Source organism: Micromonospora sp. A200, from assembly GCF_029893845.1.
Taxonomy (GTDB): Bacteria; Actinomycetota; Actinomycetes; order Mycobacteriales; family Micromonosporaceae; genus Micromonospora; species Micromonospora purpureochromogenes.
Map to the genome: position 1 here is coordinate 57672 of NZ_JARXXY010000016.1, position 105062 is coordinate 162733.

The following is a 105062-nucleotide window of genomic DNA, read 5'->3' on the forward strand; positions in this document are numbered from 1 at the left end:
TCTTGCCAGGGCCGGCGTCGGCGGCGACGGCAGCGAACCAGCCGGTGCCGAGCACGTCGGACGCGGCCAGCAGCGACGGGATCAGCCCCGGGTCCGGCTGCCCCGGCGTGGCAACCAGGGTGCCATCCGCCAGGGGGATACGGGCCTTCTCGGACTGGGTCCCGACCGTCGCCGACACGAATTCGCCGTGCACGCAGCGGGACTGGTAGCCGGACCGGCAGATCTCGCACGTGTTGTCGGAGATGACGAACGACCCGACGACGAAGTCGCCGACCTTGACGTTCTTCACCTCGGGGCCGATCTCCTCGACGACGCCCACGTACTCGTGACCCATGATCTGATCCTTGACGGGCTCGAGGCCCCGGTACGGCCACAGATCCGAACCGCAGATGCAGCTCGCGGTCACGCGGATGATGGCGTCGGTGGGCTCGATGATCTTCGGGTCTTCACGCTCCTCGACGCGGACGTCGCCGGCGGCGTGCATGACTACTCCACGCATCGGGTGTATCTCCTTGCTCTGTGGATGCCTGCGGCGCCGAGCCGAGTCTTGGAAGCCGCGGCATCCCCGTCTTCCCGACCCATGAAACTTCGGTGCCGGCCCCGCTGGGAGGGTGTGACAGGCCCCTCAGGCGCCTTCCTGCGCTGCCCCGACCATCGGCCTGGCAACCGAGGCCGGCTCTGGCATGCCGGGCGTTCGTCCGGGTACGTGCCGACCGTGACCTTCTCGATCGCCGCACGGTGTCCACGTACCGGCCAGCTCGGGGTGGGAGCCCTGACGGCCAGACCCGCGGTCGGCAAGCTCGTCGCACACGTCCACTCGGGCGGTGCGGTGGCGACCCAGGCCACCCCCAACCCGTTCCTGGCCTACGACGGCCTGCCGCTGCTCGGCGCGGGCCGCTCGCCGCAGGACGTCCTGACCGAGCTGCTGGCCCGTGACCCGGGTCGGGAGGTGCGGCAGGTGGGCATGGTCGACTGCCAGGGTCGCTCGCACGCCTTCACCGGCTCCCGTGCACGTGACTGGGCGGGGCACCGCACCGGGCCGGGGTACGCGGTGCAGGGCAACCGCCTGGTGGGCCCGGAGACCCTCGCGGAGATCGTCCGGGTGTTCGAGGACAGTCGGGAACTCGACCTGGCGGAGCGGCTCGTGCTGGCCATCGGGGCCGGCGAGGAGGCCGGCGGTGACCGGCATGGCGCACGGTCGGCGACCGTGACGGTGATCGGTGATCAGCCGTACCCGCTCTGGGACGTGCGGGTCGACGACGCCGAGCATCCGGCGTGGGAACTGCGCCGGCTGCACGGCGTCTTCCAGGAGGAAGTGTTGCCGACCATCCAAGGGCTGCCCACCCGCGACGACCCCATGGGCGAGGCCGCCCGGCAGGCGCTCGGGGCACAGGTGGAACACAAGACACCGTCAGACACCGTCAGACGCCGGCAACCAGCCAGCAACGAGGGCAAGCCGCGAGCCCCTCTGAGCAGGCGTCGGTGGGGATTGGGCTCGCCCCGATATGGTGCCCGGCATGATCAACCCGTACGCGAGCCTTGACGATGCCGGGGTTGCGGTAGCTGCGGCACGTGCCGGCGCGGACGTGGTGCGCAGCATGTACGGCCAGCGGCTCACCCGCATCGACAAAGGTGCCGGGGATTTCGCCACCGCCGCCGATGTGGAGGCTGAGCAGACGATCCTGGACGTCATCCGTGCTGCTCGGCCCGATGACGCGGTGCTCGGCGAGGAAGGCGGGCAGCGGGGCGCGGCCGACGTGGTGCGCCAGTGGTTGGTGGATCCCCTGTGCGGCACGCTGAACTACGCCGTCGGCAACATGCTGGTGGCCGTCAACGTGGCGCTGCGCGATGGGGCAGCGGCGGTGGCCGACCCGTTCAGCGGCGAGGTCTTCTTCACCGACGGTGAGACCGCCTGGGTGCGGCATGACGGTGTCGATGGCGCAGCTGACGCCCACGCCCGCCACCCAGTTGGTGGACGTGAACCTGGATCCGCCGTTTCCGAGCGCGCCTGGATTCCGGGCCGTGGACCTGCTGGCCCACCCTGGGTTCGTCGAACGGTTCCGGCCGCGGGTCGTGTCCACAACGCTGGCCTTGGCCTGGGTCGCGGCCGGCAGGCGATCCGCATACGTCACCGATGGCGGTGACCTGGCCGAGAGCGTGCACTTCGCCGCCGGCATCGCCCTGTGCCGGGCCGCCGGTTGCGTCGTCACCGGAATCGACGGCGCCCCGATCGGGCGTGCAGGCCGCGGGCTTGTGGTGGCGGGCGACGCCGAGACCCACGGGCTGCTGATGTCGATGATCGGCAGCCGAAGCTGGAAGCTGTGACCGCACAGGTTTCCGGGCTGGGTCAGCCGACGCGGGACAGATCCGGTCTCGGGACGATGCTGTGGCCCTGGCGCAGCAGGATTGGCGCGACGTTCTGGCCGGGGCTCGCCGATGATGACTGGGCCGACCAGCTGAACTCCGTGCTCGGTAACACCTCGCCGGGCCGCGGGGCCAGGACCCGCGCGGCGTAGGGGAGCGGACGCCGACCGCGTCGGCGAGAGGGAGGCGGTCCGGCGGCAGGCCGCCCGGACTCACTGACAACCGGCCGCGCTGTGGTCAGTTCCCTCTCAGGCAGAACTCGTTGCCGTCGGGATCGGCCAGCACGACGGCACCGTCCTCACCGACCTCGAGCCGAGTGGCCCCGAGGGAGACCAGCCGGTCGACCTCCGCCTGCTGGTCGCCACCGGCCGGGGTGAAGTCGAAGCGCTGCCGGTTCCTCACCTCTTTCGGGGCCAAGGGTGGGCCTCCCCACGCGACCTTCGTGCCGCCCTGCGGTGACTGGATCGCGGTCTCCTGGTCCTGGTCCCACACCAGCGGCCAGCCCAGCGCCTCGCTCCAGAAGAGGCCGACCTCCCGGGTGCCGTCGCAGGCGACCTCCCCGAGCAAGCCACACCCGGCGAGGAAGGCATTGCCCGGCTCGATCACGCAGAACGCGTTGCCCTCGGGGTCGGCCAGGACGACGTGCCCCTCCTCGGGGCGCTGCCCGACGTCGAGGTGGCCGGCGCCGAGCCCCAGCGCCGTCGCCACCGTGTGCTGCTGGTCGGCGTGGCTGGCGCTGGTCAGGTGAAGGTGCATGGGGCGGCTCGGCCCCACCTTCTCCGCGCCGCTCGGGATGAACCGGAGGCTGAGCTGAGTGTCGTCACCAGGCAGGAGCGCGCCACCGGCGTCGTCGGCGACCTCCCGGCCGAGCAGGCCGGCCCAGAACTGCGCCAGGCGAGCCGGGTCGTGCGCATCGAAGGTCACCGTCAGCATTCTGGAGAGCATCACTGCACGGTAGGCATGGGCCAGCAGGACAACAAGGCGGTTTCGGAGCGGTCCACCACCGGCAGCGCCTGTTTCGATACATGCCTAGGTTGACAGACTTCAAAACAAGGTGCGACAGTGGGGTCCACTGCTTCGAAAATCGTCTAGACAAGCCGGTTGAGCCGTCCCAGGAGGAGAACCATGTCCCGCGTCCAGCTCGCTCTGCGCGTTTCCGACCTCGAAGGCTCCGTCGCCTTCTACTCCAAGCTGTTCGGCGTCGAGCCGGCGAAGCGTCGCCCCGGCTACGCCAACTTCGCCGTCGAGAACCCGCCGCTGAAGCTCGTCCTGCTTGAAGGCGAGCCCGACCAGCCGACCGTCATGGACCACCTCGGGGTGGAGGTGTTCAGCACCGACGAGGTCAGCACGGCGACCAGGCGCCTCACCGACGCCGGCCTCATCACGCTCGAAGAGAACAGCACGGAGTGCTGCTACGCCCTCCAGGACAAGGTCTGGGTACGCGGACCCGGCAACGAGCCGTGGGAGGTCTACACCGTCAAGGCCGACTCCCCGCAGTTGGAGAAGGCGACGGCGAGCGCCTGCTGCACCCCGGCCGCCGAGAAGGAGCCCGCCACCAGCGGAGCCGCCGCAAGCTGCTGCTGACCGTCGCGGCCGGCTGCCCTACCAAACCCGTGCGGCAGGAACGACGAGGCTCGGCTGTAGGGGAATCCGTACAGCCGAGCCCGTCGACGGACGCGGTCGGTCCGGGCCAGACGGCAGGCCGTGCCACGGCACCGGCTTCGTCGGCCGGGACAGCTGGTGGTGGCGGGCGCTACCTATCCTCTGCGCCATGGTCGCTCTCAAGCTGTGGCATCTGCTGGTTCTGATGATCTGTGTGCTCCTGCCGACCGCGGCGGCGATCGTGGGCGGGGTCTGGGCGGTCCGCCGCTCACGCAACAGTCGATGAGCGACCCCACGCCGACGACATGCCGGGGGTGGAGTTCCGGGGCGGGGCGTGCCGGGCCGAGGGCGGGTGATCGCGCGGCCGACCGGAGGACCGGTACGTCGGCAGGCTAGCGTCGGGGCGTGAGCACCGGATCCCCACGCGTCCTGCCCGCCGACAGCGGCGTCGCCGAGGCCGCCGCCGTCCTGCGCGACGGCGGACTCGTGGCCTTCCCGACCGAGACCGTCTACGGCCTCGGCGCGAACGCCCTGGACGCCCGGGCCGCCGCCCGGATCTTCGAGGCCAAGGCCCGGCCCAGCTTCGACCCGCTGATCACCCACCTGGCCGACGCCGCCGACCTGGAGAAGCTCGTCGGGCCGGTGCCGCCGGCGGTGGCCGCGCTGGCCGAGCGGTTCTGGCCGGGGCCGCTCACGCTGATCGTGGACCGGCCGGCCGAGATTCCGCCGATCGTCACCTCGGGACTGGACACCATGGCCGTCCGGGTGCCGGACGAGCCCTCCGCGCGGGCCCTGATCCGGGCCGCCGGGGTGCCGGTGGCGGCGCCGAGCGCGAACCGCTTCGGGCAGCTCAGCCCGACCCGGGCCGAGCACGTGGTCAAGGGGCTCGGCGCGGCGGTGGACGTGGTGCTCGACGGCGGGCCGACCCGGTGCGGGATCGAGTCGACCATCGTCGACGCGCGCGGCGCGCAGCCGGTGGTGCTGCGCCTCGGTGCGCTCGCCTTGGAGGAGCTGGTCGAGGCGGTCGGGCCGGTGAGCGTACGGCCGGGCAGTTCCGGGCAGCCGGTGGCGCCGGGCACCTTGGCCGCGCACTACGCGCCGCGTACCCCGTTGCGGGTGGTGACGGGGGCGCAGCCGGCGCCGGCCGACGGCGGCCGGCGCGGTTTCCTGGCCTTTCGGGAGCGGCCGGCCGACGGGTACGCGGCGGTCGAGGTCCTCTCGCCCGCCGGGGACGTGACCGAGGCCGCCGCCCGGCTCTTCGACGCCCTGCACCGGCTGGACGCGGCCGGGGTGACGGAGATCCTGGCGGAGGCGGCGCCCGACACCGGGGTGGGCCGCGCGATCAACGACCGGTTGCGCCGCGCCGCCGCCACCTGGGACCCGGCCGGCTGACGCTCGGATGCATGGTCCCGCGGACCGGGGGTACCGATTCAGTTACCAACCCCCGGAAAGCGAGGTGTCCCATGCCGACCGCACGCGACATCATGACCAACGACGTGACCTGCGTCCGTGAGCAGGACGACCTGCGGGCCGCCGCCAAGCGGATGGCCGAGCTGGGCGTCGGCGCGCTGCCGATCTGCGGCGCCGACAACAAGCTGAAGGGCATGCTCACCGACCGCGACATCGTGGTGAAGGTTCTCGCGCAGGGCAAGGACCCGGCCAACGTGACGGCCGGTGAGCTGGCCCAGGGCGAGGCGGTGACCATCGGCGCCGACGACGACGCCGCGGAGATCCTGCGCACGATGGGCCAGCACAAGGTGCGCCGGCTGCCGGTGATCGACGGGCACGAGCTCGTCGGGATCGTGGCGGTGGCCGACGTGGCCCGGTCGCTGCCCGAGCGCCCGGTGGGCGACCTGATCGAGGCCATCTCCGAGCGCTCCTGATCCCGTCCCATCATCGATCGCCGCCCTCCGGCTCCACGCCGGACGGCGGCGATCGGTGTACGGAAACCGCAGCTCAGCCGGTCAGCGGCACGGTCTCGCCACGCAGGATGGTGCGCACCCCCGACACCAGCCCGCGCCGCTTGGCCTCCTCGACGAAGTGCCGCAGCGGCGACCGGAACACCGGGTAGTCGTCGTAGTGGATCGGCACGGTCAGCTTCGGCCGGATCAGCTCGACCAGGTCGGCGCCCTGCTTCGCGTCCATGGTGAGCAGGATGCCGGCGATCCGGGTGCCGCCCAGGTGGATCAGCATCGCGTCGATGTCCGGGAAGCGCTGCGGGATCTCGGCGAGCTGCGGGCGGCGCAGGGTGTCCCCGGTGACGTAGAGGCGGAACCGGCGCGTCCCGTCCCGGTCCAGGTCGATCATCGTGCCCATCACGTCGGGCAGCAGCCGGTCCAGCGCCCCCGGACCGTGCTGACCGGGCAACGAGGTTAGCCGCAGGGTGCTGGAACCCCGACTGAACTCCCGTGACCGCCAGGTGGGCAGCCCTTCGGCCGCCCGGAATCCCCACTTGCGCAGCTTCCGCTCGGCCGCCTGGGTGGTGATGATCGGCAGCTCGCGGTCGAGCCCCTTGCGGGCCACCCGGTCGAAGTGGTCGCCGTGCAGGTGGGACAGGACCACCGCGTCCAGCGCGGGCAGTTCGGGGATGGTCAGCGCCGGCTCGGTGCTGCGGCGGGACCACAGGCCCTTGCCCAGGTACGCCCGCTGGCCCCGGTGCAGGAAGTTCGGATCGGTCAACAGGGTGAAGCCCCCGATCCGGAGCACCGTCGTCGCGGTGCCGATGAACGTCACGTTTGGCTGATCCGTATCCACGTGTCCCACCTCCACCCGGCCGGTACCCGGGACGGGCGCGGCCATGCGGCCCGCCGCCCTACCGACCGGACGGCTCCTCAGCGGACCCGGCGCTGTGGCTCTCCTCGGCCGGCCCGTCCCCGGCCGATTCGTCGGCCGGGGACGGGCCGGCCGGTCCGTCCCCGGCCGACCCGGTCGGTCCGTCGCCGGTCGGCGGGAACCGCTCGACCAGGCGGGTCAGCGCGCCGTTGGCGAAGGTGGCGCCGAGCGCCGAGCCGGCGGCGATGCCCCACCCGACCGGCCCGAGCGGGGTGCAACCGAAGAACTGGCTCACCCCGGGGGTCTGCACCACCGCGCCCAGCACGCCGAGGGACACGGCGGTGGAGGCGAGCACCATCGGGCTGGTGCCGCCGGCCAGCACCGTCTGCCCGAGCTGGGTGCCGACCAGCGACACCAGCGCCACCGTGCCGGCCCGTTTGCGCCGTCCGGTGTACCGGGCGACCGTCCAGCCGGCGGTCGCGCCGAGGGTGGTGGCCGCCGCGCGCAGGCCGATCTCCCGGGTCATCGTCTCGCCGAGGGAGGTGTCCGGACCCTCGCGCAGCAGCCCGTCGGCGTGGTCGGCGCCGGGTGGCCGGACCGCGATGGCCAGCGCCGGCGCCAGGTCGGTGAGCAGGTTGACCAGGAGCAGTTGCCGCCCGGTCAACGCGGACCGGCCGGTGGCGGCGGCGGTCAGCACGCTGAACGCGATCTCGCCGAGGTTGCCGCCGACCAGGATGCTCAGCGCGTGGCGGACCGAGGACCACATCGCCCGCCCCTCGACCAGGGTGGCGATGATGGTCTCCAGCCGGTCGTCGGTGACCACCAGGTCGGCGGCGGCCCGCGCGGCGGGGGTGCCCCGCTGGCCGAGGGCGATGCCCACGTCGGCCAGCCGGATCGCCGGCGCGTCGTTGGCGCCGTCGCCGGTCATCGCGACGGTACGGCCGCACTTCTGCAACGCCTGGATGATCCGCACCTTGTGGGTGGGGGTGCAGCGGGCGACCACGTCGGTGCGGGCCAGCCGCTCGCCCAGCGCGTCGTCGTCGAGTTGGTCCAGCTCGGTGGCGGTCACCACCCGCTGCGCGTCGTGGCCGTCGCTGATGATCGAGGCGATCGCCTCGGCGGTGGCTGGATGGTCACCGGTGATCATGATGGTGTGCACGCCGGCCTGCCGGATCCGGCGCACGGCCGGGGCGGCGCTCTCGCGCACCCCGTCGGCGAGGGCGAGGAAGCCGACGAAGACCAGGTCGGCCACCTGGTCGTCGGTGACCGTCTCGGCGCCGACCCGGCACTCGGCGACGGCGAGGATCCGGTGCCCGGCCCGAGCCCGGTCGGCGAGCATCGCGTGCAGCCCGGCCCGTCCGTCGTCGTCCAGGTGCTCGTCCCGGCCACCCGGGGTACGCCAGGCGCTGCACCGAGGGAGCACCGTCTCCGGCGCTCCCTTCACGCTGAGCAGCAGCCGGTCACCGGTCCGGCCGACGGTGGCGTGGTAGCCGCGGGACGGCTCGAAGGGCAGCCCACCGACCGCCGCCCAGCCGTCCGCGCCGACCTGCTCCAGCACCCCGGCGTCGCGGGCGCCGCGCCGGACCGCCCGATCGGTGTGCTGCGGCAGCTCGTCCGGGTCGTCGGCGGCCGGGGTGGCCCGCAACGCGGCGGCGAGGGTCTGTTGCAGCCCGTCGTCGAGCCGGTCCACCGGGGCGTACCGGCCGTCGTCGCCGACGCCGGCCAGCCGCAGGCTCCCCTCGGTGAGGGTGCCGGTCTTGTCGAAGCAGAGCACGTCGACCCGGCCCAGCGCCTCGATGGTGCGTGGGTTGCGGACCAGTGCGCCGTGCTCGGCCAGCCGCCGGGCCGCGGCCAGCTGCGCGGCGCTGACCAGGAACGGCAGCCCCTCCGGCACCGAGGCCACGGCCAGGTTCGCGGCGGTCGCCGCCGTCTCCGCCAGGGGTACGCCCCGCAGCAGCCCCGCCCCGGCCACCGCGATCGCCGATCCGGCCGCCAGCGGAAGCGCCGCGTTGGTCAGCTTGCTGAGCCGGGCCTCCACCCCGCTGGCCGGCGGTGCCTGCCCGGCCAGCGCGAGGCTGCGGCCGGACTCGGTCTCGGCGCCGATCGCCACCACCACGGCGGTGCCGTGTCCGGCGGCGACGGTCGTCCCCTCGTAGAGCATCGAGTGACGGTCCGCCACGGCGGCGGCGACCACCGGCTCGACGGTCTTGCCGACCGGCAGCGACTCCCCGGTCAGCGACGACTCGTCCGCCTCCAGCCCGTCGGCGGTGAGCACCCGGCAGTCGGCCGGCACCGCGTCGCCCGGCCCGAGCGTGACCACGTCACCGGGCACCAGTTCCTCGGCGGGGAGCACCCGCTCGGCCCCGTCGCGCAGGACCCGGGCGGTGATCTCCGTACGGGAGAGCAACTCGGCCAGGGACCGTTCGGTGTTGCGCTGGTGCACCGCCCCGATCAGCGCGGAGCCGCCCACCACCCCGCCGACCAGGGCGGCGTCGACCAGCGAGCCGAACGCGGTGGAGAGCACCGCCCCGGCGACCAGCACCGGGGTGAGCGGGTTGGACAGTTCGTCCACGAAGGCGCGTAGCAGGCCGCCGCCCGCGGCGGGCCCCGCGCCCGTGCCGGCGGTGTGCCGGCGGCGCGCCTCGGCCTCGGCCAGCCCGCTGGGAGTGGTGTCGAGCTGCCGCAGCACGGTGTCCACCGGCATCAGGTGCCACGCGGTGGTGGCCGGGGTGGGCGCGCCGTCCGGGTGGGGCAGCCGGTGCGCCCGCCAGACGCCGTGGGCGAAGGCCAGCGCGGCCGCCCCGTTCACCGCCGCCAGGCTGCGGCCGGGCAGCTCCCGCCGGTCGGCGGTGAAGGCGCCCAGCGCGCCGAGGCCGGCGCCGGCCATGGCGAGCCGGATGTTCTGCCGGGTCATCCGGTGGGCCACCCCCGCCGCCTCGATGACCAGGGCCGGGATCCGCAGGTCGGTGCCGACCAGCAGGTGGGCGCCCCAGGGCGGCAGCGCCTCCGCGTCGGCGACGCCGAGGCCGCAGTCGGACGCGGCGAGCGCCGCCCGGTCACCGGACACCACCAGCACCACCGCGCCCTCGCGTTGCAGGGTGCGCACCGACTCGGCGAGGCGGTGGCCGCCGGGCAGGACGGTGTCGGCGAAGGCGTACCGCTGCGGGTCGTCGCCGGCCACGACCAGCCGTAGGCCGGCCTGCCGGGCGGCGGTGGGCAGCGCGTCGACGCCCGGCGCCGGCTCCGGCTCGACCCGGATGACGGCGGCGAGGGTGTCGTGGTGGGCGAGCCCCAGGAGCGGGGCGCCGCCCTCGCGCAGCCGGCTGCTCTCCGGGGTGTCCCCGGGATCGGTCACGTCGAGGCCGTCGAGCGGGCCGAGCCGCCAGCCGTCCGCCTCCCGCGAGCCGTCCGGGTCGTCCGGGTCGAAGAGGGCGAACGCGCGGGCGGCCACCTCGCCGGTCGCCGCGCCGCCCAGCGGGGCCAGGCCGGCGAGCACGCCCCGGGCCGAGCCCAGCACGGCCGCGTCCAGCACCACCGTGTCGATCCGGTCCAGTTGGCGCAGCACGCTGCGGTCCATCGCGATCACGCCGCGCCGGGCGAGCATCCGGCCGAGCTGCGCGGCGTACCCCTCGCGGCCGCTGCCCGGGGCCTTCGGCAGCGAGGACAGGGCGAGCGCGGCGGCGCGCTTGCCGCCGACGACCGGCACCGCGGCGGCCCCGGCCGCCGCACCGGCGGCCAGCGCCCAGCTGCTGTACCGCTCGACCGGGCCGTCGGCCTTCGGCTGGCCCCGCTCAGTGGCGGGCGAGCGGGCGACGGCCCGCTCCGGGTCGCCGGTCAGCCGCGGTTCGGCCTTGTTCCAGGCGGCGAGCTGCGCCCGCGCCTCCCCCCACTGCACGATCCGCTGCACGCTGTCCAGGGCGATGCCTGTCCAGCCGCCGGTGAGCCCCTGGACGACCGCCTCGGCCAGCGGGAACAGCACCTCGGCGCGCGGGTCGGCGCGCAGCCCCCGGTCGGCCAGCGCGTGCAGCTTCGGGTGCAGGTCGATCGCGCCCAGCAGGCCGGCCACCTCGCCGGGGACCGGGGTGAAGGGCAGGATCCGGGTGGCCGCCGAGATGGTCAGGCCGAACGCGTCGGAGGCGAGCGCGCCGAGGGTCCGGGGCGTCCGTGGCCCCTCCTCGGGCGGGTGCGGGGGCGGGATCTCCGGATCCGGCTCGTGCGGGCAGACCCGTTCGGTGCGGGCCACCGTGGCGATCAGGTCGCGCAGCCGGGGCTTCGGCTCCTCGACGGCCACCACCACCCGGCCGGACGGCGCGTTGACCCGGGCCCAGGTCACCCCGGGCATCCGTTCCAGCTCCGTCTCGACCTGCCGGGCCAGCCGGTCGCCGCCGTCCTGGCAGACGCCGTGCACCTCGATGTGGTGCCGTCCGCCGCGCGACCAGACCCGGCGCTGGGTCAGACCGACCGCGCGGACCAGCCGCGACGCGGCCGAGCCGACGGTACGGGACGCGTCGGCGACCAGCGGTGGCACCGGTGGGAGCACGCGGTCGGCGACCCGGCCCAGCGCCGTCATCGAGCGGTACGGCCGAGCCGCCGGCCCCGCTCCCCGCCGTGCCCGCCGCTGCTGCCGTACGCCATCTCGCCTCCCGCGCTCGTCAGGCGGCCTGGCTTCCCGGCGAGCCGCCCGTTATGCCGTCGGAAGGAGGGAAGTTTGCGCCGGTGGGGGGCGGCGGTGGCCAGGAGATGGTCCGCGCGTACACCCGCCGGGTGCAGGTCCCGATGATGGGCGAGATGGCGGTGCCGCCGCCGGACAAGCTCGCCTACTACGCGGGGCTCGGGGTGCTGGCCGCCCTCCAGGTGATCGAGTGGCCTCTGGCGCTGGTGATAACCGCCGGTCACGTCCTCGCCGACCAGCACATGTCCGGCCTGGCCAAGGGGCTCGGCGAGGCGTTGCAGTCGGCCTGACGAGACCGGGCTCACGGTTGACCTCAACCCGGGTTGAGGTCGCAGGCTGAGCCCATGTCGATCACATCTCGCCGGGCCCGGTCGGGCCGGTGACGGCCACCGCCACGCCGCCGGTCGCCCCGGCCGCCCGCCTGTACGACCCGCGCCTGCGGGCGATGACGGTGGGCAGCGTCGCCCTGGTCTCCCTGCTGGCGTTCGAGGCGCTGGCGGTCGGCACCGCGATGCCCACGGTCGCCCGGGCGCTGGACGGTCTCGCCCTGTACGCGCTGGCCTTCGGTGGCACGTTCGCCGCCGGGGTGCTCGCGATGGTGCTCTCCGGCATCTGGTGCGACGCCCGGGGTCCCCGGGTGCCGATGTGGAGCGGGGTCGGGCTCTTCGTGGCCGGGCTGCTGCTGGCCGGCACCGCCACCGCCATGGGGCAGCTCGTCGTCGGCCGGGCCGTGCAGGGCTTCGGCTCCGGGCTGCTCTCGGTCGCGCTGTACGTGGTGGTCGGGCAGGCGTACCCGGAGGAACTGCGCCGGCGGGTGTTCGCGGCGTTCGCCGCCGCCTGGGTCGTACCGTCGCTGGTCGGGCCGGCGGTGGCCGGGCTGATCGTGGAGCACCTGGGGTGGCGCTGGGTCTTCCTCGTGGTGCCGGCGGTCGCGGTCCCGGCGGCGCTGCTGGTCCACTCCGGCCTGCGCACCCTGCCCGCGCCGGTCGGTGGTCGGGCGCCCGCGGGGGCGCTGGCGAGGATCGGCTGGGCGGCCGGGGCGGGGGTGAGCGCCGCACTGCTGCACCACGGGGGGCAGCAGCGCGGCGCGCTCGCCGTACCGCTGGTGGTGCTGGCGCTGGTCGGCCTGGCCTGCTGCGCGCCCCGGCTGCTGCCGGCGGGGTTCCTGCGGGCGGCGCGTGGGCTGCCCACCGTGATCGGCCTGCGCGGTCTGGCCTCGGCGGCGTTCACCGGCGCCGAGGTGATGATCCCGCTGATGCTCTCCCGCGAGCGTGGCTTCACGCCGACCGCCGCGGGTCTGGTGCTCACCGTCGGGGCGGTCTCGTGGTCGGCCGGCTCCTGGTTGCAGGGGCGGCTGCCGACGCCCCGCTCCTCGGCGGCGTTCCCCCGGGCCGGGCTGGCCTGCATCACGGTGGGGACCGCGACGGTCGCGCTGGCGGTCGCCCCGGCCGTGCCGGTGGCGGTCGCGGTGGCGGGCTGGGCGGTGGCCGGCACCGGGATGGGCCTGCTCTTCCCGTCCCTGTCGGTGCTCACCCTGGACCTGTCCGCCCCCGGTGAGCAGGGGCGCAACAGCTCGTCGCTGCAACTGGGCGACTCGCTCTTCGCCGCCACGGTGCTGGCGCTCACCGGGACCGTGCTGGCCGCCGGGGCGGCGCCCGGTCCGGTCGACTACGCGGGGATGCTGGCGGTCGCGGCGGGCTGCGGCCTGCTAGGACTGCTGCTCGTCGGGCGGGTGGTGCCCGCCGTACCCCGCTGACCCGCCGCGCCTCGCCGGCGGTCGGGTGATGCGGCGAATCGGCCCTGGCCGGCGGGGTGGGCCGGGAGGATGGGAAGGCGATGAGCTTCCTGACCGTCCTGCCGTTGGCCGTGGTCATGGTGGCCGGCACGCAACTGGTCGCGGCGGTCTTCCTCGCCTCCGGCGAGCGCCCGCGGCAGGCCTCGCTGGGCTTCCTGGCCGGCGCGGCGGTCGTGGTGGTCGCCGGTACGACGACCGCCTGGCTGGTCACCCGGCGCGTGACCGGCCTCGCCGAGGACGTCGGGGCCGGCCCTCGTGAGGAGATCAGGACCGCCATCGGCCAGGTGGCGCTGGCGCTGCTCGTGGCGCTGGCCGCGGTGGTGTTCCTGCGCCGGCACTCGAAAGGTCAGCCGGCCTGGATGAGCCGGCTGCGGCACGCGGGCCCCGGGTACGCGTTCCGGCTCGGCCTATTGATCATGGTGGCGATGCCCGTCGACGACCTCACCATGGCCACCGTGGGGGCGAACGTCGTCCGGTACGACCTGCCCTGGTGGCACCTGGTGCCGTTCGTGCTGCTCACCCTGCTGCTGCTCGCCCTGCCGTTGCTGGCGCTGCTGCTGCTCGGTCGGCGGGCCGAGCGCGCGCTGCCGAGGATGCGGAACTGGGCCGACCGCCACTCCTGGATCGTCAGCGAGATCGTCGTCGCCTTCTTCATCCTGATGACCGGGGCCGACCTGATCAGGTGACGTCACGATCGGCCCGCCAGTTCCGTCGAGCTGTCGACCGAAGGGAGTCGGGAATGAAGGTGCTGGTCACCGGTGCCGGTGGCACGCTCGGGCGGGCGGTGCTGCCCCGGCTGCGGGCGGACGGGTTCGACGTGCGGGCGATGAGCCGGCGGCCCCGGCACGACCCGGCGGCGGAGTGGGTCGTCGCCGACGTGGAGACCGGGGTCGGGCTGGCCGAGGCGGTGGACGGCGTGGACGCGGTGCTGCACCTGGCGTCGCTGCCGAACAGTCGGCGTACCCACCGGGTGGACGTGCTGGGCACCCGTGACCTGGCCGTCGCCGCCGGGGCAGCCGGCGTCGCCCACCTGGTGTACGTCTCGATCGTCGGCGTCGACCGGGTGCCCTACGCCTACTACCGGCACAAGCTGGCCGCCGAGCGGGTGGTGGCGGCCGGCCCGGTGCCCTGGACCGTGCTGCGGGCCACCCAGTTCCCGCCGTTCCTCGACGCGCTGCTGCGGACGGCGAGTCGGCTCGGCCCGGTGATCGGCGACCCGGCGGTGCTCGCCCAGCCCGTCGACCAGCACGAGGTCGCCGGCCGGCTCAGCGAACGGCTCACCGCCGGCCCGCTGGGCGGCACCGAGGAGTACGGCGGTCCGCAGGTGCTCCGCTTCGACGAGGCGGTCCGCGCCTGGCGGGCGGCCCGGGGCTCGCGCCGGCCGTTGCTGCCGGTGCGGATTCCCGGCCGGCTGGGTAGCGCGCTGCGCGCGGGCGGGCTGACCACCACGGCCACCCCGACGGGCCGGCGGACCTGGGCGGATCACCTCGCTGACACGTACGGGGGAACCGGCCGGAGATGAAACCTCCCGCCGTTCACGTTCGCCTTACCGTGGCGCCATGTTCATCGTCATCGCCACCGTCATCCTCTACGTCTTCGGGTTCGTCTTCCTCTACGGCGTGATCCGGCTCGCCGTCCGGCACGGGATGGAGGACCTGGAGGCCCGCCGGCCGCAGGTGCTGCGGGCCGCCCAGTCGGCCTCCGTCGACGACCGCGCCTTCATGCGCGAGAACGCCTTCCTCAGCGGTAGCTGAGCCGCCGTTCCGGGCCGGCGTGATCCACCCCGTTTGCGGCGTGTCGCGGCTTCGGCAGCGTGGGACACCGCGACACGCCGCAAGCGGGGTGGATCAACCCCGCCGGCCGGCGGGCGGATCAGTGCGGCGGGTGCGAGGATCGCAACCGTGATGGGGACGTTGAAGACCGAGCCTGCCCGCACCCGAACCGACCTGCTGGCGTCGCCGGTCGCCGCCGCGTTGGCGCAGTGGCCGGTCGAGGCTCCGGTGGACGTCGAGGACGTGCTGGTCGCCCCGATCGACGCGACGCTCGCCGACACCGCCGCCTTCTGCGCGGCGTACGAGGTGGGGCTGGACGTGTCGGCGAACTGCGTCGTGGTCGCCGGCAAGCGGGAGGGGGAGATCCGCTACGCCGCCTGCGTCGTGCTCGCCACCACCCGGGCGGACGTCAACGGGGTGGTCCGGCGGGCGCTCGACGTGCGCAAGGCGAGCTTCGCCCCGATGGCCGACGCGGTCGAGTTGACCGGCATGGAGTACGGCGGGATCACCCCGATCGGCCTGCCGGAGAGCTGGCCGATCCTGGTCGACTCCCGGGTGATCGCGACTCCGCACGTGATCATCGGATCCGGTGTCCGGCACAGCAAGATCGCGCTGCCCGGCCCGGCGCTCGGCGCACTGCCCGGCGCCCGGGTCGTCGAAGGACTGGCCCGACCGGCCTAGCCGATCGGCCGGCCCAGCCGGCCCAGCTCGTCACGCCCGTCGATGTGGTTGCACGTGAAACATCACGGGGGTCGATGCCCGGTCAGGCGCCCGACTCGCGGCGCTCCACCTCGGACAGCGCGGCCAGCAGCGTCTCCGGCTCCTGCGCGCCCGTGACAGCGTATTTGCCGGCCAGCACGAAGGTGGGCACGCTGCTCACCCCGAGCTGCTGGGCGGCGGTCAGGTCGGCGGCCACCTCGCGACGCCCGACCGGGGAGTCGAGGTGGTCGCGGACCTCGGTCTCGTCCAGGCCGACCTTGCCGGCCAGCTCGACCAGCGCGTCCCGCGAGCCGAGGTCCACCCCGTGGGTGAAGTGCGCCGCGTAGAGGGCCTCGACCATCTCCTCGGCCAGGCCGCGCTCGGTGGCGTACCGGATCAGCCGGTGCGCCTCGAAGGTGTTGGCCTGCACCGCGCGGTCGAAGCGCAGGTCCAGCCCCACCCCGGCCGCGACCTGGGTGACCTGGGCGAACATCGCCGCCGCCCGCTCCCGGCCACCGAACTTCGCGGCCAGCGCCTCGACCAGCGGCTTCGGCTCGGTCACCGGCGTGGGGTCGAGCTGGAAGGGGCGGTAGCGGACGGTCACGTGACCGCCGTACGACGCCAACGCCTGCTCCAGCCGGCGCTTGCCGATCCAGCACCAGGGGCAGACCACGTCGGCGTAGATCTCGATCTCCATAACCGGGCTGAACACCCAGCTCAGCCCGCTTGTTCCCGGACCTGGCGCTTGAGTCGGGCCAGGATGGCGGTGCCGCCGCGCACCCGCAGCGGGCTGATCGCCTGGGCCAACCCCATCCGCTGGTAGAGGTCGTCCGGCACGGCCAGCACCTGCTCGGTGCTCGCCCCGTCCAGGCCCTCGGCGAGGATGCCGGCGAAGGCGCGGGTGGTGGGCGCCTCCGGCGGGCAGTCGAAGATCGTGCTCACCGTCCGATCCGCGTTGACCTCGGCGCGGAGGAAGAACGAGGTCTGGCACTCGGGCACCTGTTCCATGCCCTCCCGGTCCACGCCCGGCGGCAGGGGCGGGATGACGTCGGCGTATTCGAGCAGCATCTCCAGCACCACGTCGCGGGGTGCGGCGGCGAACTCCTCGACGATCTCGGCCAGCTTCGTCGGCATCTCGGGCATCCCGCCAGGCTACCGCCGCCCGCCCGGGACGCCCGGCGGTCGGCGATCGGCGGCCCGGCTTCCGGTGACGAAGGTCGCGGCCGGCGGCCATCGACCCGGCACCGCCACGCCCACGAGAGCGAGGGGCACCGGGTCGATCACGGGTCAGGCGTTCGGCGCCGCCTCGCTGATGTCGGCCAGCGCCGAGGTCGGGTCGAGCTGCATGGCCAGGTCGCCCAGGGAGACGATGCCCACCAGCTTGCGCTCGTTGTCGCAGACCAGCACCCGCCGGATGTTGCGCTCGCGCATCAGCGACGCCGCCTCCGAGGCGGTCGAGTGCTGCTCGATCATCACCACCTCCCGCGTGGTGATCGAGCCGATGGTGGTGGCCGACGGGTCGCTGCGCTCGGCCACCGCCCGCACCACGATGTCGCGGTCGGTCAGCACGCCGGCGAGGGTGGCGCCGTCGGTGACCACCACGTCGCCGATGTCCGCCTCCTTCATCACCCTGGCCGCCTCGTCCAGGGTGGTCTCCGCCGACAGGTAGACCACCTGCTTCGTCATCACGTCACTGACCCGGTACATGAGAGCCTCCGAAAACACCCTTGGTCGATCCCGCAGCGGTACCCGGTGGCGCGCCGGCTACACCCGGTTGCCGAGTGCGCGGCCCACCTCGTCGACCAGCCGCTCGACCAGCCCTTCCACCGGCAGCTCCACCCGCTCGTCGCCGGCCCGGTCGCGCAGCTCGACGTACCCGTCGGCGAGCCGGCGGCCGACCACGACGGCGCGCGGGATGCCGATCAGCTCCGCGTCGGTGAACTTCACCCCGGCGGAGACGTTCACCCGGTCGTCGACCAGCACCCGCAGGCCGGCGGCGGACAGCCGCCCGCCGAGGTCGAGCGCCGCGTCGAGCTGCGGCCCCTTGCCGGTGGCGATCAGGTGTACGTCGACCGGCGCGATCGCCGCCGGCCAGCGGAGTCCCCGCTCGTCGTGGTGCTGTTCGGCGATCGCGGCCACCGCCCGGGAGACCCCGATGCCGTAGCAGCCCATGGTCGGCCGGACCGGCTTCCCGGCCGAGCCCAGCACGTCGAGCGCGAAGGCGTCGGTGTAGCGGCGGCCGAGCTGGAAGATGTGCCCGATCTCGATGCCCCGGCGCATGGTGAGCTCACCCGTGCCGCAGGCCGGGCAGGGGTCGCCGGGGCGCACCTCGGCCGCCTCGATGGTGCCGTCCGGGGTGAAGTCGCGGCCGGCGACCACGTTGGTGGCGTGCCGGCCCGGCTCGTTGGCGCCGGTCAGCCAGGCGGTGCCGGTGACCACCCGCGGGTCGACCAGGTAGCGGATGCCGAACTTCGCCATGATCTGCGGCCCGATGTAGCCGCGGACCAGCTCGGGATGGGCGGTCCAGTCGTCGAAGACGGCCACGGTGGCCGGGGCGAGGGTCGCCTCGACCCGCTTCAGGTCCACCTCCCGATCGCCGGGCAGCCCGATGACCAGCAGCTCCGACGACTCCGCGCCCGGCCGGCGCACGCTCAGCACGACGTTCTTCAGGGTGTCGGCGGCGGTCCAGTCGTCCCGGTCGGCCAGCCGGCGGGTGTTCGCCAGCTCGACCAGCGAGGCGATGGTGGGTGTCTCCGGGGTGTCGTGGACCTCGCTGGCCCGCTGCGCGTCCGGGTCCGTGGCGGCCGGGGCGGGGGTGGTCACCGCCTCGGTGTTCGCCGCGTAGTCGCATTCCGTGCAACCGACGAAGGTGTCCTCGCCGACCTGCGTCGCGGCCAGGAACTCCTCCGACGCCGAGCCGCCCATCGCCCCGGACGTCGCGTGCACCACCGTGTAGTCGAGCCCCAGCCGGTCGAAGACCCGCCGGTACGCCGCCCGGTGCCGCTCGTACGACTCCTGGAGGCCGGCCTCGTCGAGGTCGAACGAGTAGGCGTCCTTCATCAGGAACTCGCGCCCACGCAGCAGTCCGGCCCGGGGCCGGGCCTCGTCGCGGAACTTCGTCTGGATCTGGAACAGCGTCACCGGGAAGTCCCGGTACGAGGTGAAGAGGTCCTTCACCAGCAGGGTGGCCATCTCCTCGTGCGTCGGGGCGAGCAGGTGCTCGGCGCCCTTGCGGTCGGCCAGGGTGAAGATGTCGTCGCCGTACTCGGTCCACCGGCCGCTGGTCCGGTAGGGCTCGGCCGGCAGCAGCGCCGGGAAGTGCACCTCCTGGTCGCCGATGCCGGTCATCTCCGACCGGACGATCTCGGTGACCCGGTCCAGCACGAGCTTGCCCAGCGGCAGCCAGGTGTAGCCGCCCGGCGCGGCGCGACGGATGTAACCGGCGCGCAGCAGGAGCCGGTGGCTCGGCACCTCCGCGTCCGCCGGATCCTCGCGCAGGGTCCGCAGCAGCAGGGTCGACGTACGTAGCAGCATCAGCGCAGCGTACGACCGGCGCGGCGGGGCCGGCGACGCCATTACCCGGGTCGGTGCCGAAACTTGTCGCGTACATCGGTCGCCCGGACGGCAACCCGGCGACCCCGGGGTGGCGTCTGGAAGAGCATCAACGACTACCCCAAGGATCGGCTCGTGTGGACCCTCTCCTGAGTGAGTTCGACTCGTTCGTCCGTACCCGGACGCCGGCGCTGCTGCGCTCGGCCTACCTGCTGACCGGTGACCAGCACCTCGCTGAGGATCTGGTCCAGTCGGCACTCGCCCGTACCCACCGCTCGTGGGGCCGGCTGCACGACAGCGGCAACGCCGAGGCGTACACCCGCAAGATCATGTATCACCTGCAGGTCTCCTGGTGGCGACGCCGGCGGGTGCCCGAGTCGATGACGGGCGAGCTGCCCGAACCACGCGGAGGCGACTCGGGCCCCGACCACGCCCACCAGACCACCCTGCGGCTGACCCTGCGGGCCGCCCTGGCCAAGCTCTCCCCGAAGCAGCGGGCCGTGCTGGTGCTGCGCTTCTTCGAGGACCGCACCGAGGCCGAGGCCGCCGAGCTGCTCGGCGTCACCGTCGGCACCGTCAAGAGCCAGACCTCCAAGGCACTGGCCAAGCTGCGCATCGTCGCACCCGAACTCGCCGAGCTGTACGTCCTGGAAGGAAGCGCCCGATGAACGACCAGCGTCTCCGGCTCGACCTCGCCGACCTGGCGGAGGAGGTCACCCCGGTCGACCTGCGGGACCGCGCCCTGCGGACGTCCCGCCGGATCGGCATCCAGCGCGCGATCGCCACCTCGGCCGCGGCGGTGGTGCTGTTCGGCGCGGCCACCGGCACCGCGTTCGCGTTCCTGCCGAACCGGGGTGCCGACCCGATCCCCGGCACCACGCCGCCGGTCACCGCCAGCCCGTCGCCCACCGCGTCCCCGACCCCGTCGCCCTCCGGCAGCCCGTCGATCGCCCCGCCGGCCACGTCGACCAGCAGCCAGCCCGCCAGCAGCGCCACCTTCGGCCGGCTCCACTACGGCCCGGTCAGCTCGGGCGGGGCCGACACCGCCCACCTCTACTCGTGGACGCCGGGTGGCACCCCCGTCCGGCGGCTCGCCCTGCCGGTAAACCCGGCGCAGCTCAACGCCGCTGTCTCGCCGGACGGCCGCCGGGTGGCCTGGGTGGAGGACGGCGGCGCGCTGTGGACCTCCGCCCTGGACGGCTCCGGCAAGCGCAAGCTCCACGACCTGGTCGACAACATGTGCTGGTCGCCCACCTGGTCGCCGAACTCCCGGCAGCTCACCGTGCGGCTGGGCGCGGCGGACGGCAGCTTCTCCAAGGCCGGCCTGCTGGACGTGTCGTCCGGTGCTTTCACCGAGGTGGCCGGCTTCGACGGCTGCCACCCGGTCTGGGCCGCCAACGGCACGGTGGCCTTCGCCGACGGCTCGAACGGCACCGTCGTCGTCACCGACCGCACCGGCGCCGGGCGGCGCACCATCCCGGGCCTCGGCAGCAAGGGCAGCCGGTACGTCTGCTTCGACGTCGCCAGCATCTCCCCCGACGGGCGGCGGATCGCGCTGTACCGGATCGACCGCGACGGCACCTATGGCGACGCGGCTCGCAGTCTGTCGGCCAACGCCGTGCTCGACACCCGGACGGGCAATGTGGTGACCCTGCCGCTGGGTGGCCGCGAACTGCGGCAGGCGTACTTCCAGGCGGACGGCTCGCTGGTGGCCCGGGTGCGCAGCGGCGGCCGGTACACCCTGATCCTCGTCGACAAGGCCGGGAAGAAGGTCGCCGAGAAGCCGGAGCCGAGCAGCCTGGCGTCCATGCAGATCATCGCCGCCGTGGACTGACCCATCGGGTACGACAGGGGCGGGCCGTCCTCCGGGGCGGCCCGCCCTCGTCGGGTCAGGGATCGGAGCCTCCGCCCTGGTGAGCTGTCGGGCACGATCTGCTCCGGCCACACATGCACCCGGCCCCAACCATCGAACCGACCGCAGGCGTCTTGTCTGGTGAGGGGGTGGGCATGACCGAGACGTTCCACGAGTTCGTGGTGCACCGTTCGCCGGCCCTGTCCCGGACCGCCTACCTGCTCACCGGCGATCACCAGCTCGCCGAGGACCTGTTGCAGAGCGCCCTGGCCAGGACGTACCGGCACTGGCGGCGGATCCGTGGCGGCGACCCGGACGCGTACGTGCGACGGGTGATGTACCACCAGCAGGTCTCCTGGTGGCGACGCCGCCGACTGACCGAGCGGCTGGAGTCGGAACCCACCGACCGACCCGCCGCCGACCACACCGACGCCACCGCGCTGCGGCTGAGCCTGGCGGCCGCGTTGCGCCAACTCAGCCCGCGCCAGCGCGCCGTCATCGTGCTGCGGTTCTACGAGGACCTGACCGAGGCCCAGGTTGCCGACGTGCTCGGCTGCTCGGTCGGCACGGTCAAACGGCATGGCCACGACGCGGTGCGACGGCTGCGAGCCATCGCCCCCGACCTGGTCGACCGGACAGCTGAGAGGAGCCCGCGATGACGTCACGACTGCGCGAGGCCCTGCACACCGCCGCGACCGACGTTCCCGCCTATCCGGTGTACGAGCGGGCGCTCGCCACCGCCCGCCGATCCCGCCGCCGCGTGGCGCTCGCGGCCGGTGCGGCACTGATGCTGGTCGTGCTGGTCGGGCTGGTGCTGCCGCCGGGGCGTACCCCCGCGGTCGATCCAGCGGCCAACGCGGACGCTGCGCTGCCCGACCGGATCGCGCTGCCCCCGATCGGTACGCTGCACGCCACCGATCGGCCCCGCCTCGGTTCCGCGTCGGTCATCTTCAGCGGACAGGCGCCGCGCCTGCAGGGCTGGGACGAGAACGGGATCGTCGGGATCGTCAGCGCCGACTCCGACCGGTACCGGATCATGTCCATCGGCTACGAGGCTCCGGCCGGCGAGAAGATCCTGCTCTCCGCCGACGGCCGGTACGTGGCCAGGCCGGCCGGGTCGCAGGACGACCCGCGCATCGACATCGTCGACCTGGTTGCCGGCCGCACTCGGCGACTGCCCAGCAAGGTCGCCGACAGCGTGTCGACCGTCCCGCTGGCGTGGTCGCCGGATGGTGGGCACCTGGTGGTCCGCGACGACAAGCCGGTGGCTTTCAACGGCGCGACCTACACCTCCGTGCTGAGCCTCGTGACGCTCGACGGCGAACGGTGGACCCAGTTCGCCGACGGTGCTCAGGAAGCACACTTCGGCTCCGCGGTTGCCTTCGCCCCGAACGGGACCCGGCTGGCTTACCAGTACGGACGCAGGGTGGCCGTCACCGATCTGGACGGCCGGGAAATATCCTCGTTCGGGCTGCCCGCCGAGTCCTGGCTCGGCGGCAAAGGGGCGTGGACGGAGGATGGGGCTCTGACGCTCGTCACCCGGCAGGGCGGTAGCACCACCTGGAGCCTGCGCCGGGTCGATCCTCGCACCGGTCGGGACACCGACCCGCTCCGCCTGCCCGGCGTGACCGGCGTGACCGCGATCCGGCTGCTCGGCTGGGGCCCGGACGGGTCGGCGGTGGTGGTGGCGTACCAGCCCGAACCGCTGTCTCCGGACCGGTTCGACCAGCCCCTGGAGATGGACCAGCGCACGGCGTATCCCAACGTCCGCAGTGTGCGGGTGCTGGCGTTGTCGCCGGGGGCCGCCGCGCCGCGCGCCATGATGACCGCCCCGGAGCAGGTGCTCGCCGTCGACGTGGCCGACGGCGTGATCAGCGGCGGGCGCATCCGCGACGCGAGGCCGCCGGGCGGGGTGGGAGGCCGGTTCTGGTTCTGGACGGTTCTCATCACCGTCCTGGTGACCGGCATTGCCGCGTACCGTGGTCGGGAGGGACTGTCTCGGTGGATCAATGAACGGCAGGCTTCCCGATCACCAGAGCTTTCGTGATCCGTCCCGGCAGCGAGCGCGGCCGGTTGTCTAGCCTTGGGCATGCTCGACGGTGGCTCCCGCAAGCGAAACCAGCCCGCACCGCCCCACGTGATCTTCGAGGCACTGACGGAGCCGAATCACGATCCGGCTCGCCCCTGGTTGCTGCTGCTCGATGACGAGGATCGACCGCAAACGCTGAGCATCGAGGTACCGCACCTCGTCGTGTGGTCTTCGATCTGGCGGAAGCGGCCGGACGCGAGGGTACGGTTCGACCTCCTGCCCGGCGGCGGAGGCGGGACAGACCTGCGTTGGACCCTGTTCCTGGCCGAGCCGCTGCCGGAGCCGGCGCTGTTAGGGCACATGCGTAAGCGACTCAACCAGCTGATCAACGCGAACCTGCGATTCACGTTCGGTCAGTAGGTGGGCAGGCCCCGACTGTCAGTTCTGCTTGGTGGAGTTGACGAAGGCGCGCCAGGTCTGCGGGTCGAAGGTGAGCACCGGGCCGGCCGGGTCCTTGCTGTCGCGGACGCCGACGACGCCGGACAGGTTGTCGGCCACCTCCACGCACTCGCCCTGAGCACTGCGGGTGGACTTGCGCCAGGTAGCGCCGGTCAGGTCCATGACGTCATCACTTCCTTCATCAGCAGGGTCGACTGCCGGCGAGGCAGGGCCTCGCTGCGGACGCTCTCCCACCTCGCCAGCAGGATAGCCACATCGTCATCGGTATCGACCACTACGCCGCCGAGCTGGTTCTCCAGGTGACCAACCCATCCGCCGTCCGTGGTTCGCGCCAGGGTGAATGGCCCGGCTAGTCCAACATGCACGCTGACCTCGGCCGGGATGACGTGGACGCTGATGTGCGGGCGATCAACGCACTCGATGAGGTGCGCGATCTGCTGGGTCATGAGCCCTCGGAAGCCTTCGTCGGCACGACGGAGAACGACTTCCTCGATCACGGCCACGAACTGAGGTGCTTCCGTCCGCAGGAGAATGGCCTGCCGATCCATTCGGACTGCCAGCCGCTTCTCCACCTCGTCGTCGCTCAGAATGTCGTTCGTTCGGATCACCGCGCGGGCATAGTTCTCCGTCTGTAGCAGGCCGGGAATGATGCTCGGCTGGTAGCAGCGGAGCTGCTGCGCCTGCCGCTCCGCCTCCAGCCACGGCCGGAACCAGCTCGGCTGCCCGTCCCGCTCCGCGAGCTTGAGCAGCGACGTCAACAGCCCACCCGTGCCCAGCACCTCGTCCGCCCGCTTGAGGAAGAACCGGTCGAGCGGGCGCTGGCCCAGCTCGACTGCGGAGACCTGGGAACCCGAGAAGTGGACGAGTTTCCCGAACTCCTCCTGACTCAGCTCGGCGTTCACCCGCAGCCGGCGTAGTTGGGACCGGATCAGCTCGGCGGTCGGCTCGCCTTCCACACTTCCTCCACGATTCCCTCGGCGTCTCCACGGCCCGTCCCCGTGGCCGGAAGAGCTGACCGGACCTCGCCCCGGCCGGCGTCGATGCCTTCCGACGGTAGTCGCGTCCTCACCAGACTGTCACCTAGCGGGTCGCCTGCCGTCCGGCCCGCTCCGGGGCCGCCCGTGACCCCCCGTGCAGGGGCGGCCCCGCCCCACGTCCGAAGGAGGTCGAGATGCGCCAACCGTTTCACTGGCTACGGTGCTGGGCCGCGCGGGCGAACGGGAGCGGCCGATGATCTTCAGCCAACTCCCGGTACCCCGCCTCGGCCCGCACGCCGATCGGCCTCGCGCGTACCCGCCGGACCGCCCACCGCACCTGCCGATCCGCCCGCTCTGGGTGTGCCGCGGCTGCGGCCTGCCGTGGCCCTGCGCCGAGGCTCGGCTGCTCCTCAAGATCGAGTACGCCGATCAGCCGGTCGAGCTGGCCATCTACCTCTCCGGGCTCTATCACGAGGCCACCCACGACCTGTTCCAGCTGAACCCGCACGACGGGCCCACTCCACGGGACCTGTTCGCCCGGTTCGTCGCGTGGGGGCCGTACCGGCGGCCGATCGTCGAGCCTCCGGACGACGACCGGTGAGCTGACCGGATCGGTTCGCTGGTGGAACCGGATCGATGACCTCCGCCACGTTCGCCCGACGGGTGGCAGCGCCGGGAACCGACCCGGTGACAGACTGGTCGCCGCAGGCAACGAAGACGTTAGGGAGGCGGCGTGCGCTGGCGCAGCTTCGTCGCGGTGGGGGACAGCTTCACCGAGGGCATGGACGACGCGTACCCGGACGGCACCTACCGCGGGTGGGCCGACCTGGTGGCGACCCGACTGGCCGCCGAGGCCGGCCCGGACTTCGGGTACGCCAACCTGGCGATCCGGGGCCGGCTCTTTCCCAGTGTGGTGGCCGAGCAGGTGCCCGCCGCGCTGGCGATGAAGCCGGATCTGATCAGCTTCGCGGCCGGCGGCAACGATGCGCTGCGCCGCAACTTCGACCCGGACACCCTGGTCACCCGCTTCGACGACGTGGTGCGGCAGCTCCGCTCCGGCGGCGCCGACGTGATCCTGTTCCGGTTCGCCGACGTGATGGCGCGGCTGCCCGGCCAGCGCCTCGTCGCTCCCCGGATGGAGCTGATGAACCGGGCGGTCGGCGAGACCGCCGAGCGGCACGGCGCGATCCTGGTCGACCTGTACGCCGACGACACCTTCCTCAACCCGATGCTGTGGAGCACCGACCGGCTGCACCTGTCGGCCGCCGGGCACCGGCGGGTCGCCGCCCAGGTGCTGACGGCGCTGGGGGTGGGCTGCGACGAGGAGTGGCTGCTGGTCCCGGCGCAGCCGGCTCCCACGCCCTGGCTGGCCGCTCGCGCCGCCGACCTGCGCTGGGCCGGCCAGCACCTGGCCCCGTGGATCAAGCGGCGGCTCACCGGGCGGTCCTCCGGCGACACCGTCACCGCCAAGCGCCCGCTGCTCGGGCCGGTCAGCGACTGACCGTGCGGACCATCCACGCCGCCACGCTGCTGCGGTCGACGCCGGACGACGAGCCGGTCCCCGGCCGCGCGGTGCTCGTCACCGGGAACCGGATCGAGGCGGTCGCGCCGCTCGACGAGCTGACGGAGGCGTACCCGCAGGCGCGGGTGCGGCGGTGGGCCGGCACCCTCGGGCCGGCGCTGGTGCACGACGGGCCCCTGCCGCCCGCACCGAGCCCGCGCGAGCGGGTGCACGCGCTGTTCCGGCTCGGCGTCGCCGCGGTGCTCGCCGCGCACGTCACCGAGCCGGAGCTGCGGGCCGCCGCCGCCCGCAACGACGTCGTGGTGCTCGACCGGGTACGCCCGCCGGCGCTGGTGCCGGCCGGCCGCGCCGACCTGGCCGTCTTCGCCGCCGACGGCACCTGCCTCGCCACGGTGGTCGCCGGCCGCCTGGTGCACCGCCGGGCCTGACCGGCGCGCCGGAGCGTGGACTGCTCCGGGCGCCAGGACCAGGCGTCGGTGCCGACGGGTCGACGGTTGTCGACCGAGCCGGGGCCGGATCAGGAGAACCAGGTCCAGGTGCGGTCGACGCCCGAGCCGACGCCGACGATCCGCCAGACGCCGTCGCCCTGGAGCACGAGCGTGCCGTCGGTCAGCCTCCCCACCTGCACCACGCTGCTGCCGCTGTGGGCGAGGGCGTCCCGCAGCGCCGGCTGGTCTACATAGCCGCCGTCCACCCAGAAGCCGACCCGCCCGTGGCTGTTGGCGAAGATGGCACCGTCGCCAGCAGCGGCGAACCCGCCGTTGACGGGGGCATGTGGCATCCCCGGTCGCGGCTGCCACTGGTCACCGACCAACCGCCAGACGGCACCCCGCCGATCGTCCACGAGCCAGGCGTCACCCCCGTCGGGTGACACGGTGAGGGTCGCCGAGGCGGTGAGGGGAGGCAGCTTCCGCCAGGTCGCCGCCCCGTCGGCGGAGACCACGACGGTCGCCTGCCCGTCCCTGAGGCTGGCCAACCAGAGCCGGCCGTCGCCGCCCTCGACCAGATCGACCCGGGTGTTCGTGTCGAGGGCCAGCGGCGGCTGCGTCCGGACCGGTACGCGGCCGAGTCGGGCGAGGTGGAACCGGTCGCAGTCCTCGCCGCGCGCCTCCTGCTCAGCCGGGCAGGCCAGCCGGAAGCCGCTGGGCGTCTCCGCAACCGACCAGGCGTCCCGGTACGGTGGCCCGCCCGGACGGCTGGTGAAGGTCTTACCGCCGTCCGTGGTCACCAGGAATCTGCCGCCCGTCGCGACGGCGAGCGTCCGCTCGTCCACCGGCATCAACTGGGCTCCGCCGTCGCCCACCGGCAGCGCTGCGCCCTGCCAGGTCGCCCCGCCGTCGGTGGTCCGCCCGAGCGTCCGCCGGCAGTCGGTCGGCGCCTCCCGGGTGCAGGTGTCGAAGAGAGCCCAACCGTGCCGCGCGTCGACGAACCGTAGGTCGACCAGCGCGCCGGCCGCTCCCGGCACCACCACCTTCCGCTCGGTGAGCCGGCCCGGGGTGGGCGTTGGTGGCGTGGGCGGCCGGTCGTCGCGCCCGGCGACGGCGAGTGCGCCCGTCGGAGCGCCCACGAGCAGGGCGACGAGCCCGGCCAGCAGGCCACGCCGCCGACGTCGGCGGGCGCGTACCCGGCGTTGGGCCGCCGCGACGCCCGGGGGCCGGAAGGTGGTCAGCGCGTCCGCCTCGAACTCGGCGAACATCTCGTCCAGGGCGGTCTCACGCATCGTGGGCCTCCTGCCGCTCGGTGAGGTGGGTGGCCAGCGCGGCGCGTCCCCGGGAGAGCCAGGAGCGGACGGTGCCCTCCGCCGCACCGACCTGCTCGGCGATCTCCCGGACGCTCAGCTGGGCCAGGTGGTGCAGCACGATCGCCCGCCGCTGCGTGGCGGGCAGGGTGGCCAGCGCCCGGGTCAGCGCCACCCGGTCGGGTTCCGGCCCGGGTACGTACTCCTCGCGCTGCCGGGCCAGGTGCCGGACGGCGGTACGCATCCGACGCAGCCGGCTGGTCGCCAGGTTCCATGCGACCCGGCGCACCCAGGCGGACGGGTCGTCGTACCCGCTGACCCGGTCCCAGCGTTCGAGCAGTCGGCAGAACGCCTCCTGGGTGAGGTCCTGCGCCTCCGCCCCGTCCCCCAGGTACGCGTGCAACTGCACCGCGATCCGGTGGAAGTGGCCCTCGTAGAGGCCGGTGAAGTCCACGGGTGGCGTGACGGCCCGGGTCGGCCCGGTGTCCGGCCGTACGGTCATGTCGATCCTCTGTGGTCGGCGGGTTCGTCCCTGTCACGTGCCGGCGGTCACATCCGCTGCACCCGATTTCCGATGGCCGGCCGCCGTGCCGGGATCCGGCGTACCTTGGAGATCATGCCTGTGCCGAGCGATCCGAATCCCCGCCTCCAGTCGTACGCCGATCCGCAGCGCCTGGTCACCACGGAGTGGCTGGCCGAGCACCTGGGCGACGAGGGCCTCGTCGTGGTGGAGTCCGACGAGGACGTGCTGCTCTACGACACCGGTCACATCCCGGGCGCCGTCAAGGTCGACTGGCACACCGAGCTGAACGACCAGGTGACCCGGGACTACCTCGACGCGAAGAGCTTCGCCGAGCTGTGCGCCGCCAAGGGCATCGGCCGCGGCGACACGGTGGTCTTCTACGGCGACAACTTCAACTGGTGGGCCGCGTACGCGCTCTGGGTCTTCTCGCTCTTCGGTCACCCGGACGTACGGCTGCTCGACGGCGGCCGGCAGAAGTGGATCGCCGAGGGGCGGGAGCTGACCCGGGAGAAGGTGACCCGTCCCCGGGCCGAGTACCCGGTGCCGCAGCGCGACGACACGCCGATCCGGGCGTACCGCGAGCAGGTGATGGCGCACGTGGCCGCCGGCCGGCCGCTGGTGGACGTCCGGTCGCCCGGCGAGTACACCGGCGAGATGCTGCACATGCCGGACTACCCGCAGGAGGGCGCGCTGCGCGGCGGGCACATCCCGGGCGCGGTCAACAAGCCGTGGAAGTCCGCCGCCAACGAGGACGGCACCTTCAAGTCCGCGGACGAGCTGCGCGCCATCTACGCCGACCAGCTCGGGCTGAGCCCGTCGGACGACGTGGTGGCGTACTGCCGGATCGGTGAGCGGTCCAGCCACACCTGGTTCGTGCTGCGGCACCTGCTCGGCTACCCGCAGGTGCGCAACTACGACGGCTCGTGGACCGAGTGGGGCAACCTGGTCCGGGCGCCCGTCGCCAAGGGCGACCAGCCGGGCGGCATCGCCGGCTGATCCCACCCGCCGCACCGACGGCCGTGGTCACCGCTGGGTGACCACGGCCGTCGTCGTCACGGGGTACGCCCGTCCGGGGCCGTCCCGGTCAGGTAGCGCTGGAGGGTGGGGCCGACCCAGCCGACCAGCTCGGCCGGCGCCGCGTCCACCATGGGCGGCAGGCCGACGATGTAGCGGGTGAAGGCCAGGCCGAGGATCTGGCTGGCCACCAGGCCGGCGCGGCGGGCGGTGGTCGCCGGGTCGGTGCCGAACCGGGCCACGACCGCGCCGAGCTGGTCGGCGAAGATGCCGCGGATCCGCTCGGCGGCACCCGGGTTGGTGCTGGCCGCCCGGAGCAGGGCGGCGAGCGTCTCGTCGCCCTCCCAGCGGTCCAGGAAGTGCCGGACCAGAACCTCGCCGAGCTGCCCGGTCGGCACGTCGGCCAGATCCGGCAGCCGCAGGTCGAACTCGGCCGCCGCCGCGAAGAGTCCCTCCTTGTTGCCGTAGTAGCGCATCACCATCGACGGGTCGATCCGGGCGTCGGCGGCGATGGCGCGGATGGTGGCGCGCTCGTATCCGTCGGCGGCGAACCGTTCCCGGGCGGCGCGCAGGATCGCGGCGCGGGTGGCGTCCGAGCGGCGGGCGGGGGTTGCGGCGGTCATGCCCCCGACTCTATGCCAACAAGCGTTGACACGGCGCTCCGACCCGGCCTAGCCTTGCCTACAAGCGTTGGCAAACACTTGTTGACATAGGAGGTGGGCCATGTTGCCCGAGCGCACCGACGTCCTGGTGGTGGGGGCCGGGCCGACCGGCCTGACCGTCGCGGCCACCCTCGCCCAGCGGGGGGTGGACGTGACCGTGGTCGACCGCGCCGCGCAACCGCCGGTCACCTCCCGGGCCGCCGTCGTGCACGCGTACACCCTGGAGATGCTGGACCGGATCGAAGCCGCCGCGCCGCTGGTGGCCCGGGGAGCGGCGTCGCACCGGTTCACCGTCCGCGACCGCGACCGGGTGCTGTTCGGCGTCGGCTTCGACGACCTGCCGAGCCGCTACCCGTACGCGCTGCTGGTCTCCCAGGCGGTCACCGAGGCCGTGCTGACCGACCGGCTCACCGCGCTCGGCGGCCGGGTCCACCGGCCGTACGAGGTGAGCAGCCTGGACCGCGACGACGCCGGCGCGGTGGTCGGGTTCGCCGACGGCGGCCGCGTCCACGCCCGGTGGGTGATCGGCGCGGACGGCATGCACAGCACCGTGCGCGAGCTGGCCGGGATCGGCTTCGGCGGACCGGCCGGCCGCGGCGAGTCGTTCGTCCTCGCCGACGTGCGGGTGCGCAGCGTGCTGCCCCGCGACGAGATCGCGCTCTTCCTGGCCCGGCCGGGGCCGCTGGTCTGGGCGCCGCTGCCGGACGGGGTGGTCCGGGTGGTCGCCTCGGTCGCCCAGGCCCCGTGCGCGCCGGACGCCGCCTACTTCCAGGCGCTGCTCGACGAGCGGGGGCCGGCCCGACGGCCGGACCGGGTCACCGACGTGATCTGGAGTTCCCGGTTCCGGATCCACCACCGGGTCGCCGACACCTACCGCGCCGGCCCGGTGCTGCTGGCCGGCGACGCCGCGCACGTGCACAGCCCGGCCGGCGGGCAGGGGATGAACCTCGGGATCTGCGACGCGGTCGCCCTCGGCGGCACCCTCGCCGACGTGGTCGCCGGCGGACCCGACACCCTGCTCGACGACTACTCGGCCGCGCGCCGACCGCTGGCCGAGGAGGTCGCCGGCTTCGCCGACCGGCTGACCCGGCTCGCCACCGTTCCGCCGGTCGCCCGCCCGCTGCGCGACCTGGTGCTCCGCGCCGTCGCCGGCGCGCCCACCGTCCGTCGGCGGCTGGCGCTGCGCCTCTCCGGACTGGCCCAGCGTCCCGGCTAGGCTGCCCCGATGACGCAGGTGTGGCGGGAGTGGGGCGACGTGCTGCTCGCCACGCTGGTCGCGGTGCCGGTGACGGTGCTGCTGGTCGCGCTGCTGGCCCGGGCCCGCGCCGCGCCGACCCGCCGGGAGGCGTGGCGGCGCAGCGCCGCCGAGGTGGGCATGGTCGCCGGGACGCTGCCCTGGGTGTGGATGATCCTCACGCCGCGCGCCGCGCCCGGCGAGGTGAAGCTGGTGCCGCTGGTCGACCTCGTCGATCTCGTCGCGGCCGGCCCACCGGCCACCGTCGTGGTCCAGGTGGTCGGCAACCTGCTGGTCTTCGCCGCGCTGGGCTTCCTCGCCCCGGTACGCTCCGCCGCCCTCGCCGGCGTCGGCCGGCTCTTCCTGCTCGGTGCCGCCGCCTCCGCGCTGGTCGAGTCCGCCCAGTACGCGCTGGACCTCGGCCGGGTCACCTCCGTCGACGACGTGCTGCTCAACGCGACCGGGGCGGCCCTGGCCGGGCTGCTGTCCCGACGGTGGTGGGCGGCGGGGCGTCGTCCGGTGCCGGCGCGGCCGGCCGCAGTGCCCGCCACGCCGCGAGCGTGACCAGCGCGAAGACCACCGCCGCCGCCCCGACCACCGGGCCCACCCCGTACGCCGCCCCGGCCAGCCCGGCGAGCGACGCGCCGACCGGCGCGGTGAGCAGTGCGGCCATCCGCTGGGTGGCACCCACCCGACCGAGCAGCGCGGTCGGCACCCGACCCTGCCCGTACGCCGCCCACAGGCTGTTCCACACCGTGCTCCCACCCGCGAAGACGGCCAGCGCGAGCCCGGCCGGCACCGGGTGCCGGGCCAGCGCGAACCCGGCCAGGGCGACGGTCTGCGCGAGGAGCACCGCGCGCAACGCGGGGGTGGTGCCGAGCCGGGCGGCCAGCCGCCCCGCCCCGAGCGCCCCGGCCAGCCCGCCGAGCACGACCGCCGCCATGAACAGCCCGTACCCGGCCGGCGGCACCCGCAGCACGTCCAGCGCGTAGAGCACCAGCACCGCCATCAGCGCGCTGATCGCCAGGTTCGTCCCCGCGCTGAGCAGGGTGATCCGCCACATCGTCGGCTCACCCCGCAGCCACCGCACCCCGTCCGCGGCCTCCCGCCACACCGAGCGCCCCGTGCTGCCGCGCTCGCGGCGGCCCTCGCGCCCGTCCGGGCCGGCGGCGGTGCCCCGTCGACCGGGACCGGGTGCCGACTGGGCGCTGCCAGGCCGGGCGCCGCGACGCCGACCGGGGCCGGCGGCGGACCGGGACAGGGCGAGGGTGAGCAGGGCGGCGAGGGCGAAGGTGGCCGCGTCCACGGTGAGCGGGACGCTCGGCGAGACCGCGAACAGCACCCCGGCGAGCGGGGCGCCGAGCAGGCCGCCGGCCAGCGCGGTGCCGGCCTGGAGGCGGCCGTTGGCGGCGGGCAGGGCCGGCGCGGGAACCAGCGCGGGCAGCAGCGCGAACGAGGCGGCGTCGAAGAGGACGCCGAGCGCGGCGAGCAGGAACGCCGTCGCCACCAGCGCCGGCACACCGGCGCCGTCCACCACCACCGCCCCGGCCAGCGCGGCGACCACGACCGCGCGCAGGCCGTCCACCAGCGCCATCGTCCGGCGGCGGTCCCAGCGGTCGGCGTACACGCCGCCGAGCAGGCCGAGCAGCAGCGGCGGGAGTAGCCCCGCGACGGTCACCACGGCCACCGCCCGGGGGTCGCGGGTCAGCGTCGCGGCCAGCAGGGCCAGCGCCGGCGTACGCAGGGCGTCGCCGAACCGGGAGGAGACGGCGGCGGACCAGAGCAGCCGGTAGTCCCGGCCGAGTGGGGTGGCGGTCATGCCGACGGACCCTGCCCTCTCGACCGGGTCGAGGGTCAAGGCGACCACGGGTCGGACAGCGTCGGTGATCACCGGTACGGTGAGCGCCGAATCCGACCGGGGAGAGCGTGTGGACCGCACCTTCCAGGTCGACCTCCGTGGCGTGGTCGATCTGCTCAGTCATCACCTCTACGGCAGCCCACGGGTGTACGTCCGGGAACTGCTCCAGAACGCCGTCGACGCGATCACCGCCCGCCGCGCCACCGAACCGGACGCCCCCGCCCGGGTACGGATCGAGCCGCCGGAGCTGACCGGCGACGGCACGCTGCGGGTGCACGACACCGGCGTCGGCCTCACCGAGGCGCAGGTGCACGAGCTGCTGGCCACCATCGGCCGCAGCTCCAAGCGCGACGAGCTGGGCTTCTCCCGGCACGAGTTCCTCGGCCAGTTCGGCATCGGCCTGCTCTCCTGTTTCCTGGTCGCCGACGAGATCCGGGTGGTCACCCGGCACGCCGACCAGCCGACCGTGCTCTGGACGGGCTGGTCCGACGGCCGGTACGCCGTCCGGCTCGCCCCGCCCGAGCAGGCCCGGCCGGAGCCCGGCACCACGGTCACGCTGGTGCCCCGCCGCGACGCCGACCAGTGGCTCGGCGTGCCGACGGTGACCGAGCTGGCCCGCCTCTACGGCAGCCTGCTGCCGGTCGACGTGCGGGTCGGCGACACCCCGACCACCGCCGGGCCGCCGCCCTGGCCGACCGCCCCCGGCGCGCCGCTGGACCGGGCGGCCCTGGTCCGGTACGCGCAGGAGACCCTCGGCTTCGTCCCGTTCGACGTGGTGCCGCTGGCGGTGCCGGAGGCCGGGCTGACCGGGGTGGCCTTCATCCTGCCCACCCCGGTGAACCCGGCGGCGCGGGCCGGGCACCGGGTCTACCTCAAGCGGATGCTGCTCACCGAGCACGCCGACGGGCTGCTGCCGGACTGGGCCTTCTTCGCCCACTGCGTGGTGGACGCCAGCGAGCTGCGGCCCACCGCCAGCCGCGAGGCGCTCTACGAGGACACCCTGCTCACCGGCACCCGGGACGCCCTCGGCGACCAGGTGCGCGGCTGGCTGGTCCGGCTGGCCAAGCACGACCCGCGCCGGCTCGCCGAGTTCCTCCAGGTGCACCACCTGGGGGTCAAGGCGCTGGCCCTGCACGACGACGAGATGCTGCGCCTGGTCGACCAGTGGTGGCCGATGGAGACCAACGTCGGCACGCTCACCCTCGCCGAGTTCCGGCAGCGCCACGGCCTGCTCCGGTACGCCGCCAGCCTCGACGAGTTCCGCCAGCTCGCCGCCGTCGCGGCGGCGCAGGACCTGGCCGTGGTCAACGGCGGCTACACGTACGACACCGAGCTGATCGAGCGGCTGCCCGCGGTGGACCGGTCGGTGCTGATCGAACGGCTGGAGCCGAGCGATCTGACCACCCGCTTCGACGCGCTCGAACCGCACGTCGAGTTGGCCCTGCGGCCGTTCCTGACCGGCGCCCAGCGGGCCCTGGAACGGCTCGGCTGCGAGGTGGTGGTCCGGGCGTACGACCCGGTCTCGCTGCCGGCGCTCTACCTGGTCAGCCGCTCGGCGGCGTTCAACGACCAGCTCGCCGCCAGTCGCGAGAAGGCCGACGAGCTGTGGGGCGGCGTGCTGGACGCGCTGGCCGCCGCCGCCCCGCCGGACCGCCCGCAGCTGGTGCTCAACCACCGCAACCCGCTGGTCCGCCGGGTCACCACGCTGACCGACCCGGAGCTGGTCGGGCTCGCCGTCGAGGCGCTCTACGGGCAGGCGCTGCTGCTCGGGCACCACCCCATCCGCGCGGCCGACGCCGCCCTGCTGAACAGTTCCTTCCTCGGCCTGCTCGGCCGGGCCGTACCTGGACGGGAGTGAACCGACCGTGAGCGACGACGACCTGTGGCGGCTGCTGCACGAGGCCCACAACATGCCGTACGGGGCGGGGCAGACCGCCGCGCTGGAACAGCTGATCCGGCGGGCCGACGCCGGCGACGACCGGCACCTCGCCTTCGCCGCCCGGATGCAGGCCACCACCGCGTACGTCTACGGCGGCGAGCCGGCGAAGTCCTTCGTGACCTTCTCCTGGTGCCTCGCCGAGTTCGACCGGGACCCGCAGCCCTACCACCAGCGCTTCGCCCACCAGCTGCTCTGGCACTTCAAGTACATGGTCAGCGCCATGCTGAAGTTCCCCGAGCTGCCGCTGGACCGCACCTACGCGGTGCTGGATGACATGGAGCGGCGGTACCGGGACACCGGGCACTCGCTCCAGGCCGTGTACAAGCACCGCTACCTGGTGGCGTCGCACCTCGGGGCGCACGACGAGGCGGCCGACTGGTACCGCCGGTGGATGACCACCCCACGCGACGCCCTCTCCGACTGCGCCGGCTGCGACCCGACCACCCAGGTGCACCACCTGTCCGAGGTGGGTCGGCACGACGAGGCGGTGGCCCTGGCCGAGCCGGTGCTCGCCGGCCGGCTCAGCTGCACCGAGCAGCCGCAGGCGATCCTCACCGCGCTGCTGCCGGCGTACCTGGGTAGCGGGCGGGGGGAAGCCGCGCGGAACGCCCACCGGGAGGCGTACCGGCGGCTGCGATCGAACCTCTCCGACCTGTGGGAGATCGCCGACCACGTCGAGTTCTGCACCCTGACCGGGAACGACGCCCGGGCCCTGGAACTCGTCGAGCGGCACCTGGACTGGCTGGACCGGGCGCCCACCCCGGCCGCGGCCATGCACTTCGCCGCCACCGCCGCGGCGGCGCTGCGGCAGGTGCCGGGCGAGTTGACCGTGCACCGCCGGGCGTTCGGCGACCGGCCGGCCGGGGAGGTGCCGGTGGGCAGCCTCGCCGCCGAGCTGACCGACGCGGCGACCGCGCTGGCCGCCCGGTTCGACGCGCGCAACGGCACGGCGTACCAGTCGGAGGTGGTCGCCCGGCGGCTCGCCGCGCAGCCCGTCGGGGAGCACCTGCCGCTCTCGGCCAGCCTGCGTCGCCGCCCGACCCGCACCCCCGAGCCGGCGCCAACCGACGTGGCCGGGGCGGAGCCGGTGCAGGTGCCGGCCGGGGCGAGCGCAGAGGAACTGCTCGCCCTCGCCGACGAGTGCTGGCGCACCCACCGCACCGACGACTGCGCCACCGTCCTCAAGGCGTACGACGAGCGGTTCGGCGGTGCCGAACTGCCGGCGGCCACCGTGGCGCGGCGGCTGGAGCTGCGCGCAGGCGAGCTGAACGACGACGGTGACCCGGCGGCCTCCATCGAGGCCAACCGGGTGGCGCTGGCCGCCTGGCGGGCGGTGCCCGACCCGGTGCGCGCACAGGTGGTGGCCGGGCGCCTCGGCGCGCTGCTCTGCATGACCGACGAGGGCGCCGAGGAGGGGCTGGCGCTGGCCCGTGAGTCGGCGGAGCAGCTCGACCGGCACGGCGACCAGCGGGAGCGGGCCGCCGCGCACGACCGGCTGGCCCTGGCGTACGTGCACCGGCAGCGCTGGGGCGACGCGCTCGACGAGATCGACCGGGCCGCCGCCGAGGCGGACGTCGACCCGTGGCTGGCGGCCCGGGTGGCGCTGCACCGCGCGCACGTCCTGGAGGAGCTGGACCGGGGCGAGGAGATGGGCGAGGCCGCCGAGCGGGCCCGCCGGCTGAGCCGCGACGTGGGTTCGGCCGGCATGCTCGTCGCCGCCTGCCTGGCGTACGCCCGCTGGGCCGACGACCCGGCCGAGGCCGTCGCCGCCTGTGACGAGGCGCTGCGGGTCGCCCCGGCGGACGCCCGGCTGGCGGTCCGGGTGGCCCGGGGCCGGGCGCTGCTCGCCGCCGACCGGGCCGCCGACGCGGTGGACGACCTGGCCGAGGCGGTGACCCTCTGCGTGGAGCAGGGCGCCGAGGGCGACGCCTTCCTGCGGTGGGAGCTGGCCAACGCCTACCGGGTGGCCGGCCGGCTGAGCGAGGCCGCCGAGGTGGCCGAGGAGGCGGTGCTCGGGCTGGACCGGCTCGGTGCCCAGGCCGAGGCGGACCGGTGCCGGCACCTGCTGGCCGGCGTCTACGAGGGCCTGGGTGAGATCGACCCGGCGCTCGCCCTGCTGGAACAGCTCGCGGAGAACCTGGACAGCCCGGACAACCTCCCGCACCGGGCGCAGGTGCTGGAGGAGGCCGGCGGCATCCTCTACGACGCCGACCGGGACGCGCTGGCCGCGCAACGGTTCGCCGCGTCGGCATCGGCGTACCGGCTGGCCGAGCTGCCGCTGGACGAGCTGCGGGCCCGGCGGCGGCAGCTGCTGGCGCTCTTCTGGTCCGGTGACCTGCCGGCCGCCTCGGCGCTCGTCGACGTGGTGGACGAGGCCGCGGCGGCGCTCACCGGGCTGCCCGAGGAGCCGCCCGTGGTGACGTACGAGCGGGCCCTCGCGGCCGAGGCGGTGGCCCGGGTGCTGACCGCCGAGGACCGTACGGTCGCGGCGCTGGACCGGCTGGACGGCGTGGCCGACCGGCTGCGGTCGATCGAGGCGTTCGGCGAGGCGGCGCAGGTCGAACTGCTCACCGGTGACCTGCTGCTGCGCGGTGACCGGCCGGCCGACGCGGAGCGCCTGCTCCGCGAGGTGCTGGGCGGGCTGCCGCCCGGCTCCCGGCCGGCCGGCCAGGCGGCCTGGCTGCTCGCCCGGGCTCTCGACGAGCTGGGCCGGTCCGCCGAGGCGGCGAAGCTGCGTGCCGACCACGGGATCGAGGAGAACTGACGGCGGTCGCCGCCCCGGGCGGCGGTGTCCGCGCTGCGTCGTCCCGGCCGGTCCGGCCCGGCCGACCCGGCCTGGTCCGGCCGTGCCGACCAGCCCGGGTTGCCCGGCCGTGCCGACTCGGCCAGGGTGGCCTGGTGGGGCGCACGCGGTGGGCCGGCGGCGGGGGCGGTGAACCGACCGACCGGTAACCGAGCCTCCACGACGGCCGGCGCGCGGTCTAGGCTTGCCCGGTGGCGGTGGAGCAGCAGGCGCGGGGCGGGGCGAACGGCGCGACGGGCGCGGGCCGACGCCGGTCCCGTCGGGACGAGATCCTGGAGATCGCGGTCGGCCTCTTCGCCGCGCGCGGCTACCACGGCGTGTCGATGGACGACATCGGCGCCGCCGCGGGCGTGACCGGGCCGGCGCTGTACCACCACTTCGCCGGCAAGGAGGCGATGCTGGTCGCCGCGCTGATCCCGGTCAGCGAGGGGCTGCTCGCCGGCGGCCGGGACCGGGCCGCCGGCCACCCGGACGACCCGCGCGGCGCGCTGGAGTCGCTGATCGACTTCCACGTCGACTTCGCGCTGGCCAACCCGGCGGTGATCGCGCTGCACCTGCACGAGCTGGACCGGCTCCCCGACGAGCCGCGCCGCAAGATCCGCCGGCTCCAGCGGCTCTACGTCGAGGAGTGGGTGACCGTGCTGACCGCGCTGCACCCGGGGCTGCCCGACGGCGAGGCGCGGGTGCTGGCCCACGCCGCCTTCGGCCTGATGAACTCCACGCCGTTCCTCGGCGGCGAGGTCGACCGCCGCCGCCGCGCCGAACTGCTCCGCGCCGCCAGCCTCGCCGCCCTCCTCGCCCCCACCGACCCCGCCTGACCCCCCGGGCCCGCCGCGCCCCCCGCCGGCCTCTCGGCCCGTCCGCTTCGGTGATCAAGAAGTTTGCGTCAGGAATCCGGCTCAAGCCGACGCAAACTTCTTGATCACCACGTCGGCGGGGGCCGGGCGACTCGTGAGTAACCGGCGGCTCGTGGTTACCTGGCACCCGTCCCCACCCCTGGACGTCGGGAGGAAACATGATCGAGTCGCTGCTGGTCGCCAACCGGGGCGAGATCGCCCGCCGGATCATCCGTACCGCCAAGCGGCTCGGTATCCGCGCGATCGCGGTGCACTCGGAGGCCGACGCCGGCCTGCCGTTCGTCACCGAGGCCGACGAGGCGGTCTGCGTCGGCCCGGCCAACCCGGCGCAGAGCTACCGGAACGTCGAGGCGATCCTCGCCGCCGCCAAGTCGACCGGCGCGCAGGCGATCCACCCCGGCTACGGCTTCCTCTCGGAGAACGCGGACTTCGCCCGTACCGTCGAGGCCAGCGGCCTGATCTGGGTCGGGCCCCGCGCGGACGCGATCACCGCGATGGGTGACAAGATCAACGCCCGGAACCTGATGGCGGCGGCCGGTGTTCCGGTCGCGCCCGGCACCACCGACCCGGCGGCCGACCTGGCCGCGGCGGTCGCGGCCGCGGCGGAGATCGGCTACCCGGTGATGGTCAAGGCCGCTGCCGGTGGCGGCGGCATGGGCATGGGCGTGGCCACCGACGAGACCGCCCTGCGCACCGAGTACGACAAGGTGCGCTCCTTCGCCGAGCGGATGTTCGGCGACGGCTCGGTGCTGATCGAGCGGTACTTCCCCCGGGTACGCCACGTCGAGGTGCAGATCCTCGGCCTGGCCGACGGCCGGGTGGTGGCGCTGGGCGAGCGGGAGTGCTCGGTGCAGCGGCGCAACCAGAAGCTGGTCGAGGAGTCCCCGTCGCCGGCGGTCTCCCCGGAGCTGCGCGGGCGGTTCCTGGCAGCGGCGGTACGGGCCGGCGAGGCGGTCGGCTACCGCAACGCCGGCACGGTGGAGTGCCTGCTCGACCCCGCCACGAACGAATTCTTCTTCCTGGAGATGAACACCCGCCTCCAGGTCGAGCACCCGGTGACCGAGTTGGTCTACGGCGTGGACCTGGTGGAGGAGCAGCTGCGGGTGGCGGCCGGCCTGGCGCCGACGTTCGACCCGGACGCGCTCGCCCCGCGCGGGCACGCCATCGAGCTGCGGATCAACGCGGAGGACCCGAAGCGCTTCCTGCCGGGGCCCGGCGCGATCAAGACCTGGGTCGAGCCGACCGGCGAGGGCGTGCGGGTCGACTCCGGCTACATCGAGGGCAACACGGTCACCCCGTTCTACGACAGCCTGATGGCCAAGCTCATCGTCAGCGGCGCCACCCGCGCCGAGGCCATCGAGCGCGCCAAGGCGGCCGTCGCCGCCTTCGAACTGGCCGGCCCGAAGAACAACCTCCCCTTCTTCGCCGAACTCCTGGAGAACGAGGAGTTCCTCTCCGGCGACTACGACACCGGCATCGTCTCCCGCATGCGCTGACCCCTCGACCCCCGTTGATCATGAAGTTGTTGCCCCGACACGCCGAGGGGGAGGGCAATAACTTCATGATCGACAGGGTCGGGTGCGGACGGGCGGTGCGGAGTGGGAGGGTGGGGGGACGCGCACAGCACTACGTCACAGTGAGGTGACCCCTTATGGCGGAACTGCCGGACTTCGTCTCCATCCGTGAGGTCGGGCCGCGGGACGGGCTCCAGAACGAGGAGCCGATCCCCACCGACGCCAAGGTGCGGCTGCTCGACGCGCTCTCCGGCACCGGCGTCAAGCGGATCGAGGCGGTGTCGTTCGTGCACCCGAAGGCGATCCCGCAGATGGCCGACGCCGACGAGGTGTGGCAGCGCGCCACCCGGGCCGACGGGGTGCGCTACTCGGCCCTGGTGCCCAACACCCGGGGTGCGCAGCGGGCCCTCGCGGCCGGGTTCACCGAGATCGAGGTGGTCGTCTCGGCCAGCGACACGCACAACCGGCGCAACGTCAACCGCTCGACCGAGGAGTCGCTGGACGACATCGCCGAGCTGATCGACCTGCTGCACGGCGCCGGCGCCCGGGCCGAGGTGATCGTGGCGACCAGCTTCGGCTGCCCCTACGAGGGCGACGTCGACCCGCAGCGGGTGGCCGGCATCGTCGACCGCGTCGTCCGCGACGGCGCCGACCGGGTCGCGTTCGGCGACACCACCGGCATGGGTACGCCCCGGCGGGTCCGCGAGCTGGTCACCGCCGTACGGGACCGCAACGCGCACATCCCGGTGCTGCTGCACTTCCACAACACCCGGGGCACCGCCCTGGCCAACCTGCTGACCGCGCTCGAGCTGGGCGTCACCGAGTTCGACGCCAGCGTCGGCGGCCTCGGCGGCTGCCCGTACGCCCCGGGAGCCAGCGGCAACCTGGCCACCGAGGAGGCGGTGCACATGCTGCACGACATGGGCATCGACACCGGCATCGACCTGGACGCGCTGATCGAGGCGGCCGAGCTGGCCGAGGAGCTGGTCGGCAAGAAGCTCCCCTCCGGCGTCCTGCGCGCCGGCCCTCGCACCCGCCTCACCCCGCTGCCGACCTGACCCCCGCACCCAGCCCCAGCCCCCCGGCCCCGCTCGCGGTGATCAAGAGGTTTGCGTCAGATCCACGCGGATTCCTGACGCAAACTTCTTGATCACCACTGTCGATCGGTACCGGGCGGGCGCCGGGCGGGCGCGTCCGGGGGTGGTGACCGCACCCATGGGTCGCCGAAGCGGAGAGCGATGCGCTAGCCTAACGATCGTTCAGGTCAGTCGGTCCGCTCACGAGGTGGCCCGGCCCAGGCGGCGAGGGAGTCGGCGTGACGCTCGACGGTGAGGCACTGGAGCAGCTGCGCAAGCGCGCCCGGGCCGGCGGTGCGGACAAGTACCACGCGGCGAACGCCGCCAAGGGCAAGCTCTTCGCCCGCGAACGGGTCACGCTCCTGGTCGACGAGGGTTCCTTCGTCGAGGACGGCCTCTACGCGAACGCGATGGCCGACGGGCTGCCCGCCGACGGCGTCGTCACCGGCACCGCCACCATCGACGGCCGGCAGGTCTGCCTGATGGCCAACGACTCGACGGTCAAGGCCGGCAGCTGGGGCGCCCGCACGGTCGAGAAGATCATCCGGATCATCGAGCGGGCCTACTCGACCGGCGTGCCGATGGTCTACCTGGTCGACTCGGCCGGCGCCCGGATCACCGACCAGGTCGACCTGTTCCCGGGTCGGCGCGGCGCCGGCAAGATCTTCTGGAACCAGGTCCGCGCCTCGGGTTCCATCCCGCAGGTCTGCGCGCTGTTCGGGCCGAGCGCGGCCGGCGGGGCGTACATCCCGGCGTTCTGCGACGTGGTGGCCATGGTGGACGGCAACGCCAGCATGTACCTCGGCTCGGACCGGATGGTCGAGATGGTCACCGGCGAGAAGACGACGCTGGAGGCGATGGGCGGCGCCAAGGTGCACTGCGCCGAGTCCGGGGTCGGGCACTTCCTCTGCAAGACCGAGGCCGACGCGCTCGACGTGGTGCGGACCTACCTGTCGTACCTGCCGGCGAACTGGACCCAGCAGCCGCCCGCCGCGCCCGCCAAGCAGGCGTCCGACAAGGTCGACCTGGCCGCGCTCGTGCCGGCCAGCGAGCGGCAGGCCTTCGACATGCGCCGGTACGTCAAGGGCCTGCTCGACGACGGCTCGTTCTTCGAGATCCAGGCGCTCTGGGCCAAGGAGCTGACGATCGGCTTCGGCCGGCTGAACGGCGAGGTCGTCGGCGTGGTCGGCAACAACTCGATGTTCAAGGGCGGGGTGCTCTTCGTCGACTCCGCCGACAAGGCGACCCGGTTCGTGCAGCTCTGCGACGCCTTCAACGTGCCGCTGCTCTTCCTGAGCGACGTCCCCGGCTTCATGGTCGGCAGCGCGGTGGAGAAGCAGGGCATCATCCGGCACGGCGCCAAGATGATCACCGCGATCTCCGAGGCGACCGTGCCGAAGATCTGCGTGGTGGTCCGCAAGGCGTACGGCGCGGGCCTCTACGCGATGGCCGGGCCGGGCTTCGAGCCGGACGCGACCATCGCGCTGCCCACCGCGAAGATCGCGGTGATGGGGGCGGAGGCCGCGGTGAACGCCGTCTACGCCAACAAGATCGCCGCGATCGCCGACGAGACCGAGCGGGCCGCCTTCGTCGCCGCGAAGCGCGAGGAGTACGAGCGGGACATCGACGTCGTCCGGCTCGCCAGCGAACTGGTGGTCGACGCCATCGTCGAGCCGCACGAGCTGCGCGCCGAGCTGGTCCGCCGGTTCGCCGCCGCGCGTACCAAGGACCGGCACTTCTCCCGGCGCCGGCACGGCGTCACCCCGGTCTGACCCCCGACCCACACCACCCGACGCGGCGTCACGAGCGCCCGGCGGCCCGTCCACAGAGGCGTCCCACCAGGAGGATCAGATGGACTTCCGGCTCACCGAGGAACAAGAGGCGCTGCGGTCCAGCGTGCGGGACTTCGCGCGTGAGGTGGTCGCCCCGGTCATCGCCGAGCACTACGAGAAGCACACCTTCCCGTACGAGGTGATCCGCCAGATGGGCAAGATGGGCCTGTTCGGCCTGCCCTTCGGTGAGGAGCACGGCGGCATGGGCGGCGACTACTTCGCGCTCTGCCTCGCCCTGGAGGAGCTGGCCCGGGTCGACTCCAGCGTGGCGATCACCCTGGAGGCCGCGGTCTCCCTCGGCGCGATGCCGATCTACCGGTTCGGCACGGAGGAGCAGAAGGCGACCTGGCTGCCGAAGCTGCTCAGCGGCGAGGCGCTGGCCGGTTTCGGGCTGACCGAGCCGGGCACCGGCTCCGACGCCGGCGGCACCCAGACCCGCGCGGTGCTGGACGAGGCGACGAACGAGTGGGTGATCAACGGCTCGAAGGCGTTCATCACCAACTCGGGGACCGACATCACCGCGCTGGTCACGGTCACCGCGGTCACCGGCACGAACCCGGACGGCTCGAAGGAGCTGTCGACCATCATCGTGCCGACGGGGACGCCGGGCTTCACGGTGGCGCCGGGCTACTCCAAGGTCGGCTGGACCGCCTCGGACACCCACGAGCTGACCTTCGACGACTGCCGGGTGCCGGCGGCGAACCTGCTCGGTGAGCGCGGCCGGGGCTTCGCGCAGTTCCTGCGGATCCTCGACGAGGGTCGGATCGCCATCGCCGCGCTCGCCGTCGGCCTCGCCCAGGGCTGCGTCGACGAGTCGATCAAGTACGCGAAGGAGCGGCACGCCTTCGGCCAGCCGATCGGCAACTACCAGGCGATCCAGTTCAAGATCGCCGACATGGAGCTGAAGGCGCACACCGCCCGGCTGGCGTACTACGACGCCGCCGCGCGGATGCTGGCCGGTGAGCCGTTCAAGCGGCAGGCGGCGATCGCCAAGCTGCACGCCAGCACGATCGCGGTGGACAACGCCCGCGAGGCCACCCAGATCCACGGCGGCTACGGCTTCATGAACGAGTACCCGGTCGCCCGGTTCTGGCGGGACTCCAAGATCCTGGAGATCGGCGAGGGCACCTCCGAAGTGCAGCGCATGATCATCGCCCGCGACCTGGGCGTCTGATCCGGCCCCCGGCCCCTGCCGCGCCGCCGCACGGGAGGGGCCTGTCGGATTCCGGCGCGTCGGCTGGACGACGCACCCGTGTCGACCGTCGTATCCGGTCCGTACCCTTCGTGGCCATGACACCGGCTCATGATCACCAGTTGGCGCCGGGTGGTCGTACCCCGCTGGCGGAGCTGTTGCGAGGGCATCGGCTCCGCGCCGGTCTCACCCAGGCCGAGCTGGCCCACCGGGCCGGGGTCGGCGTGCGGACCGTCCGTGACCTGGAGCGCGGCCGGTCCAGCCGGCCGCAGCGCACCACCGTGGAGCTGCTCGCCGACGCGCTCGGCCTCACCGACGGGCCGCGCGCCGCCTTCCTCACCACCGCCCGTGGACGGGTCGCCGTCCCGGCCGTCGCCGGGGACCCGGGCCGCGCGCCGGCCGCCGGGTCCGCGCCCGGTGAACCCCACCCCGCAGGTACGCCGATCGCGCTGCCGCCCCCGGTCGAGCTGATCGGGCGGGAGCGGGACCTGGCCGACCTCGCCGCGCTGCTCACCACGGGCCACTGGCCGCGGGTGGTGACCCTGGTCGGGCTGGCCGGCGTGGGCAAGACGGCGCTGGCCCTGGCGGTGGCGCACGAGGTCGTCACCGCGTATTCCGGCGGCGTGGCCGGTGTGCTCGTCGGCGAGGGCTCCGACGCCGCCGACGTGCTGGCCGCGATGAGCACCGTGCTCGGCGCGGCCCGCCTGCCCGACCTGGCCGTCCGGTTGCGCAACCGGCCGGCTTTGCTGCTGGTGGACGCGGCCGAGCGGGCCCCGGACCCGCTGGCCGAGGCGCTGCGGCAGCTCACCGACGCGGTGCCGAGCCTGCGGGTGCTGGTGACCGGGCGGCACCCGGTGGGCGTACCCGGGGAACTGGTCCGTCCGGTGGCGCCGCTGGACGTGCCGCCGGCCGACGTGGTGGACGCCGCCGACCTGGCCCGCTACCCGGCGGCGGCGCTCTTCGCCGCGCGACTCGCCCGGGTCCGCCCCGAGCCGCCCGACCCGCGGGAGCTGCCCGCCCTGGCGGCCCTGGTGCGCCGGCTCGGCGGGCTGCCGCTCGCGATCGAGCTGATGGCGGCCCGGGGCCGGATCCTCGACCTCGACGAACTGCTCGACCGGTACGGCGACCGGGTCCTCGACCTGGCCAGCCCCGACCTGGGCCGACGCGGCTGGGAGGCCGCCGAGCCGGCGGGGTCGGGCCGCGCGCGGGCGGCGGTGGCGGTGACCCTGCGCGAGGCGGTGGCCACCAGCTACCGGCTGCTCGCCGCCTCGGAGCGCGCGGCCGTGCGCCGACTCTCCGCGTTCGCCAACCGCTGGTCGGTGGAGCTGGCCGAGGAACTGCTGGCCGACGAAGCCGACCAGGACGGCGCGGTCGTCGTCGACCCGGTTCCGCTGCTGGACCGGCTGGTGGAGCTGGGGCTGCTCAGCATCCGGGGTTCTGGTCCGTTCCGCTTCCGGCTGCTCGACGCGGTCCGGGACTTCGCCGTCGAGCGGGCCGCCGGCCTGGGCGAGCTGACCGCGATCCGCCGCCGGCACGCCGTCGTCGTGGCCCGACTGGTCACCCGGACGGCACCGGACCTGGTCGGGGCGAAACTGCCCGCCGCCGTACGCCAGCTCGACGAGGCGACCAGCGACATCAGCGCCGCCCTGGCGCACGCCGCCACCGACGACCCGCTGACCGCACTGCGGCTGGCGGCGGCGCTGACCCGCTGGTGGCGGCTGCGGGGGCGGGACGTCTCCGGGCGGCAGTGGCTGCGCCGGCTGCTGGCCGACCCGCGTACCGCCGACGCCGACCCGGTGCTGCGGGCCTGGGCGCTGCTCGGGGTGGCCCGGCTCGCCGCCGAGCACGGCGCGGGGGCGCAGGAGCTGCCGACGGCCCGCGCCGCGCTCGACGTCTTCGCCGCACACGGCGAGGTCACCGGTGAACTGGAAGCCCGGACGGTGCTCTGCGCGCTGCTCGTCGCCACCGGCGAGCACGACGAGGGGCGCGAGCAGGCGCAGGCGGTGCTGGCGCTGGCCACCCGGCACGGCCGGATCCGCGACATGGCGGTCGCCCAGAACAACCTCACCTGGCACGAGATCCGCCTCGGTGACCTGACCGGCGCCCGGCGGCGGCTGGCCATCGTCGACCGACTGGCCGCCCAGTGCGACGAACGGCGGCTGCGGCTGCTGGCCCGGGCCAACCTGGCCGACGTGGCCCGCCTCCAGGGCCGGTACGCCGAGGCGGTGGAGCAGGGCCGCCGGGTCGCCGGTGCGCTGGCGGACCTGGGCGACCCGGGACACCGTCGTCGGGTTCTCGGCACGGTCGGCCTGGCGCTGGCCGGGGACGGTCGGCTGGACGAGGCCGTCGACGTGCTGGCCGAGCTGCGGGCGGAGGCGCGCCCGGTGCCGCTCCCGGGTCCGGCGGTCCCGGCCGACGGGCCACCGGCGGCCGCCGCCGTGCCGCGCTGCGACGTGGTCCCGTCCGGACCCGCGCTGCCGAACGGTGTCGTCGCGGCCCGCTCCGGGCCGGTGTCGCCGGGAGCCGTGGTGCCGTCGCCGTCCGGATCGGGCTGGCTCGGGTGGCCGGTGGGGCAGGGGCGTGCGAGCACGGCGGTGGCGACCCCGCAGCCGGAGGAGGGGGTCGTCGCCCTGATCGAGGGGACGGTGGCGCTGCACCGGGGCGACCGGGAGCTGGCCGCGGAGTGGTTCGGGGCGGCGGTGGAGGCCGGTGTCGACGGTCAGTACCGCCGGGACGTGGTCGAGGCGTTGGTGGGGCTGGCGGCGAGCACGGGCGACCCGGCCGTGCTGGACCGTCTCGACCGGGCCTGCCGGGAGAGCGGGATCCGCCTGCTGCCGTACGAGCAGGATCTGCTTCGCGGGCTCCGCCCGGTCGGATGAGAACCGGGCGTCGTCCACGCGACCCGGCCCCTGTGCGGCCGGCGAGCGAGGATCGGCATGACCGACCACCCGGCGAACGCGAGTGGTCGACGCACTAGCCGCGGGTGTGCTTGCGGATCTCCTCGGTGGCCTCGCGGTAGGCGGGTGCGGCGTGGGTGAAGTAGTCGAAGAGCAGGTCGAGCTGCTCGGGCGTGTAGCGGGCGAGGACGTCGGCGATTCTGCGGCGTCCGGGTGCGACGACCTGGTCGATGCGCGTGAGCGCGTCGGGGACCGGTTGGACCACGACCTTGCGGCGGTCGGACGGGTCCGCGGCCCGGCGTACGTAACCGGCGCGTTCGAGCCGGTCGATCAGGCGCGTCGTGGCGCCGGTGGTCAGGCCGGTCCGGGTGGCCAGTTCGCCTGAGGTCAGCGCGCCGTCGAGGCTGATCAGGCTCAGCGCGTACCACTCGGTCGCGTGCAGGCCGGCGGCCTCGGCGCCCGCCATGCCGTGCAGCCCGACGGCGTCCAGGTAGCGCCGGAAGATCACGTGCCGCTCCTGCGGACTTGCCATCTCGTCGATTCCTTCTCTAATATCTGCACGTGCGCAGATACTGCACGTGCGCAGTATCTGTATCACGTCACTGGAGGAATCATGCACGCGGATGACCGGACAGCCGTTACCGACGTCCTGCACGCCCTGGTCGACGCGTGGGGTCGGCACGACGCCGACGCCTACGGCGATCTGTTCACCGACGACGCCACCTACGTCACCTTCGTCGGCACCCGCTATCAGGGCCGGCACGACATCGTGGAGAGCCACCGCACCCTGTTCGCCAAGTTCGTCAAGGGCACGCGACTCGCGGACGAGGTTCTCGACGTCCGGTTCCCCGGCCCGGACACGGCCCTGGTGACCGGCCGCGGCGACACCTACAAGGGCAGCCGGCCGAAACGGCTGAGCAAGGTCCAGACCTACGTCCTGGTGCGTCAAGCGGACGGGCGCTGGCGCATCGCGGCGTTCCACAACACCAAGCGCAAGCCGCTCATGGAGGCGATCTCGTTCCGTACCGCCCCCGGCCTCGTTCCCACCGACCGGCACTGACCACCGCGCTGGTCGTCACGGCGGGCGCCGGGTACGCCTGACCGGCGAAGCGATCGCTACCTGGGGCGCAACAGCGGGGGGCGGGGAGGCGCGAGCGAAGAAGCCCCCTGATGATTCCCCTCGCTCAATCGCTCGCGCCGGCACCCCCCCACGTGCTCCCCCCGCACTCGACGAAGGCTAGCCACCCCTGACGTCCGCTTTGCGGGACTTCACTGCGTTGTCCGGGCCGGCGTGGCCAGTTCTGCCGGTGGTTCTGCCGGTAGCGCGAGGCGGGGTGCCGGCGTCAGGCCGCCGGTTCGTGGGCCGGCTCGGTGCTGCCGGCGGTCGCCCCCGGGTGGACGGCGTCCCGCACCCGGCGCAGGCCGTCGAGCATCGCCGCCAGCGCCGCGGGTTCGAGCTGGCCGGTGAACCACTGCTCGATGATCCGTAGGTGACCCGGGAGGGTCTCGTCGAGGCGCTTCAGCCCCGATGGGGTGACCACCGCGTACGAGCTGCGGCGGTCGGACGGGCAGGCGCTACGGCACAGCAGGCCGTCGCGTTCCATCCGGTCCACCACGCGGGTCACCCCGCTGGTCGACAGGGAGGTCTGCGCCGCCAGGTCGGTCATCCGCAGCTGGTGCCCGGGGGACCGGGCGAGCCGCATCAGCACCTCGAACTCGACGGCGGAGAGGCCGTGCTCCTCGTACTGGTCGGCGAACCGGGCCGACAGCCCGGCGTACGCCTCGACGAGGAGGCCGACGGCGGTGATCCGGGGGTCGTCGAACACGTTCTGATCCACCTGGCCATCCTAACAGTGCTTGACACGGGGAATATTGCTGCGGTTATAGTTGCTTCGTCAGTCGTTGGGCTTCTAAACAATCTCTTCCCTGGAGGACGCACCATGACCAGCACCGAGTCGGTTACCCGCGACTGGGAGGGCCTCACCGTCCCTACCGCCGGCACCTACCTGCTGGATGCGGCTCACAAGCGGGTCGGGTTCGTCGCCCGGCACATGATGGTCAGCAAGGTACGCGGTGAGTTCGCCGACGCCTCGGCCACCATCACCATCGCCGAGGACCCCATGCAGTCCTCGGTCACCGCCACCATCCAGGCCGCCAGCATCAACACCGCCCAGGCCGACCGGGACGCCCACCTGCGCAGCCCGGAGTTCCTGGACGCCGAGGCCTTCCCGACGCTGGAGTACCGCAGCACCGGTGTGAAGTCCCGGGACGGCAACGAGTTCGTGCTGCTCGGCGAGCTCACCATCAAGGGCGTCACCCGGTCGGTGGAGCTGGACGTCGAGTTCGAGGGCGTCGGCCGCAGCCCGTTCGGCCAGGACATCTTCGGCTTCTCCGCGAGCACCGAGATCGACCGGGAGGACTTCGGTCTGACCTGGAACGTGGCGCTGGAGACCGGCGGCGTGCTGGTCGGCAAGAAGATCAAGATCGAGATCGAGGGTGAGGCCGTCCGCCAGGCCTGATCCCTGCGGACCCACCCGGCGAGGCCCCTGCTCTCCTGAGCAGGGGCCTCGCCCCGTCTCCCCGTGCAAATTGTCACGAATTATTCGTCAGCCGGGCCGGTGCCCGCGGTGGCCGCTGGGTAGAGAGGGCCACAGCGCGTATTCGTTGGGCCACTGGCCCTGGCGAGGTGGCGCTCTTACCGTGGTTGTTCACAACGCGGGCGGGACGACACGGTCCCGCGCGCCTCGCGCCGGGAGGGCACATGGGTAGGGACGTCGAGCAGGGCGCCTTCTCCCGGGAAGACCGGGTCCGCTACCGGCAGAAGGTTCGGCGCAGCCTGGACGTCTTCGCGCTGATGCTGGACGACTTCGGCTTCGACGCGGACCGGCCGATGACCGGCCTGGAGATCGAACTCAACCTGATGGACCCGGCGGGCGAGCCGGCGATGCGCAACGAGGAGATCCTGGCCGCCATCGCCGACCCGCTCTTCCAGACCGAACTCGGCCAGTTCAACCTCGAACTGAACGCCGCGCCCCGGCTGATCGAGGGCAGCGGGTTCGCCGAGTACGAGGCCGACCTGCGCAGCAGCCTGACCCGCGCCGACGAGCGGGCGGCGAAGTCCGACGCCCGGATCGTCCTGGTCGGCATCCTGCCCACGCTCACCGAGCGGCACCTGGTGGTGGACAACCTCTCCACCAACGAGCGCTACCGGGTGCTCAACGACCAGATCGTCGGCGCCCGGGGCGAGGACATCGAGCTGGACATCCGGGGCGTGGAACGGCTCCAGACGCACACCGACTCGATCGCCCCCGAGGCGGCCTGCACCAGCCTCCAGTTCCACCTCCAGGTCGCGCCGGACAGCTTCGCCGACTACTGGAACGCCTCCCAGGCGATCGCCGGGGTCCAGGTCGCGATCGGCGCGAACTCCCCCTTCCTCTACGGGCGGCAGCTCTGGGCCGAGACCCGGATCGCCCTCTTCGAGCAGGCCACCGACACCCGCCCCGACGAACTCAAGGCCCAGGGCGTACGACCCCGGGTGTGGTTCGGCGAGCGCTGGATCACCTCGATCTTCGACCTGTTCGAGGAGAACGTCCGGTACTTCCCGCCGCTGCTGCCGATCTGCGAGGACGAGGACCCGGTGGAGGTGCTGCACGCCGGCGGGGTGCCCCAGCTCTCGGAGCTGCGGCTGCACAACGGCACGGTCTACCGCTGGAACCGGCCGGTCTACGACATCATGGACGGTCGCCCCCACCTGCGGGTGGAGAACCGGGTGCTGCCGGCCGGCCCGACCGTGGTGGACATGCTGGCCAACGCCGCCTTCTACTTCGGGCTGGCCCGCGGGCTGGCCGAGTCGGACCGGCCGATCTGGAGCCAGCTCACCTTCAGCTCCGCCGAGGAGAACTTCCACGCCGCCGCCCGGCGCGGCATGGACGCCGTCCTGCACTGGCCCCGACTCGGGGACGTGCCGGTGGCCAAGCTGGTCCTCGACACGCTGCTGCCGACGGCGGCGACCGGGCTGGACCGGTTCGGCGTCGACCCGGCCGAGCGCGACCGGCTGCTCGGCGTCATCGAGCAGCGCTGCCGGACCGGCCGCAACGGCGCGGTCTGGCAGACCGAGGCGGTCTGGGCGGCCGAGCGGCACCGGAACATGAACCGCGAGGCCGCCCTGCACCACATGGCCCGCCGCTACGCCGAACTCCAGCGCAGCAACGAACCCGTCCACACCTGGCCCGTCGACTGACCCACCCCCCACAACAAGCCCCGCCCTGGCGCTGCACTTTCACGGAAAGAGGGACTGTTCCGCGTCGGATAGCCACTCTTTCCGGGAAGTGCCTGGCCATCGGGCCGGGTGGGGGCGCGAGTGAGGGTCAGCGGGGGCGGCGGGACGGGCGGGTCCGGGGGGCGGTGGTGGGTGACGCGTCCGAGGGGTCGATGGTCTCCGGCGTCGGGTCGGGCGCGGTCTCGTCGGTCGAGGTCGTCGACTGCGCCCCGGAATCCCGGACGGGAGGGGTGGCCCGGCCGCGGCGGGCCGGTCGGGTCCGTCCGGTGCCGGTGGCGGGCGAGCCGTCGTCCGGGCGGCTGGTCCCGTCCGGCCGGGTGTCGGCCGGGTCCGTTCCGGCGAGCGGATCGGCGAGCCCTGTCCCGTCCGGTCGGGTGGCGGTCGTGGTCGCCGTGCCGACCGTCGGTCGGGTCGCCGTGCCTGATTTCAGGTCGCCCGTCGGGCCGGCGGCCCGACGCGTCGCGCCGGACCGGCCGGGGGTGTCGAAGGACTCGCCGGCCGACGCGAGGTCGCCGGCGAACCCGCCGTCGTCCAGGTCGCCGGTGCGCTGCCGGGGCACCATCGCCGGGCGAGCGGCCGTGCGCCGTTCGGCGCGCTGGGCGAGCGCGGCCACCAGCACCGAGCCGGCCGCGCCGACGAGGACCGCGTACGGTGCGACGAAGTGCGCCGAGACCTGCGCGGGGGTGACCTCGGCCAGCCGCGGCACGGCGACGAAGTAGGCGACCGAGACGAGCAGCGGACCCGCCGCACCGGACACGGCCGCGCCGAGCCGACGCTCCGCCACCCGGGCAATACGCCGCGCGGCCAGCGCGCCGATCAGCAGCGCCGAACCGGCGGCCAGCAGCAGCCCCGGCCAGTAGACGTAGTCCCGCAGCCAGAACCGGGCGCTGTCGGTGCTGATCTGCCAGATCCCGAGCTGGGCGCTGGTCAACCCGCGTCCCGCGAGCACCCCGTCCGCGACCGACACCACGGCGAGCAGCCAGATCCAGCCCACCGTGGCGATCACGTTGGTCGCGACGGCCCGCGTGTGCAGCGCCCAGATCGCGGTCAGCAGCCCGACCAGCACGCCGACCGCCGCGTACCCGGCGGCCAGGCTCTGTGGCGAGAAGGTGTCGGGCACGGTCGCCGCCCGGGCGGGCACGGCAACCAGCAGCACCGTGATCAGCGCACCCACCGCGCCGGCCACGGCCAGCGTCAGCCGGCGCAGCGTGCCGCCCGGCGCGGCGTCGCCGTCGTGTCCCCGTTCCTCCAGCCGCTGGGCGCAGACGGCCCCGGCGATGGTGGAGACGGCCGCGATCCAGGTCGCCCAGGCGAGGCTGGCGTACCAGGCGGCGCCGGCAGCGGCGGGCTCGGTCGGTGCCCAGTCGATGACGCCCAGCCCGTAGGCGAAACCCAGTTGTGCCGCACCCACGCCGGCAGCGACGCCGACCGCGGTGGCGACCGATCCTCCCCAGCCCAGTCTGGCCATGCCGGGGAGCGTAGCGCCCCCTGCTCGGCGCGGCGAGCCGTGTAACCACCGGGACGACGTGCGGTGACGGCTTGGCATCGCCCGGTACGGTCGCTGGTGACGAGGCGGAGAGTGCGATGAGCGACGGACACACCCTTCTGGACACTCCACAGCCGGGACCGCGGGGTCGCGCCCCGCTGCTGATCGGCGGCGGGCTGGCCTTCGTCCTGCTGGCCACCGTGGGTGCGACCGCCGGCTGGGTGCTGGCCGGGCCGGACGAGCCGTCCTCCACCGATCCGCCGGCCGCGGCGGCGTCGACCGCCCTGACCTCGGCACCCGCCCCGACCTCGGCCGCCCCGTCACCGGCGGCGCAGCCGGCGACCGTCGCACCGACGACCCCCCGGACCACCGCGCCCGCCGCGCCGAGCAAGCCCCCCGCCGGGTACGTGACCGTCCCCGACCTGGTCGGCGACGGCTTCGAGGGGGTACGCAGCGACCTGCGGGACCGGAAGCTGGGGTGGCGGCTGATCTTCGGCACCGGGTTGGGCGAGAAGGTCGAGCGCCTGGACCCCGCCCCCGGCACCCGGGTGAGCCACGGCACCACCGTCAAGGTGTACGTCGCCGGGCCGGCACCGGAGGCGGAGGTGCCCGATCTGGACGACTACGACTGCGCCGACGCCGCCGCGACGATCGTCGAGCGCGGCTTCTACCCGCGCTACCGCACGGGCCGGGTCGGCAAGGTCCGCTCCCAGGATCCGGAGCCCGACGTGACCCGGCGCTGGAACGACGAGGTCGCCATCTCCTGCGGCGGCGAGGAGTAGGCGCGGGCGGTTCGCCGCGCCGATCCCGGCGGCTGGTGATCGCGACCGTTACCGTGGACCGTCGAGGGCCACGACGCCTGCCCCGGTGGGAGAGGACGTGCGATGAGCGACGACCGCCAGGAGTCCGCCGACGACGCGACCCGCCCGCTGCCCCGCGCCGGCGACGGACAGCCGCCGGGCACGCCCGCACCACTGGATGCCACCGCTCGACACCAGCCGTCGGACGCGACCGCCCCGCACGAGCCGTTGGACGCCACGGCCCGGCACGAGCCGCTGGACCTGACCCGGCCGCTACCCCCGGCCGGTGCCGGGGAGCAGACGGTGCCGGCCGCGCCGCCCGTCTGGTCCGGGCGGGCCGGGGTGCCACCGCCGCGTCCGGCCGACTACCGGGAGCCGGTCGAGTGGTACGGCGAGGAGCAGCGTGGACGTCGCTGGTGGATGCCGATCCTGCTGGGCATCCTGGCGCTGCTGCTGCTCGCCGCCCTCGGCACGGGGATCTGGCTGGTGCTGCGGGCGGTCGACGAGCGGGACGAGGAACCCTCGCTGCCGCCGCCGACCAGCGCGCCGGTGACCACGGCCGCGACCACCGCCGCCCCGACCACCGAGGCGCCCAGCACGCCGGCCACCACGGCGGCCGCCCAGATCCCGGTGCCGCCCCTGGTGGGGCTGCCGCGGGCGTCGGCCGAGCGGATCCTGGACCGGCTCGACCTGTCGTACCGGGTGCGGACGCGGGGGTCGTCGGAGCAGCCGCCGGGCACCGTGATCGAGACCGACCCGGAGGCGGGTGAGCTGGTCGACGCCGGTGACCGGGTGACGTTGGTGGTGGCCGCCGCGCCGTCGCCGACGGCTTCGCCGACCCGGACGGTCGAGCCGACGCCCGAGGTCACCCCCACCGGCTAGGAGGCCGTCAGCTCACCACATCCGGCGTCGCGTGCCGACCAGTCCCAGCCCGGCCAGGGAGATGGTCAGGCCGAGCAGGCCGGAGTAGAAGAGCGACTGGCTGAGGGCCTGCCGGGCATCGGCTGTGGACGAGCCGGCCAGGGCCGCCTCGTCGCCGCCGGTGCCGGGCCGGGATCCGGCGCCGCTGGCGGGATCCTCCGAGGCGTTCGCCTCGGGGCCCGGTGCGGTGTCGCCGTTCCGGTGGTCGTCGGGTGCCGCGAGGTCCGCTGGGTAGTCGGAGTCGTCCTCGTAGCCGGGGTACCCGGCCACGCCGGGAGGTGGTGAGTTCTGCTCGACCACGGTGATCTCGGGAGCAGGAACCGGCTCGGCCAGCCGGGTCGCCGATTCGGCCGGATAGCGCACCACCACCACGAGGGTGGTGACGGCGCCGACCAGCGCCAGCAGCCCGAAGGCGTAACCGATACGGGACCTGTGGTGCCGCCGCGCGGCGGGCATATTGACCATGGCCATCCCAGGTTCAGGGTCCGGGACGCGCGGGGTGGTGACTTTTGCCGGGGTGGGCGTACCGAGTCTATGGCGACGGCACGCCCCCCGACCGGGTAATGGCGGAGGTCAGCCCACCGCCACCGGTGCGCGGTTGATCGTCCGTCGGGCCCGTACGGTGTGCTGGCGCGGCACGGGCGCCGTCTGGAGCTGCCGGAGACCGGCCTCCTGTACGAAGATCGACCGTCGGTTGACCGCGTCCCCCGCCGCGTTCAACTCGTAACCGTCGAGCCAGAGCCAACCGTCGTAGGTGGGCCAGTCGAGCACCCGGATGACCCGGAACGTGATGGGTCGGATGAACTGGACACTCGCCGCGCGAGTCACGTGCAGTACGTCACCGGAGCGGGGAAGCACATGGGCTCCTGGGGAGGATATGGCCGGCGGTGCCGGACCGGAGGGTTGTCGGGGGAAGGGTTTCTGGGCCCGGGGCCGGGGTCGTGCCCGGCCGGCCGGTGGATCGGTGGCGGTGGTCGGGCCGTACCCGCTGGTGGCGGACCGCCACCCGACCATCACCGTGCTGCTCCCGGTTACCGCTCCCGCCGCCGCAGCCGTCGGGCGTGCAGCGGCGGGGTCATCACCCCGGGGCAGGTCTCGTCGTCGCAGCTGGACCGGGTCGCCCGGCCGTCGTCCCGCCGCCGGTGTCGTCGCCGGACCGGGGAAGCGTGGGGAGACGGTGAGTAACCCGAGCCATACGGACAGAGTGCATCAGTGACGTGCGACATGCAAGTTGCACGTCGACTTTTGCCGATACGCGAGCGCGACACGTGAACGAGGCGCTTGATGACGCCGACCCCGGACGGGCACACTGGACGCCGGTTTCGCCCGACGCGGCCGGTCGACGACCGGCACCACCCCTGCCGCGAACGATCGCCCGCCGTTCGTCGATCGCGCCTCGGCGGGTGTCGACGCAGGCGCGAGCCACCGGGAGGTAACCGGGTGAGCGCGAGGAACGGGGACCACCACCCGGTGAGCCGCGGGGTGCCGCGGTGAGCGAGCGGCGCAGCCCCACCATCCGGCGTCGCCGGCTGGGCGCCGAACTGCGCCGCCAGCGCGAGGCGGCGGGGATAACCATCGAGACGGTCGCCGAGCAGCTCGAGTGCTCGGCGTCGAAGATCTCCCGGATCGAGACCGGCCACACCTCCGCGACCCCGCGGGACGTCCGCGACATGCTGCGGATCTACGGCGTGGTGGGCGTCGAGAGCGACGAGCTCGTGCAGATCGCTCGGGAGGCCCGGCAGAAGGGTTGGTGGCACCCCTACAGCACCGTGCTGGTCGGGGCGTACGTCGGCCTGGAGGCGGCGGCCAGCTCGATCCGGGCGTACGAACAGCAGGTGGTCCCGGGCCTGCTGGAGACCGAGGAGTATGCCGGGGCAATGATCCGGGCGGCCCGCCCGGACTTCACCGTCGACCAGGTGCAGCAACGGGTGCGTGTCCGTCTGGGCCGTCAGTCGTTGTTGACCCAGGACGATCCGGTCGATTTGTGGGTGGTGCTCGATGAGGCGGTGCTGAGCCGGCCGGTGGGCGGCGACGCGGTGATGCGTGGCCAGCTCCAGCGGCTGGTGGAAGTGGCGGAACTGCCGAACGTGACGCTTCAGGTCCTGCCCTTCGAGGTGGGCGCGCACGCCGGCATGGACGGCACCTTCACCATTCTCAGCTTCCCCGAACCGAGTGATCCCGATGTCGTGTACGCGGAGAACGCCACGGGTGGGCTCTTCCTGGAGAAGAGCGACGAACTGCAGAAGTACAGCTTCATCTTCGATCACATTCGAGCAGCGGCCATTCGCCCGGAGGAATCCATAGCTCACATCGCGAAACTGGTAGAGGAGCCGCTGTGGAAATGGCGACCAAGGAGTTCCCCGTGGACCTGAGGCACGCGACGTGGTTCAAGAGCACGAAGAGCGGGCCGAACTGCGACAACTGCGTCGAGGTGGCGTACGTGACCGGGGCGGTCGGCGTTCGGGATTCGAAGGACAAGACGGGCCCGGCCCTGGTCTTCGCTCCGGGAGACTGGCACGCCTTCGTCACCCGGACACGGAGCGGCGGGTTCGTCCAGCACTGATCGACGCAACGTGGCGTTGACGACGGGTCGGTCTGGGATCTCCCCGCCCGGCCCGTCGCCACTTGCGTTCCGTCTCGTTGAACCCCTCGATACGGCGCTGGTCGACAACCCGCCGCACGGATCGGAAACCGAGCGAGGCAGGCGAGACGGATGACGACGATCGGTTCAGACAACCTCACCAACGGCCCGGGCAAGTCGGAGCGCTTCGGCGGCAAGTACCGCGGCGCGCGCCGGGACACCGTGCTCACCGAGGTCGTGTCCACCGACACCGAGGTCGGCGGGCGGGACGCCGGGTCGGCCGCGCCGGAGCAGGCCGGGCCGCCGCTGACGCTGCCCTCGCTCGACCCGAACCCGCTGACCGAGCCCTCGTTCCCGCCGGCCGGGTGGCCGCTGGAGCCGAGCGAGTCGCTGGTCGACCACCCGCTGCTGCGCGGCCTGCTGATGGAGCTGCCGCCGAAGGGCAGCGTGCCGCCGCCCGGCTGGCTGGACCGCTGGTTCGAGGCGACCCGGGCGATCCTGGAGCTGCTATACGTGCAGGGGCCGAGCCGCACGCGCTGAGGTCGCCGTCGCCTCCGGTAACGCCCGCTCGGCAAGCCGGCTGTGGCGGAGCGCCAGGCGTACCCCGATCGCGATGACCGCGAGACCGCCCAGGGTGACGGCCGGTCCGGTCAGGCGGGGGTCGGCGGCGAGGTCCAGCCCTGCGGCCGACAGCACCGGCGGCAGTGTGGCCAGCGCGGTGACCTGCACCGGCAGGCCGATCAGTGGATGCGCCCCGGCGGCTCGCAGGCCGTGCGGCGCCGGCGTCTCCGGCGCGGTGGCGAACGCGCCGGCACCGGCCCGGAGCCGGCGCAGTCGCCGCACCGTGCAGACCGCGACGGCGAGCGCCGGGCCGGCGGCCAGGCCGAGCCCGGCGGCGGCCCGGTCGACCAGCGTCGCGCCGGCACTGGTCAGGCCGACCGCCAGCACCGCCGCCGTCAGGCCGAGGCCGGTCAGCGTCAAAGCGAGCAACCATCCGGTACGCCGGCGGAGTGCGCGGGCGCGGTCCAGCCGGGGCAGTCGGTCCGCCACCACACCGGCGGCCAGCCAGACCGCGGCGATCGGCAGCAGAACGATGAGATGGCCATCCATGTGCTCAGCCTTCTCCAGTTCGGCGGTCGGCGAATCCGGGGCCGGCCCCGGTTCGCCCCCTACCTCACCCGTAGGGGCATCTCGCCGACGTTATGGACGCTTCGACATGTTTAACTCCCGGACCTCGCCGATCTACCCTCATGTGGATCGGCAACCATCGATCAACCTCGGATTCGCGGGTGGACGGTCGGCTGCCGGTCGGAGGGAGGTAGGGAGATGGGTCTTTCACACAGGTCCGCACTCGTGGGGGTGGCCACCCTGGCGATGTTGGCAACCGCCGCACCCGCCATGGCCGCCGAGCCCGTCGGGGTGATCCGGGAAGCGGGCGGGGCCACCGCCGTGCCGGACAGCTACATCGTGGTCTTCAAGGACAGCGCCGTCGGCCGGAGCCGGGTGGGTGACAACGCCCAACGGCTGGTCGGCAGGCACGGCGGCCAGGTCGCCCGCACCTACACCGCCGCGCTGCGCGGCTTCGAGGTCAAGGTCGGCGCGACGGCAGCGGCCCGAATCGCCGCCGATTCCGCGGTGGCGTACGTCGAACAGAACCACACGGTCTCCATCTTCGGCACGCAGGCCAACCCGCCCTCCTGGGGCCTGGACCGGATCGATCAGCGCAACCTGCCGCTGAACAGCTCGTACACCTACCCGACCACGGCGTCCAACGTGCGCGCCTACGTCATCGACACCGGCGTGCTCTACGGGCACAACGACTTCGGCGGCCGGGCGGTCTCCGGCTTCGACGCGGTGGACGGCGGCTCCGCCGACGACTGCAACGGCCACGGCACGCACGTCTCGGGCACCGTCGGCGGCTCCTCGTACGGCGTGGCCAAGGGCGTGCAGATCGTCGGCGTCCGGGTGCTGAACTGCCAGGGCAGCGGCACCAACGCCCAGGTCGTGGCGGGCATCGACTGGGTGACCGCGAACGCGGTGAAGCCGGCCGTGGCGAACATGAGCCTCGGTGGCTCCGCCAACAGCTCGATCGACACGGCGGTCACCAACTCCATCAACTCCGGCATCACCTACGCCGTCGCCGCCGGCAACGGCGACATCTTCGGCAACCGCCAGAACGCCTGCAACTACTCCCCGGCCCGGGTCGGGTCGGCGATCACGGTCGGCGCCACCCAGAACAACGACGCCGCCGCGAGCTTCTCCAACTTCGGCACCTGCGTCGACATCCTGGCCCCGGGCGTCAACATCACCTCCGCCTGGTACACCGGCAACAGCGCGACGAACACCATCAGCGGCACGTCCATGGCGTCGCCGCACGTCGCCGGCGCCGCGGCGCTCGTCCTCTCAGCCAACCCGTCGTGGAGCCCGCAGCAGGTTCGCGACAACCTCGTCAACGCCGCGACCCCGAACGTGGTGACCAACGTGGGCACCGGGACCCCGAACCGACTGCTCTACGTGGACAACGGCACCACCCCGCCGACCAACGACTTCTCGGTCTCGGTGTCGCCGACCTCCGGCTCCACCGCCCCGGGCGGGTCGGTGACCGCCACCGTGGCCACCGCCACCACCAACGGCTCCGCGCAGTCGGTCAGCCTCTCCGCCAGCGGCCTGCCGGCCGGCGCGACGGCCTCGTTCAACCCGTCCACGGTCACCTCGGGCGGCTCGTCCACGCTCACCATCGCCACCTCGGCGAGCACCCCGCCCGGCACGTACACGGTCACCGTCACGGGCACGGCCGCGTCGGGCACCCGTACGGCGACGTACTCGCTGACGGTGACCGGCTCGGGTGGTGGCGGCTGCTCCGGCAGCAACGGCACGGACGTCGCGATCCCGGACACCGGTGCCACCGTGTCCAGCTCGATCGTGATCTCCGGGTGTGGCCGCAACGCCTCGTCGGCGTCGACCGTCGCGGTGAACATCGTCCACACCTACCGCGGTGACCTGGTCATCGACCTGGTCGCCCCGGACGGCTCCGCGTACCGGCTGAAGAACAGCAGCTTCTTCGACGGTGCCGACAACGTCAACGCCACCTACACCGCGAACCTCTCGTCGGAGGCGGCGAACGGCACCTGGCGACTCCAGGTGCGCGACGTCTACTCGGGCGACACCGGCTATCTCAACACCTGGACCCTGACCCTCTGACGCACCCTCGCCGCGGGGCTCCTTCCGACCGGAAGGGGCCCCGCACCATGCCTGGCCGGGCCCGCCGGCTCCGCGGACCTGCCGGGTGGCGCGGCTGCGCGGGTCAGACCGAGAAGGTGGCCGGACGTTCCGTGGCCGGCGCCGGGGGCTTCGCCTTCCACAGGCCGGTCTTCTGCCCGGCGAGGCGGGTCAGGTACGCCGGGTTGAGGATGACGTACCGGCGCCAGAGCCGCTTCGGCTCCAGGCCGAGCCGCCAGAACCACTCCAGCCCGGCCCGCTGCATCCACGCGGGCGGCTGCTTGAGCAGGCCGGCGTGGTAGTCGAAGGCCGCGCCGACCGCCATCAGCGGCATGTCCAGCAGCGGCCGCATCGCGTACGCGAAGACCTCCTGGCGCGGGCAGCCCAGGCCGACCAGGACGAGCCGGGCCCCACTGGCCCGAATCCGGTCGGCGATCTCCACGTCCTCGCCCGGCTGGACCGCGCGGAACTTCGACGGCTCCACCCCGGCGATCTTGAGCGCGGGGAACATCCGCTCCAGCGCCGGGATCAGCCGGGCCAGCGTCTCCTCGGTGGAGCCGTAGAGGTAGACCGGCAGCCCCTCCTCGGCGAAGCGGCGCAGCACGTGCAGGGTCAGCGTCGGGCCGTAGACCCGGTCCGCCAGGCCGGCGTGGTGCAGCAGGTTGAGCGCCCAGCGGACCGGCTGGCCGTCGGGGGTGACCACGTCGAAGGAGTTCAGCCGGGCGTTGTGCGCCGGGTCGAGCACCCCGGTCATCACGCCGTGCACGGCCAGCGCGGTCAGCGCCAGCGGCCGGCGCTCGTGCGCGGCGGCCACCACCTGCTCGGTCGCCGAGGTGTAGTCGGTCGCGTCGACCAGGACGCCCAGGACGTTCCGCTTGCCCTTGCCGGTCATGCCTGCGGCACCCACTTGTCGACGTTGGCCTCGTAGATCTCCCGCATGATCATCGGTACGTCGTAGACCTGCTTCCAGTCCGGGTAGTCGGCCTGGAAGGCCTCGTTCGAGCCGATCCACCACTTGTGGTCGCCGATCCGGTTCGCCTCGACGTACTCGGTGACCATCTCCCGGCCGGTGATCTGCTCGGCCAGCGTGAACGCCTCGCGGTTGGAGGTGTTGGAGTGCCGGCCGCCGCCCAGGTTGTAGACGGCCGCCGAGCGCGGGTTGCGGAAGAACGCCTCGAACGCGGAGACCACGTCCGAGCTGTGGATGGCGTCCCGGACCTGCTTGCCCTGGTAGCCGAAGATCTTGTACGTGCGGCGCTCCATGTTCGCCCGCATCACGTACCCGAGGAAGCCGTGCAGCTCCGTCGCGGAGTGCGCCGGGCCGGTCAGCGTGCCGCCCCGGAAGCAGGCGGTCTTCATGCCGAAGTACCGGCCGTACTCCTGCACCATCACGTCGGCGGCGACCTTGGAGGCGCCGAAGACCGAGTGCAGGCAGGCGTCGATCGACATGTCCTCGCGGATGCCCTGCTCGTACGGGTGGCCCGCCTCGATCTCCCACCGGGTCGCCAGCTCCACCAGGGGCAGGCTGTTCGGGCGGTCGCCGTAGACCTTGTTGGTCGAGCAGTGGATCACCGGCGCGTCGATGCAGTGCTCGCGCACGTTCTGCAGCACGTTGAGGGTGCCGCCGGCGTTCACGTCGAAGTCGGTGAAGGGGTCCCGCACCGCCCAGTCGTGCGAGGGCTGCGCGGCGGTGTGGATCACCACGGCGATGTCCCGGCCGTAGCGCGCGAAGAGCTTCGCCAGCGAATCCCGGTCCCGGATGTCGATGCTGTGGTGCGAGTACGCGGACCCCAGCTCGTCGGCGAGTCGCCGGACGTTCCACGCGGTCGACGCCTCGGCGCCGAAGAACTCCTGCCGCATGTCGTTGTCGATACCGACCACGTCCAGGCCGAGACCGGCGAAGTGCCGGACCGCCTCGGACCCGATCAGACCGCCCGACCCGGTCACCAACGCGACACTCACACGCCACTCCTGGTCAGTAGGAGGCAGGGAAACCCTCGGAGCATAGCGTGACGTCCGGCACGCTCCGATACGAGTCGAGGGCCCCGCAAACTGCGGAGCCCTCGTCGATCTGGTGGGGAAGGGGGGAGTTGAACCCCCACGTCCTTTCGGACACACGGACCTGAACCGTGCGCGTCTGCCATTCCGCCACTTCCCCGTGGCTTGACCTCGAACACTGTAGCTGGTGCCGATCCCGCTGTCGCCAGCGGGCCTACGTGTCCTGCGCCATCGCCTCGACTGGTTACGCTCCGTGGAGCGGTCACCGCCTCGGCGGACGAAACTTTAACACGCCCGGAGGGCCCCTTCCGAACGGCCTGGCACGCGCCCGCCGAGCGGCGCGCGAGCTGCATGCGCGCCGGCCGGATACCATCATGTCCTCGGGACCCGAGGAGGAGCCGGTGAGCGTGCTGCAACGCTTCGAGAAGCGTCTGGAAGGCCTGGTCGAGGGGGCCTTCGCCAAGGTCTTCAAAGGGGTGGTCCACCCCGTGGAGATCCTCAACGCCATGCAGCGGGAGGCCGAGGCGCACAAGGCCATCCTGGCCGGTGGGCGCACGTTGGTGCCCAACCGCTACGTGATCGATCTCTCGCCGTACGACCACAGTCGGCTGGCGCCGTACGCCGCCGCGCTGGCCCAGGAGTTGGCCCAGTCGCAGGCGGAGTTCATCGGCGAGCAGGCGTGGACGGTCTACGGCGACGTGATCGTCGAGATCGAGCGCGGCGAGGGACTGGACACCGGCATGTTCCGGGTCACCGCCGAGGTCTACACCGGTGGCGAGGTCGCCCCGGTCTCCGCGCCCGGTGGCTACGACGCCGGTCCGCCGGCGTACCCCGCGTACGACCAGGGCGGCGGCTACGGCCCGCCGCCGGGACAAGGCGCCGGCGCCCGCAACGTCCGGCTGGTCTCCGGTGACGGCCGCACCTACCCGCTCCAGATGGGGTCGACGGTGATCGGTCGCGGCGACCAGGCCAACCTGCGCCTGCCGGACGTCGGAATCTCCCGGCGACACGCCCGGCTGGACTTCGACGGCGGGCAGGTCGTGCTGACCGACCTCGGGTCGACCAACGGCACGATGGTCAACGGCCAGCGCGTCTCCGCGGTCGCCCTCAACCCCGGCGACATGATCCAGCTCGGCACGACCACCCTGACCTTCCGCGTGGACGGCTGACGCGCCTTGCCGGAGCTCGTCATCACCGTCGCCCGGTTCGGGTTCCTCATCCTGCTGTGGATCTTCGTGTTCACGGTGGTCGGCGTGATCCGCCGCGACCTCTTCGCAGGAGCCCGGTCGGGCCGGCTGGTGGCCGCGCCACGCGCGGTGGGCGCCTCCACCGGCCAGGCGGCGAAGCCGGCGAAGGTGAAGCGGGGCAGGGCCGCGCACCAGCTGGTGGTCACCGCCGGCCAGCTCGCCGGCACCCGGATCACCCTCGGCGAAGCCCAGATCACCATCGGACGGGCCGAGGACTCCACCCTCGTCATCACCGACGACTACGCCTCCGCGCGGCACGCCCGGCTCGTGCCGCGCGACGGGCAGTGGTTCGTCGAGGACCTCGGCTCGACTAACGGCACCTACCTGGATCGCGCTAAGGTCTCCGGACCAACCCCCGTCCCCCTCGGCGTGCCGATCCGGATCGGCCGCACTTCTCTCGAATTACGGCCATGACTCTGACCCTGCGCTATGCGGCCCACAGCGACCGCGGTCTGATCCGAGACGGAAACCAGGACTCCGTCTACGCCGGGCCGCGGCTCCTCGCCGTCGCCGACGGCATGGGCGGCATGGCCGCCGGTGACGTCGCCAGCAACATCGTCATCGGTGCCATGGCGCCGCTCGACGAGGACGTCCCAGGGGACGCCCTCGTCGACGCGCTGCGCTCGGCCGTGGGCACCGCCAACCAGCAGCTCCGCGACACCGTGGACGCCAATCCGCAGCTGGAGGGGATGGGCACCACGCTCACCGCGACCCTCTTCTCCGGCAGCAAGCTCGGAATGGTCCACATCGGTGACTCGCGGGCCTATCTCCTGCGCAACGGTGAGTTCGCGCAGATCACCAAGGACGACACCTACGTCCAGATGCTCGTGGACGAGGGCCGGATCAGCGCGGAGGAGGCGAGCAGCCACCCCCAGCGCTCGCTGCTCACCCGCGCCCTGGACGGTCGCGACATCGACCCGGAGTACAGCGTCCGCCAGGTGCTGCCCGGTGACCGCTACCTGATCTGCAGCGACGGGCTCTCCGGCGTGGTCAGCGCGGACACCATCGCCGACACCATGCGGGAGTACACCGACCCGCAGCAGTGCGTCGAGCGGCTGGTGCAGCTCGCGTTGCGCGGCGGCGGCCCGGACAACATCACCGTGATCATCGCGGACGCCACCGACCAGGACATCGTCGAGGCGAGCCCGATCGTCGGCGGTGCCGCGTCCCGGGACCGGGGCATGGCCACCTCGGCCGACGTCTCCACCCCGGCCGCCCGCGCCTCGGCGCTCTCCGCGCCGCGTCCCCCGGTGCCGGAGGACCCGGCCGCCAACCGGGACGACGAGCCGGACCGCCCCCGCCGCCGGCCGCTGCGTACCGTGGCGATGCTGGTGGCGCTGCTGGTGATCCTGGGCGGCGGTCTCTTCGCCGGCTGGAGCTACACGCAGCGGCAGTACTACGTCGGGGCGACCGAGCAGGGGCAGCTCGCGGTCTTCCGCGGCGTCCCCGGCCAGGTCGCCGGGCTCGACCTGTCCAGCGTGCACTCGACCAGCCAGGCCAAGCTGGACGATCTCACCCTCGCCGCGCAGGAGCAGGTCAAGCAGGGCATCCAGGCCAAGAGCGAGCCCGACGCGGTCCGCCGGCTGGCCGAGCTGACCGTCGACGACCCGACCAACCCCAACCTCAAGCCGGTCTGCCCGCCGAGCCCGACCGTGGCGGCGAGCGCCTCCCCGGTCGCGCCGACCGGCAGCCCGGCCCCGCCCACCCCGACCGCCAGCCGCCCTCCGGCCGGCACCGTCACCCCCGCGCCGACCACCACGCCCGACGCCCCGGCCTCCGACCCGGTACCGCCGGTCGTGGATCCGGCGGGCTGCCGGTCGACCGAGTGAACGTCGGCTGAGAGCCCGAGGATCGATCCGTGACCGCAGCCGCCACACCGGCAGTCTCGCCCGCCACAACGGGCGAGCAGCCCGGCGTGCGCCTGGCCCGGTCCCGGCGCAACGCGGAACTCTCTCTGCTGCTGCTGGCCCTGGTGCTGGTGGCGGCGTACGCGGCGATCGTCGAGGCGAACATGCTCGACACGGTCACCCCGGACTTCTGGATGCCGGCGGCGGCGCTGGGCGTGGTCTTCCTCGGCATGCACCTGGTCATCCGGTGGCTGGCGCCCTTCGCCGATCCGGCCCTGCTGCCGGCGGTCGCCCTGCTCAACGGGATCGGGGTCGGCTTCCTGCGCCGGCTCGACCTGAGCAAGGCGGCGCCGGTGGAGCGGGAGACGCTGGCCGTCTTCGCCGGCACCGGCGGTCGGCAGCTCGCCTGGACGCTCGCCGCGGTGGTCCTCGCCGCCGGGCTGCTCGCCCTGATGCGCGACCACCGCTCGGTCTCCCGGTACGCGTACACCCTGGGTCTGGCCGGCATCGTGCTGGTGATGATCCCGGCGGTGCTGCCCGGCCGGTTCTCCGAGATCAACGGTGCCAAGCTCTGGATCCGGGTCGGCGGCTTCTCCATCCAGCCCGGTGAGTTCGCGAAGCTGGCCCTGCTGGTCTTCTTCGCCTACTACCTGGTCCGCAAGCGCGAGGTGCTCTCGCTGGCCAGCCGCCGGATCCTCGGCATCGACTTCCCCCGCGGCCGGGACCTCGGCCCGGTGGTCGTGGTGTGGCTGATCAGCCTCCTGGTCCTGGTCTTCGAGAAGGATCTCGGTACCTCGCTGCTGTACTTCGGCATGTTCGTGGTGACGCTCTACATCGCCACGGAACGGGTCAGCTGGCTGCTGATCGGTCTGGTCCTCTTCTTCGGCGGCGCCTACCTCGCGTACGTCCTGGGTGGCACCGTCGGCGGCCCGTTCGCCAACTTCTACACCCGGGCGGAGATCTGGCTCGACCCGTTCGCGGAGCCGTACGACCGGGGTTACCAGCTGGTGCAGGGCCTGCTCGGCCTGGGCAGCGGCGGCCTCTTCGGCACCGGCCCGGGTGCCGGCGAGCCGCTGGAGATCCCCGAGGTGCAGAACGACTTCATCTTCGCCGGCATCGGTGAGGAGATCGGCCTGTTCGGGCTCACCGCGCTGCTGGTGACCTACCTGCTGATCGTCGAGCGGGGTCTGCGGGCCGGGCTCGCCGTCCGGGACTCGTTCGGCAAGCTGGTGGCCGGCGGTCTCGCCTTCACCCTCGGGCTCCAGGTCTTCGTGATCGTCGGCGGGATCAGCAAGCTCATCCCGCTGACCGGTCAGACCACGCCGTTCCTCTCCGCCGGTGGGTCCTCGCTGATGGCCAACTGGCTGCTCATCGCGGTGCTGCTGCGGATCTCCGACGCGGCCCGCCGCCCGGTGACCCAGGGCTCCGGCCCGGCGGCCCGGCCCGCCGGCGGCCCGCCGGAGCAGCTGCACGGTGCTCCCACGGAGGTGATCCGGCCGTGAACGCACCCCTGCGCCGCGTCGGCGTCGTCGTCATGATCTTGTTCGGCCTGCTCTTCGCGAACCTGAACTGGATCCAGGCCTACAAGGCGGATGAATACCGCAACAGCGACTACAACGGCCGGGTCCAGGTGGCCGAGTACGAGCGCCGGCGCGGCAACATCGAGGCCGGCGGCACCGCCTTCGCCACCAGCAGGGAGACCAACGGCAAGCTGAAGTTCCAGCGCGCCTACCCCGGCGGGGCGAAGTACGCGCACGTGCTCGGCTACAAGCCGGTCAACCTCGCGGACACCGGCATCGAGCGGCTGGAGAACGAATTCCTGGCCGGCACCAGCGACGCGCTGATCGCCAACCGGATCAAGGACATGTTCACCGGCGACGAGACCGGTGGCGGCAACGTGCTGCTCACCCTCTCCAAGCGCGCCCAGGACACCGCGTACGAGCAGCTGCGCAACAACAACAACGGGGTGAAGAAGGGCGCGGCGATCGCCATCGATCCGCGTACCGGGGCGGTGCAGGCGCTCGTCTCGATGCCCAGCTTCGACCCGAACCCGCTGGCCGACCACGACACGAACCAGGCCTCCGCCGCGTACAACCGGCTGGAGCAGGACCCGGACGGTCCGCTGAAGAACCGGGCGCTCTCCGAGACGCTGCCCCCCGGCTCCACCTTCAAGATCGTCGTGGCCGCCGCGGCCCTGGAGAACGGGGTCGGCAAGAGCACCCAGATCCCGGCCGGAGCCAGCTGGACCCCGCCCACCTCGGGCTCCCCGATCCGCAACGCCGCCCCGTCGATCTGCCCCGAGCCACAGGTCAGCCTGATCGAGGCGGTCCGGGAGTCGTGCAACACCGGCTTCGCCCAGCTCGGCGTGAAGCTCGGCGCGGACACCGTCAAGGAGAAGGCCCGCCAGTTCGGCTTCGAGCAGGACGACCTCACCGTCGGCCAGCTCGGCGAGGACGGCCTCACCGTCGCGCCGAGCCGGACCGGCGCGATGGAGGCCCCCGGCGGCGGCACCGACCCGGCCGCACTGGCCCAGTCCTCCATCGGGCAGCGCGACGTCAAGATGACCCCGTTGCAGGGCGCGCTGATCGCCGGCACGGTCGCCAACGGCGGCAGCCAGATGCGGCCGTACCTGGTCAAGCAGCTGCTCGCGCCGGACCGCACCACCAGCTACTACACCGCCAAGCCCCGGGAGCTGCGCCAGCCGGTCAACGGCACGGTCGCCGCCGACCTGCGGGAGATGATGGTCGCCGTGGTCGAGGACGGCACCGGCAACAAGGCGCAGATCAACGGCTACACGGTCGGCGGCAAGACCGGCACCGCCCAGTCCGCGCCGGACCGGCCCGACCACGGCTGGTTCATCGGGTTCGCCCTCGACAAGAACGGCACCCCGGTCTCCGCGGTCTGCGTGGTGCTGGAGGAGGCGGGCAGCGGGGGCAGCGCCGAGGCGGCCCGGATCGCCGGCCGGGTCATGCAGGCGGCCATCGCCGACTCCGGGGGCCGCTGACATGCTGCACCCCGGCGTCCAGCTCGGCAACCGCTACCGCCTCGACGAGCGGATCGCCAGCGGTGGCATGGGCGACGTCTGGCGCGGCACCGACCAGGTGCTGGGCCGTACGGTGGCGGTGAAGAGCCTGCTCCCGGCACTGCTGGACGATCCCGGTTTCGCCGAGCGGTTCCGGGGCGAGGCGCGGACCATGGCCACCATCAACCACCCGGGCGTGGTCGACGTCTACGACTTCGGCAGCGACCAGCAGATCGCCTTCCTGATCATGGAGTACGTCGAGGGCGACGCGCTGTCGGCGACGCTGAGCCGGGTCGGCCGGCTCACCCCGGCCCGGACGATGGCACTGGTCGCCCAGGCGGCCGACGCGCTGCACGCCGCCCACGAGAAGGGCATCGTTCACCGGGACGTGAAGCCGGGCAACCTGCTGGTCCGGCCGAACGGGACGCTGGTGCTGACCGACTTCGGCATCGCCCGCTCCGACCTGGTCGGGCAGCTCACGGCCGCCGGCTCGGTGCTCGGCACCGCCTCGTACATCTCCCCGGAGCAGGCCACCGGCGCGGTCGCCACCCCAGCTTCCGACGTGTACGCGCTCGGCGTGGTGGCGTACCAGTGCCTCGCCGGCCGGCGTCCGTTCGAGGGGGACAACCCGCTCGAGATCGCGATGAAGCACGTCCAGGAGGCGCCCCGGCCGCTGCCCGGCGACATCCCGCCGCAGGTCCGGGCGATCGTGGAGCGGGCCCTGGCGAAGGACCCCGCGGCCCGCTGGCCCAGCGCCGCCGCGCTGGCCTCGGTGGCCCGGCAGGCGAAGCTCGCGCTGTCCCAGCAGGCCCGCGCCGGTGGGCACGCCGGCCCGGTCTCCGGGGCGCCCGCCTCCCCGGCCGCCCCGGTGGCCCGCGCCCAGGTGCCGACCGCCGGCCAGCAGCACCGGCCGCCCGCGCTGGCCCAGCAGCACCGCCCGTCGGCCGCCGGACAGGCCCGCCCGCCGGTCGCCGCGCGGCAGCCGCAGCCGCCCGCCGCGGCGCACCGCCCGCCGGCCCCGGCCGGGCCGCAGTCCCGGCCGCCGGTCGCGCAGCCCGCGCCGCCGCGCGGGGTCGTGTCATCGGCTCCCACCCGGTCCGACCGCCCCGTCGGGTACGCCCGGCAGCCGGTCCCGGCTGCTGTTCCGCCGCGTCGTTCCAGGTCAGGGATGGTGACCCTGGCCATCCTGCTGGCCGCACTGGTCCTGGTCTGCTCCGGCGTGATTTCCTACAGGGCGCGGCAGGGCGCGCTGACCGGTGACCCCGGCGCAGCCGGCCCGCTGAGCGTGACGTCCGGCGCGGTGAGCGCGTACGGACGCGACGATCTGGCCCAGAAGCCGTACCGTCGGGTGGAACGGCTTCGACCGGGTGGCGGCGAGACGACGACGAGCGAAGGACGACGAACGCGATGACAGCGCAGGCCCGCCTGCTCGGTGGCAGGTATCAGGTCGGCGAGCTGCTCGGCTACGGCGGCATGGCGGAGGTTCACCGTGGTCGTGACCTCCGGCTGGGCCGGGACGTCGCGATCAAGATGCTCCGCACCGACCTGGCCCGGGACGCCACCTTCCAGATGCGGTTCCGTCGGGAGGCGCAGAACGCCGCCTCGCTGAACCACCCGGCGATCGTCGCCGTCTACGACACCGGCGAGGAGACCGCGCCGACCGGCGAGACGCTCCCGTTCATCGTGATGGAGTTCGTCAACGGCCGCACGCTGAAGGAGGTCCTCGGCGTCGAGGGCCGGCTCCAGCCGCGCCGGGCGTTGGAGATCTGCGCCGACATGTGCGCGGCGCTGGAGTTCAGCCACCGGCACGGGATCATCCACCGGGACATCAAGCCGGGCAACGTGATGCTCACCCAGACCGGCCAGGTCAAGGTGATGGACTTCGGCATCGCCCGGGCGCTGGCCAGCGGCGCGACCACGATGACCCAGACCAGCGCGGTCATCGGCACCGCGCAGTACCTCTCCCCGGAGCAGGCGCGCGGCGAGTCCGTGGACGCCCGCTCCGACGTCTACGCCGCCGGCTGCGTGCTCTTCGAGCTGGTCTGCGGGCACCCGCCGTTCGTCGGGGACAGCCCGGTGAGCGTGGCCTACCAGCACGTCCGGGAGGCCCCGCCGACGCCGAGCGACATCAACCCGGACGTCAACCCGGCGGTCGACGCGATCGTGCTCAAGGCGCTGTCGAAGAACCCGCTCAACCGCTACCAGAGCGCCGGCGAGATGCGGGCCGACCTGCTCCGGGCCGCCGCCGGCCGGCCGGTGCTGGCCACCCCGGTCATGCCGCAGGACGAGACGGCGCACCTCGCCCCGGCCGCCGGCGGGTACCCGACGCAGGTCGTCGGTGGGCAGACCCGGCAGCAGGCCCCGGCGCGGGTCGGCGACCCGGGTCGGCGCAAGAGTTCGGCCTGGGTGATCGCCGCGTTCGCCGCGGTCGGCGTGCTGGCGGTGATCGCCCTGGTGGCGGCGCTGCTGCTGCAGAAGGACGACCCCGAGAAGGTCCAGGTGCCGAACCTGGCGGGCAAGGACCAGGCCACCGCCTTCACCGAGATCCGCAACGCGGGCCTGGTGCCGGGGCTGGGTGATGATCTCTTCAGCACCACTTGCAAGAAGGGCACGGTCGCCGAGCAGACTCCGCCCGCCGGCAGCAGCCTGGAGGAGAAGCGCCAGGTGACCGTCAGGATGTGCGGCGGTCCGGCCACCAAGACGGTCCCGTCCGGTCTGGTGGGCGGGACCTTCGAGAGCGTCAAGACCACCCTCGAAGGCCAGGGCTTCCGGGTCAAGCGGGAGACCAAGGACAGTCCCAAGGAGAAGGACACCGTCATCGCGGTGGACCCGCAGTCCGGCGAGAAGGTGGCCGAGGGCGCGGAGATCACCGTGACCGTTTCGCTGGGCAACATCCGCGAGGTGCCGCGGGTCATCGGCCTCACCGAGGACGAGGCCCGCAAGGAGTTGACCGACGCCGGCTACAAGGTGAAGGTGCGCGACGGCGACGAGGTGCCCGCAGCCGAGGCCGGCCGAGTCACCGGGCAGAACCCGAGCCCGGGCACCAACCTGGCCAAGGGCAGGGAGGTCACCATCGAGGTGTCCATCCCCGAGCCCACCCAGGAGCCCACCCCGCCCACCGCGACTCCGAGCAGCCCGACCCCGACCACCGGCACCGGTGGCGGTCTGTTCCCCCCGCCCCCGGACGGTGCCCCCGCCCGGTGAGCTGGACGCAGCACTGAGGAAGGCCCGGTCCCCTGCAGAGGGACCGGGCCTTCCTGCTGTCGTGGTGGTGCTCAGGTGTTGGCGAAGGCGGCCCGCCGTCGCGCGTCCACCTCAGCCGCCAGCTCCGGAGCGCGGTCCAGCGCCTCCGGGTGGCCGCAGGCGGCCAGCCAGTTCGCCAGCATCAGGTGACCGCCCTCGGTCAGCACCGACTCCGGGTGGAACTGGACGCCCTCGATCGGCAGCGTCCGGTGGCGCATCGCCATCACGACGCCGGACCCGGTCCAGCCGGTGACCTCCAGCTCGTCCGGCAGCGTCTCGGGGAGCACGGCGAGCGAGTGGTAGCGGGTGGCGGTGAACGGGTCCGGCAGCCCGGCCAGCACGCCGACCGAGTGGTGGCGTACCTCCGAGGTCTTGCCGTGCAGCAGCTCGGGGGCCCGGGTCACGGTGGCGCCGAACGCCTCACCGATGGCCTGGTGGCCGAGGCAGACGCCGAAGATGGGCAGCTTGCCGGCGTACTCCTTGATCACGTCGAGGCAGATGCCGGCGCGGTCCGGGCTGCCCGGGCCGGGCGAGAGCAGCACCCCGGCCGCGTCGAGCCGGCCGACCTCGGCCACATCGATCTCGTCGTTGCGGCGGACCTCGCAGTCGACGCCGAGCTGGCCGAGGTACTGCACCAGGTTGAAGACGAAGGAGTCGTAGTTGTCGATGACCAGGACACGCATGGGCTCACTCGTCCGGAGAGGGGGGCGGGGTGTTGTTCTGGTCGGTGTCGTACGGCAGTTCGTGCTCGTCGCCGGACGGGGCGTCCTGCTCGACGCCGGGCTCGGCGGGGTCGCCCGGCACGCCGGTGTCCTGGGTGACCTGCACGTCGTCGAAGGGGGTCACCAGGGGTTCGGCCCAGGGGAAGACGACGTACCACAGCAGGGCCACGGTCGCGGCGGCGAGCAGCAGCGAACCGGTGATCTTGCCGGCCAGGCCGAAGGGCAGTTTGCGCCAGATCCAGGAGTACATCGTCGTCAGCCTCCCAGCGCCGCCGGGCGGCCCTCGGACTTGGGGATGCTGGCCGCGGCGTCCAGCTCCGCGTGGATGATCAGGCGCTGGTAGTTGTCGAACTTCGGGTTGCAGGTGGTCAGGGTGAGCAGCTTCTTCGGCTTCTCTCCCGGCCCCAGCTTGATCGGCGCCGGCGCGACGACCTCCACCTGGTCGGGGCGGACGATCCGACTCTTGATCACCTTGTAGACGTACCAGTCGGTCTTGGTCTCGACGACGATCGCGTCGCCGTCGTCGAGCTCGTCCAGCCGCCAGAAGGTGGCCCGGTTGCGGTGCCCGGCGACGGAGAAGTTGCCCACCTGGCCGGGCATCGCGCTCTTCGGGTAGTGGCCCGGGGCGTACCGGATGTCCTTCTGCGTGACGCCCTCCACCACGACCCAGTTCTTGTCGAGCCTGGGGATGTAGAGGCCGGCGATCGGCCTGCCCTCCACCGGGGGTTTGGGCTTGGCCGTCGGACCGGCGGACGGCGCGACGGTGGGGTCGCCGCTCGGGCCCCACTCCTGCGCCAGTTGGCTGCTCAGGTCGCCCTGGTGGGCATCGACGATCGCCGACTTGCCCCAGATCTCGTACCCGGCGAAGAGCAGCACCACGAGCCCGAAGGTGATCAGCACCTCGCCGGTGACCCGGACGCCGGAGCGCAACCGGGACGCCAGGGACGGCCGGGTCAGCTCCGAGTAGACGCTCTTGTAGCCCTCGTCGGTCTGGTGCGGGCGGAGCTGGACCACCCGCTCGCCGCGCCGGGGCTGCGGCGGCTCGGCGGGCTTGTCCTCGGCCGGGCCGTCGCGCTCAGGTACGGGGGGCACCGCGCCCATCAGTGCCGTCGAGTCCAGCGCCGGCTGGGCGGGAGCGGGCCGTCCGGTCACCGCCGGGATGATCGCGGTGGCCGCCGGGTCCGCGAACCGGTCCGGTGCGCCACCGGCCCGGTAGGCGCCGGTCGGCCCGCTGTCCGGGCCGCCAGCGGTACCCCAGGCGTCCGTTCGACCACCGGAAGCGGCCACGCTCGCGGGTCCACCCTGGGGAGCGGCCGCGCGGGGCAGGCCACCCTCCGGAGCGGCCGCGCGGGGCAGGCCACCGTCGGGAGCGGCCGCGCGGGGCAGGCCACCCTCGGGAGCGGCCGCGCGGGGCAGTCCGGGCCCGCCTGGGCCGGCCTCCGGCGCCGGTACGCCGGGACGGGCCCCGCCGGACGGGTACGGGTGCCCCGGGCCGGCGAGGTCGCCGGCGACGGGCGGCCGGGTATGCCGGGCCTCGGGTGCGCTCGCCGGACGGTCCGTGGGACGGGCGGCGACGATCGGGAGGAAGGCGGTCGGCGCGTCGGTGGCGGGCTGCGGCCGTACCCCGGATCTGGGCTGGTGGTCGGCGGCGGCCGCCGGGGCGGGCGTGGCCGGGCGCTCCGACGGCGCGGGTGACCGGTGGATCGCCGGCGCGGCCGGCGGCACGGCGGCCGGGGCCGACGGTGGGCGGGCGGCGGGAGCGGCCGGGCGGACCGGGGCGTTGCCGGGCCACGCGGGCGGCGCGGGGCGGGTGGGGCCGTCGGTCGGGCGGGCCGGCGCCGGGCCACCGGAGAACGGGTGGGCCGCCGCGCGGTCGGGTGTCGGGTCGACGGACGGCGGGGCGGGCACCGGGTCGGCGGTCGCGCGGTCGGTCGTCGAGTCGGCGGGGGCCGATCGGGGGGCCGGGCCGGGCGGGGTCGGCGGCCGGTTCGCGGACGACCGCGGCGGCAGCACCGGGTCGGGCCAGCTGTTGCGGCGGGCCGGCGGGGTCGAGCCCTCGACCGTGGGGATGACCGCGGTCTCCTCGTCGCTCCGGTCGCGGTGGCGCGGGTCCCTGCCGTCGGGACTCATCGGGGCACCGTCGCCGATCGCAGAGCGGTGGAGTCCTCGAAGGCCGGCACGGTCACGGAGGAGACGGTCTCCTTGTAGCCCAGCTGGTAGTGCTCGACCGCCTGCTTGAACAACCCGACTCCCTCAGAGCCGGCGAGGGCCTGCTGGAGGGCAGCGGGATCGCCGATTGCTACGATCTTGAACGGTGGGGAGTACACCCGGCCGTGCAGCAGCAGGGTGTTACCCACGCAGCGTACCGCGCTGGTGGACAGCACGCGGACGTTCATGATTGACATGGCCTCCGCGCCGCCGGCCCAGAGCGCGTTCACCACCGCCTGCACGTCGCCCTGGTGGACGACCAGGTCGTCGTTGGTCGCGTCCTTGGGCAGGGTCTGGTCGCCGCGGCGGGGCGCGTCGTTCAGCTCGACGGTCACCCCCGGCCCGGACAGCGCGGTGAACCCGGCGGCCTCCAGGCTGCGCCCGGCCCGGTCGCGCTGCTCCTTCACGGGGCCGTCGGTGTCGGCCAGCGCGGCGGTCTGGCTATCGACCTCGGCGCGCAGCCGGGCGGCCCGCAACTCGCTGGCCGCCACCTGCTCGCGCCGGTCCTCGATCAACTGGGTCAGCTGGGGCCGCCGGTCCTCCCGCAGGGCGGTGCCGCCGGCGGTGGTGGCGGTGGTGGTGAAGAGCAGCCCGGCCGCGGCGGCGATCAGCGGCACCCCGATCGACCAGCCCGGTCGCCGCTGACGCGGACGCCGTGGCAGGAGCGCGGCGACCGCGCGCCGCATGGCCTTCTGCCAGGACGCCGCGCCGGATGTGTACTCCACCGAGCGTTCCCTCCGCCTCGTCTGGTTGGTGCCCGCCGCGACGCCGACGGGCGCGGGTGCGCCGAGGCGTTTCCCTCTTTCCGGTCACTCCGCGCACCGGCCTGACCCCATTCGTGGCTTGGACGGGCCGTCCGGACTACGCTAGCTGTCGAACATTATTGGCCATGGACCGTCGCCCCCGCGCCCGGTTGTCAGGCCGGACGAGGTCGTCACCCCCTCTGGAGAGCGTCGTGCCCAAGTCTCAGGTCCGCAAGAAGAAGGTGTACACCCCGCCGACGGACGTGCGTCCGACGAGCACGGCGGCGACGCGCAAGCCTAGCCCGGTGTGGCTGCCGGCGACCGCGGTCGCGCTGATCGTCGGCGGCATCGGCTGGCTGGTGGTCTACTACCTCTCCGAGCAGGAGTACCCGGTCGCCACCTGGGGCTACTGGAACCTCGCGGTCGGCTTCGGCGCGATGGTCTCCTCGCTGATCCTGCTCTCCCGCTGGCGCTGACCCGGCCCTCTGTCGAGGCGGTGCCACGTCACCTTCGCGGAACCCTGCCCGGCGCTCCGGCGCCGGGCACCCTATGGTGTGCGCAGGGCGGCGTGGCCGGGTGCGAGAAGACTCACGTTACTGCTGGGTAACCTTGCGCGTAGGCTGCACTGCATGACCGAGCGGAGCGAGGTCATCGACCGGCCCGGTCGATCAGGTGGCAGCGGCTCGACGCCGATGACGTCCTGACACCGGCCACCCGGTCGCCGAGCCGCTCGACAGGCAGCAGACCGGGAGGCCAACTCGATGGGCAGCGTCCAGATCGTCACCACGATCCTCGCGGCCGCCATCACCGCCGTGGCGGTGTGGCTTGCGGTGCGCGCGGTCATGAAGATGACGGCCGTCATCCGGCTCGGGCAACCCGCCCCGGAGCGGTTCGCCGACAAGGGCGCCCGCACCAGGACCATGCTGGTGGAGACCGTCGGCCACACCCGCATGCTCAAGTGGAGCGTGGTGGGTGCCGCGCACTGGTTCGTGATGGTCGGCTTCATCGTGCTGTCGCTGCTGGTGCTCGAGGCGTACTTCGAGGTGGTCACCCCGACCGGCGGGCTGCCGATCATCGGGCACTGGGTGGTCTTCGGCCTGGCCACCGAGGTCATCGGCGTGCTGGGCCTGGTCGGCATCCTGGTGCTGATGGCGATCCGGCTGCGCAACCGGCCCACCCGGCCGGGCGGTCGCTCCCGGTTCACCGGCTCGACGATGTGGCAGGGCTACTTCGTCGAGTGGATCGTGCTGCTGGTCCTGATCTTCGGCTTCGTGATCCGGGGCTTCAAGGTCGCCACCGACCACTTCGAGTACCCGGCCTGGGCCACCCCGGTCAGCCACGCGGTCGGAGCGGTGCTGCCCGACTGGCAGGACGGGGCCAGCGTCGCCGCGCTCATCAAGATCGCTATCTCGATGACCTGGCTGATCGTCATCTCGCTGAACGTGACCATGGGTGTCGCCTGGCACCGCTTCCTGGCCTTCCCCAACATCTTCTTCAAGCGTGAGCCGGCCAAGCCCGCCGGCTCCGGCCTCGGCGCCCTGCGGCCGATGATGAGCGAGGGCAAGCCGCTCGACTTCGAGGAGGCCGACCCGGAGAAGGACCAGTTCGGCGTCGCCCAGGTCGAGCAGTTCACCTGGAAGGGCCTGCTGGACTTCAGCACCTGCACCGAGTGCGGCCGCTGCCAGTCGCAGTGCCCGGCCTGGAACACCGGCAAGCCGCTGTCGCCGAAGCTGCTGATCCTGAGCCTGCGTGACCACGCGTACGCCAAGGCGCCGTACCTGCTGGCCGGCGGCGGCAAGGACCTCACCGGCGAGGAGAAGGCCACCGCCGCGCAGCTCGCCCACATGGACGTGCTCGCCCTGGCCGAGGCCGACAAGCCGCTGATCGGCACCGCCGAGGAGGGTGGGGTCATCGACCCCGACGTGCTCTGGTCGTGCACCACCTGCGGCGCCTGCGTCGAGCAGTGCCCGGTCGACATCGAGCACGTCGACCACATCGTCGACATGCGTCGCTACCAGGTGCTGATCGAGTCGAGCTTCCCGTCCGAGGCCGGCGTCATGCTCCGCAACCTGGAGAACAAGGGCAACCCGTGGGGCGCCCCGCAGAACACCCGCGAGGACTGGACCAAGGGCCTCGACTTCGAGGTGCCGCGGGTCGGCGAGGTGGACGACTTCGAGTACCTGTTCTGGGTCGGCTGCGCCGGCGCGTTCGAGGACCGGGCCAAGAAGACCACCCGCGCGGTCGCCACGCTGCTCAACGAGGCGGGCGTCAAGTTCGCCATCCTCGGCGAGGGCGAGACCTGCTCGGGCGACCCGGCCCGCCGGATCGGCAACGAGTTCGTCTTCCAGATGCTCGCCCAGCAGAACGTCGAGACCCTGAACGAGGCGTTCGAGGGTCGGGAGAAGGCCAAGCGCAAGATCGTGGCCACCTGCCCGCACTGCTTCAACACCCTGGGCAACGAGTACGGCCAGCTCGGTGGCGAGTTCGAGGTCGTGCACCACACCCAGCTCCTGGCGCACCTGGTCTCGACCGGCAAGCTGACCCCGGTGCAGCCGGTGGACGGCGGGGTCACCTACCACGACCCCTGCTACCTGGGCCGGCACAACCGGGTCTTCGCCGCGCCGCGTGAGGTGCTGGGCGACGCGATCGCCGGCGAGCTCACCGAGATGCCGCGCAACAGCGAGCGCTCCTTCTGCTGCGGCGCCGGCGGCGCCCGGATGTGGATGGAGGAGAAGATCGGCAAGCGGATCAACGTGGACCGGGTCGAGGAGGCCATGGCCACCGGCGCGCGGACGGTCGCCGTCGGCTGCCCGTTCTGCTCGACGATGCTCAACGACGGGGTCAACGGCAAGGGCGCCGGCGAGCAGGTCGAGGTCATCGACGTGGCCAGCGTGCTGCTCCGCTCGGTGAAGCCCGAGCAGATGCAGGGCGACAAGGAGACCGAGCCGGTCGCCGGCTGAGGCGTACGCCCGGATCACCGGACACCCGACGGCGGTGGCACCCACCAGGTGCCACCGCCGTCGTCGTGCTCAGGAGACACGGGCCACCAGGGCCGCCTCGGGTGAAGTCGTGCGCCGCGAGCGGCCGTGGAACAATCGCGCTCATCGACGGCCTGTTGCTCGGCACGCTGTTGCCCCTGGTCGGCTTCGTCCTGCTGACCGCCGGCAACGCGTTCTTCGTCGCGGCCGAATTCGCCCTGGTCACCGTCGACCGGGCGGAGATCGACCGGCGCGCCGACGCCGGGGACGCCGCGGCGGCCACGGTACGCCGGGCGCTGCGCGGGCTGTCCTTCCAGCTCTCCGGTGCGCAGCTCGGCATCACGCTCACCGCGCTGCTCACCGGCTATCTCGCCGAGCCGGCGCTGGCCCGGCTCTTCACCCCGGTGCTGCGGCCGGTGGGCGGGGCGGAACGGTTCGGCCCGCTGCTCGCCCTGGCGCTGGCCACCCTGCTCTCGATGCTCTTCGGCGAGCTGGTGCCGAAGAACCTCGCGCTGGCCCGGCCGATGCCCGCCGCCCTGGCCACCGCCGGGCCGATGCACCGCTTCTCCCGGACCTTCGGCTGGCTGATCCGGGCACTGAACGGGTCGGCGAACCGGCTGGTCCGGGCGCTGGGCGTGGAGCCGCAGGAGGAGCTGGCCAGCGCCCGCTCCCCGGAGGAGCTGGGGCTGCTGGCGGCCATCTCGGCCCGGGCCGGTGCGCTGCCGCCGGACATCGCCATGCTGCTGCGCCGCACCATCCGCTTCGGCGACAAGCGCGCCGCCGAGGCGATGACCCCCCGGGTCGACGTGGTCGCGCTGCGGGCCACCGCCACCGTGGCCGAGCTGCTGGAGGCGTCCCGGCAGACCGGACGGACCCGCTTTCCGGTGTACGAGGAGACACTCGACCTGGTCACCGGCGTCGCCGGCGTACCGGACGCGCTCGGGGTGCCGCTGGACCGCCGCGCCTCCACCACCGTCGCGGCGGTGGCCCGCGAACCGGTGTACGTGCCGGAGAGCCTGGACCTCGACGGCGTGCTGGCCGCGCTGAAGGACGCCGGCGCCGACCTGGCCATCGTGGTCGACGAGTACGGCGGCACCGACGGCGTGGTGACCATCGAGGACCTGGTCGAGGAGCTGGTCGGCGAGATCGCCGACGAGTTCGACCCGGACGCGGTGGACGACGCCGGCGCGGCCGAGCTGACCGTCCCGGGCGGCGAACGGACCGTCCTGCTCGACGGGGTGCTCCGCGAGGACGAGCTGGCCGAGCAGACCGGCTTCCGGCTGCCCGAGGGCCCGTACGAGACGCTGGCCGGGTTCCTGATGGCGCGGCTGGGCCACATCCCGGTGCCCGGCGAGACGGTCGAGGAGTCCGGGTACGAGTTCACCGTGGTCGAGGTGGAGCGGCACCGGATCGAGCAGGTCCGCATCGTGCGCCCGGAGGAGCCGGACGGCGATGACTGAGCTGCTGATCGCCCTGGCGTTGCTGCTCGGCAACGCGTTCTTCGTGGGCAGCGAGTTCGCGCTGATCGCGTCCCGCCGTACCGTGGTGGAACCGCTCGCGGCGACCTCCCGGCGGGCCCGCTGGGCGCTGTCGGCGATGAACCAGATCCCGCTGATGATCGCCGGGGCGCAGCTCGGCATCACGGTCTGCTCGCTGGGGCTCGGGGCGATCGCCGAGCCCGCTCTGGCCCACCTGATCGAACCGGCGTTCCACGCGCTGAACCTGCCGACCTCGGCGGTCCACCCGCTGTCGTTCCTGATCGCCCTCGCGGTGGTGGTCTTCCTGCACACCGTGGTCGGCGAGATGGTGCCGAAGAACATCACCCTGGCCGGGCCGGAGCCGTCCGCGCTCTGGCTCGGGCCGGCCATGCTGGCGTTCTGCGTGGCGACCAAGCCGCTGCTGGTCGCGATGAAGTGGGCGGCCCGCCAGGTGCTGTGGCTGTGGCGGGTGGAGGCGACCGAGGCGGTGAAGACGGTGTTCACCGCCGAGGAACTCGCCGGGCTGGTGTCGCAGGCGCGCACCGAGGGTCTGCTGGACGCGGAGGAGCACGCCCGCATCACCGGGGCGCTGGCCCTGCACCGGCGGACCGCCGCGGACGCCCTCCAACCCTGGTCGACGGTGACCACGGTGGCCGAGGACGTCTCACCGGCGTCGCTGGAGGTGCTGGCCACCCGGACGGGCCGGTCCCGCTTCCCGGTGGTGCAGCGGTCGACCCGCCGGGTGCTCGGTTTCGTGCACGTCAAGGACGTCCTGGGGTACGCCGGAGCGTCCCGCCGGGCCCCGGTGCCCGCCGACGTCTACCGACCGCTGGCGGTGGTGCCGCCGGACCGTACGCTGGCCGACCTCCTGCTGGCGATGCGGCGCGAGCGGCGGCACATGGTGCTGGTGAGCGACGGTCGCCGACCCCTCGGCGTGGTGACATTGGACGATGTATTGACCGCCGTCGTTGGGAAATGAGCGAACACCCTTTGTGTGCAAGTGGTTGCACAGGCGTGATGCTGTAATGACCCACCTTGAATTCGTACGGACGGTTCCCTAATGTGGGGCACCGACCGCTGTGGGTCGTCTGCCTCCGTCTTCCCCTCAGCGAGGCGCCCGGCGGTCGGTCGCTAAGGAGTCGGTGCCGGTGGCAACCATGCCCCCTCATCGTCACGCCCAGGTTTGCCCGCCCGCCGGCACGGCCGGTCTGCGGCGGGTCGCCCGCCGCCTGCTCACCCTGGTCGCCGCGGTGGTCGTCGGCGCCGGGATGTTCGCCGTACCGGCGCACGCCGCGCCCACGCCGGAGGAGATCGAGGCGGCGATCGACAAGCAGTGGGAACAGCTCGAGCCGACCATCGAGCAGTACAACAAGGTCCGCGCCCAGCTGAAGGTCAACCGGAAGAAGTCGGCCGAGCTGGAGAAGAAGATCCAGCCGCTGGCCCTGCAGAGCGACCTGGCGATGAACCGGGTGGGCGACCTGGCCTCCCGCTACTACATGACCGGCCCGTCGCAGGAAATCGGCGCGCTGCTGGTCAGCAACCAGCCCGGCACGCTCGCCGAGCAGCTGACCATGCTGGACCGTCTCGCCGCCCACCAGCGCAAGGAGTTGGAGGGCGTCCTCGCCGTCCGGCGCAAGTACGACGACCAGAAGCGCAAGCTCGACGAGCTGATCGCCGCCGAGGTCAAGCAGGAAAAGGATCTGGCGGCCAAGAAGACGCAGATCAACGCGGAGATCAAGCGGCTGCAGGCGTCCATGCCGAAGACCACCGTGAAGGTGGCCGGCTGCCCGACCATCAACGGTGTGGTGAGCGCCAAGGCGCAGACCGCCATCCGGGTGGCCTGCCAGCAGGTCGGCGACCCGTACGTCTGGGGTGCCGACGGGCCGAACTCGTTCGACTGCTCCGGCCTCACCCAGTACGCCTACAAGGCCGCCGGCATCTACCTGACCCACCACACCGGCGCCCAGTGGAACGAGGGCAAGGCCATCCCGCGCTCCGAGGCGCGCCCCGGTGACCTGGTCTTCTTCTTCAGCGACCTGCACCACATGGGCCTCTACCTGGGCAACGACATCATGGTCCACGCTCCCCGGACCGGTAAGCCGGTCCAGGTCACCAGCATCAACTACATGCCGGTCGCCGGCTTCCGGCGACCGTACTGACCGATCAGAACCACCGCGAACCCCCGGTCATCCGACCGGGGGTTTCGCATCTCGGGGACCCGGCACGGCATGGCGGGTTGCGGATCGATAACGGTCGTCTCTACTCTGGTCCTTCGTCGGCCGCGACAGGTCCGTCCAACCCGGGTGGCAGTGGCCGACACCGCCGAGTCGCCTCCGGGCGAGCCGGGGACCCAGGTACGCCGGGGTGAATCCGCAGCCACTGCGGTAGGGCGCTCCCTTCCCGCCCGAACCCGTCAGCTAACCCGGTAGGCGGTCGCGGAAGAAGGAGCCCGGAGCCCGGTGGCACACCATGCCCCGCGGCCACCGTCGTACCGGTCGACCCAGGTCGCCCGGCTGACGGCTGCGCCGCGCCCACGCTGGTCCCGCTTCACCACCGTCCTCGCCGCCCTCGCCGGTGCCGCCGTCGTAATGACCGGCGCTGCCACGGCGGCCCACGCCGACCCCTCGGTCGCCGAGATCGAGCGGCAGATCGACCAGGACTGGAACAGGCTCGAACCGATCATCGAGCAGCACAACGCCACCCGACAGGACCTGACCGCCAAGCGCCGGCAGGCCGACGCGCTGGCCAAGCGCATCGAGCCGCTGCAACTCCAGGTCGACCTCGCGATGAACCAGGTCACCGGCCTCGCCGCCGAGGCGTACAAGGGGGAGAACGTCTCCGCCGTCAACGCCCTGCTCGGCAGCAGCTCCCCCGCCGAAATGGTCGACCAGCTCGAAATGCTCGACCGGTTCGCCCAGCGCCAGCAGCGCGACGTGCGGGTCGTCAAGGAGCTGCGGGACAAGCTGGCCGCGGAGAAGGCGCCGCTGGACGAGATGGTCGCCCAGCTGACCCGTACCGAGGCCCAGCTGGCTGCGAAGAAGAAGCAGATCAACGCCGAGATCGACCGGCTGCAGAAACTGCGGCTCAAGGTGTACGGCAACGGTGGCGGGGGCGCGCTGCGCCCGGCCCCGTGCCCAGCCGGCTACCCCGGCGGCCCGGCCGGCACGGCGGTCAAGTTCGCCTGCGCGCAGATCGGCAAGCCGTACGTCTGGGGCGCCGAGGGCCCGAACTCGTACGACTGCTCCGGGCTGATGCTCGCGGCGTGGGCGAAGGCCGGTGTCTCGCTGCCGCACAACGCCCGCCAGCAGCGCCAGGTGACCCCCCGGGTCAGCCGCGCCGACCTGCGCCCCGGCGACCTGGTCTTCTACTACGCCGACCTGCACCACGTCGGCATGTACGTCGGCGGCGGCTGGGTGGTGCACGCCTCCCAGGCGGGCCAGCCGGTCAAGATGAAGCGGGTCGACGACGGGCCGGTCAACAGCTACGGCCGGCCGGGCTGAGCGCGCGCCGGGCTCCCGGAGGCTCCGGGGGCCCGGCCCGGCGTCAGCGGGTGGGCCAGGTGCGCCAGTTCTGCCAGGAGCGGCTCGGGGTCGGCCCGCGCTGCCCCTGGTAGCGCGACCCGTAGACGGCGGAGCCGTACGGGTGCTCGGCCGGCGACGAGAGCCGGAAGATGCAGAGCTGGCCGATCTTCATCCCGGGCCAGAGCGTGATCGGCAGGTTCGCCACGTTCGACAGCTCCAGCGTCACGTGACCGGAGAAGCCCGGGTCGATGAAGCCGGCGGTGGAGTGGGTGAGCAGGCCGAGCCGACCAAGGCTGGACTTGCCCTCCAGGCGCCCGGCGAGCTGGTCGCCCAGCGAGATGACCTCCAGCGTGGAGGCGAGCACGAACTCGCCGGGGTGCAGCACGAACGGCTCACCCTCGGGCACCTCGACCATCGAGGTGAGCTCGTCCTGCTGGATCGCCGGGTCGATGTGCGTGTACAGGTGGTTGTTGAAGACCCGGAAGAGCTTGTCGAGCCGCACATCGATGCTGGACGGCTGCACCAGCGTGGGCTCGAAGGGCTCCAGCGCGAGCGTGCCCGCCTTGATCTCGGAGACCAGGTCGCGGTCGGAGAGCAGCATCGGCACACCATATCGAGCGGACCGGGTGACCTGCGTGTCGGACTACGCGTTCGTACACATGTTCGATAGGATGTCCGTATGGCTTCCTGGTCCGAATTCGCCGCTGACGAGCCCCGACTCGCCGACGGGATCCGCCTTCTCATGCAGCAGTACGGGCCGGGCTTCGGCTACCTGGCCACCGTCCGCGCCGACGGTGGGCCCCGGGTGCACCCGGTCTGCCCCGTGATCACCGACGAGGGTCTGTTCTGCTTCGTCGTCGACTCGCCCAAGCGGCGCGACCTCGAACGCGACGGGCGCTACGCGTTGCACTCGTTCCCGCCGGAGGAGACCGACGACGAGGCGTACGTCGCCGGTCGCGCGCAACCGGTCACCGACCCGGCCCGGGTCGCCCGGGTGGCCCGCCTCGGCCGGGCGGCGCCGCAGGTCGACTGGCGACTCTTCGAGTTCAGCGTCGACGTGGCGATGCTGACCCGCCGTGACCAGGGCGGGCTCGGCCAGCCCGGCGAGGGCCACGGATCCTCGGCCGTCCAGGTCTGGCTTGATCCGGTCGCCGCCCATCGCGGCGGCGACGCTACCGGCGTACCCGATCGGCGGCCGGCCCGCCGCGGCCGCCACGGTTTCGACACCCGCCGCCCCGCCGCCTGACCGCCGAGACGCCGATGCCGGCCCCGTCGGAGCGACGGAGCCGGCATCGGCGTCTGCTGGGGTGTTACGCCGCGCGGTACGCGTTCCACGCGGTCAGCATGCGGCTCGCCTGACCAGCGGTGAACTGGTACATGCACGAGTCGTAGGTGTAGTCCATGAAGTTGGTGATCGGGTCCAGGCCGGCCGTGGTGCAGGTGTCCCGCCCGGTCGGGCACTGGAACGCCGGCGAGGCCTCGGCCGGGGTGTCGCTGACGCTGTCACCCGAGCCGGAGCATCCACCCTGGAAGGTGTGGTAGAGGTTCAGCCAGTGGCCGACCTCGTGGGTGCCGGTGTCGCCCTGGTTGTAGTTGGCGGCGGTGCCGCCCGGCAGCGACTCGCTCAGCACGACCACGCCGTCCATGCTGTTCAGCTTCCGCTGTGGGAAGGTCGCCCAGCCGAGCAGGTCGTCGCTCAGTTCGCCCAGGTAGACGTTGAGCGTGTTCTTGCCGCCCTCGCGCAGGGAGGTCTTCATCGACCGCTCCGCCGACGAGCCCTGGACGATCGGGTACCACGCCGGGTTGGTCACCCGGTTGATCTTCGTCAGTTGGAAGCCGAAGGCCGTGGCCGCGCCGCCGGTGGCACCCGCGTAGGCCTGGTTCAGCACGCTGATCTGCGAGGTGATCATCGAGTCCGGGATGTTGCCGCCGGCGCGGGTGCTGTCGCGCTGGATCACGTGCACGACGACCGGGATGGTGACGCTGGCCAGTGGGGCGGCGGCCTGGGCGCCGGCCCGGAAGCTCGCCCGCTCGCGCAGCGCGGCGGCCAGGTCGGCCTCGCGCTCGCGGACCTGCTTGGCGGTCAGCTCGTTGGGTTCGTGCTTGGCGATCCCGCCCTTCTTGATCCGGGCGTCCGAGTGGACGTCGGCCGGCTCGGCGCAGACCTCGCTCGGAGCGGCGGAGAAGGCGGAAGCAGCGGGGACGACGCCTACCGCGGCGGTGCTGAGCAGCAGCGCGAGGGTCGTCGACGCGACACCGGCGGCACGCCGGGTCAGCAGGTTGGGACGGAGTCCCATGGGCCCACCTCTTTCTGGCGGCGTGACAGGGGGTATGTCACGCCGTGGTCGAGAACGTGGGGGTGACGTTACAACCGATCGACAGATTTGAGAACGGCCATATGTTGCCGCTGTGAAACTTTTAGCTCTGCGTGAATACGTTGGGTCCAAGATCGATCACGGTGGTGGAGGGTGCCGGCGTGCCGGGGGTACCTGGGTGCACGGCGATGGTCACCTCAGGTACAGTGGTGCCGCCTGCGGGTGTAGTTCAATGGCAGAACATCAGCTTCCCAAGCTGACAGTGCGGGTTCGATTCCCGTCACCCGCTCCAACGAGAGGCCCCAGCTCAGGACAGGTTTCCTGGCGGGGGCCTTGATCGCTGCTACCGCTTCTTGCGCTGGCCGTGCCCGCTACGTGCCCGATCCCTGCTCTGCTTGATTTGCGAGCTGAGCGCGTCAGCAATGTGCTCGTCACGCTCCCGGACGGTGTGCTGATAGATCATCGCGGCCCGGGTCGAGGCGTGGCCCATCCGTGCCATGAGGTCGGACCGATCCACGTCGAGGACCAGGGCGACGACCGTGCGAGCGTGACCGCACATGTCCGAGCGATCTGGTGGAGCGGACCGACGAGCCTCAGCGGCACGGCCCACCCGTGGCGGTTCGAGGCTCGGCGAGACGCCGGCGGCTGGCGGGTGTGGCACGCCAGCTTGCTGGCGTGGTGCGGGGTGCATGTCCGGCCAGACAGGTGTGGTTGAGCAGCTGCCGCTACCGGTCGGCCGAGCCCGGCGTAGCTCGCACCAGTGCGCATACCAGTCCAGCACCGACCGGGAGGTCCTGGTGATGCTGCTCGGACGAGTCTGAGTCAAGACGCGGTCGGCGCCGGGACCAAGCCGCTAGATTGAGGGCAGCGGCCCGGTGTTCAGCCGGGCGGACGGCACCCCACGTGGAGGAAGCATGCCCGCCTTCGTGCTCGTCCACCTGCGTAGCCCGCAGCTCAACGAGGAAGTCTTCACCTATATGGAGCGGGTCCAGTCAACCCTGGAGCCGTTCGGCGGGCGGTTCCGGGTGCATGTTCCCGAGGTCGAGGTGATCGAGGGCGACTGGCCGGGCACGGTGGTCATCCTCGAGTTCCCTGACAGGGACGCCGCCCGCGCCTGGTACGACTCGCCCGCTTACCAGGAGATCCTGCCGTTGCGTACCCGGAACATCGGTGGTGCGCTGATCATCGTCGACGGGGTCGGGCCGGACTACGACCCCGCCCGGACGGCCGCGGCGTTGCGGGCCCGGACGGCTGGCTGAACCGGACGGGCGGCTGGCAGGTCTCTGAAGACCTCCGGGCTCCGCCCCGAACCCGACCCTCCTCAGAGATCAGCCGCGGATCGCCTCGCCGGGCACCACAAGGGCTACCAGTCTCCCCGGACGGGGCGAACGTCGTTCGGCTGGTGAGGCGGCGCTCCACCTTGTCCCCGTCCGAGGAGGCTGGATGGTCTGGCGCCTGCCCGACGAGGAGATCCGCTTCAACAGCCCGGAGCTCACGAACCGCGAAGATCCGGCTCGGCTGCTATGGAATGCATCCAACAGATACGGACAGCACCGACAGTTGTCCCGCCCTGAACGCGGCCAGGTGCTCGGCCGTCAGCTCGAAGTGTCGCGGCGGCGTAGCACTGGTCTTCCACCGCTTGACCCGCACGCCGCAGCCGTGCCACTTGCCGTAACCGATCAAGGCGCTCTTGCGGAAGCCCAGATCCTCTGTTTCAGCGTTGACAACGAGTCCAGGTCCCGACACGCGGGCAAGGACATTGTCATCCGGAGGTCCAACGAAGACGGCGACTGCGGAGCGCTCCCGCGCAGGCCCCGTACCAAAATCTATTAGTCGTGCACTCGCTCGTAACCGCGGACGTTGATCTGAGACGCGTAGCGCTGGGCGTCTGTCTTGAAGGGGTCTACTAGCCAGATCAGCACGCCAACTAGGGAGGCAACCGCGACAACCGACAGCAGCCATGCTCGTGGGCGTCGCGAACGCGCCTGGAGGTTTCCGTCTGCGGCATCGTCGGGTTCAGGCACCAAAAGACAGTAGCCAACCGGACTGGCGCATGGGTGAGAGCGCAAGGTCAGAGCGCTGGACGCGACGGACTGTCGTGGGCCGTCCACGGGCCAGTAGCCGCGAGGCCCAGCGGTCACGAACGGGCACGAGATAGCACCGGACCGGCCGTCGCGAGCAGGCGTTTGGGGCATCACGACCTCTTGAGCACGCTCTTCCAAACTGACGGTGCGTTGGGGGGCAGCAGGCGTGCTGGTAGATCAGCGCGGCCTGCGAGGACTCGGCCTGTGGTCCTCGGTCACGCCGTCCGGTTGAGCTCCCGTCCGGGGAGGCTGGACGGTCTACGACTGCCCCACGAGCAAATCCGCTTCCGGGTAACAGCAGCGATGCGAGACCGGGTGACTAGCTCGGCCAGCCAATAGCGTCGAGGAACTCCTCCACGGCGACCACGACGTGACTGAGCACCGCGATCGACTCGGTAAGCGGGCCGGGTACGTACATACCGTGGTCCGCACCTTCCACCTCTAGCACATGGGGCGACAGCCGGCGGGCGATGTCACCGTCCCATAGCTTGTCGGCAGTGCCACCCACGAGCAGGAACGGCGCGGTTGCGCGGCCCAACGCATCAGCCACCCACGGCAGGGTGAGCAAGGGCGTGAGCCACACGGCGGGCAAGGATCTTTCGGCGGCAATCGCTGCCGCGTTCGTGCCGAGCGACTTGCCGATCAGCAGTGGGCGACCGCTAATGGTGTCGATCAGTGGAACGATCTCACCGCCAACCCAGCTCTCGATTTCTGGCTGATCAGGCTTCGGAAACTCCTGGGACCACGAGTACCGATGTACTGTTGCGCCCCGCTGCTCCGCCACATCGCCGGCATACATCAGCAGGGGAGCGCCCGGTCCGAACCAGGCGCCGGGAATGACGACAGCGTCAGCCATGCGGACGACCTTACCTACCGGTCAAGACAGGTCCAGCGTGCCGACTTCTTGGCCTTCTTCCGGTCGACCTGCGTTGCCGCCGTCATCAGTACCGCGCGCAGCAGTTGGTACGCCTTGGCCGCCATGCTCACCGAGAGGCAGTTTGGCCCGCCATTCGACACGCGTCTGCCAACTGATCTGCGACACCTCAGCGCCTGTTTCGGCACATTCGGATGGGTTCAAGGCGTGACCCGGAGCGACGGCGAGCGGGAGGTCAGGTCTGCCGCCAGACCCGGAACGTCTGTTGCAGCCGCCACGTTCCGTCGGGCTGCTGTGCCTCGTTACGCCAGCGGAATTCGCCGGCCTCAATGTCAGAGAACGTCCATCGCAGATCACCGCCGTCGAGCACGATGTCTCCTCCGATGCGGGAGGCCAGGAACGTGTGCGTGCGACGCCGGCCCGGTCCCACCCACGTCGAGCGCCATACGCCCGCATCGGCTGCGGGATCGGGAAACCGCACGCTGACACCGTGTTCGACCTCGGGCAGGATCCAGACATCGGTGGTCGCCCGCCCGCCCAACCCGTACCCGAAGTGCCACTCACCTCGGCGAACACTCGAGGACCCGTCGAGGTCATACTCCGTACAGTCCAGCACCCACGACCCGGCGAACTGTCCGAACAGGCTGAGGTCGACGCCATCGGCAGGTCCGTCCGCGAGAAAGGCGGCAGCGACGGCAACGGATGGGTTGATAACCATGCGAGGACCATAGCCAGACCGTTGACGAACACCGCTGGTTGGGCATCTGTTGTCCGGCCATGACAGGACGTTTCGTCGGCGGCCAAACCTGCCGCCCCCTAGATCGCCGGTACCTGCCGCACATCACCTGACGGAACCGCGTCGCACATCAGCTGTCGGATCACAGGGCACGGTGACTCCCACCGCGGTGTCGTGCCCTGGTGCTCATGGGAGAACTCCACCAGGCACCCGTGGAGCGGCCCCTCGCGCAGCTGCAGGATGGCCAAGGTCGTCGGCAGTCCACCGGGTCCGTGGGTGGTTGCGGGATGGCATCGCGTCTCATGGGATCACTCGCCCCAGCGGAGCACCGCGCCAGCGCCATTCCTTCAGCTGGGGACGTCCCGGCAGCTCGATCCGGCCCGTGGACCAACGCAGCGCCGCCCACGGGTCCACCCTGGCCAGTTCCTGCGCCGCTTCCGGAAACAGCCGAGCGAGTACCCGGGCGCACACGTCACGTGGTGGATCGATGGCGAGACCGAAGCCCTGCGCGATGTCATCGCCGTGCAGCAACGTCTCCACGCACCCCATCGCGGCGAAGCCCTCCGGATCGGCTTGACCCATGGGGTGGTAGGCCCGAACATCCGGTCCGGACGTGCGTACCGTGGCTGCCAGAATACGGCCACCCGCCTCGGCGAACTCCAGTACCTGTTCCGGGGAAGCGTCCTTGTCGGCGGTTGCCATGAAGCGCACAAACCGCTCCTCCGGCCGGGCCACGAGTTGACCCGCGAACGACATCAGGCAATCACCGATGTGCTCGGCGGTGTGCCAGCAGTCCCACTCCAGGCTGCCCGCCCGCGCGAACCAGTCCAGATCGGTCGCCGGTCGTAGGCTGGCAACAACGCTGGACAATGCTGCGTCGAGATCATCGGCGGTGACCGCCACGGTTTCCTCCAGGTTTGCGAGGCCGATGCTGCACTGGTGTTGATCGGTAGCGGCCAGCTTGCCTGGGGGGTGTGACGAACTGAGTGAAGAGGTCACGCGAGGAAGGTGCCATCCGGGTTCATGATCTCGCCTCGCACCAGCGGGACGAATGCGGACCAGCCGCCATCGTCCACCGCTACTGACATGCGGACACGCCCGTCGCCGTCATCAAGGGCGTAGCTGACCACGCTGTACCGCTGGCCGTCCTGGTCGACGACCTGGCGCAGCTCTTTGTCATCGAGGAGCGCACGCCACTCGGCATAGCCGAGGCGTCGCCATTCCGCCAGGCGTGCCTCGGCGAGCCGAGCTGCGGTCCCCTTGTCCAGTCCCACCCACTCAGGCTCTCAGCCCGCGACGACCACGAGCCTTGGCGCCGTGCCCGACGTAGGGGTCGACACAGGCCAACGGCGGCATGCCGCGAGCCGCCGTTCGGTGCGTGCGGGGGTGGGTCGGCGGCGGTAATCATCGGACCGGTGGTGACACAAGCCAGGGTGGGAGTTCGTCGACCAGGCGGGAGTCTTGGATGGGTCCACCGGAAAAACGCGATGGGGATTGGTTCACCAGGGTCTACGCCGCCGAGTACGGACCGGTCGTGAAGTACGGCCAGCGTCGGCTTGCCGATCTGAACGCGGCGGCTGAACTCGCTCAGGAGGTGTTCGTCATCGCCTGGCGGCGCCGCCGCGACGTTCCGGACCGCAGCCTGCCCTGGCTGTACGGGGTGGCTCGGCGCCTGCTTGCGAACGAATGGCGAGCTCGGAGAGCTGCGCCCGACGTACTACCGATTGCCGACGCTGGCCTCTTGCATAAACCGGGATCGTCCGGCGCCGACGCGACCGTGGGGGTAGCCGATCTCCAGGCCGCTCTGGCCACCCTCGCCGACCTCGATCAGGAAATCCTCCGGTTGGTCGGCTGGGAGGAGTTGACCGTTCCCGAGGCCGCCCAGGTCCTTGGCTGTACCCGCACCACCGCCGCAGTGCGCTTGCACCGCGCCCGTAGACGCCTCAACGACGCGATGTCGTACCGATCAGGATCACCGGCGCAGCAGCCGGTGCTGGCCAGTCCTCGAAAGGCTCTGTGATGTTCGGAGAAGAGCGAGCGCGCACCCTCCTCAAGCCGATCGACCCGGCCCGGCACAGCACCATCGCACCGCCCCGGCTGTCGGCACACGACCTGATCAACCGCGCAGAGGCAATCGCCGAGCCGGTCGCCCATCGCCGTCGGGCACGCCCGACCCGCAGGCTGGTTCTGACCGCCGGGACGATGGCCGTCGCGATCGGGGCCGCAGCAATCGCCCAGACCTTCGGTACGTCCAGCCCGGACACCTCGGAGATCGCCACTCCGCCCGGGGCGGATCCGGGGGTGGTGCTCGTGCCGGTGGCGTACGGCTCTGGCAGCCGTGATGCGGGGAGCCAGCTGCGCGTGTTGGCGAGCAGGCTCGTCGACGCGGAGTACGACAACCGCACCGGCCGGTACATGTACCACCACACGAAGACGTGGGGCGACCCGGTGATGACGTCCGCCGACGGTCGCCACCAGGTCGCCTTCGCGGACGAGACCAAGGTCTGGCAGGCGGCCGACGGGACCGGTGAGCAGGTCACGATCCAGCTTGAGCCGCAGTATCCGGACCAGGAGTCCCGGGACTACTGGCAGCGCAACCTCGAGCCCAAGGCTGCGGCACCCGCCGCTTCCGGGCCTGCCCGCGTGCCGCTGCCACCGATGGATCTCGCGCCGCTGCCGTCGGACCGGACCCGGTTGACGGAGCTGCTCAAGGTCAGGTTCGGGGCCGGCGTGGTCAGCAAGGAGGTGAGCACGGTGTACGGGCGGTACGTCGTCCCGCGTCGGACCCGCGCCGAGATCCTGCGGGTCCTCGCCGACGTACCTGGGTTCCGGTGGCGCGGTCAGGTGACCGATCGGGCCGGCCGGAAGGGCGTGGCCATCACCTTCGACGACCGCGACCACAACGCGCAGTCCCTGCTGATCTTCGACCCCAACACAGGGGAACTGCTCGCTCACGAGCGGCTGACCCTCTCGCCGGTACGGATCAGCGCGTACCAGGTGATCCTCGGCGCTGCCTGGACCGATCGACTCAACTGAAGTGCCGGTGCCGGGGCCGCTTCCATGAGGTGGCCCCGGTCCGCGTGTCACCTTGCCGGTCGGGCGGGGCATCCCCGGGCCATGCGCCTCGCGAGGTGCACCGAGCGCGGCGGACCCGACGACGTAGAGGTGTCGCACGTAGCCGGGAAGTGCCTGATCGACCGCTCGGAGATATCTGCGCGTCAGCTCCTCGATCACCCGAGTGACCGTAGCAACCTGCAGAATGGCGGCGGAGGTGATCGATATGGTCGACCGGGAAAGCGTGCCCAGGCTGTGTTCGGTGGTGCTCGACTGCACCGACGCCAGGTCCCTCGCGGAGTTCTACCGAGCTCTGTTGGGCCTCGTCTACCGGCCTGGTGACGAGCCGCCGGAAGCGGGGCAGGCGGATGAGCGTGGTCGCGACTGGCTCGTGCTGAGGATCCCCGACGGCGCTCCCCAGCTGGCCTTCCAGCAGGTCGACGAGCTGCCGGAGACGACCTGGCCGGAGAACCGGGTGCCGCAGCAGCTGCACCTCGACCTGACCGTGGCGTCGGTCGAGGAGTTGCAGGTGCAGCACGAGCGCGTCATGCGCCTCGGTGGTCGGCTGCGGTACGACCGCAGCGACGACCCCGACGAGCCGCTCCGCGTCTACGCCGATCTCGCCGGTCACCCGTTCTGCATCTTCGTCGGCTAGTCGCAGGAGGGCTGGTGTCGATGTTCCGCACCCCGCAGGTCGTCCTGTTCAGCGCCGACGTCCCGCGCGCCGTGGCGTTCTACACGCGGCTGGGCTTCACCGAGACTTTCCGGGTGCCGACCGACGGCGAGCCGATCCACGTCGACCTGACGCTCGACGGCTACCGGATCGGTATCGCATCGGTCAGCTCCATCCGGAACGACCATGGCCTCGACCCGGTGCCCGACGGACAGCGGGCCGCCGTGATTCTCTGGACCGACGACACCGCCGCCGCCTGGGCCCGGCTCACCGCCGACGGCGCTCCCGCCCTCGCCGCGCCGCACCCCTGGCTCGATCGCCTCCTGATCGCCTGGACCGCCGACCCGGACGGCAATCCGATCCAGATCGTCCAGCACCTCTGAGGCGATGCACCTGCCTGGCCGACCGTCGCCAGGTGGCGGTGAGCAAGCGGGTTGCGGGGGACCGGCGCGGCTCAGGCGGCCCGACCGCGCCGATCACCACCCCGTGGGCGACCGGCCCTGATCAATCATGCGGGTACCAGCGCAGCTCGACGACGTTGCCGTCCGGGTCGCGGACGTACAGCGAGGTGGCCGAGCCCCGGGCGCCGAACCGGCCCACCGGCCCCTCCACCACGTCGAAGACGCCGGCGGCGATCACTTCGTGCCAGTCGAGCGGCGCGACCACCAGGCAGAAGTGGTCGACGTTCGCCGATCCCCGCCGGCCGTGGACCAGGTCGATGATCGTTCCGGTGTCGACGCGCACCGAGGGGAAGGGCACCTTGCCGGCCCGCCACTCGTCGACGCGTACCGGGGCCAGGCCGAGCGGTCCGCAGTAGAACCCCAGCGCGCGTTCGACGTCGGCGACGGTGAGCACCAGATGGTCGAAGCCGGTCACCCGTACGGCGCTCACGCCGCCTCCCGGGCGTACGCCTGGCGCAGCCAGTCGCCGAACAGGGCCGGGTCGACCTCGTCGGCGGCCCGCAGCTTCACCGACGCCATCGACCGGGCGCCCGGCAGCAGCCGGCCGGACGGGTCGTCAACCTGCTGGCCGTGCCAGAGCCCGAAGGTCAGGTACGACGGGTACGCCTTGACCAGGCAGACCGGGTCCCGTCCCGGCCGGTCCCCGCGACCCCAGGCCGGGTGGCCGTGCCAGACGACGCCGGTGGCGCCGGGCAGCGCCGCCTCGATGACCGGCCGCAGCTTCGCGGCGATCTCCCGCAGTGGCTCGTCGAGCCCGGCGAGGTATTCGGTGACGGTGGTCGTACTCATTGCGCACTCCTCGGCGTCGCGGTTTGTCTGCCGGCTTCCAGCCTGGTCGGAGCGGGGAACGCCACCAAGCCGCGATCGGACTACGATCGTTGAACCGGATTCAACGACGGGAGCCCGGCTTGCTGGAGCGGCACGAGGTCGAGACCTTCCTGACCCTCGCCGAGGAGCTGCACTTCGGGCGGACCGCCGAGCGGTTGCGGGTCACCACCGGGCGGATCAGCCACGTGGTGAAGAAGCTGGAACGGCGGATCGGCGCGCCGCTCTTCGAGCGCACCAGCCGGGTCGTCCGCCTCACCCCGATCGGCCACCGGCTCGCCGACGACCTGCGGCCGCTGGTCGCCGGGATGGAGGACGCCGTCCGGCGGGCCGTCGAGGCCGGGCGGGGCGTCACCGGCGAGCTGCGGGTCGCCTTCCTCGGCGAGTGGACCGCGCCGGTGCTGCTCCGCGCGGTCAACCTGTTCCGCGAGCGGCACCCCGACTGCGAGGTGCACGTCCACGAGGCCCAGCTGGCGAACTCCCGGTCCAGCCTGGTGGACGGCTCGATCGACGTGCTCATCGCCGCGTACCCGTTCGACGGCATGGCCAACGGCCCGGCGCTGCTGTCGGAGGGTCGGGTGCTGGCGGTGGCGGCCGGGCATCCGCTGGCCGGCGCGGAGTCGGTTTCCCTGGAGGTCCTCGCCGACCACCCGGTGGTGCAGTACCCGGCGGTGACCTCGGCGGAGTTCAAACGCGACCGCACGCCGGACCGCACGTCGTCCGGGCGTCCGGTGCCGAGGGGACCGGTCGGCAACACCTTCTCGGAGATGCTCTCGCTGGTCGCGATGGACCGTGGCGTCCTGCCGGTCGGCGAGCACACCCGGCGGTACTACCCGCGCCCGGACGTCGCCTACGTGCCGATCCACGACGCGCCGCCCATCCGGCGGGGCCCGGTCTGGCTGGAGACGAACACCACCGAGCGGGTACGCGAGTTCGTCCGCGCCGCGGCGGACACCGTGCGCCGAGGGTGACTGGCAGGATGCCCGACATGCGGGTGCTGGACGAGATCCGGGCGCTGGTCGAGTCGATCGCGCCCCTCGACGAGCTGGAGGCGGCGCACCGGGCGCAGTGCCTCGACTGGCTGGCGGCGACCGACGACGTCTTCCGGCGGGCGAAGCCCCGTACCCCGTCGCCGCACCTCGTCGCGTACTTCCTGCTGCGCGACGCCACCGACGGTGGCGTCCTGCTGGTCGACCACCGCAACGCCGGGCGGTGGCTGCCCACCGGCGGCCACGTGGAGCCCGGCGAACATCCGGCGCAGACCGTACGCCGGGAGGTGGTCGAGGAACTGGGCGTGCCGGCGGTCTTCCCGCCGGAGCCCGGTGAGCGTCCGCTCTTCCTCACCGTCACGCCGACGGTCGGCCCACCCGAGGACCGGCACGTCGACGTGAGCCTCTGGTACGTGCTGGCGGGTCGTCGGGACCAGCCGCTCACGCCCGACCCGGGGGAGTTCCGTGCCGTCCGGTGGTGGACGCCCGCCGAGGTGGCCGCGGCGGACCCGGCCACCCTCGACCCGCACCTGCCCCGGATGTTGACCAAGCTGGCGGCGGGCTGACCGGAGGCTCAGCCTGCGACCAGGGTCTGCACCCGGTCGACGTCCCGCCGGGGCAGGGCGGCCAGGGCGATCGCAAGCAGCGCGCTCACCGATCCGACCAGGAAGAACAGTGAGAAGGTCGGCTGGCCCAGCCACTCCCAGAACGGATGCCACTGGGGGTGCTGTTCCGCGCCATGGTGGCTGGCCACCGACGGCACGGCGACCAGGATCGGCAGCCACCACAGCAGCAGCGTCACCCCGAAGAGGACCTTCGCCACCGCCCGGGCCGGGTGGGGCGTCTCGGTGCGCCGGCTGGCCCAGCCGAAGACCAGCCAGCCGGCCAGCGCGCCGAGCAGCCCGCCGCCGATCGCGGCCGGGAGGACCAGCGGCGGCGTGGTGCGGCGCAGGCCGATCGACAGGTACGGGTAGTCGGGCTCCGGCCGCGAGTTGACCGTGACCGTGAGAAGGGTGTCCCCCCGGCTGGCGTCGAGGGTGGTGTAGGTGACCGGCACGACGGCGGCGCAGAATTTGTCGGCGCAGTCGTCCGAGCGCTGCACGGTGACCCCGTCCAGGTGCCAGCCGGCTTCCCGGAGCCGACGCTGGGCGACCGCGACGGTCTGCCCGGGCGGGGCGGGTGGCGGGCCGGCGGCCCAGGCGCCGGTAGCGGTCTGCTGGTACTCCCCGCCGTCGCCGAGGAGCAGGTTGTCCAGGGCCTGCAGCGTCAGCGGCTGGGTGTAGTACCCGAAGAAACTCGACGGGGTGGTGATCTCGTCCGGTTCGCGGTCGGGCAGCACGGTCCGGAAGATCGCACCGGTCTCGGCGTGGCCCGGCAGCGGTCGGGCGGTCTCCCAGGCGACCCGGGCGGACAGTGCCGCGCTGAAGAGCCCGCAGACCACCGCGGCCAGCGCCGCCCAGGCGACGACCGTGCTGCTGGCCGGTCGGCCGAGCCGGCAGCGCATCCCGTTCCGGATCAGGTCGACGGCCTCCCGCAGCCGTGGCCTGGTCCGTCCGGGCGGTGCGGTGTCGAGCAGCAGGGCGACCAGCTCGTCGCCGCGCTCCCGCCGGTAGGCGCGCGGATAGCAGCACAGCAGGCGGCGGTAGCGGCGCGCGAGCGGGTCGCCGGTCGATGCCATTGCCTTCCCTCCGGGGGCTCGGTCTCGCCTCGGGTGGTGCGGGGTGCGGTCCCGCCGACTGGCGGGACGGCGGGGATGGTGCTGCGTGGCTCGGGTGAGTTGGCGGTTCAGGCGGTGCCGGGGCGGAACGCCCGCAGCCGGGCCTCGGCGGCGGTGGCGAGCTGGCGCAGCCGACCGGCCTCGGCCCCGAGGGCGGCGTGCCCCTCGGGGGTGAGACGGAAGTAGCGGCGCCGCCGACCGTCCACGGTCTCCTCCCGGTCGGGCTCCACCAGGCCCTCGGCGGTGAGCCGGTCCAGCGCGGTGTAGAGGGTGCCGGGGAGCAGGGTCACCCGCTGCTCGGAGAGGACGGCGACGTCCTGGACGATGCCGTAGCCGTGCCGTGGACCGCCGGCGAGCGCGGTGAGGATCAGGAAGGTCGGTTCACGCATCGCCGCCATGCGCCGGACTATATACAGATGATCGATGTATGAACAGACCCGTGTCGGGTGGCCCGGGTCGGGTCGGGCCGTACCCTGGCGATCATGCGGATTGGCATCGTGATCCTTCCCGACCAGCGCTGGTCGGAGTCGCAGCGCCGCTGGCGCCAGGCGGACGAGTGGGGCTTCGACCACGCCTGGACGTACGACCACCTGGGCTGGCGCGATCTGGTCGACGGTCCCTGGTTCGACTCCATGGCCACCCTGACCGCCGCCGCGACGGTGACCTCCCGGATTCGGCTCGGCACCCTGGTCGCCTCGCCGAACTTCCGGCACCCGGCGGCCTTCGCCCGGCAGGTCACCGCCCTCGACGACGTGTCCGCCGGCCGGGTGCTGCTCGGGCTCGGGGCGGGCGGCATCGGGTTCGACTCGGCGGTGCTGGGCGGCGAGACCCTGCCGCCCCGGCAGCGGGTGGACCGCTTCGGCGAGTTCACCGAGCTGCTCGACCTGGTGTTGCGGGAGGACGGCGTCACCTGGCGGGGTGACTGGTTCGCCGCGGTGGACGCCCGCAACAACCCGGGCTGTGTGCAGCAGCCCCGGGTGCCGTTCGTGGTGGCCGCGAACGGTCCCCGGTCGATGCGGCTGGTGGCCCGCTTCGGGCAGGGCTGGGTCACCACCGGCACCGGCGGCGACGACCTGACGAGCTGGTGGGACGGGGTGGGGCAGGTCTGCGCCCGGCTGGACCTGACGCTGGACGCCGCCGGTCGGGACCCGGCCACCGTGGACCGCTATTTGTCGCTGGACTCGGCGCCGGCCTTCTCGCTGAGCAACGCCGACTTCTTCGCCGAGCAGGTGGCCCGGGCGGCGGCGCTCGGCTTCACCGACGTCATCACGCACTGGCCCCGGGCCAGCAGTTGGTACGCCGGCGACGAGGCCGTCCTGGTGGACGTCGCCACCCGCCTCCTGCCCGAGCTGCGCACCGCCTGATCCGGCCCCCTCAGGTGCTGAGGTCTCCGGTGGCGACGCCGCCGTCGCCCCCGGAGACCAGCCGGAAGCGCAGGCAGGCGATCTCGGTGTCGTCGGTGACCGGGGTGCCGACGCGCGCCCAGTAGGCGGCGTGCCCCGCCCGCCACTCCTCGATCGAGCGGTCGCCCTCGCCCTCGGCGCGGGCGAAGTCCCACGGGACGTCGGCGAAGCGGACCACCTCGACGCCGGTGACCTCGACGATCCCGGCGAGGGCGTCGACGTCGTCCAGCAGGACGAGCCGTTCGCTGGTGTGCTCCAGTTCCTCGCCCTCCTCGGCGTACTCGGTGAGCAGGGTGGCGGTCGCCGTCTTCACCCCGGCCAGCACCAGGGTGTTGAGGTTGGTCCGCATCCGCCCCGGGGTGCCGAGGGCGAGCGTGCGCAGTCCACCGATCCGAGGCCACATCATGCCGACGTTACCCAGCACCGATTTCCCGTCGTGGGGAATCGGCGCCGGCTCACCCCGCACGTGCTGGAGGTCCCCGACGCCCACCACGGGATGCTGGTGCCCGGTCCGCTGGCGCGCTCGGCGGAGGTGCTGGGCCGGGTCTGCACCGCCGTGGAGGAGTTCGTTCAGATCAGCTGGCCGGCGTAGCCGGCGGCGGCGAGCACCCGCTCGTCGCCGGTCGCCGCGTGCGCGTCGAGCACGGCGTCGGCCAGCTTGACCACGTGCGCGTCGCCGTGCCGGGCGGCCCGGGCGAACACCTCCGCCGGGGTGCCGGGCGTGACGGCCGGGATCGCCGTGCCGCGCGGCGGGGCGTACACCGCCGTCACCGCTGCCGTGGCCGACCACGCCGCGGTGAGGCTCGGCGCCCAGAGCGCCGGGTCGAGCGCCGGCAGGGTTCGCAGCACGGCCGTGGGCGCGGTCACCGCGTGCACCAGCATCACCGGGTTCTCGTGCCCGTACCGCAGGTAGTCCAGCGCGGCCCGGTGCACCAGCGCGACCAGCCCCCGCTCCGCTTCGGCGGGCGTCCGCGCCGGGCGCGGCGCCGCCACCGCCCTGTCCCACCCGGGTACGCCCGACAGCCGCGCCAGCCGTTGCCGGATGCCGCCGGTGCGATCGTCGATCCGGGGCACCGAGGCCAGCGCGGTGGCCACGTCGGGACCGTCGGGACCGTCGGGACGGGACGCCGCATTGAGGCGCAGGCCCGGCACCGGCTGCCAGCGGGCCGCCCAATAGCCGAGGGCCTGGCTGAGCTCGGCGACCCGGTCCGGGCTGGAGCCGTCCTCGCGCAGCGCCCGGACGGCGTGGCCGACCCGGATGACGCCGTGGGTCGCGCCGGCCGCGATGCCGGGCAGCAGCCGTGGCCACCAGGTGCCCAGCACCTCGCGCCAGGGGCGCTCGCGCAGCTCCCGGTCGAAGTGGGCCAGCCAGTCGCCGGCGCGCTTCGGGTCGCCGAGGGCCTCCCGCCAGTCCTCGATCCGGTGCTGGCCGCGCGGCGGTTCGTCGAGCCGGCGCAGGTAGTCGTCCAGCCAGCGGTGCACGCTGCGGTCGTGGCCGTGCCGGACCAGCGCCTCGACCGCCATCGGCCCGTGGTTGGAGAGCCAGCCCTCGAACTCGGGGCCGGTGCGGTGCAGCCGTCGGTACGCCTCGTCCAGGATGCCGTGGTCCATGCGCCGATCATGGGACCTGAAGCGCGCTTCAGGTCAAGCGGGCAGTTGGGCGGCGTCGAGCAGCCCGTGCAGGCGGAGTTCCCGGCTCACCTCAGGCGGGCAGTCCCGCACCACCGCCGAGGCGCCGAGCCAGGTGGCGCCCCGGACGGCGCAGATCTCCCGGATCGCCCGCAGCTGCGCCCCGGTAGCAACCCAGTCGTCCACCGCCAGCACCCGGTCGTCCGGGCCGAGTCGCCGGTCCACCACGGCCAGGTCCACCTGCCGGCCGCGGAAGTCGGGGTCGCTCCGGGACCAGGTCAGCGGCCCGGCCGGCAGTCGCCCGTCGCCCGGTTTGTGTGCCGGTGCGAAGCCCACCCCGAGAGCGGTGGCGGTGAGCGGGCCGAGCATCAGCCCGGTGACGGCCGGGGCCACCACCACCGTCGGCCGGGCGTCCCGGAACGGTGCGGCCAGGGCCGGCCCGAGCCCGGCCAGCACCTGCGGGTCGCGCCACCAGCCGGAGACGTCGCTGACCAGGTGGCTGCTGCCCGGCCCCGGATCGACCCAGCGGAACAGCTCGATCAGACGCCGGCGCAGCTCATCGGCCATCCGTCCATCCTCACCCATCGCTGCTACGCCGCGCGGCGCTGGCCCGTCCGGCCCCCGCGCCGTCGGATGATCGGCTATACGTATCGCTGCAATTCGGACCATACCACCATGATCACGTTGACTTCCGAAGTGCTTCTCTCGTTACGGTCCGACCCGGTTTGTTCAGCTGACGAAAGGACCGGTCCGGTGGCTGGTAGGCACTCCCGTACCCGCATGTTCTCCTCGCCGGCCGGCATCGCCGCCACCGCCGCCGTGGGTGTCGTGCTCGCCGTCGGTGGCACCGTCGGCGCCGTGCAGCTGACCTCGGGCGAGGCGGCGGCCCCCGTCGTCGCCGACACCGCGCCGGCCGCGGTCAGCCCCAGCGCCACCACCTCGCCGAGCGCCACCGCGTCCTCCACCGCCAGCCCGTCGCCGACCGTCACGGCCAGCCCGAAGGCCACCCGGTCCGCCCAGGTGGCCTCCCGGGCCAGGACCCGCACCGCCACGCCGAAGCCGAGCGCGACGACGAAGAAGGCCGCCCCGAAGAGCACCGTGGTGGACAGCGGCTCGTGCGGCGCGTCCTTCTACGACGAGGGCCAGTTGACGGCCAACGGCGAGACCTTCAACCCGGACGCGCTGACCGCCGCGCACAAGACGCTGCCCTTCAACACCCGGGTCCGGGTCACCAACCCGGACAACGGCAAGTCGGTGACCGTCCGCATCAACGACCGTGGCCCGTTCATCGAGGGGCGCTGCCTCGACCTGTCCCGCGCCGCGTTCGAGAGCATCGCTTCGGTGAGCCTGGGTGAGCTGACGGTGAAGTACGAGGTCCTCGGCTGACGGCGATCGGCTCGTCGTGACCGTCCGGCCGGTCGGAACACCCTCGGTCGAGGGGTCAGGTTCATTCACCGGTTCACGTCCATCAGGCATGCTGTCCCTCGTACGCACGCATGCCTTCCAGTTGGGCCGCGGCCCGCTGAGTCCCGGATCCCGCGCCGGCGTCGGCGCGGCCCTCGGCCTGCTCACGATCATCTCGGCGGTGGAGTTGGCCGACGGCCGGGCGGCGCACTACGTGGCGCTGATGATGGCCGCCCCCATCCTGGCCGCCGCGTTCGCCTCCTGGCGGGTGGTGCTCGGGATCGGCCTGGTCGCCGCGGTGCTCGGGGCCAGCTTCGCGCTGACCGAACCCACCCCGTCGCTGGTCACCGCCGTCGACCTCGCCGGGATCGCCTTCGCCAGCGGGATCGCGGCGGCGGTGGCGGCGCTTCGGCAGCGGCAGGGCGAGCAGATCGCCGAGTTGTCGAAGCTGGCGTCGGTCGCCCAGCAGGCGGTGTTGCGACCGCTCGGGCCGCAGGTGGGCACCCTCGCGGTGGCCGCCCGGTACATCTCCTCGACGGCCACCGCCGAGATCGGCGGCGACCTCTACGAGGCCATCGACACCCCGTACGGCGTCCGCATGATCATCGGGGACGTCCGGGGCAAGGGGCTGGACGCGGTCCGGCTGGCGAGCATCGTGCTGGGCTCCTACCGGCACGTCGCGTACGAGCGGGCCGACCTGCGCGCGGTGGTGGCCGATCTGGACCGGGCGGTGGCCCGCAACGTGGGCGACGAGGACTTCGTCACGGCGGCCGTGGTGGAGGAGCGGGGCGGCACGTTGACCATTGTCAACTGCGGCCACCCGTCACCGCTGCTGCTGCGTCGGGGCGCGGTGATCCCGCTGGAGCCGCCGGCGCCCGCCCCGCCGCTGGGGTTCATGCCGGTGGTGCGCCCCCGGGTGGAACGCCTGGAGCCCGGCGACCGGCTGCTGCTCTTCACCGACGGGCTCGGTGAGGCCCGGCGTGACGGTGAGTTCTTCCCGACCGCCGACCGGGCCTGGCGGCTGCTCGGGCACGGCACGGTCGGCGACGGTCTCGCCTCGCTGGAGACCGCGCTGGTGGAGTGGGTGCACGGGCGGCTGGATGACGACATCGCCCTGGTCCTGATGGAGTACACCGGCCCGCGCACCGGGGCGACCGTCCCGGTGCCGAGCTGGGAGGTCGGCGCGGCGGAGGCGTGAGCCGGCGCGCGCCCCTGCGCCGTCCTGCCACGGGCCGAACGAGAGCTGAACCGCAGGTGTGTAATCGCCGTCACTTCCCCCATTGGCTTGTCGCAGGCTACCGGTGAGTAATACAGTCGGGGTTACTGATCGGTAACCTGTCCGGAAGCGGGGCCAGCGAGCATGACCCACTACAAGAGCAACCTTCGGGACCTCGAGTTCAACCTGTTCGAGGTCTTCGGGGCGGACCGGACGTTCGGCCAGGCGCCGTACTCGGACCTGGACGTCGACACCGCCCGCAGCTTCCTCTCCGAGGTCGACCGCCTGGCCCGTGAGGACCTCGCGGCCAGCTACACGGACAGCGACCGCAACCCGCCGGTCTTCGACCCGGCCACGCACACCGCGCCGCTGCCGGAGTCGTTCAAGAAGTCGTACCAGGCGTTCATGGACTCCGAGTTCTGGCGGCTGGACCTCCCCGACTCCCTCGGCGGCACCAACGCCCCGCGGGCGCTCTGGTGGTCCCTCGCCGAGCTGGTGCTCGGCGCGAACGCGCCGATCTGGATGTACGCCTCCGGCCCGTCCTTCGCGCACGTGCTGCACGTCGAGGGCACCGAGCAGCAGAAGAAGTGGGCGCGGCTCTTCATCGACAAGCAGTGGGGCTCCACGATGGTGCTCACCGAGCCGGACGCCGGCTCGGACGTGGGCGCCGGTCGGACCCGCGCGATCCAGCAGCCCGACGGCTCCTGGCACATCGAGGGCGTCAAGCGCTTCATCACCTCGGGTGAGCACGACCTGAGCGACAACATCGTCCACTACGTCCTGGCCCGTCCGGTCGGCGTCGAGGGCGTCGGCGGCCCGGGTACCAAGGGCCTGTCGCTCTTCGTGGTGCCGAAGTACCACTTCGACGAGACCACCGGCGAGCTGGGCGAGCGCAACGGCGTCTTCGCCACCAACGTCGAGCACAAGATGGGCCTGAAGGTCTCCAACACCTGCGAGGTGACCTTCGGCGAGCACGGCGTGCCGGCCAAGGGTTGGCTGCTGGGCGAGAAGCACGACGGCATCCGGCAGATGTTCATGATCATCGAGTACGCCCGGATGATGGTCGGCACCAAGGCGATCGCCACCCTCTCCACCGGCTACCTGAACGCCCTGGAGTACGCCAAGAACCGGGTGCAGGGCGCCGACCTGATCCAGCAGGCCGACAAGACCGCCCCGCGGGTGACCATCACCCACCACCCGGACGTGCGTCGCTCGCTGCTGCTGCAGAAGTCGTACGCCGAGGGCCTGCGCGCGCTGGTCTGCTACACCGCCAGCTGGCAGGACAAGGTCGCCATCGCCGAGGCGGCCGGCGACGAGAAGGCCACCAAGCTGGCCAAGCGGGTCAATGACCTGCTCCTCCCGCTGGTCAAGGGCGTCGGCTCGGAGCGCGCGTACGAGCTGCTGGGCCACGAGTCGCTGCAGACCTTCGGCGGCTCCGGCTTCCTCCAGGACTACCCGCTGGAGCAGTACGTCCGCGACGCCAAGATCGACACCCTGTACGAGGGCACCACCGCGATCCAGAGCCTCGACCTCATCTTCCGGAAGATCGTCCGGGACAACGGCAAGGCCCTGATGGCGGTCGCCGGCGAGATCCAGGAGTTCATCGCCACCGAGGGCGGCAACGGTCAGCTCAAGGAGGAGCGGCAGGCGCTGGGCAAGGCGCTCGCCGAGATCCAGACCATGCTCGGCGTGATGACCGGCTGGCTCGGCGAGGCGCAGGGCGGCGACACCCGCAGCCTCTACAAGGTCGGCCTGGGCAGCCGCCGCTTCCTGCTGGCCATCGGCGACCTGGTCGTCGGCTGGCTGCTGCAGAAGCAGGCGGACGTGGCCCTGCGGGCCCTGGCCGGCGAGGTCTCCGCCGCCGACAAGGCGTTCTACACCGGCAAGGTGGCCGCCGCCCGGTTCTTCGCCCGCGAGGTGCTGCCCCGCATCGGCGCCGACCGGCGGATCATCGAGGGCGCCGACCTGGAGATCATGGACCTCCCGGAGGAGGCGTTCTGATCCCCTCCGGGGTGATCAGCCCGGTTCGACCCTGACGGCGGCCGGCGAGCATCTGCTCGCCGGCCGCCGCCGTCGTCGCCCCATCCGCCCCCGTTACCTTTTTGATCGTCCCCAGCCGGGGACTCTCGGTCGCCCGGCCTGGTATGACTTACCGCCCCTGTCGTATGCATGATCCGGGGGGT

At 72.8% G+C, this 105062-nt stretch carries 104 protein-coding genes, 2 tRNA genes, 1 pseudogene and 1 riboswitch (1 of these 108 only partly in view); of the genes and pseudogenes, 66 read left to right on the top strand and 41 right to left on the bottom strand.

All coding sequences use genetic code 11. From position 1 onward, the window contains the following. A protein-coding gene (locus M2302_RS17180; RefSeq protein WP_280838886.1) for a zinc-dependent alcohol dehydrogenase family protein crosses the window boundary here: on the bottom strand, nt 1–499 show its beginning. It extends 524 nt beyond the left edge of the window; 499 of the gene's 1023 nt are visible here — the first part of the coding sequence; its start codon is at nt 497–499; its stop codon lies off the left edge, out of view. Between the two features lie 216 nt (nt 500–715). Between M2302_RS17180 and M2302_RS17185 the strand changes: the two genes are divergently transcribed. Both M2302_RS17185 and M2302_RS17190 read left to right on the top strand, forming a co-directional pair. Next, a complete protein-coding gene (locus tag M2302_RS17185; RefSeq protein WP_280838887.1) occupies nt 716–1543 on the top strand; it encodes a DUF1028 domain-containing protein in 828 nt (275 codons plus the stop codon). Further along, a pseudogene (locus tag M2302_RS17190) lies at nt 1506–2325 on the top strand (inositol monophosphatase family protein). Before M2302_RS17185 ends, M2302_RS17190 begins: the two are co-directional and overlap by 38 nt. Nucleotides 2326–2601: 276 nt before the next feature. Here the strand turns inward: M2302_RS17190 and M2302_RS17195 are convergent. Beyond that, complete coding sequence (locus tag M2302_RS17195) at nt 2602–3309, bottom strand: VOC family protein (protein WP_280838888.1); 708 nt, start codon at nt 3307–3309, stop codon at nt 2602–2604. 180 nt (nt 3310–3489) lie between these two features. On the opposite strand from M2302_RS17195, the gene M2302_RS17200 reads away from it, so the two are divergent. The 3 genes from M2302_RS17200 (at nt 3490) to M2302_RS17210 (ending at nt 5849) form a co-directional block, all read left to right on the top strand. Further along, a complete protein-coding gene (locus M2302_RS17200) occupies nt 3490–3948 on the top strand; it encodes an ArsI/CadI family heavy metal resistance metalloenzyme (protein ID WP_280838889.1) in 459 nt (152 codons plus the stop codon). A 447-nt stretch (nt 3949–4395) separates the two neighbouring features. Beyond that, nucleotides 4396–5358 (top strand): L-threonylcarbamoyladenylate synthase, encoded by a 963-nt coding sequence (locus M2302_RS17205; RefSeq protein ID WP_280838974.1) that lies wholly within the window; start codon nt 4396–4398, stop codon nt 5356–5358. A gap of 71 nt (nt 5359–5429) precedes the next feature. After that, nucleotides 5430–5849 carry a CBS domain-containing protein gene (locus tag M2302_RS17210; RefSeq protein ID WP_280838890.1) on the top strand — a complete coding sequence of 140 codons (420 nt, stop codon included), beginning with the start codon at nt 5430–5432 and terminating at the stop codon, nt 5847–5849. Between the two features lie 73 nt (nt 5850–5922). Here M2302_RS17210 and M2302_RS17215 read toward each other — a convergent pair whose 3' ends face one another. Both M2302_RS17215 and M2302_RS17220 read right to left on the bottom strand, forming a co-directional pair. Next, on the bottom strand, nt 5923–6720 hold the full coding sequence (locus M2302_RS17215) for an MBL fold metallo-hydrolase (protein ID WP_280838891.1): 798 nt from the start codon (nt 6718–6720) through the stop codon (nt 5923–5925). A gap of 58 nt (nt 6721–6778) precedes the next feature. Continuing rightward, complete coding sequence (locus M2302_RS17220; RefSeq protein ID WP_280838892.1) at nt 6779–11308, bottom strand: HAD-IC family P-type ATPase; 4530 nt, start codon at nt 11306–11308, stop codon at nt 6779–6781. Between the two features lie 170 nt (nt 11309–11478). Here M2302_RS17220 and M2302_RS17225 point away from each other — a divergent pair, with 170 nt between their 5' ends. The 6 genes from M2302_RS17225 to M2302_RS17250 all read left to right on the top strand — a co-directional run bounded on the left by M2302_RS17225 (nt 11479) and on the right by M2302_RS17250 (nt 15658). Further along, nucleotides 11479–11700, top strand: a complete 222-nt coding sequence (locus M2302_RS17225; protein WP_348529427.1) for a hypothetical protein — start codon at nt 11479–11481, stop codon at nt 11698–11700. An 89-nt stretch (nt 11701–11789) separates the two neighbouring features. Next, nucleotides 11790–13166 (top strand): MFS transporter, encoded by a 1377-nt coding sequence (locus M2302_RS17230; protein WP_280838894.1) that lies wholly within the window; start codon nt 11790–11792, stop codon nt 13164–13166. An 80-nt stretch (nt 13167–13246) separates the two neighbouring features. Further along, nucleotides 13247–13891: a GAP family protein gene (locus tag M2302_RS17235; protein ID WP_280838895.1), complete on the top strand. Its 645-nt coding sequence runs from the start codon at nt 13247–13249 to the stop codon at nt 13889–13891. 53 nt (nt 13892–13944) lie between these two features. After that, the gene (locus M2302_RS17240) at nt 13945–14727 is read left to right on the top strand and encodes an NAD(P)H-binding protein (RefSeq protein WP_280838896.1); all 783 of its coding nucleotides are present in this window, start codon (nt 13945–13947) and stop codon (nt 14725–14727) included. 37 nt (nt 14728–14764) lie between these two features. After that, on the top strand, nt 14765–14959 hold the full coding sequence (locus M2302_RS17245) for a hypothetical protein (RefSeq protein WP_280838897.1): 195 nt from the start codon (nt 14765–14767) through the stop codon (nt 14957–14959). Between the two features lie 150 nt (nt 14960–15109). Next, a complete protein-coding gene (locus M2302_RS17250; RefSeq protein ID WP_280838975.1) occupies nt 15110–15658 on the top strand; it encodes a YbaK/EbsC family protein in 549 nt (182 codons plus the stop codon). Between the two features lie 82 nt (nt 15659–15740). On the opposite strand, the gene M2302_RS17255 is transcribed toward M2302_RS17250, so the two are convergent. From M2302_RS17255 to M2302_RS17270, 4 genes are all read right to left on the bottom strand, one after another. After that, on the bottom strand, nt 15741–16373 hold the full coding sequence (locus M2302_RS17255) for a DsbA family oxidoreductase (RefSeq protein ID WP_280838976.1): 633 nt from the start codon (nt 16371–16373) through the stop codon (nt 15741–15743). A 20-nt stretch (nt 16374–16393) separates the two neighbouring features. Beyond that, nucleotides 16394–16819, bottom strand: coding sequence for a SufE family protein (locus M2302_RS17260; RefSeq protein ID WP_280838898.1), 426 nt, complete (start codon nt 16817–16819; stop codon nt 16394–16396). Nucleotides 16820–16963: 144 nt separating this feature from the next. Beyond that, nucleotides 16964–17383: a CBS domain-containing protein gene (locus M2302_RS17265; RefSeq protein WP_210773569.1), complete on the bottom strand. Its 420-nt coding sequence runs from the start codon at nt 17381–17383 to the stop codon at nt 16964–16966. Between the two features lie 57 nt (nt 17384–17440). After that, nucleotides 17441–19210 carry a proline--tRNA ligase gene (locus M2302_RS17270; protein ID WP_280838899.1) on the bottom strand — a complete coding sequence of 590 codons (1770 nt, stop codon included), beginning with the start codon at nt 19208–19210 and terminating at the stop codon, nt 17441–17443. Between the two features lie 155 nt (nt 19211–19365). Between M2302_RS17270 and M2302_RS17275 the strand changes: the two genes are divergently transcribed. The 5 genes from M2302_RS17275 (at nt 19366) to M2302_RS17295 (ending at nt 23529) form a co-directional block, all read left to right on the top strand. After that, nucleotides 19366–19896, top strand: coding sequence for a SigE family RNA polymerase sigma factor (locus tag M2302_RS17275; protein ID WP_280838900.1), 531 nt, complete (start codon nt 19366–19368; stop codon nt 19894–19896). Further along, nucleotides 19893–21062, top strand: coding sequence for a hypothetical protein (locus M2302_RS17280; RefSeq protein ID WP_280838901.1), 1170 nt, complete (start codon nt 19893–19895; stop codon nt 21060–21062). Before M2302_RS17275 ends, M2302_RS17280 begins: the two co-directional genes overlap by 4 nt. 173 nt (nt 21063–21235) lie before the next feature. Beyond that, complete coding sequence (locus M2302_RS17285; protein WP_280838902.1) at nt 21236–21739, top strand: SigE family RNA polymerase sigma factor; 504 nt, start codon at nt 21236–21238, stop codon at nt 21737–21739. Then, nucleotides 21736–23127: a hypothetical protein gene (locus tag M2302_RS17290; RefSeq protein ID WP_280838903.1), complete on the top strand. Its 1392-nt coding sequence runs from the start codon at nt 21736–21738 to the stop codon at nt 23125–23127. The genes M2302_RS17285 and M2302_RS17290 overlap by 4 nt, the downstream gene beginning before the upstream one ends. Nucleotides 23128–23169: 42 nt before the next feature. Next, a complete protein-coding gene (locus M2302_RS17295) occupies nt 23170–23529 on the top strand; it encodes a hypothetical protein (RefSeq protein ID WP_280838904.1) in 360 nt (119 codons plus the stop codon). An 18-nt stretch (nt 23530–23547) separates the two neighbouring features. Here the strand turns inward: M2302_RS17295 and M2302_RS17300 are convergent, their stop codons facing one another. Together M2302_RS17300 and M2302_RS17305 are read right to left on the bottom strand one after the other, a co-directional pair. Next, nucleotides 23548–23730, bottom strand: coding sequence for a DUF397 domain-containing protein (locus M2302_RS17300; RefSeq protein ID WP_280838905.1), 183 nt, complete (start codon nt 23728–23730; stop codon nt 23548–23550). Then, nucleotides 23721–24524 (bottom strand): helix-turn-helix transcriptional regulator, encoded by an 804-nt coding sequence (locus M2302_RS17305; protein ID WP_280838906.1) that lies wholly within the window; start codon nt 24522–24524, stop codon nt 23721–23723. Before M2302_RS17305 ends, M2302_RS17300 begins: the two co-directional genes overlap by 10 nt. Before the next feature lie 274 nt (nt 24525–24798). Between M2302_RS17305 and M2302_RS17310 the strand changes: the two genes are divergently transcribed. The 3 genes from M2302_RS17310 (at nt 24799) to M2302_RS17320 (ending at nt 26495) form a co-directional block, all read left to right on the top strand. Further along, nucleotides 24799–25146, top strand: coding sequence for a hypothetical protein (locus M2302_RS17310; protein WP_280838907.1), 348 nt, complete (start codon nt 24799–24801; stop codon nt 25144–25146). Between the two features lie 132 nt (nt 25147–25278). Further along, nucleotides 25279–26046, top strand: coding sequence for an SGNH/GDSL hydrolase family protein (locus M2302_RS17315; protein ID WP_280838908.1), 768 nt, complete (start codon nt 25279–25281; stop codon nt 26044–26046). A 2-nt stretch (nt 26047–26048) separates the two neighbouring features. After that, nucleotides 26049–26495, top strand: a complete 447-nt coding sequence (locus M2302_RS17320) for a hypothetical protein (RefSeq protein ID WP_280838909.1) — start codon at nt 26049–26051, stop codon at nt 26493–26495. Between the two features lie 89 nt (nt 26496–26584). Here the strand turns inward: M2302_RS17320 and M2302_RS17325 are convergent, their stop codons facing one another. Both M2302_RS17325 and M2302_RS17330 read right to left on the bottom strand, forming a co-directional pair. Continuing rightward, nucleotides 26585–27787 carry a hypothetical protein gene (locus M2302_RS17325; protein ID WP_280838910.1) on the bottom strand — a complete coding sequence of 401 codons (1203 nt, stop codon included), beginning with the start codon at nt 27785–27787 and terminating at the stop codon, nt 26585–26587. After that, on the bottom strand, nt 27780–28307 hold the full coding sequence (locus tag M2302_RS17330) for a sigma-70 family RNA polymerase sigma factor (protein WP_280838911.1): 528 nt from the start codon (nt 28305–28307) through the stop codon (nt 27780–27782). The genes M2302_RS17325 and M2302_RS17330 overlap by 8 nt, the downstream gene beginning before the upstream one ends. A gap of 114 nt (nt 28308–28421) precedes the next feature. Here M2302_RS17330 and M2302_RS17335 point away from each other — a divergent pair, with 114 nt between their 5' ends. Continuing rightward, on the top strand, nt 28422–29324 hold the full coding sequence (locus M2302_RS17335; RefSeq protein ID WP_280838912.1) for a sulfurtransferase: 903 nt from the start codon (nt 28422–28424) through the stop codon (nt 29322–29324). A 56-nt stretch (nt 29325–29380) separates the two neighbouring features. On the opposite strand, the gene M2302_RS17340 is transcribed toward M2302_RS17335, so the two are convergent. Further along, nucleotides 29381–29965, bottom strand: coding sequence for a TetR family transcriptional regulator (locus M2302_RS17340; RefSeq protein WP_280838913.1), 585 nt, complete (start codon nt 29963–29965; stop codon nt 29381–29383). A 100-nt stretch (nt 29966–30065) separates the two neighbouring features. Between M2302_RS17340 and M2302_RS17345 the strand changes: the two genes are divergently transcribed. Then, a complete protein-coding gene (locus tag M2302_RS17345) occupies nt 30066–31220 on the top strand; it encodes an FAD-dependent oxidoreductase (protein WP_280838914.1) in 1155 nt (384 codons plus the stop codon). A 9-nt stretch (nt 31221–31229) separates the two neighbouring features. Further along, complete coding sequence (locus M2302_RS17350; RefSeq protein ID WP_280838915.1) at nt 31230–31802, top strand: VanZ family protein; 573 nt, start codon at nt 31230–31232, stop codon at nt 31800–31802. On the opposite strand, the gene M2302_RS17355 is transcribed toward M2302_RS17350, so the two are convergent. Next, nucleotides 31690–33057, bottom strand: coding sequence for an MFS transporter (locus M2302_RS17355; protein WP_280838916.1), 1368 nt, complete (start codon nt 33055–33057; stop codon nt 31690–31692). The genes M2302_RS17350 and M2302_RS17355 overlap by 113 nt on opposite strands. A 109-nt stretch (nt 33058–33166) precedes the next feature. Between M2302_RS17355 and M2302_RS17360 the strand changes: the two genes are divergently transcribed. From M2302_RS17360 to M2302_RS17395, 8 genes are all read left to right on the top strand, one after another. Next, nucleotides 33167–34954: an HSP90 family protein gene (locus tag M2302_RS17360; RefSeq protein ID WP_280838917.1), complete on the top strand. Its 1788-nt coding sequence runs from the start codon at nt 33167–33169 to the stop codon at nt 34952–34954. Nucleotides 34955–34961: 7 nt separating this feature from the next. Continuing rightward, nucleotides 34962–37799, top strand: coding sequence for a hypothetical protein (locus tag M2302_RS17365; RefSeq protein WP_280838918.1), 2838 nt, complete (start codon nt 34962–34964; stop codon nt 37797–37799). A gap of 230 nt (nt 37800–38029) precedes the next feature. Continuing rightward, the gene (locus M2302_RS17370) at nt 38030–38656 is read left to right on the top strand and encodes a TetR/AcrR family transcriptional regulator (RefSeq protein WP_088959622.1); all 627 of its coding nucleotides are present in this window, start codon (nt 38030–38032) and stop codon (nt 38654–38656) included. A gap of 197 nt (nt 38657–38853) precedes the next feature. Beyond that, the gene (locus tag M2302_RS17375; RefSeq protein WP_280838919.1) at nt 38854–40191 is read left to right on the top strand and encodes a biotin carboxylase N-terminal domain-containing protein; all 1338 of its coding nucleotides are present in this window, start codon (nt 38854–38856) and stop codon (nt 40189–40191) included. 155 nt (nt 40192–40346) lie between these two features. After that, nucleotides 40347–41267: a hydroxymethylglutaryl-CoA lyase gene (locus M2302_RS17380; protein ID WP_280838920.1), complete on the top strand. Its 921-nt coding sequence runs from the start codon at nt 40347–40349 to the stop codon at nt 41265–41267. 257 nt (nt 41268–41524) lie between these two features. Continuing rightward, a complete protein-coding gene (locus tag M2302_RS17385; RefSeq protein ID WP_280838921.1) occupies nt 41525–43057 on the top strand; it encodes an acyl-CoA carboxylase subunit beta in 1533 nt (510 codons plus the stop codon). A 79-nt stretch (nt 43058–43136) separates the two neighbouring features. Beyond that, nucleotides 43137–44291 (top strand): acyl-CoA dehydrogenase family protein, encoded by a 1155-nt coding sequence (locus tag M2302_RS17390; protein ID WP_280838922.1) that lies wholly within the window; start codon nt 43137–43139, stop codon nt 44289–44291. Between the two features lie 116 nt (nt 44292–44407). Beyond that, nucleotides 44408–47188 (top strand): helix-turn-helix domain-containing protein, encoded by a 2781-nt coding sequence (locus tag M2302_RS17395; protein WP_280838923.1) that lies wholly within the window; start codon nt 44408–44410, stop codon nt 47186–47188. 94 nt (nt 47189–47282) lie between these two features. Here the strand turns inward: M2302_RS17395 and M2302_RS17400 are convergent, their stop codons facing one another. Beyond that, nucleotides 47283–47738, bottom strand: a complete 456-nt coding sequence (locus M2302_RS17400) for a MarR family transcriptional regulator (RefSeq protein WP_280838924.1) — start codon at nt 47736–47738, stop codon at nt 47283–47285. 81 nt (nt 47739–47819) lie between these two features. Between M2302_RS17400 and M2302_RS17405 the strand changes: the two genes are divergently transcribed. Further along, nucleotides 47820–48266: an SgcJ/EcaC family oxidoreductase gene (locus M2302_RS17405; RefSeq protein ID WP_280838925.1), complete on the top strand. Its 447-nt coding sequence runs from the start codon at nt 47820–47822 to the stop codon at nt 48264–48266. Between the two features lie 283 nt (nt 48267–48549). On the opposite strand, the gene M2302_RS17410 is transcribed toward M2302_RS17405, so the two are convergent. Beyond that, complete coding sequence (locus tag M2302_RS17410) at nt 48550–49044, bottom strand: MarR family transcriptional regulator (protein WP_280838926.1); 495 nt, start codon at nt 49042–49044, stop codon at nt 48550–48552. A gap of 102 nt (nt 49045–49146) precedes the next feature. On the opposite strand from M2302_RS17410, the gene M2302_RS17415 reads away from it, so the two are divergent. Together M2302_RS17415 and M2302_RS17420 are read left to right on the top strand one after the other, a co-directional pair. Beyond that, nucleotides 49147–49725: a YceI family protein gene (locus M2302_RS17415; protein ID WP_280838927.1), complete on the top strand. Its 579-nt coding sequence runs from the start codon at nt 49147–49149 to the stop codon at nt 49723–49725. A gap of 242 nt (nt 49726–49967) precedes the next feature. Beyond that, nucleotides 49968–51446, top strand: coding sequence for a glutamate--cysteine ligase (locus tag M2302_RS17420; RefSeq protein WP_280838928.1), 1479 nt, complete (start codon nt 49968–49970; stop codon nt 51444–51446). A 127-nt stretch (nt 51447–51573) separates the two neighbouring features. Here M2302_RS17420 and M2302_RS17425 read toward each other — a convergent pair whose 3' ends face one another. Beyond that, nucleotides 51574–52953, bottom strand: a complete 1380-nt coding sequence (locus M2302_RS17425) for a hypothetical protein (protein ID WP_280838929.1) — start codon at nt 52951–52953, stop codon at nt 51574–51576. 116 nt (nt 52954–53069) lie between these two features. Here M2302_RS17425 and M2302_RS17430 point away from each other — a divergent pair, with 116 nt between their 5' ends. Both M2302_RS17430 and M2302_RS17435 read left to right on the top strand, forming a co-directional pair. Continuing rightward, a complete protein-coding gene (locus M2302_RS17430; protein WP_280838930.1) occupies nt 53070–53753 on the top strand; it encodes a PASTA domain-containing protein in 684 nt (227 codons plus the stop codon). A gap of 102 nt (nt 53754–53855) precedes the next feature. Then, nucleotides 53856–54653 carry a PASTA domain-containing protein gene (locus tag M2302_RS17435; RefSeq protein WP_280838931.1) on the top strand — a complete coding sequence of 266 codons (798 nt, stop codon included), beginning with the start codon at nt 53856–53858 and terminating at the stop codon, nt 54651–54653. Nucleotides 54654–54665: 12 nt separating this feature from the next. Here M2302_RS17435 and M2302_RS17440 read toward each other — a convergent pair whose 3' ends face one another. Both M2302_RS17440 and M2302_RS17445 read right to left on the bottom strand, forming a co-directional pair. After that, on the bottom strand, nt 54666–55163 hold the full coding sequence (locus M2302_RS17440; protein ID WP_280838932.1) for a hypothetical protein: 498 nt from the start codon (nt 55161–55163) through the stop codon (nt 54666–54668). A 102-nt stretch (nt 55164–55265) separates the two neighbouring features. Next, nucleotides 55266–55550, bottom strand: coding sequence for a hypothetical protein (locus tag M2302_RS17445; RefSeq protein ID WP_280838933.1), 285 nt, complete (start codon nt 55548–55550; stop codon nt 55266–55268). 632 nt (nt 55551–56182) lie between these two features. On the opposite strand from M2302_RS17445, the gene M2302_RS17450 reads away from it, so the two are divergent. From M2302_RS17450 to M2302_RS17460, 3 genes are all read left to right on the top strand, one after another. Then, a complete protein-coding gene (locus tag M2302_RS17450; protein ID WP_210777653.1) occupies nt 56183–57064 on the top strand; it encodes a helix-turn-helix transcriptional regulator in 882 nt (293 codons plus the stop codon). Further along, the gene (locus M2302_RS17455; protein WP_280838934.1) at nt 57034–57255 is read left to right on the top strand and encodes a DUF397 domain-containing protein; all 222 of its coding nucleotides are present in this window, start codon (nt 57034–57036) and stop codon (nt 57253–57255) included. The genes M2302_RS17450 and M2302_RS17455 overlap by 31 nt, the downstream gene beginning before the upstream one ends. 150 nt (nt 57256–57405) lie before the next feature. Next, nucleotides 57406–57813, top strand: a complete 408-nt coding sequence (locus M2302_RS17460; RefSeq protein ID WP_088959607.1) for a hypothetical protein — start codon at nt 57406–57408, stop codon at nt 57811–57813. On the opposite strand, the gene M2302_RS17465 is transcribed toward M2302_RS17460, so the two are convergent. Beyond that, nucleotides 57781–58383 (bottom strand): hypothetical protein, encoded by a 603-nt coding sequence (locus tag M2302_RS17465; protein ID WP_280838935.1) that lies wholly within the window; start codon nt 58381–58383, stop codon nt 57781–57783. The genes M2302_RS17460 and M2302_RS17465 overlap by 33 nt on opposite strands. A gap of 216 nt (nt 58384–58599) precedes the next feature. Here M2302_RS17465 and M2302_RS17470 point away from each other — a divergent pair, with 216 nt between their 5' ends. Further along, nucleotides 58600–60474, top strand: a complete 1875-nt coding sequence (locus M2302_RS17470; protein ID WP_280838936.1) for a S8 family serine peptidase — start codon at nt 58600–58602, stop codon at nt 60472–60474. A 103-nt stretch (nt 60475–60577) separates the two neighbouring features. Here the strand turns inward: M2302_RS17470 and M2302_RS17475 are convergent, their stop codons facing one another. The 3 genes from M2302_RS17475 to M2302_RS17485 form a co-directional block, all read right to left on the bottom strand. Beyond that, nucleotides 60578–61384, bottom strand: a complete 807-nt coding sequence (locus tag M2302_RS17475) for a WecB/TagA/CpsF family glycosyltransferase (RefSeq protein WP_280838977.1) — start codon at nt 61382–61384, stop codon at nt 60578–60580. Further along, nucleotides 61381–62454 (bottom strand): NAD-dependent epimerase/dehydratase family protein, encoded by a 1074-nt coding sequence (locus M2302_RS17480; RefSeq protein ID WP_280838937.1) that lies wholly within the window; start codon nt 62452–62454, stop codon nt 61381–61383. Before M2302_RS17480 ends, M2302_RS17475 begins: the two co-directional genes overlap by 4 nt. Nucleotides 62455–62564: 110 nt before the next feature. Beyond that, a tRNA-Leu gene (locus tag M2302_RS17485) sits at nt 62565–62650 on the bottom strand. Between the two features lie 214 nt (nt 62651–62864). Here M2302_RS17485 and M2302_RS17490 point away from each other — a divergent pair. From M2302_RS17490 to pknB, 7 genes are read left to right on the top strand one after another with little or no spacing between them, the layout of a single operon-like run. Further along, a complete protein-coding gene (locus tag M2302_RS17490; protein ID WP_210777646.1) occupies nt 62865–63659 on the top strand; it encodes a DUF3662 and FHA domain-containing protein in 795 nt (264 codons plus the stop codon). 6 nt (nt 63660–63665) lie between these two features. Next, on the top strand, nt 63666–64151 hold the full coding sequence (locus M2302_RS17495) for an FHA domain-containing protein (RefSeq protein WP_210777645.1): 486 nt from the start codon (nt 63666–63668) through the stop codon (nt 64149–64151). Beyond that, nucleotides 64148–65566 carry a PP2C family serine/threonine-protein phosphatase gene (locus M2302_RS17500; protein WP_210777644.1) on the top strand — a complete coding sequence of 473 codons (1419 nt, stop codon included), beginning with the start codon at nt 64148–64150 and terminating at the stop codon, nt 65564–65566. The genes M2302_RS17495 and M2302_RS17500 overlap by 4 nt, the downstream gene beginning before the upstream one ends. Before the next feature lie 29 nt (nt 65567–65595). After that, nucleotides 65596–67086: an FtsW/RodA/SpoVE family cell cycle protein gene (locus tag M2302_RS17505; protein ID WP_280838938.1), complete on the top strand. Its 1491-nt coding sequence runs from the start codon at nt 65596–65598 to the stop codon at nt 67084–67086. Beyond that, complete coding sequence (locus M2302_RS17510; RefSeq protein WP_280838939.1) at nt 67083–68588, top strand: penicillin-binding transpeptidase domain-containing protein; 1506 nt, start codon at nt 67083–67085, stop codon at nt 68586–68588. Before M2302_RS17505 ends, M2302_RS17510 begins: the two co-directional genes overlap by 4 nt. Nucleotide 68589: 1 nt before the next feature. Beyond that, on the top strand, nt 68590–70017 hold the full coding sequence (locus M2302_RS17515) for a serine/threonine-protein kinase (RefSeq protein ID WP_280838940.1): 1428 nt from the start codon (nt 68590–68592) through the stop codon (nt 70015–70017). Next, nucleotides 70014–71810 (top strand): Stk1 family PASTA domain-containing Ser/Thr kinase, encoded by a 1797-nt coding sequence (gene pknB / locus M2302_RS17520; protein WP_280838941.1) that lies wholly within the window; start codon nt 70014–70016, stop codon nt 71808–71810. The genes M2302_RS17515 and pknB overlap by 4 nt, the downstream gene beginning before the upstream one ends. 71 nt (nt 71811–71881) lie before the next feature. On the opposite strand, the gene M2302_RS17525 is transcribed toward pknB, so the two are convergent. From M2302_RS17525 to M2302_RS17540, 4 genes are read right to left on the bottom strand one after another with little or no spacing between them, the layout of a single operon-like run. Continuing rightward, nucleotides 71882–72532 carry an aminodeoxychorismate/anthranilate synthase component II gene (locus M2302_RS17525; RefSeq protein ID WP_210777640.1) on the bottom strand — a complete coding sequence of 217 codons (651 nt, stop codon included), beginning with the start codon at nt 72530–72532 and terminating at the stop codon, nt 71882–71884. Between the two features lie 4 nt (nt 72533–72536). Further along, the gene (locus M2302_RS17530) at nt 72537–72821 is read right to left on the bottom strand and encodes a hypothetical protein (RefSeq protein WP_210777639.1); all 285 of its coding nucleotides are present in this window, start codon (nt 72819–72821) and stop codon (nt 72537–72539) included. A 5-nt stretch (nt 72822–72826) separates the two neighbouring features. Next, nucleotides 72827–74701: a class E sortase gene (locus M2302_RS17535; protein ID WP_280838942.1), complete on the bottom strand. Its 1875-nt coding sequence runs from the start codon at nt 74699–74701 to the stop codon at nt 72827–72829. Beyond that, nucleotides 74698–75504 carry a DUF881 domain-containing protein gene (locus M2302_RS17540; RefSeq protein ID WP_280838943.1) on the bottom strand — a complete coding sequence of 269 codons (807 nt, stop codon included), beginning with the start codon at nt 75502–75504 and terminating at the stop codon, nt 74698–74700. The genes M2302_RS17535 and M2302_RS17540 overlap by 4 nt, the downstream gene beginning before the upstream one ends. Nucleotides 75505–75734: 230 nt before the next feature. Between M2302_RS17540 and M2302_RS17545 the strand changes: the two genes are divergently transcribed. From M2302_RS17545 to M2302_RS17570, 6 genes are all read left to right on the top strand, one after another. Continuing rightward, nucleotides 75735–75998: a cell division protein CrgA gene (locus tag M2302_RS17545; RefSeq protein WP_154940860.1), complete on the top strand. Its 264-nt coding sequence runs from the start codon at nt 75735–75737 to the stop codon at nt 75996–75998. A gap of 285 nt (nt 75999–76283) precedes the next feature. After that, entirely contained in the window at nt 76284–78482 is a 2199-nt protein-coding gene (locus M2302_RS17550) for a (Fe-S)-binding protein (protein WP_280838944.1), read from the top strand. Between the two features lie 170 nt (nt 78483–78652). After that, nucleotides 78653–79960 (top strand): hemolysin family protein, encoded by a 1308-nt coding sequence (locus M2302_RS17555; RefSeq protein ID WP_280838978.1) that lies wholly within the window; start codon nt 78653–78655, stop codon nt 79958–79960. Next, complete coding sequence (locus tag M2302_RS17560) at nt 79953–80957, top strand: hemolysin family protein (protein WP_280838945.1); 1005 nt, start codon at nt 79953–79955, stop codon at nt 80955–80957. Before M2302_RS17555 ends, M2302_RS17560 begins: the two co-directional genes overlap by 8 nt. Before the next feature lie 178 nt (nt 80958–81135). Next, nucleotides 81136–82137: a C40 family peptidase gene (locus M2302_RS17565; RefSeq protein ID WP_280838946.1), complete on the top strand. Its 1002-nt coding sequence runs from the start codon at nt 81136–81138 to the stop codon at nt 82135–82137. A 151-nt stretch (nt 82138–82288) separates the two neighbouring features. After that, nucleotides 82289–82425: riboswitch (cyclic di-AMP (ydaO/yuaA leader) on the top strand. A gap of 12 nt (nt 82426–82437) precedes the next feature. Next, nucleotides 82438–83478, top strand: a complete 1041-nt coding sequence (locus M2302_RS17570) for a C40 family peptidase (RefSeq protein WP_280838947.1) — start codon at nt 82438–82440, stop codon at nt 83476–83478. A 43-nt stretch (nt 83479–83521) separates the two neighbouring features. Here M2302_RS17570 and dcd read toward each other — a convergent pair whose 3' ends face one another. After that, a complete protein-coding gene (dcd, locus tag M2302_RS17575) occupies nt 83522–84100 on the bottom strand; it encodes a dCTP deaminase (protein WP_154940849.1) in 579 nt (192 codons plus the stop codon). 78 nt (nt 84101–84178) lie between these two features. On the opposite strand from dcd, the gene M2302_RS17580 reads away from it, so the two are divergent. Next, complete coding sequence (locus tag M2302_RS17580; RefSeq protein ID WP_280838948.1) at nt 84179–84745, top strand: pyridoxamine 5'-phosphate oxidase family protein; 567 nt, start codon at nt 84179–84181, stop codon at nt 84743–84745. A 64-nt stretch (nt 84746–84809) separates the two neighbouring features. On the opposite strand, the gene M2302_RS17585 is transcribed toward M2302_RS17580, so the two are convergent. Next, nucleotides 84810–85796, bottom strand: a complete 987-nt coding sequence (locus M2302_RS17585) for a zinc metalloprotease (protein WP_280838949.1) — start codon at nt 85794–85796, stop codon at nt 84810–84812. A 236-nt stretch (nt 85797–86032) separates the two neighbouring features. On the opposite strand from M2302_RS17585, the gene M2302_RS17590 reads away from it, so the two are divergent. After that, a tRNA-Gly gene (locus M2302_RS17590) sits at nt 86033–86106 on the top strand. Between the two features lie 51 nt (nt 86107–86157). Here the strand turns inward: M2302_RS17590 and M2302_RS17595 are convergent. Continuing rightward, the gene (locus M2302_RS17595; protein ID WP_280838950.1) at nt 86158–86373 is read right to left on the bottom strand and encodes a hypothetical protein; all 216 of its coding nucleotides are present in this window, start codon (nt 86371–86373) and stop codon (nt 86158–86160) included. Between the two features lie 355 nt (nt 86374–86728). On the opposite strand from M2302_RS17595, the gene M2302_RS17600 reads away from it, so the two are divergent. After that, nucleotides 86729–87073 carry a DUF1330 domain-containing protein gene (locus tag M2302_RS17600; protein WP_280838951.1) on the top strand — a complete coding sequence of 115 codons (345 nt, stop codon included), beginning with the start codon at nt 86729–86731 and terminating at the stop codon, nt 87071–87073. A 1144-nt stretch (nt 87074–88217) separates the two neighbouring features. Here M2302_RS17600 and M2302_RS17605 read toward each other — a convergent pair. The 4 genes from M2302_RS17605 to M2302_RS17620 form a co-directional block, all read right to left on the bottom strand. Then, complete coding sequence (locus tag M2302_RS17605) at nt 88218–88754, bottom strand: alpha/beta hydrolase (protein ID WP_280838952.1); 537 nt, start codon at nt 88752–88754, stop codon at nt 88218–88220. A gap of 253 nt (nt 88755–89007) precedes the next feature. Then, a complete protein-coding gene (locus M2302_RS17610) occupies nt 89008–89490 on the bottom strand; it encodes a hypothetical protein (protein WP_280838953.1) in 483 nt (160 codons plus the stop codon). 318 nt (nt 89491–89808) lie between these two features. Beyond that, nucleotides 89809–90507 carry a hypothetical protein gene (locus M2302_RS17615; protein WP_280838954.1) on the bottom strand — a complete coding sequence of 233 codons (699 nt, stop codon included), beginning with the start codon at nt 90505–90507 and terminating at the stop codon, nt 89809–89811. Beyond that, nucleotides 90504–90782 carry a hypothetical protein gene (locus M2302_RS17620; protein ID WP_280838955.1) on the bottom strand — a complete coding sequence of 93 codons (279 nt, stop codon included), beginning with the start codon at nt 90780–90782 and terminating at the stop codon, nt 90504–90506. Before M2302_RS17620 ends, M2302_RS17615 begins: the two co-directional genes overlap by 4 nt. A 191-nt stretch (nt 90783–90973) precedes the next feature. Between M2302_RS17620 and M2302_RS17625 the strand changes: the two genes are divergently transcribed. The 4 genes from M2302_RS17625 (at nt 90974) to M2302_RS17640 (ending at nt 93618) form a co-directional block, all read left to right on the top strand. Then, nucleotides 90974–91528 (top strand): sigma-70 family RNA polymerase sigma factor, encoded by a 555-nt coding sequence (locus M2302_RS17625; protein WP_280838956.1) that lies wholly within the window; start codon nt 90974–90976, stop codon nt 91526–91528. After that, the gene (locus M2302_RS17630) at nt 91528–92544 is read left to right on the top strand and encodes a CU044_5270 family protein (RefSeq protein WP_280838957.1); all 1017 of its coding nucleotides are present in this window, start codon (nt 91528–91530) and stop codon (nt 92542–92544) included. The genes M2302_RS17625 and M2302_RS17630 overlap by 1 nt, the downstream gene beginning before the upstream one ends. Before the next feature lie 223 nt (nt 92545–92767). After that, nucleotides 92768–93217, top strand: a complete 450-nt coding sequence (locus tag M2302_RS17635; RefSeq protein WP_280838958.1) for a VOC family protein — start codon at nt 92768–92770, stop codon at nt 93215–93217. 20 nt (nt 93218–93237) lie between these two features. After that, the gene (locus M2302_RS17640; protein ID WP_280838979.1) at nt 93238–93618 is read left to right on the top strand and encodes a VOC family protein; all 381 of its coding nucleotides are present in this window, start codon (nt 93238–93240) and stop codon (nt 93616–93618) included. Between the two features lie 121 nt (nt 93619–93739). On the opposite strand, the gene M2302_RS17645 is transcribed toward M2302_RS17640, so the two are convergent. Both M2302_RS17645 and M2302_RS17650 read right to left on the bottom strand, forming a co-directional pair. After that, the gene (locus M2302_RS17645; RefSeq protein ID WP_280838959.1) at nt 93740–94126 is read right to left on the bottom strand and encodes a VOC family protein; all 387 of its coding nucleotides are present in this window, start codon (nt 94124–94126) and stop codon (nt 93740–93742) included. Then, nucleotides 94123–94485 (bottom strand): DUF1801 domain-containing protein, encoded by a 363-nt coding sequence (locus M2302_RS17650; RefSeq protein ID WP_280838960.1) that lies wholly within the window; start codon nt 94483–94485, stop codon nt 94123–94125. Before M2302_RS17650 ends, M2302_RS17645 begins: the two co-directional genes overlap by 4 nt. Before the next feature lie 119 nt (nt 94486–94604). Between M2302_RS17650 and M2302_RS17655 the strand changes: the two genes are divergently transcribed. Together M2302_RS17655 and M2302_RS17660 are read left to right on the top strand one after the other, a co-directional pair. Beyond that, nucleotides 94605–95492, top strand: coding sequence for a LysR family transcriptional regulator (locus M2302_RS17655; RefSeq protein WP_280838961.1), 888 nt, complete (start codon nt 94605–94607; stop codon nt 95490–95492). An 8-nt stretch (nt 95493–95500) separates the two neighbouring features. Continuing rightward, nucleotides 95501–96076, top strand: coding sequence for an NUDIX domain-containing protein (locus M2302_RS17660; protein ID WP_280838962.1), 576 nt, complete (start codon nt 95501–95503; stop codon nt 96074–96076). 8 nt (nt 96077–96084) lie between these two features. Here the strand turns inward: M2302_RS17660 and M2302_RS17665 are convergent, their stop codons facing one another. Together M2302_RS17665 and M2302_RS17670 are read right to left on the bottom strand one after the other, a co-directional pair. Further along, complete coding sequence (locus tag M2302_RS17665; protein WP_280838963.1) at nt 96085–97188, bottom strand: hypothetical protein; 1104 nt, start codon at nt 97186–97188, stop codon at nt 96085–96087. Between the two features lie 107 nt (nt 97189–97295). After that, complete coding sequence (locus M2302_RS17670) at nt 97296–97616, bottom strand: helix-turn-helix transcriptional regulator (protein ID WP_210778976.1); 321 nt, start codon at nt 97614–97616, stop codon at nt 97296–97298. 93 nt (nt 97617–97709) lie between these two features. On the opposite strand from M2302_RS17670, the gene M2302_RS17675 reads away from it, so the two are divergent. Next, a complete protein-coding gene (locus tag M2302_RS17675) occupies nt 97710–98591 on the top strand; it encodes an LLM class flavin-dependent oxidoreductase (protein ID WP_280838964.1) in 882 nt (293 codons plus the stop codon). A 10-nt stretch (nt 98592–98601) separates the two neighbouring features. Here M2302_RS17675 and M2302_RS17680 read toward each other — a convergent pair whose 3' ends face one another. Beyond that, a complete protein-coding gene (locus M2302_RS17680) occupies nt 98602–99033 on the bottom strand; it encodes an ASCH domain-containing protein (protein ID WP_280838965.1) in 432 nt (143 codons plus the stop codon). Nucleotides 99034–99066: 33 nt separating this feature from the next. Here M2302_RS17680 and M2302_RS17685 point away from each other — a divergent pair, with 33 nt between their 5' ends. Then, nucleotides 99067–99222, top strand: coding sequence for a hypothetical protein (locus tag M2302_RS17685; protein WP_280838966.1), 156 nt, complete (start codon nt 99067–99069; stop codon nt 99220–99222). On the opposite strand, the gene M2302_RS17690 is transcribed toward M2302_RS17685, so the two are convergent. Together M2302_RS17690 and M2302_RS17695 are read right to left on the bottom strand one after the other, a co-directional pair. After that, nucleotides 99201–100241 carry a questin oxidase family protein gene (locus M2302_RS17690; protein ID WP_280838967.1) on the bottom strand — a complete coding sequence of 347 codons (1041 nt, stop codon included), beginning with the start codon at nt 100239–100241 and terminating at the stop codon, nt 99201–99203. The genes M2302_RS17685 and M2302_RS17690 overlap by 22 nt on opposite strands. Before the next feature lie 33 nt (nt 100242–100274). Beyond that, nucleotides 100275–100826 (bottom strand): phosphoribosyltransferase, encoded by a 552-nt coding sequence (locus M2302_RS17695; protein ID WP_280838968.1) that lies wholly within the window; start codon nt 100824–100826, stop codon nt 100275–100277. Between the two features lie 186 nt (nt 100827–101012). On the opposite strand from M2302_RS17695, the gene M2302_RS17700 reads away from it, so the two are divergent. The 3 genes from M2302_RS17700 (at nt 101013) to M2302_RS17710 (ending at nt 104880) form a co-directional block, all read left to right on the top strand. After that, nucleotides 101013–101645 (top strand): septal ring lytic transglycosylase RlpA family protein, encoded by a 633-nt coding sequence (locus M2302_RS17700; protein ID WP_280838969.1) that lies wholly within the window; start codon nt 101013–101015, stop codon nt 101643–101645. Between the two features lie 88 nt (nt 101646–101733). Then, nucleotides 101734–102861 carry a PP2C family protein-serine/threonine phosphatase gene (locus M2302_RS17705; RefSeq protein WP_280838970.1) on the top strand — a complete coding sequence of 376 codons (1128 nt, stop codon included), beginning with the start codon at nt 101734–101736 and terminating at the stop codon, nt 102859–102861. Nucleotides 102862–103023: 162 nt separating this feature from the next. Then, the gene (locus tag M2302_RS17710) at nt 103024–104880 is read left to right on the top strand and encodes an acyl-CoA dehydrogenase (RefSeq protein WP_280838971.1); all 1857 of its coding nucleotides are present in this window, start codon (nt 103024–103026) and stop codon (nt 104878–104880) included. Nucleotides 104881–105062 lie beyond the last annotated feature (182 nt).

Bases quoted from the DNA above. Each gene is read 5' to 3' on its own strand.
- M2302_RS17195 (WP_280838888.1), bottom strand. From the start codon at position 3,309: ATGCTCTCCAGAATGCTGACGGTGACCTTCGATGCGCACGACCCGGCT.
- M2302_RS17200 (WP_280838889.1), top strand. From the start codon at position 3,490: ATGTCCCGCGTCCAGCTCGCTCTGCGCGTTTCCGACCTCGAAGGCTCC.
- M2302_RS17210 (WP_280838890.1), top strand. From the start codon at position 5,430: ATGCCGACCGCACGCGACATCATGACCAACGACGTGACCTGCGTCCGT.
- M2302_RS17220 (WP_280838892.1), bottom strand. From the start codon at position 11,308: ATGACGGCGCTGGGCCGGGTCGCCGACCGCGTGCTCCCACCGGTGCCA.
- M2302_RS17225 (WP_348529427.1), top strand. From the start codon at position 11,479: ATGGTCCGCGCGTACACCCGCCGGGTGCAGGTCCCGATGATGGGCGAG.
- M2302_RS17235 (WP_280838895.1), top strand. From the start codon at position 13,247: ATGAGCTTCCTGACCGTCCTGCCGTTGGCCGTGGTCATGGTGGCCGGC.
- M2302_RS17240 (WP_280838896.1), top strand. From the start codon at position 13,945: ATGAAGGTGCTGGTCACCGGTGCCGGTGGCACGCTCGGGCGGGCGGTG.
- M2302_RS17245 (WP_280838897.1), top strand. From the start codon at position 14,765: ATGTTCATCGTCATCGCCACCGTCATCCTCTACGTCTTCGGGTTCGTC.
- M2302_RS17250 (WP_280838975.1), top strand. From the start codon at position 15,110: ATGGGGACGTTGAAGACCGAGCCTGCCCGCACCCGAACCGACCTGCTG.
- M2302_RS17255 (WP_280838976.1), bottom strand. From the start codon at position 16,373: ATGGAGATCGAGATCTACGCCGACGTGGTCTGCCCCTGGTGCTGGATC.
- M2302_RS17260 (WP_280838898.1), bottom strand. From the start codon at position 16,819: ATGCCCGAGATGCCGACGAAGCTGGCCGAGATCGTCGAGGAGTTCGCC.
- M2302_RS17265 (WP_210773569.1), bottom strand. From the start codon at position 17,383: ATGTACCGGGTCAGTGACGTGATGACGAAGCAGGTGGTCTACCTGTCG.
- M2302_RS17270 (WP_280838899.1), bottom strand. From the start codon at position 19,210: ATGCTGCTACGTACGTCGACCCTGCTGCTGCGGACCCTGCGCGAGGAT.
- M2302_RS17280 (WP_280838901.1), top strand. From the start codon at position 19,893: ATGAACGACCAGCGTCTCCGGCTCGACCTCGCCGACCTGGCGGAGGAG.
- M2302_RS17285 (WP_280838902.1), top strand. From the start codon at position 21,236: ATGACCGAGACGTTCCACGAGTTCGTGGTGCACCGTTCGCCGGCCCTG.
- M2302_RS17290 (WP_280838903.1), top strand. From the start codon at position 21,736: ATGACGTCACGACTGCGCGAGGCCCTGCACACCGCCGCGACCGACGTT.
- M2302_RS17295 (WP_280838904.1), top strand. From the start codon at position 23,170: ATGCTCGACGGTGGCTCCCGCAAGCGAAACCAGCCCGCACCGCCCCAC.
- M2302_RS17300 (WP_280838905.1), bottom strand. From the start codon at position 23,730: ATGGACCTGACCGGCGCTACCTGGCGCAAGTCCACCCGCAGTGCTCAG.
- M2302_RS17310 (WP_280838907.1), top strand. From the start codon at position 24,799: ATGATCTTCAGCCAACTCCCGGTACCCCGCCTCGGCCCGCACGCCGAT.
- M2302_RS17325 (WP_280838910.1), bottom strand. From the start codon at position 27,787: ATGCGTGAGACCGCCCTGGACGAGATGTTCGCCGAGTTCGAGGCGGAC.
- M2302_RS17330 (WP_280838911.1), bottom strand. From the start codon at position 28,307: ATGACCGTACGGCCGGACACCGGGCCGACCCGGGCCGTCACGCCACCC.
- M2302_RS17335 (WP_280838912.1), top strand. From the start codon at position 28,422: ATGCCTGTGCCGAGCGATCCGAATCCCCGCCTCCAGTCGTACGCCGAT.
- M2302_RS17340 (WP_280838913.1), bottom strand. From the start codon at position 29,965: ATGACCGCCGCAACCCCCGCCCGCCGCTCGGACGCCACCCGCGCCGCG.
- M2302_RS17345 (WP_280838914.1), top strand. From the start codon at position 30,066: ATGTTGCCCGAGCGCACCGACGTCCTGGTGGTGGGGGCCGGGCCGACC.
- M2302_RS17350 (WP_280838915.1), top strand. From the start codon at position 31,230: ATGACGCAGGTGTGGCGGGAGTGGGGCGACGTGCTGCTCGCCACGCTG.
- M2302_RS17355 (WP_280838916.1), bottom strand. From the start codon at position 33,057: ATGACCGCCACCCCACTCGGCCGGGACTACCGGCTGCTCTGGTCCGCC.
- M2302_RS17375 (WP_280838919.1), top strand. From the start codon at position 38,854: ATGATCGAGTCGCTGCTGGTCGCCAACCGGGGCGAGATCGCCCGCCGG.
- M2302_RS17380 (WP_280838920.1), top strand. From the start codon at position 40,347: ATGGCGGAACTGCCGGACTTCGTCTCCATCCGTGAGGTCGGGCCGCGG.
- M2302_RS17390 (WP_280838922.1), top strand. From the start codon at position 43,137: ATGGACTTCCGGCTCACCGAGGAACAAGAGGCGCTGCGGTCCAGCGTG.
- M2302_RS17395 (WP_280838923.1), top strand. From the start codon at position 44,408: ATGACACCGGCTCATGATCACCAGTTGGCGCCGGGTGGTCGTACCCCG.
- M2302_RS17400 (WP_280838924.1), bottom strand. From the start codon at position 47,738: ATGGCAAGTCCGCAGGAGCGGCACGTGATCTTCCGGCGCTACCTGGAC.
- M2302_RS17405 (WP_280838925.1), top strand. From the start codon at position 47,820: ATGCACGCGGATGACCGGACAGCCGTTACCGACGTCCTGCACGCCCTG.
- M2302_RS17415 (WP_280838927.1), top strand. From the start codon at position 49,147: ATGACCAGCACCGAGTCGGTTACCCGCGACTGGGAGGGCCTCACCGTC.
- M2302_RS17420 (WP_280838928.1), top strand. From the start codon at position 49,968: ATGGGTAGGGACGTCGAGCAGGGCGCCTTCTCCCGGGAAGACCGGGTC.
- M2302_RS17425 (WP_280838929.1), bottom strand. From the start codon at position 52,953: ATGGCCAGACTGGGCTGGGGAGGATCGGTCGCCACCGCGGTCGGCGTC.
- M2302_RS17430 (WP_280838930.1), top strand. From the start codon at position 53,070: ATGAGCGACGGACACACCCTTCTGGACACTCCACAGCCGGGACCGCGG.
- M2302_RS17435 (WP_280838931.1), top strand. From the start codon at position 53,856: ATGAGCGACGACCGCCAGGAGTCCGCCGACGACGCGACCCGCCCGCTG.
- M2302_RS17440 (WP_280838932.1), bottom strand. From the start codon at position 55,163: ATGGCCATGGTCAATATGCCCGCCGCGCGGCGGCACCACAGGTCCCGT.
- M2302_RS17455 (WP_280838934.1), top strand. From the start codon at position 57,034: ATGGCGACCAAGGAGTTCCCCGTGGACCTGAGGCACGCGACGTGGTTC.
- M2302_RS17460 (WP_088959607.1), top strand. From the start codon at position 57,406: ATGACGACGATCGGTTCAGACAACCTCACCAACGGCCCGGGCAAGTCG.
- M2302_RS17465 (WP_280838935.1), bottom strand. From the start codon at position 58,383: ATGGATGGCCATCTCATCGTTCTGCTGCCGATCGCCGCGGTCTGGCTG.
- M2302_RS17470 (WP_280838936.1), top strand. From the start codon at position 58,600: ATGGGTCTTTCACACAGGTCCGCACTCGTGGGGGTGGCCACCCTGGCG.
- M2302_RS17475 (WP_280838977.1), bottom strand. From the start codon at position 61,384: ATGACCGGCAAGGGCAAGCGGAACGTCCTGGGCGTCCTGGTCGACGCG.
- M2302_RS17490 (WP_210777646.1), top strand. From the start codon at position 62,865: ATGTCCTCGGGACCCGAGGAGGAGCCGGTGAGCGTGCTGCAACGCTTC.
- M2302_RS17500 (WP_210777644.1), top strand. From the start codon at position 64,148: ATGACTCTGACCCTGCGCTATGCGGCCCACAGCGACCGCGGTCTGATC.
- M2302_RS17515 (WP_280838940.1), top strand. From the start codon at position 68,590: ATGCTGCACCCCGGCGTCCAGCTCGGCAACCGCTACCGCCTCGACGAG.
- pknB (WP_280838941.1), top strand. From the start codon at position 70,014: ATGACAGCGCAGGCCCGCCTGCTCGGTGGCAGGTATCAGGTCGGCGAG.
- M2302_RS17525 (WP_210777640.1), bottom strand. From the start codon at position 72,532: ATGCGTGTCCTGGTCATCGACAACTACGACTCCTTCGTCTTCAACCTG.
- M2302_RS17530 (WP_210777639.1), bottom strand. From the start codon at position 72,821: ATGTACTCCTGGATCTGGCGCAAACTGCCCTTCGGCCTGGCCGGCAAG.
- M2302_RS17535 (WP_280838942.1), bottom strand. From the start codon at position 74,701: ATGAGTCCCGACGGCAGGGACCCGCGCCACCGCGACCGGAGCGACGAG.
- M2302_RS17550 (WP_280838944.1), top strand. From the start codon at position 76,284: ATGGGCAGCGTCCAGATCGTCACCACGATCCTCGCGGCCGCCATCACC.
- M2302_RS17560 (WP_280838945.1), top strand. From the start codon at position 79,953: ATGACTGAGCTGCTGATCGCCCTGGCGTTGCTGCTCGGCAACGCGTTC.
- M2302_RS17565 (WP_280838946.1), top strand. From the start codon at position 81,136: ATGCCCCCTCATCGTCACGCCCAGGTTTGCCCGCCCGCCGGCACGGCC.
- dcd (WP_154940849.1), bottom strand. From the start codon at position 84,100: ATGCTGCTCTCCGACCGCGACCTGGTCTCCGAGATCAAGGCGGGCACG.
- M2302_RS17580 (WP_280838948.1), top strand. From the start codon at position 84,179: ATGGCTTCCTGGTCCGAATTCGCCGCTGACGAGCCCCGACTCGCCGAC.
- M2302_RS17585 (WP_280838949.1), bottom strand. From the start codon at position 85,796: ATGGGACTCCGTCCCAACCTGCTGACCCGGCGTGCCGCCGGTGTCGCG.
- M2302_RS17595 (WP_280838950.1), bottom strand. From the start codon at position 86,373: ATGTGCGGTCACGCTCGCACGGTCGTCGCCCTGGTCCTCGACGTGGAT.
- M2302_RS17600 (WP_280838951.1), top strand. From the start codon at position 86,729: ATGCCCGCCTTCGTGCTCGTCCACCTGCGTAGCCCGCAGCTCAACGAG.
- M2302_RS17605 (WP_280838952.1), bottom strand. From the start codon at position 88,754: ATGGCTGACGCTGTCGTCATTCCCGGCGCCTGGTTCGGACCGGGCGCT.
- M2302_RS17610 (WP_280838953.1), bottom strand. From the start codon at position 89,490: ATGGTTATCAACCCATCCGTTGCCGTCGCTGCCGCCTTTCTCGCGGAC.
- M2302_RS17625 (WP_280838956.1), top strand. From the start codon at position 90,974: ATGGGTCCACCGGAAAAACGCGATGGGGATTGGTTCACCAGGGTCTAC.
- M2302_RS17630 (WP_280838957.1), top strand. From the start codon at position 91,528: ATGTTCGGAGAAGAGCGAGCGCGCACCCTCCTCAAGCCGATCGACCCG.
- M2302_RS17635 (WP_280838958.1), top strand. From the start codon at position 92,768: ATGGCGGCGGAGGTGATCGATATGGTCGACCGGGAAAGCGTGCCCAGG.
- M2302_RS17640 (WP_280838979.1), top strand. From the start codon at position 93,238: ATGTTCCGCACCCCGCAGGTCGTCCTGTTCAGCGCCGACGTCCCGCGC.
- M2302_RS17650 (WP_280838960.1), bottom strand. From the start codon at position 94,485: ATGAGTACGACCACCGTCACCGAATACCTCGCCGGGCTCGACGAGCCA.
- M2302_RS17660 (WP_280838962.1), top strand. From the start codon at position 95,501: ATGCCCGACATGCGGGTGCTGGACGAGATCCGGGCGCTGGTCGAGTCG.
- M2302_RS17665 (WP_280838963.1), bottom strand. From the start codon at position 97,188: ATGGCATCGACCGGCGACCCGCTCGCGCGCCGCTACCGCCGCCTGCTG.
- M2302_RS17670 (WP_210778976.1), bottom strand. From the start codon at position 97,616: ATGCGTGAACCGACCTTCCTGATCCTCACCGCGCTCGCCGGCGGTCCA.
- M2302_RS17675 (WP_280838964.1), top strand. From the start codon at position 97,710: ATGCGGATTGGCATCGTGATCCTTCCCGACCAGCGCTGGTCGGAGTCG.
- M2302_RS17680 (WP_280838965.1), bottom strand. From the start codon at position 99,033: ATGTGGCCTCGGATCGGTGGACTGCGCACGCTCGCCCTCGGCACCCCG.
- M2302_RS17690 (WP_280838967.1), bottom strand. From the start codon at position 100,241: ATGGACCACGGCATCCTGGACGAGGCGTACCGACGGCTGCACCGCACC.
- M2302_RS17695 (WP_280838968.1), bottom strand. From the start codon at position 100,826: ATGGCCGATGAGCTGCGCCGGCGTCTGATCGAGCTGTTCCGCTGGGTC.
- M2302_RS17705 (WP_280838970.1), top strand. From the start codon at position 101,734: ATGCTGTCCCTCGTACGCACGCATGCCTTCCAGTTGGGCCGCGGCCCG.
- M2302_RS17710 (WP_280838971.1), top strand. From the start codon at position 103,024: ATGACCCACTACAAGAGCAACCTTCGGGACCTCGAGTTCAACCTGTTC.